This window comes from Streptomyces sp. NPDC090106, assembly GCF_044747265.1.
Lineage (GTDB): Bacteria > Actinomycetota > Actinomycetes > Streptomycetales > Streptomycetaceae > Streptomyces.
In genome coordinates this window covers 612,102-710,072 of the sequence record NZ_JBIVDS010000005.1, presented here as the reverse complement: position 1 = coordinate 710,072, position 97,971 = coordinate 612,102, and the positions used below count along the sequence as shown (strand labels likewise).

The window sequence follows — 97,971 nt, the reverse complement described above, 5'->3', positions numbered from 1 at the left end:
CGGACGCTTCCTTTGTACTCACCCGAGAGACTCTCTCAGGCTTTCCTCCGGGCTTTTCCCTTCGGTCTTGCGTTTCCGACTCTATCAGACCGTTTTCCGATCCGATTCCCTGTCGGGGGGATTTGCCGGAGGACTTGGACTTTCGCCCGTCGCCCTTTCGACATTCACTACGTTAGCCCATCCCCTCGCTAACTCATAATCGAGTTCCGCGAGTTTGAATTCAGGCATGCGGGCACGCCGAATTGACCCTCGCTGAGAGGCTGTCGTTGGTAGTGGTTTGGCCACTTCCGGCTGCTGGCGATTGCCGTACCCGGTTCAAGCGGCTCGGGCCACGTTACGCACGTTCCAAGAACGAGTCAACTTGAGCGGCGCCTCGGCGTATGGGCCCGATAAGGGCTCACCGTCGGGTCGTCGGTGATCCAGAAGCGCCAGGGGTGGACGGCCCCGTCGCCGGAGACCCCGGTGCGCGGACCACTGCTCACCTGGCCGGACGGCACCGCGGTGCCGGTGAGCATCCTCAGCGGGGTGTCGTCCGGAGTGCACGCGTCCGTGCCGTCGAGGGCGCGGTCCACGTCGAGGGCGGTGGCCAGGCGGGCAGGCCCTTTGGCCAGTTCCTTGTCGTTTCGGGCCGAGAGTCGACGTTTACGCGCGAGCTCGGCGCCCTCGACGATCTCCCCGGCACGGAGCAGGGCACCGCTCGGCGTGCCGACGGGACCGGTCACCAGGTTCATGCAGTGCCACATGCCGTAGGTGAAGTAGACGTACACGTGTCCGGGCGGACCGAACATCACGCCGTTGCGGGCGGTGCGACCGCGATAGGCGTGCGACCCCGGGTCGTTCTGCCCGTCGTAGGCCTCCACCTCTGTGATGCGGAGGGCGATCGGACCGTCGGGGGTGGTGCGCAGGAGGACGCGGCCCAGGAGGTCGGGTGCGACCTCCAGTACGGGGCGGGCGAAGAACTCCCGCGGCAGCGGCGTACGGTCGGGGGTCGCGATCATGGCGTCCGAGGGTAGTGCAGACGGAAGGTCGCGACGGGGTGGTCAGCGGACGTTCGTCTTGCCAGGGTGAAGGCGCGGAACCGGCCAAGGCCGGATCGCGTTTCTATGGATCGAGGGTCCGTACACGGATCAGTGGTCCGCTCCACTCCCACGAGATGATCCACACCCACGACATAAGGAGAGACATGGCGTTCAAGAAGCTGCTCGCGAGCCTGGGGGCCGGCGGGGCTTCGGTCGAGACGGTGCTGACTGAGGTCAACGTCGTCCCGGGCGGCGTCGTCCAGGGTGAGGTGCGGATCCAGGGCGGGTCCGTCAACCAGGAGATCGAGGGGCTCTCGGTCGGGCTCCAGGCCAAGGTCGAGGTCGAGAGCGGCGAGGAGGAGTACAAGCAGAACATCGAGTTCACGAAGGTGAGCCTCGGTGGTGCCTTCCAGCTCCAGGCCGGTGCCGTGCACGCGGTGCCGTTCGGGCTGGAGATCCCCTGGGAGACGCCGGTCACGATGATCGACGGGCAGTCGCTGCGCGGGATGAACATCGGTGTGACGACGGAGCTGGCCATCGCGCGCGCGATCGACTCCGGTGACCTGGACGCCATCAACGTGCACCCGCTGCCCGCGCAGAAGGCGATCCTGGACGCCTTCATCCAGCTGGGCTTCCGGTTCAAGAGCGCGGACATGGAGAAGGGGCACATCCGCGGCACGCGCCAGCGGCTGCCGTTCTACCAGGAGATCGAGTTCTTCCCGCCGCAGCAGTACCGCGGGATCAACCAGGTCGAGCTGAGCTTCGTCGCCGACCAGAACGCCATGGACGTCATCCTGGAGATGGACAAGAAGCCGGGCCTGTTCAGCGAGGGCAGCGACACCTTCCGCTCCTTCCAGGTGGGTCTGCACGACTTCCAGGGGACCGACTGGGCTGCGTATCTCAACCAGTGGCTGTCCGAGGTCGGCAGCAAGCGCAACTGGTTCTAGGCTCGGGACCGCTGATTCCGTTATCGATCAGGAGGTACCGAGGTGACCGAGCTCAAGCGGCGGCCTCTCCCCCATGACTTCCACCCGCCCGTCCCGTCCTTCACGGTGACGAGCGAGAACATCGCGGAAGGGGCGACGCTCAAGGACGCCCAGGTCTACGCGGAGGGGAACACCTCTCCGCACCTGAGCTGGGAGGGCTTCCCGGAAGGGACCAAGAGCTTCGCCGTGACCTGCTACGACCCCGACGCCCCCACGGGCAGCGGGTTCTGGCACTGGGTCCTGTTCGACATCCCGGCCTCCGTGACCGAGCTGCCGGTGGGCGCGGGCAGCGGCACGTTCGAGGGGCTGCCGGAGGGCGCCGTACAGGCGCGCAACGACTACGGCAGCAAGGACTTCGGCGGGGCCGCGCCGCCGCCCGGGGACGGGCCGCACCGGTACGTCTTCACGGTGTACGCGGTCGACCAGGAGAAGCTCGGGCCCGACGCCGACGCCTCTCCGGCCTTCGTCGGCTTCAATCTGCGGTTCCACGCCGTCGCGCGTGCGCAGCTCATCGGGGAGTACGAGAACCCCGCGCAGGGCTGAAATCCGAGCGTTCATGGAACGTTTGCCCGCCTCTGGTCTTGGAAGTGATCAGGGGCGGGCACTTTTTATTTCGTTGTCCATCTCGGCGTGCCCGGCCAGAGTTGATCCCAGCCCGCCAGGGGGGTGGGCCGGTGCGCACGGGAGGTGGGCTGGATGCGGGACACGCTGGTGCTGAACGCGAGCTTCGAGCCGCTGTCGACAGTGACGTTGAATCGAGCCGTCGTTCTGGTGCTCCAGGACAAGGCCGTCGTCGAGCAGTCCCACCCCGAACTGCGCATGCGCGGTGCCGCCGTCGACATACCGGCGCCGCGTGTGATCCGGCTGTGCCGGTACGTGAGGGTGCCCTTCCGAAGACAAGCACCGTGGTCGAGGCGGGGTGTGCTGGTCAGGGACCGGAACCGGTGCGCGTACTGCGGGCGCAGGGCGACGACCGTGGACCACGTGGTGCCGCGGGCGCAGGGTGGCCGTGACTCGTGGCTGAACACGGTGGCCTCCTGCGCGGAGGACAACCACCGCAAGGCGGACCGGACTCCGGAGCAGGCGGGGATGCCTCTGCTGCGGCAGCCGTTCGAGCCGACGCCGGCCGACGCGATGCTGCTGTCGCTGGGCGCCGAGGAGTTCGACGCCCTGCCGGGGTGGCTGGCCCGGGACGCCGCCTAGCACGGGATGAACGGCGAAGGGGGCCCGCCTTGTTCGAGGCGGGCCCCCTTCGCGTGGCGTGGAGTGGCGTCAGTCCAGGGACGGCTTCTCCCGGCGGTCGGATCCGCCGTTGCTGCCACCGGAGCCGGAACCGCCGCCCAGGCCTCCGCCCAGGCCGCCGAGGTTGCCCATGGCGCCGGAGAGGCCCTTGAGGGCGTCGCCGATCTCGCTGGGGACGATCCAGAGCTTGTTGGCGTCGCCCTCGGCGATCTTGGGGAGCATCTGGAGGTACTGGTAGGACAGCAGCTTCTGGTCCGGGTCGCCGGCGTGGATGGCCTCGAAGACCGTACGGACGGCCTGGGCCTCGCCCTCGGCACGCAGGGCCGCCGCCTTGGCCTCACCTTCGGCGCGCAGGATCTGGGACTGCTTCTCGCCCTCCGCGGTGAGGATCGCGGCCTGGCGCGTGCCTTCCGCGGTGAGGATCGCGGCGCGCTTGTCACGGTCGGCGCGCATCTGCTTCTCCATCGAGTCCTGGATGGAGGTGGGCGGTTCGATCGCCTTCAGCTCGACACGGTTGACGCGGATGCCCCACTTGCCGGTCGCCTCGTCGAGGACGCCGCGCAGGGCCGCGTTGATCTCCTCGCGGGAGGTGAGGGTGCGTTCGAGGTCCATGCCGCCGATGATGTTGCGCAGCGTGGTGACCGTGAGTTGCTCGATGGCCTGGATGTAGCTGGCCACTTCGTAGGTGGCCGCGCGGGCGTCGGTCACCTGGTAGTAGATGACCGTGTCGATGTTGACGACCAGGTTGTCCTGGGTGATCACCGGCTGCGGCGGGAACGGCACGACCTGTTCGCGCAGGTCGATGCGGTTGCGGATGGTGTCTATGAACGGGACGACGATGTTGAGTCCCGCGTTGAGCGTGCGCGTGTATCGGCCGAAGCGCTCCACGATGGCGGCGCTGGCCTGTGGGATGACTTGGATGGTCTTGATCAGGGCGATGAAGACCAACACCACCAGAATGATCAGAACGATGATGACCGGTTCCATCGTCGCTTCCCCGTACCCTTCTCCGCCTCGGCGCTTTCGGAAGATCTTATGTCTGTTGAAGATCTTGCTGGTCGAGTCTGACAGACCGTCGTACAACTCGTTGGGCGTTCGCGTCAGTTGCGTGCTGCGATACGTTCTGCGAGGTCACATGACGATCGCCGTGGCTCCCTCGATGTCCACGACATCGACTTCCTGTCCCGCTTCGTAGGCGCGGTCGGTGTCGAGGGAACGAGCCGACCAGACTTCGCCGTTGAGCTTGATACGGCCGCCGTCGCCCCCGTCGACGCGTTCCAGGACGAGGGCCTGTTTCCCCTTCAACGCCTCGATGCCCGTGGCGAGTCGGGGGCGCTGGGACCGGTGCCTGGTGGCAATCGGCCGGACGACGGCGATGAGGGCCACCGAGACGACGGCGAAGACCAGCACCTGGACGACCACGTCGAAGCCGAGGCCTGCCATCACCGCGGCGGCGACCGCGCCCACGGCGAGCATCCCGAACTCCGGCATCGCCGTCACGACGAGCGGAATGCCGAGCGCCGCCGCGCCGATGAGCCACCACACCCATGCGTCGATGTCGTTCACATGGTCATGGTAGGTCCGCGCAACCCGTCGCGGACAGGGCGCAGATGGGGTTGGCACACGCTTCTTACCGGCGAACTCCCCCTGTGCACCGATCTTTTGCGGGTCGCTTACGACATCGGCAGGCCCTGGGCGGTCCAGCGCTCGCCGACCTGCTCGACGACGAGCGGGAGGCCGAAGCAGAGCGAGAGGTTGCGGGAGGTGAGCTCCAGCTCCAGCGGGCCGGAGGCGAGGACCTTGCCCTGGCGGATCATGAGGACGTGGGTGAAGCCGGGCGCGATCTCCTCGACGTGGTGGGTGACCATCAGCATCGAGGGGGCGATCGGGTCGCGGGCGAGGCGGCCCAGGCGGCGGACGAGGTCCTCCCGGCCGCCGAGGTCGAGGCCGGCGGCGGGCTCGTCGAGGAGGAGGAGCTCGGGGTCGGTCATCAGGGCGCGGGCGATCAGGGTGCGCTTGCGCTCGCCCTCGGAGAGGGTGCCGAACTTCCGGTCGAGGTAGTCGCTCATGCCGAGGCGGTCGAGGAAGGCGCGGGCGCGCTGCTCGTCGATCTCGTCGTAGTCCTCCTGCCAGGTGGCGGTCATGCCGTAGGCGGCGGTGAGGACGGTCTCCAGGACGCTCTGGCGCTTGGGGAGCTTGTCGGCGAGGGCGATGCCGGCGACGCCGATGCGGGGGCGCAGTTCGAAGACGTCGGTGCCGGGCCTGCCGAGGGTCTCGCCGAGGATGGTCGCGGTGCCCGTGCTGGGGTAGAGGTAGCTGGAGGCGAGGTTCAGGAGCGTGGTCTTGCCGGCGCCGTTCGGGCCGAGGATGACCCAGCGCTCGCCTTCCTTGACCGACCAGTTGACCTGGTCCACCAGAGCCCGGCCCTCACGGACCACGGATACGTCCTCAAGCTCCAGAACATCGCTCATGAGCGCGTTGTCTCCCCTTGCAGTGTGACCGGTCGGCGTCTCGGCTGGCGCGTGCGCGGTTGTGGGCGCACCCCTCTACGAAATCTACGCCACTGGTCGGCCGCTCCCATCCATCGGTCCGGTCCTTAGGGTGGGGGCATGTTCTCGGAACCTCGCTCCGGGCGTCTTGCCGCTTGGGGAAACGCGCTTTTGGCCGGATTTGTCTCACCTGATGACGCGGTGCACGCGGTGGTGGGCGACGACGCCGTGCATCGGGTGGAGGGGCTGCCGGGCGAGTCGGCTCCGGTCGGGCTGTCGCTCGCGCTGGGGCGGCTGCGGGCGCTCGGTACGACCGGTCTGCGGGTCGCGCTGCCCGCGCCGGGGCATCCGCTGGGGCTGAGCGGGCCGCCGGAGTTCAACGCGCGGGCGCTGGAGGCCGAGGAGGCGGCGATCTGTCAGGGGGCGGCGCTCGGACTGGTGCCGGAGGTGCACGAGGCCGGGCCCCGGGGCGATGTGCATGTGGAGGTGGTCTGGCGGGTGCTGCCGGTGCGGGAGGCGCCGCCCGCCGACGTGCCGTCGCTGGGCGAGGCCGAGCGGGAGCTGGCGGAGGGGCTGCGGGAGGCGACCGAGGTGCTGACGCGGCTGGACGTGGCCGGGTCGGGGCCGGTGGCCGAGGCGGCGATCGACGCGTACCGGGCGCGCTCAGAGCGAGGGCGCGAGGTGCTGGCGCCGGGGTATCCGCCGCGTGCGGTGCGGGTGCTGGAGCTGGCGCAGCGGGTGGGGCTGCTGATCACGGTGGCCGAGGAGAGCGGGCACGGGAGCGCGGTGACCGCCGGGGAGATCGCGGCGCGGGCGCAGGCGTTGCGGCCGGTGGAGCGGGTGGCGCGGCGGGCGCAGGTCGCCGCGTACAACGCGTTCGTGGAGGAGCGGGAGCGCGGGGTGCGCTGAGCGCACGGAAGGGGCCCCGCCGGTCGTCGTCGACCGGCGGGGCCCCTTCCGTGCGCCTGGTGAGCGACGTCAGTCGTTCACGCCGGTGTTGCCGAACGCGGGGTTCAGGACACCGATGAGGTTGGCGGTGTTGCCGACCACGTTGACCGGGACGTGGACGGGGAGCTGGCCGATGTTGCCCGAGCCGACGCCCGGGGACTTCACGGCGGCGGCGTCCGCGCCGGAGTCGGCGACAGCGGCGCCGGCGGAAGCACCGGCGGCGACACCGGCGACGGCGACGGCCACAGCGGCCTTCTTGGCGATGTTCATGAGAAAGGTTCCTCCTGCGTATACGTATCGACCCGGGTCACGGGTCATGCCTGCACAACGGGGAGGAGCGCGGGAACGGTACGGGATTCGGCCGCGAACAGCCTGTTCGGGCCATTGGAACGACAAACGGACCGGCCCCCCGGGTCAGGCCCGGGAGGCCGGAGGCTCACTGCCGCTCCGCGGGGGAGGTCAGCGGTTGACGCCCAGGTTGCCGAAGGCGGGGTTGAGGATGCCCACGACGTTGACGCTGTTGCCGACCGCGTTGACCGGGATGTGGATCGGGGCCTGGACGAGGTTGCCCGAGACGACGCCGGGCGAGCCCACGGCGTTGCCGTCGGCGTGCGCGTCGGTGGCGGAGGCCATGCCCGCACCGGCGGCGATCAGACCGCCGGCCACCATCGTCACGGCCGCTGCCTTCTTCAGGTTCTTCACTTCTGAGCCCTCCTGGTGATCGCCGCGGCAGTCGCCGCGGCACGCACTGGAGAACGGCGGAGATCGCCGGAGGTTGCGCCATCCGGGGGACATTCCCACGACGGTATGAATCTCAGTCCGGAGCGGAACCCTCCGAATTGCCGCTCCCCCGGCGCCCACCTCGTGGTTCAGCCGGCCACTCCGTGACGGACCGCCCAGAGCGCGGCCTGGGTGCGGTCCGCCAGGTCGAGTTTCATCAGGATGTTCGAGACATGCGTCTTGACGGTCTTCTCGGAGAGGACGAGGGCGCGCGCGATCTCCCGGTTGGAGCGGCCGTCGGCGATCAGGCCGAGGACCTCGCGCTCGCGTTCGGTGAGCGAGCCGCCTCTGCCCTGGCCGGAGTTGGCCTCCTCCTGGGAGAGCAGGGCGCCGGCGACCTCGGGCTGGAGCAGGATGTGCCCGGCGTGCACGGAGCGGATGGCGCCGGCGAGGGCGTCGGGGTCGATGTCCTTGTAGACGTAGCCGGCGGCGCCCGCGCGCAGGGCCGGGACCACCGTGCGCTGTTCGGTGAAGCTGGTGACGACGAGCACGCGCGCGGGGTTGTCCAGTTCGCGGAGCCTGCGCAGGGCGTCGACGCCGTCCATGCCCGGCATCTTGAGGTCCATGAGGACGACGTCGGGCCTCAGTTCCTCGGCGCGGGCCACGCCCTCGGCGCCGTCGGCGGCCTCGCCGACGACCTCTATGTCGTCCTGCACTTCGAGGAAGGTGCGCAGGCCGCGGCGGACCACCTGGTGGTCGTCGACGAGCAGCACCTTGATTGCGTCAGCCACCAGGGACCTCCATTTCGATCGTGGTGCCCTTGCCGGGCGCCGATTGCACGCTCAGGGCGCCGCCGACGCCGTTCGCCCGGTCCCGCATGGAGACGAGGCCGAGGTGCCGTCCGGCGCTGCGGGTGGTGTGCGGGTCGAAGCCGCGGCCGTCGTCGGTGACACGGAGGACCGCTCCGGTGCCGCGGCGGGCCAGGGTCACGTCGACATGCTCGGCGCCGGAGTGGCGCAGGGCGTTGTGCAGGGCCTCCTGGGCGACGCGCAGGACGGCCTCCTCCTGGGCGGCGGGCAGGGCGCGGACGCCGTAGCCGGCGAAGGTCACGCGCGCGGTGTGGGCGCGGTCGAGGACCTGGACCTGGGTGCGGAGGGTGGCGACGAGGCCGTCCTCGTCGAGGGCGGCGGGGCGCAGTTCGACGACGGCGGCGCGCAGTTCGTCGGCGGCCTCGGCGGCGAGTTCGGCGACCTGGTGCAGCTCGCCCTTGGCACGGGAGGGGTCGCGGTCGACGAGGGCGGCGGCGGCCTGGGCCGTCAGGCGCAGCGAGAACAGCTTCTGGGCGACGGCGTCGTGCAGTTCGTGGGCCAGCCGGTTGCGTTCCTCGGCGATGGTCAGTTCACGGCTGCGTTCGTAGAGGCGGGCGTTGGTGAGGGCGATCGCGGCGTGCTGGGCGAGGATCGACAGGAGTTCCTCGTCGTCCTGGGTGAAGCCGCAGCTGCCTTCGGGCTTCGGGCAGTGCTTGTTGGCGAGGAAGAGGGCGCCGATGACCTCGTCGCCGTCGCGGATGGGCAGGCCCAGGAAGTCGGACATGTCGGGGTGGGCGGAGGGCCAGCCCTCGAAGCGGGGGTCCTTGCGGACGTCGGCGAGGCGCTCGACCTTCGCCTCCTGGAGCATCGCGGCCAGGATGCCGTGCTGGCGCGGGAGCGGGCCGATGGCCTTCCACTGCTCGTCGCTGACGCCGTCGACGACGAACTGGGCGAAGCCGCCGTGGTCGTCGGGGACACCCAGGGCCGCGTACTGCGCGTCGAGCAGCTCCCGGGCCGAGGCGACGATCGTCTTGAGGACGTCGCGCACCTCCAGGTGCCTGCTCATGGCCAGCAGCGCGGCGCTCACCGCGGCGAGGCCCGACCGGGGTCCTTGACTCATGACCTCACGGTACCGGCGGGGTGTGACAGTCCGTATCCGACCTGTGGCGGCCCTGCCTAGGGCGGTGGTCCTAGGCCCCGGGGAGGGGGCGGTCGGCTTAGGGCGAAGGGACCCGCCGGTCCGCGACCCGCGTCCGAGGCGGGCGGGGGCAGGCGGTTCCTACGTTGGGGCACATCGAGACGACGACAAGGGGATGTGTCATGCCGGTAGCGATCATCACGGGGGCGTCGAAGGGTCTGGGGCGGGCGCTCGCCGGGGCGCTGGCCGCCCTGGGCTGGGACCTGGTGCTGGACGCGAGGAACGCGGAGGCGCTCCGGGAGACGGCGGCGGAGCTGCCGACGCGGGTCACGGCGGTGCCGGGGGACGTGGCGGACGCCCGGCACCGGGCCGAGCTGGTGGCCGCCGCGTGGCGGCTGGGCGGCGTGGACCTGCTGGTGAGCAACGCCAGCGCGCTGGGCGCCGAACCGCTCGTACGGCTGGACGGGCTGCCGCTGGAGGGGCTGCGCAGGGCGCTGGAGGTGAACGTGGTGGCCGCGCTCGGGCTGGTCCAGGAGGCGTTGCCGTTGCTGCGGGCGGCGCGCGAGGGGGCGGTGATCGCCGTCAGCTCGGACGCCGCGGCCGAGGCGTACGAGACCTGGGGCGGCTACGGGGCGTCCAAGGCGGCCCTCGACCAGCTGGTGGCGGTGCTCGGCGCGGAGGAGCCCGGGCTGCGGGTGTGGGCGGTGGACCCCGGGGACATGGCCACGGACCTGTACGCGGCGGCCGTACCGGGCGACGGGGATCCGCGGCCCGATCCGGCGTCGGTGGTGCCGGGGTTCCTGCGGCTGCTCCGGGAGCGGCCGGCGAGCGGGCGGTACACGGCGCCCGCGCTGGTGGAGGGGCGATGACGACGGTCGCGCGGGTTCCCGAGGAGCTGTCGGCACGGGTCCCCGCCGAGCAGCGCGGGCCGGGGCTGGGCCGGGACGCGGTGCGGCTGCTGGTGTCGCGGGGGACGGCGGTGGGGCATCACGCGTTCGCCGAGCTGCCGTGTCTGCTGCGGGCCGGGGACCTGCTGGTGGTGAACACGTCGCCGACGCTGGCCGCCGCCGTGGACGGGCGGGTGGGGCACGCGCGCGTGGTGGTGCACTTCTCCACGCGCGGGGACGACGGGCGCTGGGCGGTGGAGCTGCGCGCGCCGGACGGGCACGGCACCACGCGTGCCCGGCCGGGCGGGCCCGCGGGGACGAGGGTGCGGTTGCCCGGGGGCGCGCGGCTGGTGCTGGAGGAGCCGTTGAGCGCGAGCGGGGAGCGGCTGTGGTGGGCCCGGGTGGCGGGGGCCGGGGTGGCGGGGCTGCTGCGCGGTTACGGGCGGCCGATCCGGTACGCGTACACCGAGCGGGACCAGCCGCTGTCCGTCTATCAGACGGTGTTCGCGCTGCCGCGGCCCGGCGGGCTGGGCAGCGCGGAGATGCCGAGCGCCGCGCGGCCCTTCACCGCTCCCCTGGTGGCGAAGCTGGTGAGCCGGGGGGTGCAGTTCGCGCCGGTCACCCTGCACACCGGGGTGGCGTCGGCGGAGGCGCACGAGCCGCCGTACCCGGAGCGGTTCGAGGTGCCGGAGGCGTCGGCACGGCTGATCGAGGCGGCGCGGGCCGGGGGCGGGCGGGTCGTGGCCGTGGGGACGACGGCCGTGCGGGCGGTGGAGTCGGCGGCCGGTGCGGACGGCGCCGTACGCGCGCGTGCGGGGTGGACGGATCTGGTGGTGACCCCGCAGCGGGGTGTGCGGGTGGTGGACGGGCTGCTGACCGGGCTGCACGAGCCGGAGGCCTCGCATCTGCTGATGCTGGAGGCGGTGGCGGGGCGGGCGGCGGTCGACCGCGGCTACGAGGAGGCGGTGCGCGGGCGCTATCTGTGGCACGAGTTCGGGGACGTGCATCTCCTGCTGCCGGAGGAGACCTCGGGAGGGCTCCTCACACAGAGCGTTGCTCCAGCAACTCCCGGTGAGATTCCTGAGGGGTCGATGTGAGCCCGCACATAGGGTGCACATCACGTACTAGCGTCAATAGGAGATAAAGGGGGCGGGGGTGAGCGGGGAAGACGTTCCTGTCTGTCCTGATTTGCCCATCCCCGCTCCACTACCGGGGATCGTACGTCACACCTTTGCCACACATTTTTGCGGTCGCTAAGAATGGCTGCCGTCGCTCAGCGCCGCGGGTTGCCGCCCGCGGCGTTCGTGCGACTCCGCGCTATTCGAAGAGGTCCTGACGCATGTCCCAGAACAGCAGCTCCATCCGTGGCCGCCGCCGTGCGCTGAGCAAGCGCCACAAGGTCGCCGTCGCCGGTGTCGCCACCCTCGGCGCCGCCGCCCTCGCGTTCTCCGTCGTGCCGGGCAACGCGAAGACCACCACGAGCGAGGCCGGCTCCGCCGCCGCCGTCGCCTACGACACGGACGCGTTCGAGGGCCTCAAGGCCGACGTCACCGAGCAGCTCGCCGACTCCAGTCTCCAGGCGCAGGCCATCGAGGCCACCGCCGCGAAGAAGGCCGCCGCCAAGAAGGCCGCCTCCGAGGCCGCCGCCAAGGCCGCCGCGCAGAAGAAGGCCGCCGCGGAAGCCGCCGCCAAGGCCGCCGCCGCGAAGAAGGCCGAGGCCGCCCGCAAGGCGAAGGCCGCCGCGAGCCGGTCCGCCGCGCGCACCCAGGTCAAGGCCGCCCCGAGCTACGCCAACAACCTCGACGGCTGGATCAAGCACGCCCTCGCCATCATGGACTCCAAGAACATCCCCGGTACGTACAACGGTCTGTACCGCAACATCATCCGGGAGTCCTCGGGCAACCCGAACGCGATCAACAACTGGGACGTCAACGCCATCAACGGCACTCCGTCGATCGGCCTGCTCCAGATCATCAAGCCGACCTTCGACGCGTACCACGTCTCCGGCACGGCCTGGAGCCAGTACGACCCGGTCGCCAACATCGTCGCCAGCGCCAACTACGCCGCCGACAAGTACGGCTCGATCGACAACGTCAACAGCGCCTACTGACGGGCACCGAGGCCGCGCGGACCTCAGGTACCCCGAGCACGCCGAAGGGCGGCACCCGGTTCGGGTGCCGCCCTTCGGCGTGCTCGGGGCCGTTCTCGCTACTTGCGCATGACCTCGGGCTCGTGGCGGCGCAGGAAGCGGGCCACGAGGAAGGCGCAGATGACGCCCAGGACGATCAGCGCGGCCATGTCCATGCCCCAGGCGCCGACCGTGTGCGCCCACAGCGGGTCGTCGCTCTCGCCCTTGCCGGGCGGGCTGATCTTGTTGAAGTCGAGCGTGGCGCCCGCGGCGGCGACCGCCCAGCGCGACGGCATCAGGTACGACAGCTCGTTGACGCCGACCGAACCCGACAGCGGGAACAGGCAGCCGGTGAAGACGACCTGGACGATCGCGAACATCACCAGCAGCGGCATCGTCTTCTCGGCGGTCTTCACCAGGGCCGAGATGATCAGGCCGAACATCATCGCGGTGAAGCCCAGCGCCATGATCGGGATGCACAGTTCCACGAGGATCTGCCCGCCGAGGATCAGCCCCTTGTCGGGGATGGTCCGGCTGGAGAAGCCGATGACGCCGACCATCAGACCCTGGATCATGGTGACCACGCCGAGCACGAACACCTTGGACATCAGATACGCCGAGCGGGACAGGCCGGTGGCCCGCTCGCGCTCGTAGATGACCCGTTCCTTGATCAGCTCACGGACGGAGTTCGCGGCACCGGCGAAGCAGGCGCCCACCGCGAGGATCAGCAGGACGGTCAGCGCCGTGCCGTTGGCGACGGGCTTGCCGGTGTTCGGGTTGATCTCCGTGTTGACCAGCAGGTCCTTGCCGGAGTCGATGAGCAGGCTCACCGAACCGAGGACCAGCGGCAGGATGATCGACAGGGCCAGGAAGCCCTTGTCGGAGACGATCACCGAGACATAGCGGCGCACCAGCGTGCCGAACTGGGACATCCAGCCCTGCGGCTTCGGCGGCTTCATCGCCTGCATGGGCGGGATCTGTACGGACTGCGGCGCGATCGCGTCGATGTCCGCGGCGTACATCTGGTAGTGCTGCGAGCCCTTCCAGCGTCCGGCCCAGTCGTAGTCGCGGTAGTTCTCGAAGGCGGAGAAGACGTCGGCCCAGGTGTCGTAGCCGAAGAAGTTCAGGGCCTCCTCGGGCGGGCCGAAGTAGGCGACCGCACCGCCCGGGGCCATCACGAGCAGCTTGTCGCAGATCGCCAGTTCGGCCACGGAGTGGGTGACGACGAGGACCGTGCGGCCGTCGTCGGCGAGGCCGCGCAGGAGCTGCATGACGTCGCGGTCCATGCCCGGGTCCAGGCCCGAGGTGGGCTCGTCCAGGAAGATCAGCGACGGCTTGGTGAGGAGCTCCAGGGCCACCGAGACACGCTTGCGCTGGCCACCGGAGAGGGAGGTGACCTTCTTCTCCTTGTGGATGTCCAGCTTCAGCTCGCGCAGCACCTCGTCGATGCGGGCCTCGCGCTCCTCGCCGGTGGTGTCGGCGGGGAAGCGGAGCTTGGCCGCGTACTTGAGGGCCTTCTTGACGGTCAGCTCCTTGTGCAGGATGTCGTCCTGCGGGACCAGACCGATGCGCTGGCGCAGCTCGGCGAACTGCTTGTACAGGTTCCGGTTGTCGTAGAGGACGTCGCCCTGGTTGGCGGGCCGGTAGCCCGTCAGTGCCTTGAGCAGCGTCGACTTGCCGGAACCCGAGGGACCGATGACCGCGATCAGCGACTTCTCCGGGACGCCGAAGGAGACGTCCTTGAGGATCTGCTTGCCGCCGTCGACGGTCACCGTCAGATGGCGGGCGGAGAAGGACACCTCGCCGGTGTCGACGAACTCCTCCAGCCGGTCGCCGACGATCCGGAACGTCGAGTGACCGACACCGACGATGTCCGTCGGGCCCAGCAGCTGCGAGCCGCCCTTGGCGATGTGCTGGCCGTTGACGTACGTGCCGTTGTGCGAGCCGAGGTCGCGGATCTCCATGCGGCCGTCGGGCGTCGAGTGGAACTCGGCGTGGTGACGGGAGACCTGGAGGTCGGAGACGACCAGTTCGTTGTCGAGCGCACGGCCGATGCGCATCACGCGGCCGAGCGAGAACTGGTGGAAGGTCGTCGGGCTGCGGTCCCCGTAGACCGGCGGCGCCCCCGCGCCGACGCCGGGGCCGCCCGCTTGCGGCGGGATGTTCCCCGCGGGCTGCTGCCAGCCGGCCTGCGGGGCCTGCTGCGCGGGCGCCTGCTGCTGCGGCGGGGCCTGCTGGGCCCAGCCCGGGTTCGCCCCCTGTGCCGCGTACGGCTGCTGCTGCGGCTGCGCCTGCGGTGCGACGGCCGCCGCGGTGCCGGAGACGCTCACGAGCGGTCCGTCGGTCGCGTTGCCCAGGTGCAGCGCCGTGCCCGGGGCGATCTCCAGCTGGTGGATCCGCTGCCCCCGCACGAACGTGCCGTTGGTGGAGCCGTGGTCCTCGACGACCCAACTGCGGCCGCTCCAGGAGATCGTGGCGTGCCGCCAGGACACCCTGGCGTCGTCGAGCACGATGTCGCCCTGCGGATCGCGTCCGAGGGTGTACGGCCTGGACGGGTCCAGCGTCCAGGTACGTCCATTCAATTCCAGTACGAGTTCCGGCACTCCAGCCCCACTGAGTAGTCCCCCGAGTTACCCCCATCACAGGGAGTCTAGGGATGTCGAACATCGTCAGGAACTATTTCAGGATCCGCCCCCTGACCGAAAGTCGGGCCCTGTGAAGAGCACGCACACACGGGTCGGTTGGTTCCGTTGACGGGGTTGAAACCGGCCCGGAGAGTGGTAATCCACGCGAGGGGGACACGCGCGGCGCTCGGCCGCGCGGCGGATCGGGGGGTCTGCGATGGCTGTGTCCATGAAGGTCGGGACGAAGAGGCCCGGCGGCGCCGGGCCGCCCTGGGGTGATGTCCTGCTGACCGCGATCGCCGCGGTGAGCTGGGCGCTGATCGGTATGGCGGGCACGGCCGCGCTCGGCCTGCACCTGCTGGGGGCGGACGCGACCGCCTCGCTGGGCCCGATGACCGCGGCCGTGGTGGCCCTCGGGGCCGGTGGTTCCGTGACGCCTTCGGGCGATGTGTCCGCGTTCGGGCTCACCGGCGCGGAGGCCGCGACGGCGATAGAGGTCACGCCGCTGGGCGTGAGCCTGGTGGGCGCGCTGCTGCTGTCGTGGTTCTTCCTGCGGTCGCTGCGCGCGGCCGGAGCCGTGGTCTCGCCGGCCGAACTCCTCGCCCGCGCGGGCTCGGTGGTCGCGCTGTTCGTCGCCACGCTCGGCGGACTGGCCTGGGCGGGCCACGACGTCATCACCATCGACGGCGGCTCGCTCGGCCTGGACAACCTGCCCGGCGGGGGCGGCGGGGGCGGGGGGCTGGAGATCCCCGGGCTCGGTGACATCGGCGGACTGCTGCCGGACCAGGTCGGCGACCTGATCGACGCGAAGGCCGCGGTCGGCTTCAGCGTCGACACGGTGCCGACGCTGCTGGGCGGGCTGGGCTGGTCGGCGGGCATCCTCGTGATCGCCCTGCTCGCGTCCCGCCGTACGCCGCTGCCGAGCGGCTGGGAGGCCCTGCACCGCGTGGTGCGGCCGGCCGTCTCCGCCCTCGTCACGGTGCTGCTGGTCGCGGTGGCCGCCGGGCTCGCGGCGGGCGCCTACGCGGCGATCGGCGACGACCACCCCAAGCGGATCGCGGGTGCGGCGCTGCTGGGCGCGCCGAACGGTACCTGGCTCGGCATCCCCCTCGGCCTCTTCGTCCCGTGGGACGGCCGGGCGACCGGCCCTCTGGCCAACCTCCTCCCCCATCCCCTCGACGACCTCCTGAGCTCCGAGCGCGACCAGTCCGTCTCCCTGTCCCGCCTCGCCGAACTGGACGGCCGGGTGTGGCTGCTGGGCGTCGCCGCGGCCGTGATGATGCTGCTGGCGGGGGTGCTGGCGGCGGTCCGGACACCGGCCGGACCCGTCGCGTCTGCCGGGGCCGCCGCACCCGGGTTCCCCTCAGGGCCGCCCTCCGGCAGTACGGCTCCTTCCGCCCTCGGGCGGGACCCGGGAGGAGCCCTCGGATTCGCCGGGCACTGCGCGCTCCGGCTGGGGATCGTCACGGCGCTGACGCTGCCGCTGCTCGCCTGGCTGACGGAGGTGTCCGTGGACGCCTCGCTGTCGGTCCTCGGCTTCGACGCGTTCGGCGCGGGCATCGAGCTCCACGGCCAGCTCGGCATGGCCCTGCTGCTCGGCGCGCTCTGGGGCGCGGCGGCGGGCGCGGCCGGCGCGCTGCTGGCCCGGGCGACGGGCGCGGTGGGGTCACGGGCGACGGCCCTGGCGGTGAAGGCGGCGGCAGGACCCTACGGGGCCGGCTCCGGGGTAGGCCCCGGGACCGGTGCCCACGCCGGCGCGAGCGGCCCGGCGGGGCCCTACGGAGGTGGCTCCGAGACGGGTGCCCACGCGAGCGCGGGCGGCCCGGCGGGGCCTTACGGCGGTGGCTCCGGGACGGGCGCCTACACGGGCGGGGGCTGGACCGGCGGGGCGCCGCCCGGGAGTACGGGCCCAGGCGTGACCGGGAGCGGTTCCGGGGCGTACTCGGGCAGCGACGAGACCTCGGCGGTCGGCCGGGCCGAGCCGTACTCGGAGCGCGGCGGTGCGCCGGCCGGGAGTCCGGGAGGGAGTCCGGGAGGAGGTTCGGCCGGCGGCGGGGCCGGGGGTTCCGCGGGTGAGGCCGGGCCGTACGGGACCGGTTCGCCGTACCGGCCGCCGAACCCCGCGACCAATCCGTACCTGCGGATCCCGGAGGGGGTCCGGCGGGAGCCGCGGGACGCGCCGCCGCAGAGGCCGCCCGGGGAGACCGCCGCACCGGGACGCGGGGCGCCGCCGCCTGAGGGTTCCGCCTCCGGGGGGCCGCGGCAGCCGTACGGCGGCGGGTTCCCCGGCGGGCCCCAGCCGTACGACGACAGCCACCCGTCGGTCGGCGCGGGCCCCTCCGAGGAGCAGCCCAGCGAGCCGCCTCCGTCGGGGGACGACATGTACGGCGCGCCCACGATGGTCCGGCCCGTCGACCCGCCCCCGCGCAGGGCCACCGGCCCCCGTCCTGGCGACCGCGGGCCCCGGACCCCGAACGAGGGGCCGCCTCCGCCACCTCCGCCACCTCCGCCACCTCCGCCTCCGCCTCCGGGGAGGCCGAAGGGACGCAGGTGAACGAGGGCCGTCAGGCCGGGGCCGGAGGCCGGGACCGAGCCTCGCCGGCCTGTCGCGGCGCGGCCGGTATCCGCCCCTCGCCCGGCACGCTCCGCTGTCCGGTCCGCCGCCGCCCCGTAAGCCGTCCGCAACCCGGCCGACATCGAGTGTTCCCTGTCCGCCAGACGGACCTCGGGGGCGGGAGGCACGGGGTGCCGGATACGGTGGGTACACCATGAGCGCTTCGCAGACCTCTGACGCACCCACTCTTCTGGTCAAGATCTTCGGCAAGGACACCCCGGGCATCACTGCGGGGCTGTTCGACACGCTTGCCGCCTACTCCGTCGATGTCGTGGACATCGAGCAGGTCGTCACCCGTGGCCGGATGGTGCTGTGCGCGCTGGTGACGGAACCGCCGCGCGGGCTGGAGGGCGAGCTCCGGTCGACCGTCCACAGCTGGGCGGAGTCGGTGAAGATGCAGGCGGAGATCCTCTCCGGCCGCGGCGACAACCGGCCCCGCGGTCACGGCCGTTCCCTGGTCACCGTGCTCGGCCATCCGCTCACCGCGGAGGCGACGGCCGCGATCGCGGCACGGATCACCAAGGCCGGCGGCAACATCGACCGTATCTTCCGGCTCGCCAAGTACCCCGTGACGGCCGTGGAGTTCGCGGTGTCGGGTGTCGAGACGGAGCCGCTGCGCACCGCGCTGGTGACGGACGCCGCGGCGCTCGGGGTGGACGTGGCCGTGGTCGCGGCGGGCCTGCACCGGCGGGCACAGCGGCTGGTCGTCATGGACGTGGACTCCACGCTCATCCAGGACGAGGTCATCGAGCTGTTCGCGGCGCACGCGGGCTGCGAGGACGAGGTCGCCGAGGTGACGGCCGCCGCGATGCGCGGTGAGCTGGACTTCGAGCAGTCGCTGCACGCGCGCGTGGCCCTGCTGAAGGGGCTGGACGCCTCCAGCGTGGAGAAGGTGCGCACCGAGGTGCGGCTGACGCCGGGCGCCCGCACGCTGATCCGGACGCTGAAGCGCCTCGGGTATCAAGTCGGTGTCGTCTCCGGCGGGTTCACGCAGGTCACCGATGATCTGAAGGAGCGGCTCGGGCTGGACTTCGCCCAGGCCAACACCCTGGAGATCGTCGACGGGAAGCTGACCGGCCGGGTCACGGGCGAGATCGTGGACCGGGCCGGCAAGGCGCGGCTGCTGCGCCGGTTCGCCGCCGAGGCGGGTGTGCCGCTGTCGCAGACCGTCGCCATCGGGGACGGGGCCAACGACCTGGACATGCTGAACGCGGCCGGTCTGGGCGTCGCCTTCAACGCCAAGCCGGTGGTGCGGCAGGCCGCGCACACGGCGGTGAACGTGCCCTTCCTGGACACCGTCCTGTATCTGCTGGGCGTGACCCGCGAAGAGGTCGAGGCCGCGGACACGCACGACGAGCAGTAGGGCCGGGCCGCGCGAGCCTCAGGAGCGGGAAGCGCGCGAAAGGCCGGGTCGGCCGAGGAACGCGAGCGGCAGGGCCGAGGAGTACGGCGAGGGCCCGGCACCGGGTGACGGTGCCGGGCCCTCGGCATCAGCGCTGCCGGGTCAGCGGGACGTCATTCGGACGGTGCCCAGTAGTCGAGCAGGGTGGCCGTACCGGGTTCCAGGGCCTTCCAGGAACCGGTGAAGGACAGCACCACGAAGGCCGCGGCCGGGAAGCCCCGGCGGCTCAGGCGCTCGCCCGCGTCGCCCTCGGCGGAGCCCGTGAGGACCTCGGCCAGGCCCTGGACGCCCGGGTTGTGGCCGATCAGGACGAGGTCCTGGGTGTCGTCGGGGGTCTCGTTGAGCACGGCGATCAGTTCGCCGGGCGAGGCCTCGTAGATCCGCTCCTCGTAGACGGTTTTCGGCCGGTGCGGGAGTTCCTGCACGGCGAGCTTCCACGTCTCGCGGGTCCGGATCGCGGTGGAGCAGAGGGCCAGATCGAAGGGGATATCGCTGTCGGCCAGCTTGCGTCCGGCGACTGCGGCGTCCATGCGGCCCCGATCGGCGAGCGGTCGCTCGTGGTCGGTCACCTGTGGCCAGTCGGCTTTCGCATGCCGGAAGAGGACAATCCTGCGGGGTTCTGCGACGCTCATGGAATCCAGCTTCGCATGAAACAGGCCATGGGGCGCAGGGAGTTGACATGCGGCTTCACGGGTGCGTGGCGATCTCCGGCTCAGCGGGCGGCCAGCGCCTGTATGCGCTCCAGGAGGTGGGTGATCGCGGGGTCGCCGGTGGCCGCGTGCGCCTCGGAGGGGTTGAGTATCAGCGCGAGCAGTGTGAAGAACGCGAGGGTCGGCAGGGCGAGCGCCCACCAGGGCAGCCGGATGTCGGCGCGGCCCCGGCTCGCCGGGTGGGGCGGGGTGTGGCTAGGGGCCGACATGGATGCCTCCGCGGTCTTCGAGTGGGCCGGTGGTCCGCTTCGCCGCGGCCACATCTCGAAGGTACGGAAGCCGGCGGCGTCAACCCATCCGGTGATCCACCCAGTTGACCCTGAGACTCGCCCCCTAGGGGATGGTGGGGGTAGCCCCACCATCGACGGCGGAGACGGTGGCGGGGGCGCGGGCGGTCAGGGCGCCGCGATCGACGCGACGATGGCGATGATCACGAAGATGGCGAAGAACGAGCCGAAGATGATGAGCATCTTCTTCTGGCCGTTCTGCGGGTTCGGGTCGAGCACGGGAGACATGCGGCAAGTCTCGCACCCGCCGCCCCGGCCCTGCCCCTGGGGGTGCGGGGCGGCCGGTGTCCGGCCCGGCGGGCCCGTCAGCGGGCCGCGGACGCCGCCGCCTCCTCCTCGACCGTGCGGTCGCGCCCGGCGAGGACGCCGACGACCGTCTGCGGGATCATCAGGCAGGTCATGAGGGCGATCGGCAGCCCCCATCCACCGCTGTGCTGGTAGAGCACGCCGACCAGGAGCGGCCCGGGGATGGAGAGCAGATAGCCGGTGCTCTGCGCGAACGCGGACAGCTGGGCGACCCCGGCCCCGGTCCTGGCGCGCATGCCGACCATGGTGAGGGCCAGCGGGAAGGCGCAGTTGGCGATGCCGAGCAGGACCGCCCAGGCCCAGGCGCCCGCGGCGGGCGCGAAGTAGAGGCCGGCGTACCCGGCGAGCCCGCAGGCGCCGAGCGCCAGGACGATGGGGCCCTGGTGCGGCAGCCGGGTCGCCACGCGCGGGATGACGAAGGCGAGCGGCACGCCCATGACCATGGTGACGGCCAGCAGCAGTCCCGCGGTGCTCGCGGACACCCCGGCGTCCCGGAAGATCTGCGGCAGCCAGCCCATGGTGATGTAGGCGGCGGTGGCCTGGAGCCCGAAGAAGACGGCGAGCGCCCAGGCGGTGCGGCTCCGGGTGATGCGCAGGGCGGGCTGCCGCGCGTCGGCGGGCGCCGTGCGCGCGGGTCCCTGTCCGGCGGACGGCGCCGGGCGCTGTCGTACGAAGGGGATCCAGGGGATCACGGCCACGCCGGCCAGGGCGGCCCAGACGACGAGGCCGGTCTGCCAGCTGCCGCCGAGGGCGTCGGTCATCGGGACGGTCACCGCGGCGGCGGTCGCCGTGCCGAGGGCGAGGGCCATGGAGTACAGGCCGGTCATGGTGCCGACCCGGTCCGGGAACCACTGCTTGACGATGACCGGCATCAGGACGTTGCTGACGGCGATGCCCATGAGGGCAAGGGCGCTGGCGGCCAGGAAGACGGCCGTGCCGCCCGCGTAGGGGCGGATCAGCAGGCCCGCGGTGATGGCGACCATCCCGGCGCACACCACGGCGCCCGCGCCGAAGCGGCGGGCGAGCCGGGGTGCCATGACGCCGAAGACGGCGAAACAGAGCGGGGGCACGGAGGTGAGGAGCCCGGCCAGGCTGCCGCTCATGCCGAGCCCGTCGCGGACCTCCTCCAGGAGGGCGCCGAGGCTGGTGATGGCGGGGCGCAGGTTGAGCGCGGCGAGCACGATGCCGACGACCAGCAGCCGGGTCGTCCACGCGCGCGTGGCCGGTTCCGGAGCGTCGTCCGCCGATGGGTTTCGTCTGTGCAGGGACGTCGTCGTCCGGGTTTCCTCACGTGCCATGCCACCCATCATAGAATCATGGGATGATTCATTGTCCACCCCCTGGCGCCACTCCCGGCCGTACCCCCGGCCGTCCCGTACCGCCGCTTCCGTGCGAAGGTGTGCCATGCCTCTGAGCCATCCCCGTCGTTCGGTGCTCTCCGAGCAGGTCATCGCCGCGCTGCGGCAGCAGATCACCTCGGGCGAGTGGCCGGTCGGCGCGCGCATCCCGACGGAGCCGGAGCTGGTCGAGCAGCTGGGGGTGGCCCGCAACACGGTCCGCGAGGCGGTGCGCGCGCTCGCGCACAACGGCCTGCTGGACATCCGCCAGGGGTCGGGCACCTATGTGGTGGCGACGAGCGAGCTGGCCGGGGTGATGCACCGCCGGTTCGCGGACGCCGATCCGCGGCACATCGGCGAACTGCGCTCCACGCTGGAGTCGGCCGCGGCCAGGCTGGCCGCCGAGCGGCGCACGGAGAAGGACCTCAAGCAGCTCGACGCGCTCCTGGTCCGGCGTGAGCGGGCCTGGGAGGCACGCGACAAGGAGGCCTTCGTGACGGCCGACGCGACGTTCCACCTGGCGGTGGTGTCCGCGTCCCACAACGACGTCATGACGGCGATGTACGCGGACCTGGGCGAGGTACTGCGGGACTGGCTGCGCGACGACGTCGGCGAGGAGATGACGGCGGAGACGCACCTGGACCACTCGGGTCTGGTGGACGCGATCCGCGCGGGCGACGCGGAGACCGCGGCGGCGCGGGCGGCGGGCTATCCGTTCCAGTGCAGGCCGGGGCTGTTCACCGCTTCTGGTGACTGATCCACACGGAGCGCACCTCGTTCCAGCAGCGCCCGTCCAGCCGTACGGTCTGCGCGGGGCCGGCGTCCACGGGGGCGCTGTCGGTGTCGAGGTCCCACCAGCGGTCGCACTCGATGTGCAGCCGGACGCGGTCGACCGCCGGGTAGGGGTTGTGGCAGTAGGCGGTCACCCGGGAGCCCGTGACCTTGTTGAAGCACCCGGCGCCGAAGAGCTCGGGGGCCTCGTGTGTCTCCCCGCGCGCGAGGGGCGCCGCCTCGTAGGGCAGGCACATCACCAGGGCGACGGCTACGGCTGCTGGGGCCAGGCTTCGGGACAGGCGCACAAAGAGACCTCCTCGGGCGGAGAGCGAGGGGTGAACGCGTGATCCATCGTGCCTGGTCGGACGCCCTTCCCGCCCGGTCGGGTGGGCCGAACGAGTGAGGGCCCGCGCCCCGGAGGACGCGGGCCCGCACCGGGGTGGGTCAGGCGCCGATGGCGTGCAGACCGCCGTCGACGTGGACGATCTCGCCGGTGGTCTTCGGGAACCAGTCCGACAGCAGGGCGACGACGCCCTTGCCGGCCGGCTCCGGGTCCTCCAGCTTCCACTCCAGCGGGGAGCGGCTGTCCCAGACGGCCGCGAGCTCCGAGAAGCCCGGGATGGACTTGGCGGCCATGGAGCCGATCGGGCCCGCCGAGATCAGGTTGCAGCGGATGTCGTGCTTGCCGAGGTCACGCGCCATGTAGCGGTTGGTGGCCTCCAGGGCGGCCTTGGCCGGGCCCATCCAGTCGTACTGCGGCCAGGCGAACTGCGCGTCGAAGGTGAGGCCGACGACGGAGCCGCCCTCGGTCATCAGCGGCAGCAGGGCCATCGTCAGCGACTTCAGGGAGAAGGCGGAGACGTGCATGGCGGTGGCCACGGACTCGAACGGCGTGTTCAGGAAGTTGCCGCCGAGGGCGTCCTGCGGCGCGAAGCCGATGGAGTGCACGACACCGTCGATCCTGTCGCCGAGGTGCTCGCGGACCTGGCTCTCCAACCGGGCGAGGTGCTCGTCGTTGGAGACGTCGAGCTCCAGGACCTTGACGTTCTCCGGGTGGGGCAGCTTCTTGGCGATGCGCTCGGTGAGCGTCGGCCGGGGCCAGGCGGTGAGGATGATCTCCGCGCCCTGCTCCTGGGCCAGCTTGGCGGTGTGGAAGGCGATGGAGGACTCCATCAGCACACCGGTGATGAGGATCTTCTTCCCCGCGAGGATTCCAGTCGTGTTCGTCATCGTGCTCAGTGACCCATTCCCAGTCCGCCGTCAACCGGGATGACGGCTCCAGTGATGTACGCGGCGTCGTCCGAGGCGAGGAACCGCACCGCCGCGGCGATCTCCTCCGGCCGGGCGTAACGGCCGAGCGGCACCTGCGAGACGATGTTCTGACGCTGCTCGTCGGTGAGCACCTTGGTCATGTCGGTGTCGACGAAGCCGGGCGCCACGACGTTGAAGGTGATGTTGCGCGAGCCCAGCTCACGGGCGAGGGACCGCGCGAAGCCCACCAGGCCGGCCTTGGAGGCGGCGTAGTTCGCCTGGCCGGGACCGCCGAGCAGGCCGACGACCGACGAGATGAGGACGACGCGGCCCTTCTTGGCCCGCAGCATGGCGCGGTTGGCGCGCTTGACGACCCGGAAGGTGCCGGTGAGGTTGGTGTCGAGGACGGACGTGAAGTCCTCCTCGGACATGCGCATCAGGAGCTGGTCCTTGGTGATGCCGGCGTTGGCGATCAGGACCTCGACGGGACCGTGCGCGTCCTCGATCTCCTTGTAGGCCTGCTCCACCTGCTCGGTGTCGGTGATGTCGCACTTGACTGCCAGGCAGCCCAGTTCCTTCAGTTCGGCCGGTGGCTCCCCCGAACGGTATGTGATCGCGACCTTGTCGCCGGCCTCGGCGAATGCGCGGGCGATGGCGAGGCCGATGCCCCGGTTGCCTCCGGTGACGAGAACCGAGCGGCTCAACGGATCACCCTTTCGATAGCGGTCTGGTGCGTCCGCCCGAACACCTGCATGACAGGCGGCTACCCCGAAAACCTATCGGGCTCCTCTCACCCGCGGACATTCGGGCACCGACAGTGGCTCAGGGGACTCACTGTCGGATCCCTACAGAAGGACGCGCACTCCGGACGGAAACGTATGGTCCCCGGACGCGCCCACGCGACATGATCGGAGCCAACAGGTCTCGACTGCAGGGAGATGTCCCGGTGCCTCATTCCATCGACGAAGCCTTTACGGCGCTTCCCCTACGCGCGCTCGCCGACGCCGCGCTGGCACGCGCGCGTGCGCTGGGCGCCGAGCACGCGGACTTCCGGTTCGAGCGGGTGCGCAGCGCCTCCTGGCGCCTCAGGGACGCCAAGCCGGCCGGCTCGTCGGACACCACCGACCTCGGCTACGCGGTCCGGGTCGTGCACGGCGGGACATGGGGCTTCGCGTCGGGGGTGGACCTCAGCATGGACGCGGCGGCCAAGGTCGCCTCGCAGGCGGTGGCCATGGCGAAGCTGTCCGCCCAGGTGATCAAGGCGGCCGGTTCGGACGAGCGGGTCGAGCTGGCCGACGAGCCGGTGCACGCCGAGCGGACCTGGGTCTCCTCCTACGACATCGACCCGTTCACCGTGCCCGACGAGGAGAAGGCCGGGCTGCTCGCCGACTGGAGCGCGCGGCTGCTCGGCGCGAGCGGCGTCAACCATGTCGACGCGTCGCTGCTCACCGTCCATGAGAACAAGTTCTACGCCGACACCGCCGGGACCGTGACCACCCAGCAGCGGGTCCGGCTGCACCCCTCGCTGACCGCCGTGTCGGTCGACGAGTCGAGCGGTGAGTTCGACTCGATGCGCACCGTCGCGCCGCCCGTCGGACGCGGCTGGGAGTACCTCACGGGCACCGGCTGGGACTGGGAGTCGGAGCTGGAGCAGATCCCCGAGCTGCTCGCCGAGAAGATGCGGGCGCCGAGCGTCGAGGCGGGGCTGTACGACCTCGTCGTCGACCCGTCGAACCTCTGGCTGACCATCCACGAGTCCATCGGCCACGCCACCGAGCTGGACCGCGCCCTCGGCTACGAGGCCGCCTACGCCGGCACCTCCTTCGCCACCTTCGACCAGCTGGGCAAGCTGCGCTACGGCTCCGATCTGATGAACGTGACCGGCGACCGCACCGCCGAGCACGGTCTGGCCACCATCGGCTACGACGACGAGGGCGTGGCGGGCCAGTCCTGGGACCTGGTCAAGGACGGGACGCTCGTCGGCTACCAGCTGGACCGGCGGATCGCCCGGCTCACCGGCTTCGACCGCTCCAACGGCTGCGCCTACGCGGACTCCCCCGGGCACGTGCCCGTGCAGCGCATGGCGAACGTGTCGCTCCAGCCGGACCCGGCCGGCATGTCGACGGAGGATCTGATCGGGGGCGTGGACCGCGGGATCTACGTGGTCGGCGACCGTTCCTGGTCCATCGACATGCAGCGCTACAACTTCCAGTTCACCGGGCAGCGGTTCTTCAGGATCGAGAACGGCCGGATCACCGGCCAGCTCCGGGACGTCGCCTACCAGGCCACGACGACCGACTTCTGGGGCTCCATGGCGGCCCTCGGCGGTCCGCAGACCTATGTCCTCGGCGGCGCCTTCAACTGCGGCAAGGCCCAGCCCGGGCAGGTGGCCGCGGTGTCGCACGGCTGCCCGTCGGCCCTCTTCAAGGGCGTCAACATTCTGAACACCACCCAGGAGGCCGGTCGATGAGCTCGCGTACCCACAAGCCGCACGAGATCGTCGAGCGCGCCCTCGGACTGTCCCGCGCGGACGGCTGCGTGGTCATCGCCGACGAGCGGTCCACGGCCAATCTGCGCTGGGCGGGCAACTCGCTCACCACCAACGGCGTCACCCGCGGCCGGACCCTCACCGTGATCGCGACGGTCGACGGCAAGGAGGGCACCGCCTCGGGGGTCGTCTCCCGGGCCGCCGTCACCCTCGACGAGCTGGAGCCCCTCGTGCGGGCCGCCGAGGCCGCCGCGCACGGTGCCGCGCCCGCGGAGGACGCGCAGCCGCTGGTGCGGGACGTACCGGCGTCCCCGGACTTCACGGACGCGCCCGCCGAGACCTCCTCGACGGTGTTCGCCGACTTCGCGCCCGCCCTGGGCGAGTCCTTCGCCCGCGCGCGTGCCGGTGGCCGCGAGCTGTACGGCTTCGCCAACCACGAGCTGGTCTCCAGCTACCTGGGCACCTCGACGGGGCTGCGGCTGCGGCACGACCAGCCCAACGGGACGCTGGAGCTGAACGCGAAGTCGCCGGACCGGACGCGCTCGGCGTGGGCGGGCCGTTCCACCCGGGACTTCAAGGACGTCGACCCGGCGGCGCTGGACGCCGAACTCGCCGTACGGCTCGGGTGGGCCGCGCGCAAGCACGATCTGCCGGCCGGGCGGTACGAGACGCTGCTGCCGCCGACGGCCGTGGCGGATCTGCTGATCTACCAGATGTGGTCGGCGTCGGGCCGGGACGCGGCCGAGGGCCGGACGGTGTTCTCCCAGCCGGGCGGCGGCACACGGCTCGGCGAGCGGCTCACCGACCTGCCGCTGACTCTGCGCAGCGACCCGAACGAGCCGGGTCTGGAGTCGGCGCCGTTCGTGCTCGCGCACTCCTCCGGCGGTGACGCGTCGGTGTTCGACAACGGGCTGCCGCTGGCGCCCACCGAGTGGATGCGCGAGGGCGTGCTCAGCGGTCTGCTGACCAGCCGGCACAGCGCGGGGCTGACCTCGCTGCCGGTGGCGCCGGGCATCGACAACATCATCCTGGACGGCGGTGAGGACCGGTCGATCGAGGAGATGGTCGCGGGCACCGAGCGGGGGCTGCTGCTGACGTGCCTGTGGTACATCCGCGAGGTCGACCCGGCGACGCTGCTGCTGACCGGGCTGACCCGCGACGGCGTGTACCTGGTCGAGAACGGCGAGGTGACCGGCGAGGTCAACAACTTCCGGTTCAACGAGTCGCCGGTGGACCTGCTGGGCCGGGCCACCGAGGCCGGGCGCACGGAGAAGACGCTGCCGAGGGAGTGGAGCGACTGGTTCACCAGGGCCGCGATGCCGGCCCTGAGGGTGCCGGATTTCAATATGAGCTCTGTCAGCCGGGGCGTATAACCTCGTAGCCGGTGGCCGCCCGGCCGCCTGATGACATCCAAGGAGACGCGAGAACCGTGACGGACATCGTCGACGAGCTGAAGTGGCGTGGGCTGTGGGCCCAGTCCACTGACGAGGACGCTTTGCGCAAGGCGCTCGCGGACGGTCCCGTCACGTTCTATTGCGGCTTCGACCCGACCGCGGCCAGCCTCCACGTCGGCCACCTGGTGCAGGTGCTCACCATGCGCCGGCTCCAGCAGGCGGGGCTGCGTCCGCTGGCCCTGGTGGGCGGCGCGACCGGGCAGATCGGCGACCCCCGCCCCACGGCGGAGCGCACGCTGAACGACCCGGAGACGGTCGCGAACTGGGTGACCCGGCTGCGCGGGCAGATCGAGCCGTTCCTGTCCTTCGAGGGCGAGAACGCGGCGACGATGGTGAACAACCTGGACTGGACGGCCGGGCTCTCCGCCATCGAGTTCCTGCGGGACATCGGCAAGCACTTCCGCGTCAACAAGATGCTGACCAAGGACTCCGTGGCCCGCCGTCTGGAGTCCCAGGAGGGCATCAGCTACACGGAGTTCAGCTACCAGCTCCTTCAGGGCATGGACTTCCTGGAGCTGTACCGCCGCTACGGCTGCACGCTCCAGCAGGGCGGCAGCGACCAGTGGGGCAACCTCACGGCGGGCCTGGACCTGATCCACCGCCTGGAGCCGGACGCCGAGGCGCACTGCCTGGCGACGCCGCTGATGGTCAAGTCGGACGGCACCAAGTTCGGCAAGACCGAGGGCGGCGCGGTCTGGCTGGACCCGGAGATGACGACGCCGTACGCGTTCTACCAGTTCTGGCTGAACGTGGACGACAGGGACATCTCGACGTACATGCGCATCCTGTCCTTCCTGTCCCGCGAGGAGCTGGAGGAGCTGGAGCGGCAGACCGAGGAGCGTCCGCAGGCCCGTGCCGCCCAGCGCGCGCTGGCCGAGGAGCTGACGACGCTGGTGCACGGGGCGGACCAGACGGCCGCCGTGATCGCCGCGTCGAAGGCCCTGTTCGGTCAGGGCGAGCTGGCGGAGCTGGACGAGCGGACGCTGGCCGCGTCGCTGTCGGAGCTGCCGCGCGTGCGGGTCGCCGAGCTGGGCCAGGTCGTGGACCTGTTCGCCGAGGTCGGGCTCGTGGCCAGCAAGTCGGCCGCGCGCCGGACGGTGAAGGAGGGCGGCGCCTACGTGAACAACGTGAAGGTCACCGCCGAGGACGCCGTCCCCGCCGCGGAGGACCTGCTGCACGGCCGCTGGCTGGTGCTGCGCCGGGGCAAGAAGAACCTGGCGGCGGTCGAGGTCACCGGCGCCTGAGGGTGCGCGAAGGGGCGGCTTCCCGGGTGGGAGGCCGCCCCTTTCGTCGTCCGCGCCGACCGGTGTCTAGGTCTGCTGCGCCTTCTTCTTGCCCAGCGTCATCATGTAGAGCATGTCGCCCACGCCGACGATGATGATCGCGGCGACGAGCTGGAAGGCATGGCGGCTCCAGTCGATGCCGCTCGTCTCGTCGACGCCCGCCCAGCGCGCGATCGCGTTGCCGACGATGGCACCGAGCATGCCGAAGATGGTGGTCAGCCAGAGGGGACTGTGCTGCTTGCCGGGCAGGATCGCCTTGGCGATCAGACCCAGCACGAATCCCACGATGATCGCCCACAACCAGCCCATGGCTGCCTCCTTGTACGGCTCGACGTGAGCATTACCGCCAGTGTCGGCCCATGCGCCCTACGCCGCATGTCGAGTGGAGCCGTACGCGGTACGGCGCAGAGGCATCGCCCGGACGGAAGGCGCCCCGGTCTCGTAGGCGTCGCAGGCGCGGCGTAACGTGGGGTGGTGTCCGGGTCCGGCACGTACGCCGGGTGCGGAGCGGGTACGGACCGCGGAGAGTCCGATGCGGGCGGATGGTGGAATGTGATGCGGAAGCGGCATGCGAGCGGCGGCGCCGAGGTTTTCCGGATCACCGGAGCCCGGACCGGTCTCCAGGAGGACGTGCGGGGCCGGCAGCGCCGGTACGTGATCTCGATGTCGGTGCGCACCCTGTCGGTGATCCTCGCGGCCTCCCTCTGGAACGTCGAACGGCACGTCGCGATCGTCGCGCTGGTGCTGGGCGTGCTGCTCCCCTATGTCTCCGTGGTGATCGCCAACGCCGGACGGGAGAACGCGCCGGGGCTGCCGTCCACGTTCGTAGCGACTCCGGTCCGGCTGGGGGCACCTCCCGCGCTTTCGGCAGCGGGGGAGCTTGCGCCGCCGAGGGCCGACGAACGGTTGGCGGAACCCGTCCCGGAGGACGCCGGCGAGGGCGCCGCGGGGACCTCCGCGAGCGGGGTCCGCGGCGAGCCGCACGAGCGTACGTGACCTCGGCGGAGGGCCTGTTGACGGGGCCGGAACCGGAACCCGTCCTCCGTCCGGACCTCAAGAAAAGCTCAGATCAATCATGTTGTTCCAGTGCCGGGCCACGGGTCGGCCGTGACATACTCCCTATGCGCTCCGCATCCCCCGTCGGAGCGACAGACCGACGCCGGGCAGCTCCCCCCGTGGCTGCTCGGCGTCGCCTTTTGTGCGACATCCTGTGAGACGAACCAGTGAGTGACGAGACCATCCCGATCTGCTCCGCCAAGGGCTGCCGTGCCGACGCCGAGTGGGTCCTCGCGTGGAACAACCCGAAGATCCACACGCCGGAGCGCCGCAAGACCTGGCTGGCGTGCGAGGAGCACCGGGAGCATCTGTCCCAGTTCCTCGGGGTCCGGGGATTCCTCAAGGACGTCGTGGCGTTCGCCGACTGGCGGGACCCGGCGCCCGAGGGCCGCTGACGCCAGGGCCACTGACCGTCAGGGCCGCTAGCCGCCGATCGCCGACATGGGGCGGTCCGGCTGGACGAACGTCGGGTCGTCCAGGCCCGCGCCCGCCTTCTTGCCCCACATGGCGGTCTTCCATATGCGGGCGATCTCCTCGTCCGGGGCGTCGGAGCGCAGGGCCGTGCGCAGGTCCGTCTCCTCCCGGGCGAACAGGCAGTTGCGGATCTGGCCGTCGGCGGTGAGCCGGGTGCGGTCGCAGGCCGCGCAGAACGGGCGGGTGACGGAGGCGATCACGCCGACGACATGCGGGCCGCCGTCCACCACCCAGCGCTCGGCGGGGGCCGAGCCGCGGCGTTCGGCGCTCTCCTCGGTGAGGTCGAAGCGGGTGCGCAGGGAGGTCAGGATGTCGCCCGCGGTGATCATGCCGTCGCGCTTCCAGCCGTGCTGGGCGTCCAGGGGCATCTGCTCGATGAACCGCAGTTCGTAGTCGTGCTCGACGGCCCAGGCCAGCAGGTCGGGGGCCTCGTCGTCGTTGAGACCGGGCATCAGGACGGAGTTGACCTTGACCGGGGTCAGACCGGCCTCGCGGGCGGCGTACAGGCCCTTGATGACGTCCTTGTGCCGGTCCCTGCGGGTGAGGGTCTTGAAGACGTCGGGGCGCAGGGTGTCGAGGGAGACGTTGACCCGGTCCAGGCCCGCGGCCTTGAGGGCGGCGGCCGTGCGCTTGAGGCCGATGCCGTTGGTCGTGAGGGACATCTGCGGGCGGGGCGCGAGGGCCGCGACGCGCTCCACGATGCCGACCAGGCCGGGGCGCAGCAGGGGTTCACCGCCGGTGAAGCGGACCTCCTCGACACCGAGGGAGGTGACGGCGATACCGATGAGGCGGACGATCTCGTCGTCCGTGAGCAGGTCGGTCTTGGACAGCCACTGCAGACCCTCCTCGGGCATGCAGTACGTACAACGCAGATTGCACCGGTCGGTCAGCGAGACTCTCAGGTCGGTGGCCACCCGGCCGTAGGTGTCGATGAGCACGTGGGCCCCCTCCCTCGTCGCGATGTGTTCGTCTTCCGTCACTTGCGAGCCTACGTGACCACACCGACAACGAGCAGCGGCCCGATCCCACGAGGTGCCGGGAGGCCGCGTCGTAGGGATCTACGACGCGGCCTCCCGGTGGAACGTGCGGAGAGTCGCCCTAGTGGGCGCCGGTGCCGGTCAGGGACCGGACCTCCAGCTCCGCGTACTTGCCGGCGTCCGGCTCCTCCTTGGACAGGACCGTGCCGAGGAAGCCCATCAGGAAGCCGAAGGGGATGGAGATGATGCCCGGGTTCTTCAGCGGGAAGTAGGCGAAGTCGACGTCCGGGAACATCGCCTTCGGGTCGCCGGAGACCACGGGCGAGAACAGCACCAGGCCGACGGCGACGATGAGACCGCCGTAGATCGACCACAGCGCGCCCTGGGTGGTGAAGCGCTTCCAGAAGAGGCTGTAGAGGATGGTCGGCAGGTTCGCGGACGCGGCGACCGCGAAGGCGAGCGCGACCAGACCGGCCACGTTCAGGTCGCGGGCGAGCGCGCCCAGGCCGATGGCGGCGGCACCGATGAAGACGGTCGCCCAGCGGGCCGCGCGGACCTCCTCCTTGCCGGACGCCTGGCCCTTGCGGATGACGTTGGCGTAGATGTCGTGCGCGAACGAGGACGACGAGGCCAGTGTCAGACCCGCCACCACCGCGAGGATCGTCGCGAAGGCCACCGCGGAGATCGTGGCCAGCAGGATCGCGCCCCAGGCCGAGTCGACACCGCCGAGGTGCAGGGCGAGCAGCGGGGCGGCGGTGTTGCCGGACGGGTTGGACGCGATGATCTCGTCCTGGGAGATCAGCGCGGCGGCGCCGAAGCCGAGGGCGATGGTCATCAGGTAGAAGCCGCCGATGATGCCGATGGCCCAGTTCACGGACTTACGGGCGGCCTTGGCGTTGGGCACCGTGTAGAAGCGGATCAGGATGTGCGGCAGGCCCGCGGTGCCGAGGACGAGGGCGATGCCGAGCGAGATGAAGTCCAGCTTGGAGGTGCCGGTCGCGCCGTACTGGAGGCCGGGCTCCAGGAAGGCCGAGCCCTTGCCGCTCTTCTCGGCGGCGGTGCCCAGCAGATCCGAGATGTTGAAGTTGAACTTCAGCAGCACCAGGAACGTAATGAGGATCGTGCCGCTGATGAGGAGGACGGCCTTGACCATCTGGACCCAGGTGGTGCCCTTCATGCCGCCGATGGAGACGTACACGATCATCAGGACGCCGACGAGGGCGACGATGCCGACCTTGCCCGCGTCGGAGGTGATGCCGAGCAGCAGCGAGACGAGGACGCCCGCGCCCGCCATCTGCGCGAGCAGGTAGAAGATCGACACGACGATGGTGGAGGTGCCGGCCGCGGTGCGCACGGGGCGCTGGCGCATGCGGTACGCGAGGACGTCGCCCATCGTGTAGCGGCCGGAGTTCCTGAGCGGTTCGGCGACCAGGAGCAGGGCGACGAGCCAGGCCACGAGGAAGCCGATGGAGTAGAGGAAGCCGTCGTAGCCGAAGAGGGCGATGGCGCCGGCGATGCCGAGGAAGGACGCGGCCGACATGTAGTCGCCGGAGACGGCGAGGCCGTTCTGGAAGGCGCTGAACTGGCGTCCGCCCGCGTAGAAGTCGGCGGCGTCCTTGGTCTGCCGGCCGGCCCAGATGGTGATGACCAGGGTCGCGACGACGAACACCGCGAAGAGGCTGATGATCAGCGGCCGGTGCTCGCTGGCCTCGCCGGCCGCCAGGGTGATCGCGGGGCTCATGCGCCGCCCTCCATCCGGGACTTGATCGCCTCGGCCTTGGGGTCGAGCTTGGCGGCGGCGTGCCGCGAGTACCACCAGGCGATGAGGAACGTGGTGACGAACTGGGCGATACCGAGGACGAAGGCGACGTTGATGTTGCCGAAGAGCTTGGTGCCCATGAAATCGCCCGCGTAGTTCGACAGCAGGACGTACAGCAGGTACCAGGCGATGAACGCCACGGTGAGGGGGAAGGCGAAGTTGCGGTAGGAGCGGCGCAGTTCACCGAACTCCGCGCTCTGCTGCACCTCGGTGAACTCCTCGGTGCTGGGGAGTTGGTGTTGCTCTGTCGAGGGGGGCGATGCGTCGGTAGCCACGGAGTCTCCTCGCGTTGCGGGCGCTGTTGCCACGGTGGAAGGGGGCTGGTCGGGGTCGGGGGACGGGTTCGGTACGACGGACATGGGCGGCTCTGTTCCTCGCGGTTTCATCAGGGGGCACGATCGTGCTCGCGCTCCCTGCCCAAGGTCACGGTGGCACGCCAGGAGTGGTTCAACTGGCCGTGCCTCTTTCCGAACTGGCCCCCGGAAGGCATTGCTGGCCAGCGGTTACGCGGGATAGCTTCGGGCCTGCACCACCCGTCATGTACCTGCCCGGGCACCACCTGTGTCTCGGGCGGATTCGTTTCCGGATGATGTGGAGACCCCATGCCTCATCTGCGTTCCAGACGCCGGCTCGCGCTCGCCGTGCCGGTCGTGCTGTCGCTGACCGCCTCGCTCGGCTTCCTTCCGGCGGCGGCGTCGGCGGCCTCGTACACGGAGGCCACCGCGCAGGCCGCGGACGCGCCGAACCTGTCGTACGTCGTCAACACCAAGCTCGACCACCGCACGATCGAGTCGGTGAAGAAGGCGGTTGCCGCGGCCGGCGGCACGGTCGTGATCACGTACGAGAAGATCGGCGTGATCGTCGCCCACTCCGCCGACCCGGACTTCGGGGCACAGATACGCAAGGTGCGCGGTGTGCAGTCGGCGGGTGCGACGCGTACGTCGCCGCTGACGGCCGCGAGCACGACGGACGAGGGCGCCGTCCAGGTCCTGACGAAGGAACAGGCCGCGAAGATCGAGCAGGCCTCCTCGGCGGACGCGACGAGCGAGCCCCTCGAGGCCGACCAGTGGGACCTGCGGGTGATCGGCGCCGACAAGGCCGCCGCGATCAACCCGGGCAGCAAGAAGGTCACCGTCGCGGTGATCGACACCGGTGTCGACGACACCCACCCGGACATCGCGCCGAACTTCTCCGCCTCCCAGTCCGCCAACTGCGACGGCGGTGTCGCGGACACCAGCTTCGGCGCGTGGCGGCCGTACACCGTGAACGACTACCACGGCACGCACGTGGCCGGTGAGATCGCCGCCGCGCGCAACGGCATCGGCGTCGCCGGTGTCGCTCCCGGGGTCAAGGTCTCGGCGATCAACGTGACCGACCCGAGCAACGGCCTCTTCTACCCGGAGAGTGTCGTCTGCGCGTTCGTGTTCGCCGCCGACCACGGCGTGGAGATCACGAACAACAGCTACTACGTGGACCCGTGGCTGTACAACTGCCTGGACGACCCGGACCAGCGCGCCATCGTCGACGCGGTCAACAGGGCGTCGCTGTACGCGCAGAAGAAGGGCACGCTGAACCTGGCGTCGGCGGGCAACTCCAACGACGACCTCGACTCGGACGCCCTCCTCGACGACAGCAGCCCCGACGACTCCACGCCGGTGCCGCGGACCGTCGACCCGCACGAGTGCTTCGACGTGCCGACCCAGCTCCCCGGTGTCGTCACGGTCAGCGCGACCGGCGTGAACAACCTCAAGTCGTACTACTCGTCCTACGGTTACGGCGTCATCGACGTCGCGGCCCCGGGCGGCGACCGGCTCTACCAGATCCCGGACACCCCGTCGAAGAACGGCCGCGTCCTGGGTCCGCTGCCGAACAACTCCTACGGCTTCCTCCAGGGCACCTCGATGGCCTCCCCGCACGCCGCGGGCGTCGCCGCCCTCCTGAAGTCGACCCACCCGAAGGCCTCCCCGGCGCAGCTCCAGGCCCTCCTGAAGGCCCAGGCGGACAACCCGGGCTGCCCCGCCTCCTACGACCAGGACGGCGACGGCACCCAGGACGCGACCTGCGTGGGCGGCAAGCGCCTCAACGGCTTCTACGGCGCGGGCATCGTGAACGCCCTGCGCGCGGTCAAGTGACCTGAGCCGTCGGGCACGCACGCGAGGGGCCGGGGCTGATGCCCCGGCCCTTTTGCCTGTGAGGCCGGGAAGGACTTCGATCGGGTGATCGGGCGGTTGCGTCCGGTGCCGGGGTGGTACGTGAGCTGGCCGGAGCTGCGGCACGAGGGGGACGCCGACTACTACCGGGCGCGTGTCGAGCGGGTGGTCGCCGGGTGGACCGGGCGGGCCTCCGCGCCGGGCGGGCCGGGGAAGGCGCGGCCGGTCGTCGAGTGTGCGATTCCCGTGCGCGAGTACCGGGGCGTCGGGGGCCGCCATGTCGCCGAGGTGGCCCTGGCGCAGGGCTGGGAACTGCGGCCGACCGACGTGCGCACGGAGGTGCGGCTCTGGTGGTCCGCCGCCTCATATGTTGATTGAGTCAATACTGCATAGTTGAGTCATGATGTCGATCAAGTCCGCGTGGTCCGCGCTCGGTGGTGATCCCGCTCTGGTGGGGCGGGTGGACGGGGCGGGGCGGACGGGGGTGCTGCGCTCCCGGCTTCCGGTGCGGGAGTTGGCGCGGGGGTGTGTCGGGGCGTGTGCGCTGGCCGCTGCCGAACTGGGCGCCGCCAGGGGTGGTGAGGCGGCTCGGGTGCGGGTGGACGACGGGGCCGTGGCGGTCGCGTTCACCAGTGAGCGCCATCTGTTGGTCGATGGCCGCGCGCCGGTCGCCTTCGCGCCACTGTCGCGGTTCTGGCGGACCCGGGACGGATGGGTGCGGACGCACGCCAACTATCCGCGTCACCGGGAGCGGCTGGTGAGCGTGATGGGGCCCGCCGAGTACATGGAGGACGCGTTCGCCGAGCGGTCCGCGCGGGAGGTCGAGGAGGCCGTGTACGCGGCCGGAGGGCTCGCCGTCGCGCTGCGGACACCCGAGGAGTGGGCGGAGCACGAACAGGGGCGGGCCGTCGCCGGACGTCCGCTCGTGGAGCGCGGGCGGCTCGACGACGCCCCCGCGCGCGTGCTCGCGCCCCTCGACGCCGCTCCCCTGCTGCCCGCCGCCGGACTGCGCGTGCTGGATCTGACCCGGGTCATCGCCGGTCCCGTCGCCACCCGCACGCTCGCCCTCCTCGGCGCGGACGTGCTGCGGCTGGACCCGCCGCGGCTGCCCGAACTCCCCGACCAGCACGCCGACACGGACTTCGGGAAGCGTTCGGCGACGCTGGACCTGGAGGCCGACCGGCGGACGTTCGAGGAGCTGCTCGCGGCGGCGGACGTCGTCGTCACCGGGTACCGGCCCGGCTCCCTGGACCGGTTCGGACTGTCGCCCGAGGCGCTGGCGGAGCGGCGGCCCGGGGTGGTCGTGGCGCAGCTGTCGGCGTGGGGCGGGTACGGGCCCTGGAGCGGGCGGCGCGGCTTCGACAGTCTGGTGCAGGTGGCAACCGGGATCGCCGTCACCGAGGGCTCGGCGGAACAGCCGGGCGCGCTGCCCGCCCAGGCCCTGGACCACGGGAGCGGCTATCTGCTGGCGGCGGCCGTCCTGCGGGCGCTGACCGAGCAGACACGGGAGGGCGGGAGCCGGCTCGCGCGCGTGGCGCTGGCCCGCACCGCGCGGTGGCTGACGGCGGAGGTGCGCGCCGAGGACACCGGCGACGACGGCGGGTACGACGGCCCCGGCGCCCGGCTGGCCGAGCGGGACAGTCCCCTCGGGCGGCTGCGGTACGCCCTGACCCCGGTGTCCCTCACCGGCGGGCCGACGGACTGGGCCCGCCCACCGGGGCCCTGGGGCGCCGATCCCGCCCGCTGGGAGTGAGTGAGGGTCGGCCGGAAACCGTACCCCTGGGCGGAATGCCGTACCGCCAGTTGTTTCACTGGACTTGCCCGGTTCTGCGACCGCTGGTGAAGATCTTGAGGTGACCTTGATAAGACCCAGCGCCGGGCCGGCCCAGGCCGGGGAACCGGCGCCCCGCCCGGATGTCGGCCGCGCCGTCGCCGTCCTCGTCCTGGTGCTGCTCGGCGCGCTGCTGCCGCTGCTCGGCCCGTCCGCGGCGCTGCATGGCACCGGGGAGGCCGCGGCACCCGGAGTCGGCGGCATCGCGCTGCTGCGGGCGGTGCTGTTCGCGGCGCTGTGCGTCCCGGTGGGCGAGCTGTTCGCGCGCCGGCTGACGCGCGCGGTGCCCGGCGCTCCCCCGGTCGCCCCGCGCGCGTGGGCGCCGTACGCGACCGCCGCCGGTTTCGTCGCCGCGCTGGCGCTGGCCTCGGTCGTGTCGACGGGCAACCTCGTGCCGCACAGCCTCGGCGAGATCGACGTGGGCGGACTGTACGACTCCCGGGACGGCCGGCTCGCGCTCGTCGAGGTCAACGCGTTCCTCGTGGCCTGGCTGTGCGCCCGCTCCGCCCGCCCCGGCACCCAGGTGTGGCCGCTGGCCGCGGTGATCGTCGCGGAGGCGCTGCGGGCCCACCCCACGACCGAGTACAGCCCGCTGCTCGGATCGGCGCTGACGCTCGTCCATCTGACGTGCGCGGCGGTGTGGGTGGGCGGTCTGCTGTACGTGCTGCGCACTCTGCGGTGCTGGAGCCCGTCCGCCGCGGGCGCCGCCCTGCTCGGCCTCTACGCGCGCGTGGCCGTCGCCCTGCTCGCCGCGATCACCGCGACCGGCGTCTGGAGCACCCTGCGCCGGATGCCGCCGGAGACGGTCCTCGACCAGCTCACGACGACGGCGTACGGGCGGGCGCTGCTCGCCAAGGTGCTGCTGGTGGCCTCGGTCGCCGCGCTCGCCGTCTGGGCGCGGACGCGGCTGCGCCGGGCGCCCGACCCGCTGACCGCCTGCTCCCCCGCGCGGGCGGAGGTCGTCGTGCTGGCGGTCGTGGTCGCGGTGTCGGGCCTGCTGACGGCGCTGCCGGTGCCGATCCGCTGGTGAGCGTCGGCGTCAGGCCGTCACCAGCACCTTGAGGGCGGTCCGCTCGTCCATCGCCTTGTAGCCCGCCGGGACGCCCTCCAGGTCGACGGTCAGGTCGAAGACGGGCGACGGGTCGATGGTGCCGTCCAGGATGTCGGGCAGCAGCTGCGGGATGTACGCGCGGACCGGCGCGACACCGCCGCGCAGCCCGATGTTCCGGTCGAACATCACCCCGAGGTCGATCCCGGTGCCGCTGCCGTGCGGCACACCGACCCAGCCCACGGTGCCGCCGTCGCGCGCGACGCCGACCGCCGTGCGCATGGACTGCTCGGTGCCGACGGCCTCGACGACGGCGTGCGCGCCCTGGCCGCCGGTGAGTTCACGGACCGCCTCGACGGCCGCGTCCCCGCGCTCGGCGACGACGTCGGTGGCGCCGAAGCGGCGCGCGATGTCGGTGCGGACCTCGTGGCGGCCCAGCGCGATGATCCGCTCGGCGCCCAGCCGCTTGGCGGCGAGCACCGCGCACAGCCCGACGGCCCCGTCACCGACGACGGCGACGGTCGCACCGGGCCGGACACCCGCGCCGAGGGCGGCGTGGTGGCCGGTGCCGAGCACGTCGGACAGGGTCAGCAGCGCGGACAGCAGCCGCTCGTCGGAGGCGGCGTCCTTGGGCAGCGCGACGAGGGTGCCGTCGGCCCAGGGCACGCGGACGGCCTCGCCCTGGCCGCCGTCGTAGCCGACGGAGCCCCAGAAACCGCCGTGCACGCAGGAGGTGTTCAGCCCGTCGTGGCAGTAGTCGCAGACGCCGTCGGACCACATGAAGGGCGCGACGACGAGGTCACCGCGGCGCACCGTGCTCACCTCGGAGCCGGTCTCCTCGACGACGCCGAGGAACTCGTGCCCGATGCGCTGCCCCGGCTGCCGGGCCGCCTCGCCCCGGTAGGCCCACAGGTCGCTGCCGCAGATGCAGGCGCGCAGCACCTTCACGACGGCGTCGGTGGGGAGCTGCACGATCGGCTCGGGGACGTCCTCCACACGCATGTCGAAGGCGGCGTGGATGGTGGTGGCGCGCATGGCGAGGATCCTTCTCGTCTCAGGTGGTACCCGCGCTCAGGGGGTGGTCGAGCGCACTTCACGGTACGCCGACACCGCCGGGCGCCGCGCGGTGAGGGTGCCGGTGACCAGCAGGAACTGCGCCACGACATAGGTCAGCATGATCCACAGGTCGGGGCGGGGCGGCTGCGGCCACTCGGCGACGCCGGTCGCGATGAGGGTGTCGGAGAGCAGGAACAGCGCGCCGCCGAGCCCGGCGAGCGGGCCGACGCGTACGGCGGCGGCACAGGCCATGGCGGTGAGCAGGGCGCTGTAGACGGCGACGGGCACGCGCAGGCCGGCGGGCAGGTCGGGCCACAGGAGCGCGACGGTTCCGGCGAGGACGAGCGCGTACCCGGCGGCGAGGTGACGGGCACGCGCGTGGGCCGGGCCGTACGTCCGGAACAGCGCCAGGTAGCAGACGTGGCCGGCGGCGAAGCAGGCCATTCCGGCGAGGAAGGCGGGGTCCGCGTCGAGGAGGAGGAAGGTGTCGCCGCCCCAGCCGCACAGGAGGGCGGCGACAAGCAGCCGGGGTGCGCCGCTCAGGGCCGCGTGCGCCGCGAGGAGCGGCATGAGGAGCGGCTTGGCAGCGGTGTGCCCGGGGTTCCAGCCGACGGCGAGGGCGAGGAGGTCCACGGCGGCCACGGCGGCGAAGGCCATGAGAGCCGCCCGGGCCGCGCGGGCCTTGGGCGTGCCGGAGGCGGCGCTGAGCAGTGGCCTCACGCGGCCACGGTCTCCTCGGCAGGTTCCTTCACGGGCTCCGGCTTCCAGCCCGGCCCCCGGAACACCCGCCCCGCGCGCTCGCGCCAACCGGACGCCGCCTTGATGTCCTTGACGATCGCGACGTACTCATGAGTGGCGACCTTGATCGGGTTGAACGTGTTGATGTTCTTGGTCAACCCGTAGACGGGCCGTTCGGTCTCCTCGACGAACGAGCCGAAGAGCCGGTCCCAGACGATGAGGATGCCGCCGAAGTTGCGGTCCAGGTAACCGCCCTGCGAGGCGTGGTGGACACGGTGGTGGGACGGCGTGTTGAACACGGACTCGAACCACCGGGGCAGCTTGCCGATGCGCTCGGTGTGGATCCAGAACTGGTAGACGAGGTTGGCCGAGGAGCAGAAGGCGAGGGCGGCCGGGTGGACTCCGGCGGCGATGAGCGGAAGGTAGAACGGCCACACGGTCAGCGAGGTCCAGGGCTGGCGCAGGGCGGTGGTCAGGTTGAACTTCTCGCTGGAGTGGTGGACCACGTGGCAGGCCCACAGGACGCGGATGACGTGGTGGCCCCGGTGCGACCAGTAGTAGAAGAAGTCCTGCGCGAGCAGCATCAGCGGGATCGTCCACCACAGCACGGGGACGCGCAGCGGGGTCAGCTCGTAGAGCGCCGTGTAGATCGCGACGATCGGGATCTTCCACACGAAGTCGAAGGCGAGGCTTCCCAGCCCCATGCCGACGCTCGTGGCGGCGTCCTTCGTCCCGTAACCGGCCTCGTCCTCGTCGGGGTGCAGGCGCACGCTGATCATCTCGACCACGGTGAGCAGCACGAAGGCGGGTATCGACCAGAGCACGACATCGGGCAGGTTCGGCATGAGGGCACCGTAGAACCGCCGGTCGGCCACCGCTAGACGTTGTTACTCACAAGTATTACCGCCGGTACACGCTTACTTGTTGGTGATCTCCGCCAAAGTCTCCACCTGCGTTTTCAGACTCCGGCCGCCCCCAGCAGGCTCGGGCAGCCCCCGCCGGACTCCCGCCACCTCCGTCACACCCCCGCCGCCCCCAGCAGCGCCCCCACCGCGTACGTCACCCCCATCGCCAGCGCGCCGCCCGCCACGTTGCGCACCACCGCGCGCCCCGGTGCGGCAGCGCCGAGGCGGGCGCTGCTCCAGCCGGTGAGGACGAGGGCGGCGAGGACGGAGACGACGGTGACCGTGAGGCGCCAGCCGGCCGGGGGCAGGACCATGGCGAGCAGCGGCAGCAGGGCGCCCGCCGTGAAGGCCAAAAAGCTCGCCCAGGCGGCGTGCCAGGGGTTGGTGAGCCGGTCGGGGTCGATGCCGAGCTCCACGCGCGCGTGGGCGCGCAGCGCGTCCCGTTCGGTGAGCTGCTCGGCGGCCTCCACGGCCACGTCCCGCGAGAGACCGCGCGCCTGGAGCAGCTCGGCCAGTTCCTCCAGCTCGGCCTCCGGCTGCTCGCGCAGTTCCCGCTTCTCGACGGCGAGGGCGGCCTTCTCGGAGTCCCGCTGGGTGGAGACGGAGACGTACTCCCCCGCCGCCATGGACAGGGACCCGGCGAGCAGCCCGGCCAGGCCGGCCGTCAGCAGGGCGTCACGGTCGCCGGTGGCCCCGGCGACGCCGACGACGAGCCCCGCGGTGGAGACGATGCCGTCGTTGGCGCCCAGGACGGCGGCCCGCAGCCAGTTCAACCGCTCACCGAGGGCGCCGCCGTGGGCCTCGTCGTGGGCCTCGTCGGAAGCCGTGTCGGAAGCCGTGTCGGGGGTGGATCCGCGCGATCCGTTCGCTGGGTTCGTTCCGTTCGGTTCGGTCACAGAGCGGAGGATCCCACCCCCGGTGTCACCACACCCGTACGGACGCGCCCTTGGCGAACACCGGGCTCGTCGCGTCGGCGGGGGGTTTCTCCAGCGGCTCGGCGATCTCCTCGACCGTGGGGCCGACCTTCGCCGCGATGGGGTCGAGGAGGCCGAGATCGAAGCCGTACACGCGCGCGGCGTTGCCGCCGACCATGGCGGCGACCTCGTCGCGGGGCACGCTTGCGTAGGCGTACCGCAGGCCCTCGCGCGTGTACGGGTACGTCCCCTCGTCGTGCGGGTAGTCGCTCCCCCACATGATCTTGTCGACGCCGATCCGGTCGCGCAGCGGCACCTCGTGGGGGCGCATGAAGCTGGCGCCGACGAAGCAGTTGCCGTGCCAGACCTCGGAGGGCGGGGCGCCCATGCGCGCGGCGAGACCGGCGCCGAACTTGGACTCCGCCGTGGAGGCCCGCGTCGCCGCCGCGACCAGGCGCCCGTGGTAGTAGTCCAGCATGTCCAGCACCCCGGGGATCCAGCCGGATCCCTGTTCGGTGAGGACGAGCCGCAGCCGGGGGTGCCGGCGGAACGCGCCGCCGAAGACCAGGTGCCACAGCGCCCGGTGCGAGAACCAGGTCGTCTCGACCATGAACACCGCGCGGGCGGCCGGTTCCTCGCCCAGCGGCGGGGACGCCGAGCCCGCGTGGTGGTTGACCGGGACGCCGAGTTCCGCGCAGACGGCCCAGAGCGGGTCGTACGCCGAGGAGTGGAGCTCCGGGAGGCCGGAGCCCGGGGGCGTGCCGGGCAGGAGCAGCCCGCCCGTCAGGCCCGCCTCCGTGCACCGGCGGACCTCGTTCACCGCCTCCTCGACGTCGTTCAGCAGGATCTGGAAGACGCCCGCGCGGCGCCCCGGTGCCGCCGCGCAGAAGTCGGCCAGCCAGCGGTTGTGGGCCCGCAGCCCGGCCCAGCGGAGTTCGAACTCCTCCGGCGCCGGGGCGGGCGCCATCAGCGAACCGGACGGGAAGAACGGCGGGATGGTGTTCGGGAACACCACCTCGGCGACGATCCCGTCCTCCTCCAGCTCCGCGAGCCGCCGCTCGGAGTTCCAGTTCTTGTCCGCGGTGTCGGCGAGGAGGTCCTCGTAGGGATTGACGTACGTCGCCGCCCACGCGTCGAACTCGTCGTGGTGGCGGCGCTCCAGGTAGGGCTTGTAGTCGAGCAGGTCGGCGCCGGCGTGGCAGTCGGCGGAGATCACGGTGTACCGGTCGCCGCCGGTCATGACGGCGCCCCCGGACGCGACCCCGGGCCCGCTCCACGGTCGGCTCCGAGGACCGGGAAGTCGTGGTCGGTCAGCCAGTGCCGTCCCACCTCGCGCGAGCGCGCCCAGGACGCCGTGACGGCCGTCTGGTCGTCGGGCTGGCCGAGGTCGGCCGGGGTGGGGCCGATGCGCCGGGCGAGCGGGGCCAGCTTCTCGACGTCGAAGCCGAAGACGTCCGCCGCGGCAAGACCGAGCATGCGGCGGGTCTCCGCCACAGGGATGTCGTGGAAGGTGCGCGCGAGCCACGCGCGCGTGTCGGGCCAGGTGCCCTCGGGGTGCGGGAAGTCGCTGCCCCAGAGGATGTTGTCGACGCCGATCTCGTACCGCTGGGCCAGCTCGCGCCGCTTGGTGTTGGTGGCGCAGACGAAGACCTGCCGGTCGAGGTACTCGTGCGGCGGGCGTTTCAGCTCCTGGAACGGCGAGAGCTTCTTGCCGCCGTGCGCGCCGAGGTAGAGGCGGTCCATGAACCAGAGCAGGTTGGGCAGCCACCAGCAGCCCGACTCGGCGACGCCGAACCTGAGGCCGGGGTGGCGTTCGAGGACGCCGGACCACAGGAGGAACCAGAGCGGCCTGGCGGGCCACCAGGTCACCTCGCTGACGTAGATGCCGAGATGGTCGCCGTACTCGTGACGGGGCGCCGCTCCGGAGTGGGTGAGGACGGGCATCGCGCACTCGGCCGCGGCGGCCCACACGGGGTCGTAACGGCGGTCGTGGTAGGGCTCCTTGTCGACCCACATGGACGGGATCATCAGGGCGCCGAGTCCGGACTCCTTGGCGCGGTGGATCTCGGCGACGACCCGGTCGGTGTCCGCGGTCACCGGCAGCAGCGCGACCCCGCAGTGCCGTTCGGGGTTCTCGGACACGAAGTCGGCGAGCCAGCGGTTGTGCGCCTGGGCGCCGGCCATGCCGAGTTCGGGGTCCTGGTCTCCGGAGAGGCCGAGGCCGACACCGAAGGGCGCCGCGGTCTGGCTGTCGACCGCGTCGGCGTCGGGGAAGACCACCTCGGCGGCCACCCCGTCGCCGTCCAGCTCCTTGAGGCGCTGCGCGCTGTCCCACCCTCCGCGCAGGCCCTCCTCGTTGTCCCGGAACCACTGGGCGGCGAACGCCTCGTTGCGGATGCCCAGGCGGGTCATCTCCTCGCGGCGCCGCTCGCGTCCGGCGAGGAAGTCGTCGAACTCCCGGTGGAAACGGGGGTCCAGATAGGGCCGGTACTCCTCGGTGGGCAGACCGGCGTGGCAGTCGGAGGAGATGATGAGGTACGGGTCCTGGTCGGTCATGGAAACCCCCTAGTCCAGGATGAAGCTCTCCAGGTACGACGGGTTCGCGCGGTCCAGCATCGACCGCGCACGCGCGCGGATCTGCGCGTCGCTGTGCTCGCTCGGCGGGAGCATCCAGAAGCGGTCGGCGCGGATGCCGTCCACGACCGCGTCGGCCACCTCCTCGACGGGGGTGAACCGGACCTCCCGGCCCGCCTCCCGCATCGCCGCCTCCCACTGGCCGAGGCTGCGGTACGGGGTCCTGCGCGGGCGTTCCTTGGCGTAGCGCGCGGGCCGGTTGCGGTGGGACTCCCACAGTCCGGTGCGCAGCATGTGCGGGCCGGGGAAGAGCACGGAGGCGCCCACGCGCGCGTGCTCGGCCCTCAGGTGCGCGTACAGGGACTCGGTCATCGTCACGACGGCCGCCTTGGTGACGGCGTACACGGACGCGGTGGGCAGCGGGGCGATGCCGCCGTCACCGGAGGACGTGTTGACCACATGACCGGGCCGGCCCGACTTGATCATGTGGGGGACGAACGCCTGGATGCCGTGGAAGACGCCCCACACGTTGACGGAGAACGCCCATTTCCAGTCGTTGGGTTCGTGCTCCCACATCCGCCCCTCGGCGCCGGAGCCGACCCCCGCGTTGTTGCACAGCACATGGACGGCGCCGTACGTGTCGTAGGCGAAGTCGGCCAGGTCCCGCACCTGTTGGCGCTCGCCGACGTCGACCACGCGCGCGTGCGCGTCGGCGCCCTCCGCGCGCAGGGCCTCCACGGCCGCGTCCAGCGCCGCCTCCTCGACGTCGGCGAGGACGACCTTCAGCCCTTCCTGGGTGAACCGGCGGACCATCGCGAGGCCGATGCCGCTCGCCGCGCCCGTGACCACGGCGACCTGCCCCGCCTCGAGCCGCATCAGACGCTCCCCTCGGGCGGTCCGTCGAGGACCTGGGCGGGGTCGTCGTACCGCTGGTGGACGTACGGCAGCAGGGCGGCGGCGTCCACGCGGGCGACGACCTTGCCGCGCTGGTCGCTGGTCTTCTCGCCGAGGGTGATCCCGACGAGGCGCAGCACGGGGAGGTCGGCGACCGGGTCGTACATCGACTCGCGCAGGACGACGTCGCCGGTGATCCGCTCCAGGCGGCGGACCTTCTCGTTGCGCAGGCAGTGCACGAGGACCGGGTCGCCGTCGAAGCCCGAACCGTCCACGGCGGGAAGGAACTTGAAGTAGAAGTCGGTCTTCTGGACGGGCTCCGGGAGGGGCAGTTCACCGGCGACCGCGCCGCGCACCTCCACGAAGGCGATGCCGTGGCGGGCGAGGGAGGCGCGCACGAGCAGGCCGTCGCGTTCGACGACGACCTCGCCGAGCTTCTTGGGTTCGCCGAAGACCTCACGGCCGCCGGTGAGGGCGCGTTCGTGGGTCATCGGCATGACGAGCGGGTACCAGCCCTCGACGCCGTCGTGGGCCGCCGCGACCGCGAACGAGCCCGCGCCGAGCGGGTATCCGGGCAGGTCGACCTTGCTGATCGTGACGCGGGCCAGCGCCCGGCCGGTGGGCTTCAGGGGTGGCGGCAGGACCGCCGCGAGCGCGTCCGGGTCGGTCTCCCAGACGGCCACGACACCGGTGGACCAGATGTCGGGGAGCCTCGAACTCGCGGTGCGCGAGGCGGCGATCTCCGCCTCGGTCCGCGCTCCGTACCGTACGCGTGCCATGCCGTACCGCCCTTCTTTTCTGATGGGCCGTCACCTGTAACACAGTTACAGCAGACCTCGCGCCGGGTAAATACGCGTGCACGAGCCGGACTTGGGGGCAGCATGGCCAGAGCGTCGCTCACCAGGGACGAAGTCCTGGACACCGCGGGGGAACTGGTGAAGCGGCACGGGCCGCGGGCGCTGACGATGCGGAAGCTGGCCGCCGAACTGGGCACCGCCGTCACGTCGATCTACTGGCATGTCGGCAACCGCGAGTCCCTGCTCGACGAGCTCGTCCGCCGTACCGTGGCCGACCTGGGCGAGATCAGGCCCGCCGGGCGCACCCCGGTCGAGCGGATCGTCTCGGTGGCCCGCATCCTGCGCCGGCGGCTGCGCGACCGGCCGCATCTGATCGCGCTGGTCCACGAACGCGGCCTGACCGACCTGATGTTCCTGCCCGCGCGCCGCGCGCTGGTGCGCGAGGTGCACGCGGCGGGGCTGCGGGGCGCCCGCGCGGCGGAGGCGGTCCGCGCGGTGCAGTTCCAGGTCGTGGGCTTCGTCCTCGTGGAGCGCAACCGTGAACGCGCCCCGGCGCAGCGGCCCGTGCCGCACCCGTACGACGATCCGGAGCTCGCCCGCGCGCTGGCCCGCCCGGTGAACGAGGAGCGGCTGTTCGTGACGTCGGTGCGGGCGCTCACGGAGTCCCTGCTGAACGGCCCGGGGCCGCGGGAACCGACGGGGCCGGGGGAACCGAAGGGGCCGGGGGAACGGGCGGGGGGATAAATGGGTGGCGTCGCCGAACGCCGCCCTCCTACAGTCGTGTTCGCGGGGACGGCTCCGCCGCGTGCTTCCTTCTCACTTTCTACGACATCGACAGCGCGCCCACTCCCCGTCCCCGCCTCACACCTCTCTCCTTCCCGCCGGGGGCCTCCGCTTGTCCGTGCTGTCGTCCGTGCTGCTCCGCCGCCTTCGTACCGTCTACGTCGACCAGGCGGGGCCCCGCCCGGGCGACCCGTCCACGGCACCGGGACTCGTCGCGCTCGAAGCCGAGCTGCTGGACCGGGGGTTCGCGCCGACGGCGGAGCTGCACGCGGCGCTCGCCTGGCTCGGACCGGCCGGGCTCGCGGACGCGGGCCGGCAGACGATCGGGCACATCGACGCCGAACTGGGCGCGGACCGCACCCATATGCCGATGTTCCGCAGCTTCCCGGCCTCGGTGCCCGACGACACGTTCCAGCTGTACGTCGACCGGGTCTTCACCCTGCTGCTCCAGTGGCCGAAGCAGCCGTGCGTGCTGTGCGGCACGGTCGGCGGCGTGCACCCGGTGTCGCCGTGCGCGCATCTGGTGTGCCGGGAGTGCTGGGACGGCGCGGACTACGCGGGGTGCCCGCTGTGCCACCGCAGGATCGACCGCGACGACCCGTTCCTGCGGCCCGAACCGCCGCGCCGGGAGCATGACGTGGCCATCGGGCCGCTGAAGCCGCTCGCGCTCGGCAAGGACGCGCGGGCCGACGCCGTGAAGGCGCTACTGAGGCTGCTGGCCCGGCGCACGCCGCTGCCGCCGCAGGACCGGGACGATGTGAAGATCCTGCTGGCGCACGCGCCGGGGGACCTCGCCTGGTTCCCCGAGGACGTCCCCGTGCGCCAGACCAAGGCGCTGGCCCTCGGGACGCTGCTGCTGGACCGGCACACGCGCGGGGCGGCCACCGACCTGCTCGCCGGGCAGCTGACGACGGCCACGGACGTGCTGCGGCTGCTGTGCGTGTGGTCAGGCGGCGCCGCCGATCTGCTCGGACCCCCGCGCATGCGCTCCCTCCCTCGCCCCCTCAGGCGCCGGCTCCTGGAGATCCTCGACGGCCTGGCGACGCCGTCGCTCGTGGAGGACCTGCTGCGCCACCCGGCGGCCTGGAAGCACGCCGCCGAGAGCCTGCACCCCTACGAGCGGCACGCCCGGCATCCCAGGGCCGCGCTCGCGTTCGCCGTGCTGCGCGGCACGGACGTCTCCGAGGGCCCGCTCGGCGAGGCGCTGCGCGCGACGGCCGCCGCGCACCCGGACGCCGTGCGCGTGGACGCCGGCCGCGTCAAGCCGGCGACCTGGACGGCACGCGTCGAACAGGCGCTGCACGAGGAGGACTTCGAGGCCGCTCTCGGCCTCCTCGCCGAGCGCCCCGGCGAACTGCTGCGCCGCCTGGACCATCTGCTGCGGCTGCGCCCGCTGGACGCCCTGCCCGACGGGTTCGAGGACGTCCTGCGCCGGGTGCTGCCGAAGGCGGGGCCGGGGCCGCTGCTGGCCGCGCTCGGCCGGATGCGGGTCCGCCATCTCCCGGGCGGGCGCCGGGTGTTCTTCCCGCGCGGCCAGGTGACGCACTCGTACACGGTCGACGACACGCGCGCGGCGCTGTCCGCGAAGGTGACGGAGGCGGTGTGCGCGCTGCTGGAGACCGAGGCCCTGCGCCGGACGGCGCGGGGGCCGCGCGTGGAGCTGTCGGTGCTGGACTCGGGGCTCACGGGTCTGGCCGTGCCCGCCGCCGAGTCCGCCGCGAGCAAGGCCCTGGTCACGGTCCCGCGCGGGAGCACCCAGCCGCTGCCCGCGGGGGAGGTGCTGCGGCTGTTCCTGCACTGGACGGAACCGCCGAAGAAGCGCGTCGACCTCGACCTGTCGGTCGCCCTGTACGACGCCGAGTGGGCGTTCGCCGGCCTGTGCGACTACACGAACCTGGTGCACGAGGGCCGTTCGGCGGTGCACTCCGGCGACCTGGTGTCGGCGCCCGCGCCCGACGGGGCGACCGAGTACGTCGATCTGGACCTCGGGGCGCTCGCCGGCCTCGGGGTGCGGTTCGCGCTGCCCGTCGTCTTCAGCTTCAACGACGTGGCGTTCGAGGAACTCCTGGACGCGTTCGCCGGTTTCATGACGCTGCCGTCCGCCGCTGAGGAGGACCGGGACGCGTCCTACGACCCGCGCACCGTGCGCCAGCGCTACGACCTGGTGGGCGACTCGCGCGTGCACGTGCCGATGCTGGTCGACCTGGAGCGCCGCACGTTCCTGTGGACCGACCTGCACCTGCCGGCCGACGAGGGCTTCCACAGCCTGTACCGGCACGGCCCCGACCTCGGCCGGGTCGCCCAGGACCTGCACCGGTACTTCGCCTCGGGCCGCGCCACCCTGTGGGACCTGGCCGTGTGGCGTGCCACCGCGCGCGGCGACGAGGTGCTCGTCGTGCGGCGCGCGCCGCGTCCGCGGACCCTGGACGAGCTGTGGACCTACCGGCGGCGCGCGGGCGAGAGCGATCCGGAGTTCGCGGCACGCGTGCGCGCCCTGGACGCCCCGGAGGCACGGCGGCCGTCGGAGGACGCCGACGCGCTCGCGGGCGAAGCGGCGTCCGGCAGACAGGTGTTCCTCGCCCTGGTCCACGGCGGGGTGGCTCCCGCGGGCGCGCGCGGGGCGGTGTACCGGCTGCTGCCGGGCCCGGTCGACGGGTGCGGGCTGGACGCGCTCGCCGCGGGCGACCTGGTGGCCGCGCTCGGCTGACGCTCCGTCAGCAGGGGCGCGCGGACCGGGCGCGTGCGGCACTGTCAGTGGCGGCCCGTATCCTCAGTGACCATGCTCGAAGACCGTACGACCGCAGCGTCCTCCCCCACCGTGTGGCCGGCCGCGTACCCGAAGGGATACGCGGTCGTCGACGTGGAGACCACGGGCCTGGCCCGGGACGACCGGATCATCTCCGCGGCCGTCTACCGCCTCGACGAGCGCGGCGAGGTCGAGGACCACTGGTACACGCTGGTCAATCCGGAGCGCGACCCGGGCCCGGTCTGGATCCACGGTCTGACGAGCGACGTGCTGGAGGGCGCGCCGCTGTTCCAGGACGTCGTCGAGGAGTTGTCGGCCCGCCTCGACGGGCGGGTCCTCGTCGCGCACAACGCGGTCTTCGACTGGCAGATGATCGCGCGGGAGTACGCGCGCGCGGAGCGGGAGGCGCCGGTCCGTCAGCGGCTGTGCACCATCGCGCTCTCCAAGGAGCTGGCCCTGCCGCTGCCCAACCACAAGCTGGAGTCGCTCGCCGCCCACTTCGGTGTGGTCCAGCAGCGCGCGCACCACGCGCTCGACGACGCGCGCGTGCTCGCGGAGGCGTTCCGGCCGAGCCTCGCGGCGGCGGCCGAGCGGAGCGTGCGGCTGCCGCTGCACGAGTGCCGCCCCCTGACCGAGTGGACGGACCGGTCGGTGCCCCGCCAGCAGAGCGCCGGTGGCTACGGCGGCGGCAGCGGCGGCTACCGGCCGACCAGCTGGCGTCCCGCCCGGAGGCGCCCCGCCTGCCCGTACCCGAACCCGGGCCGGTTCGAGGACGGCAGGCCGCTCAAGCAGGGCATGCGGATCGCGTTCTCCGGCGACACCTCCGTCGAGCGGGACCTGCTGGAGGACCGTGCCATCGAGGCCGGGCTGCACATCGCGACGAGCGTCTCCCGGCTCACCAGCCTGCTCGTCACCAACGACCCCGACTCGGGCACGTCCAAGGTGGTCAAGGCCCGTCAGTTCGGCACCCCGGTCGTCGACGAGGCCGCGTTCGGCCAGCTCCTGCGGGACGTGGAACCGGCGTCGGAGAGCTGACCGTACGGACGGGTGATTGCGCCGCGACTCGCCCGCCGCCCCCTCGCCCGGACGGCACCGACGGCTCACCCTGTGGCGCATGGCGACTTGTGAAGTGTGCGGAAACAACTACGGCATGTCCTTCGAGGTGCACGCCCAGGGCGCGGTCCACGTCTTCGACTGCTTCTCCTGCGCGATCCACCGCATGGCCCCGATCTGCGAGCACTGCCGGGTCCAGATCATCGGCCAAGGCGTCGAGGTCGAGGGCCACTGGTTCTGCGGCGCCCACTGCGCGCGGGCGGAAGGGAAGGTGGGCATCGTCGACCGGGTCTGAACCGACCGGGTCCGCCGCCGGCGGTCCGGCCGGGCCCCGGACCGGACCCCTGTGCGGGCACCCCACCGACCGAGTTGTACGGTCGTGGGGTGTACCGCTTCCTGTTGTCCCGGCAGTGGGTGATCCTCACGCTGGTCGCCCTGCTGCTCATCCCCACGATGATCAGGCTGGGCATCTGGCAGATGCACCGCTACGACGAGCGCAGCGCCCGCAACCAGCTCGTGTCCGACGCGCTGTCCGCGAAGGCCGTTCCCGTCGAGTCGCTGAGCGCTCCGGGGCACGCGGTGACGAGCGCCGAGCGGTACCACCCCGTGACCGCGACCGGCCGGTTCGACACCGGGCGCGAGGTCGTCGTCCGCCGCCGCACCAACGCCGACGACGAGGTCGGCTTCCTCGTCCTGACCCCCTTCGTCCTCGACGACGGCAAGGTGCTGCTGGTCAACCGGGGCTGGATCCCCGCGAACGCCCCGACCCAGACGGCCTTCCCGAAGGTCCCGGCGCCCCCGGAGGGCGAGGTCACGGTCACCGGACGGCTGATGCCGGACGAGACGACCGAGGCGAGCGGCATCAAGGACCTCAAGGGGCTGCCCGACCGCCAGATCATGCTGATCAACAGCGCGCAGGAGGCCGAGCGGCTCGGCGAGCGGGTCCTCGGCGGCTACATCGCGCAGACCGCGCCCGAACCGAGCGGCGACACCCCGGAGCTGGTGGGCAAGCCGGGCATGGAGAACGCCGCGCTCAACTACGCGTACGCCCTCCAGTGGTGGCTGTTCGCCGCGGGCGTCCCCGTCGGCTGGATCGTCCTGATGCGGCGCGAGCTGCGCGACCGCCGGGAGAAGGCGGAGCAGGGCACGGCCGAGCGGGCCGAGCCCGCCGCCGTGCGGGCCTGACCCGCGCCCGTCCGGATCACTCGGGCGGCCTCCTGCCGGATTGCCCCGCCGCCCCGCCGGGAACCCGCAATCCCGTGCACCCACGTATCGAGGACTACGCCGTCATCGGCGACGAACAGACCGCCGCCCTGGTCGGCAGGAACGGCAGCATCGACTGGCTGTGCCTGCCCCGCTTCGACTCGGCCGCGTGTTTCGCGCGGCTGCTCGGCGACGAGGAGAACGGCCACTGGCGCATCGCGCCCAAAGGGGCACAGGGCCTGTGCACCCGCCGCTCGTACCGGCCCGGCACCCTCGTCCTGGACACCGAGTGGGACACGGACGAGGGCTCGGTCCGCGTCACCGACCTGATGCCGCAGCGCGACCGCGCCCCCGACGTCGTCCGCGTCGTCGAGGGCCTCAGCGGTGAGGTCACCGTCCGCAGCACCCTGCGGCTGCGGTTCGACTACGGCTCGGTCATCCCGTGGATGCGCCGCTCGGACGGCCACCGGGTGGCCGTCGCGGGCCCGGACTCCATGTGGCTGCGCAGCGAGCCCGAGGTGCGCACCTGGGGCGAGGACTTCGGCACCCACGCGGAGTTCACCGTCAAGGAGGGCGAGACGGTGGCGTTCGTGCTGACCTGGCACCCCTCCCACGAGCCGCGCCCGCCGCTGACCGACCCCTACGACTCGCTGCGGGCGAGCGTCGAGGACTGGCAGGCGTGGTCGGCGCGCTGCCGCTACGACGGTCCGCACCAGGACGCCGTGCTGCGCTCCCTGATCACGCTCAAGGCGCTCGCGTACCGGCCGACCGGGGGGATCGTCGCGGCGGCCACCACCTCGCTGCCGGAGGAGCTGGGCGGCGTCCGCAACTGGGACTACCGCTACTGCTGGCTGCGCGACTCCACCCTCACGCTCGGCGCGCTGCTGTCGGCGGGGTACGTGGAGGAGGCGGAGGCGTGGCGCGACTGGCTGCTGCGCGCGGTCGCCGGTGATCCGGCGGACCTCCAGATCATGTACGGCCTCGCGGGCGAGCGGCGGCTGCCCGAGTGCGAGCTGCCCTGGCTCGCGGGGTACGCCGGCTCGACCCCGGTGCGGATCGGCAACGGCGCGGTGGACCAGCTCCAGCTGGACGTGTACGGCGAGGTGATGGACTCCCTCGAACTGGCCCGCGGCGCGGGCCTGCCGACGAAGCCGCACATCTGGTCGTTGCAGGTCGCGCTGATGGAGTTCCTGCGCGAGGCGTGGCGCCAGCCCGACGAGGGGCTGTGGGAGGTGCGCGGCGGACGCCGTCACTTCGTCCACTCCAAGGTGATGGTGTGGGTCGCCGCCGACCGGGCCGTCCGCGCCCTGGAGCAGTACCCGCGGCTGCGCGGTGACCTCGACGGGTGGCGCGCGATGCGGGACGAGGTGCACCGCGAGGTGTGCGAGAAGGGCTTCGACGCCACGCGCAACACCTTCACCCAGTCCTACGGCTCCCGTGAGCTCGACGCGTCGCTCCTGCTCATCCCCCGCGTCGGTTTCCTGCCCCCGGACGACCCCCGGGTGGTCGGCACGGTCGACGCGATCCGCGCGGAGCTCGGGCAGGACGGCTTCGTACGCCGCTACAGCACGGACGGCACGGCGGTGGACGGACTGCCCGGCGACGAGGGGACGTTCCTGGCGTGCTCGTTCTGGCTGGCGGACGCGCTGCATCTGACCGGGCGCACCCGAGAGGCGCGCGAGCTGTTCGAGCGGCTGCTGGGCCTCACCAACGACGTGGGGCTGCTGGCCGAGGAGTACGACCCGGCGGCGGGCCGTCAGCTCGGCAACTTCCCGCAGGCGTTCAGCCACATCGGGCTGGTGAACACCGCCCTCACCCTGTACGGGGCGGACGAGGCAGGATAGGGACCATGGATCTTGGACTGAAGGACCGGGTGTACGTCGTGACCGGGGCCACCCGCGGCCTCGGCAACGCCTCCGCGCGCGAGCTGGTCGCCGACGGCGCGAAGGTCGTGCTGAGCGGGCGGGACGAGCAGCGGGTCGCCGACGCGGCGGCCGGACTGGGGCCGAACGCGGTCGGCGTGGCCGTCGACAACGCCGATCCCGAGGCGCCCGCCCGGCTGATCGCCGCCGCGCGCGAGCACTTCGGCGGCTTCGACGGCGTCCTCATCAGCGTGGGCGGTCCCGCGCCGGGGTTCGTCGCCGACAACACGGACGAGCACTGGGCCCGGGCGTTCGAGTCGGTGTTCCTGGGCGCGGTGCGGCTCGCGCGGGCCGCGGCGGCGGAGCTGGAGGCGGGCGGGGTCATCGGGTTCGTGCTGTCGGGGTCGGTGCACGAGCCGATCCCGGGGCTGACCATCTCCAACGGGCTGCGTCCCGGGCTCGCCGGCTTCGCCAAGTCGATCGCCGACGAGCTGGGCCCGCGCGGTATCCGCGTGGTGGGGCTGCTGCCGTCCCGGATCGACACGGACCGGGTGCGCGAGCTGGACGGCCTGTCGGCGGACCCGGAGGCGACCCGGGCCGCCAACGAGTCCCGCATCCCGCTGCGCCGGTACGGGCGTCCGGAGGAGTTCGGCCGCACGGCGGCCTTCCTGCTGTCCCCGGCCGCCTCCTATCTGACGGGAGTCATGCTGCCGGTCGACGGCGGCATGCGTCACGGCTTCTGACCCCGCGCGCGGGCCGGGCGGCTCCTGGCCGCGCGGGTCCTGGCCGCGCGCGTCGCCGGTCCGTCGGCTCCGTCAGCTCACCCGCTCCGCGCGGTGCTTGACCGCCTTCATACGGATCTCGGCCGGGAGGGACGCGAGCCCGGCCGAGTTGCGGGCGTGGGTGAGGGCGTCGTCGGTCAGGTTCCGCAGGGCCGTTCCGGGGTCGGCGTGGGGTTCCAGGAGGAGCCGTACGCGGGCCTCGGGGGCGCTTCGGCGGCCGGTGAGGCGGGTGTGGGCGTGGGAGACGCCGTCCAGCCGGGCGGCCTCGCCCGCGAGGACGCCCTCCAGGGCCCGCCCCCGCAGCAGCGCGCCCTCGCCGTCGCCGGTGTCGACGAGGACCTCGGCGAGGCGGTGCCGGCGCAGGACGGCCGTCAGCCACCACAGGGCGAGCAGGAGCAGCACCGCGAGGACGGCGATGACCGTCGGCCACCACCAGCCCGCGTCGTGCCAGCGGGTGCGTTCGGCGTCGTCGAGGAGCACGTCGTGACGGCTGTCGTGGATCCACCAGGAGGGCGGGTTCGCGCCCAGTCCGACGGCCAGTACCGCGCCGCCGAGGAGCAGCAGCACCAGCCCGGTCACGCCCAGCAGGACGCGGTTGACGATCCTGAGCATCGCGTTCACCCCTTCCGTCCGGGCCGGCGCACATGGACCGAGAGCGCGGGCGGCCGGGACAGGCCCAGCCCTCGGATCGCCTCGGCGAGCACGGCGTCCAGGTCGGCGCGTACGTCGTCCAGTTCACGGAAGTGGGAGACGGCACGGACGTCCGCCCTGCGCCGGGTGAGCCGGACGCGGGCCGACTGGACGCCGGCCACCTCGACGGCGCGGTCCCGCAGGACCAGGGCGGCGGCGTCGCGGTGCAGTCCGGCGCGTACGTCGGCGTGGACGCGGCCCATGGGCAGGACGGCGCGCAGCCCGGGGGTGGCGGCGAGGACGATCAGCCAGACGCCGAGGGCGGCGGCGACGCCCGCGCCGACGAGCACCCAGGTGTCGTCGAGAGGCCGTTCGGCGAACTGCGCGGCCAGTTCGCGGCGCCAGTGCATGGCGGGCCGGTCGGCGCGGACGGCCGCGATGTCGTAGAGGAAGAGTCCCGCGAGCAGGAGCAGCAGCACCGCGAGGACCGCCGCCGGGACGCGCCGCGCGGACCAGAAGCGCCGCTCCGAGCCCTCCCCCGCCGGCACGGGCGGTGGCTGGTAGGCGGCGGCCGACGAGGACTGGTCCAGGTCGGGTGGTGGCGCCTTCTCCAGTACGGGCAGCCGTTCGGTGGTCCCCTCGCCGCTCTGAGGGTCGCTCATCGCGTCCTCCCGTGTACCGCGCCTTGTACCGGATGCAGCCGCTCCACGTGCACGGCGACCTCCGGCACCTCCATTCCCACCAACGCGCCTACCCGCTCGGCGACATGACGACGCACCCGCGCGCAGCGGGCCCCGATGTCGGTGGGGTAGTCGAGTTCGAGATGGACGCGGACGCGGGCCACGTCGTGGTGGACCACGACGGTCGCCTGCGGGGGCGCGCCGCCCTCCGGCAGCTCACCGACCGCCTCCCGGGCCGCCTGGGAGGCGATCTTCGCGACGACCCGGTCGGCGATCCGGGTCGCACCGCGCTCCGCGGGCGGTACGGCCGTCGGCGCGGCCTGGGTCACCTCCGTCACCGCCGGTCGCGCCGGTCGTCACGGGTGCGGAAGAAGTCGCCGAGTTCCAGGTCGCCCTCCAGGAACCGGCCGACGACGAAGCCGATGGCGCCCAGGGCGGCCACCAGCAGGAAGGCTCCGAATCCACCGAAGTATCCGGCGAAGCCCAGCGCCATGCCGGCGATCATGCCGACGACGGCCATGTTCATACCGTGTGCTCCCCTCGACGGCCGGCGGTCACTGGATCCGGGGCTCCGGTTCCTCGTCCTCTTCGTCCGGCAGCTTCACATCGCTCACCGCGATGTTGACCTCGACGACCTCCAGGCCGGTCATCCGTTCGACCGCCGCGACGACGTTCTCGCGCACGGCCCGTGCCACATCGGCGATGGAGACGCCGTAGTCCACGACGATCTCCAGGTCGAGCGCGGTCTGCACCTCGCCGACCTCGGCCTTCACACCGCGGGTGACGGACTTGGAGCCGCCGGGCACCCGGTCCCGGACGGCTCCGAAGGTGCGGCTGAGGCCGCTGCCCATGGCGTGCACGCCGAGGACGTCCCGGGCGGCGAGCCCGGCGATCTTCTCGACGACACCGTCCGCGATGGTGGTCCTGCCCCGGGTCGCCGGGTCGCCGCCGCCGCGCTTGGTGGTCCTGCGCGGCTGTCCGCCGCTCTCCACCTCGGGAGTCTGCGTCATGTCGCTCATCGCCGTACGTCTCCTTCGGTAGTCGTCCTTGAACCACCGTATGTGGGGTTCCCGCCGCGCGCGCCGGGGATGCGGCAGGCTGGAGCGATGACGGACCGGTGGACGAAGGCCGTACGGCGGCAGCTGGGGCTCGGCAGACTGCTGCCGCTGGGCGGCGCGCGCGACGGCGCGTGGATCGCGGAGGAGGCGGCCGATTCGGTGCTGCGGCGCGCGGTGCGGGAGCTGCGGGGCGTTCGGCTGGAAGGGTTGCGGATCGCGCTCGCCGACCCGCTCGACGTCCGCGAGCCGGTCGTACCGGCGCCGCCGAGCGCGCTGCCGCCGGGACCGCTGCGGCTGGAGGCGGATGTCGCGGCGACCGGGGCCGATCCGCTGCCCGCGACGGCGGCCCACCTGCGGGCGGCGCTGGCGAGAGCCGCGCGGGAGGGGCTCGGGCTGGAGGTCGCGGAGATCGACCTGCGGGTGACGGGGCTGCTGGAGGACGTGCCGGACGACGGGGCCGTCCGGGTGCCGGAGCCCGCGCCGGCCGGGGCGGGCGACGACCCGGCGGCGCTGGCGGCGCTCTCCGTGCCCGGGGTGGCGGGGGTGACACGGCTGCTCGGGAGCCAGGTGGGGGCCGGGGCGGCGCTGCCGCGGGAGCATGTGCGCATCGAGGTGGTGGTCGACGCGGACCACCGGGCCGTGGAGGTGGCCCGTGCGGTCCGCGCGCGGGTGAGGCAGGCGGTGCCCGGCCGTCCGACGGTGGCGGTGCTGGTGACCGCCGTCGTCTGACCGGGCGGACCGGGTGAAGCGGCTACTCGCCGATACCGGCGAGGTCCCGCAGGCGGCGCGCCTGGGCGGCCCGCTCGGCGGCGCGCTGCTCCTCGTAGGTCCGGTCCTGGGCGCCGCGCAGCAGTGCCTTGGTCTCGATGACGGCGTCGCGGGGCGCGGCGAGGAGCGCCGCGGCGAGGTCGCGCACGGCGTCGTCGAGCTGGTCGAGGGGGACGGCGATGTTGGCGAGGCCGGTGCTCACGGATTCCTCGGCCAGGACGGCGCGCCCGGTGGCGCAGATCTCCAGCGCGCGGGCGTAGCCGACCAGGGAGAGGAGGGGGTGCGTGCCGGTGAGGTCGGGGACCAGACCGAGGCTGGTCTCGCGCATCGCGAACTGCACGTCGTCGGCGACGACGCGCAGGTCACAGCCGAGCGCGAGCTGGAAGCCCGCTCCGATGGCATGCCCTTGGACAGCGGCGATCGACACGACGTCGTTGCGCCGCCACCAGGTGAACGCCTCCTGGTACTCGGCGATGGTCGCGTCGAGTTCGGCGTCGTCACCGCGCGCGAGGTCGATGAACGACGGCTCGCCGTCGAAGCCCTCGGGCGTGAACGCCTGCCGGTCCAGTCCCGCCGAGAACGACTTGCCCTCGGCGCGCAGGACGACGACCCGGACGGACCCGGGCAGCGACCGGCCCGCCTCGGCCAGCGCACGCCACAGAGCGGGGCTCTGCGCGTTGCGCTTGGCCGGGTTGGTCAGCGTCACCGTCGCGAGACTGTCGTCGACGGTCAGCCGTACGCCGTCCTTGTCGAGTACCGGGTCGAGCGATGCCATGGACGCCTCCGATGGTGCGGTCAGCCAGCGATGAGCTAAGTGACTGCACAGTAACCACCCGGTCGATCGATCGAGCGACCGGGTGGCCACCATCGAAGCCGATGGGCCGCCCGGGGTCAGCCGGTGGCTTTCTTGCCCCGCGTCGCCCCGCCACGCCCACGGAGCGTGACGCCCGACTCGCTGAGCATCCGGTGGACGAAGCCATACGAGCGGCCGGTTTCCTCGGCCAGTGCCCGAATGCTCGCACCGGAGTCGTACTTCTTCTTCAGGTCTGCCGCGAGCTTGTCGCGCGCGGCGCCGGTTACCCGGCTGCCCTTCTTCAGAGTCTCGGCCACCCGTGCCTCCTCATGGGAAGTGCGCTCTGGTCTCCTCATGATCACCCCTCCGGGCCGTCCTGGCCACCCATTCGGCAAGGTCCGTAAGACAAGGTTGTGACGACAGGAGCGCGTCCCCACATACGGAATCTGTGATTCCGGTGAGACGTGTTCGTACCGCCGAACGGGTTCTTTCGTGAAGTGCCAGGTCAGAGACGCGGCGCGGCCGATCCCTTGTCGACAAAGGAATCGGCCGCGAAATCGATGTAGGACACACCCCGGTACGAGGAGATCTCACACAGATGGTGGATCACCGATAAGCCGAATGATCCATACGCCGTGGATCACGCTTTCGATCAAGCGAGGGCGACGAGGTCCGCGTAGTCGTTGCCCCACAGGTCCTCGATGCCGTCGGGCAGCAGGATGATCCGCTCGGGCTGGAGCGCGTCGACGGCGCCCTCGTCGTGGGTGACGAGGACGACGGCGCCCTTGTAGGTGCGCAGCGCGCCGAGGATCTCCTCGCGGCTGGCCGGGTCGAGGTTGTTGGTGGGCTCGTCGAGCAGCAGGACGTTGGCCGAGCTGACGACCAGGGTCGCGAGCGCGAGCCGGGTCTTCTCACCGCCGGAGAGCACCCCGGCGGGCTTGTCGACGTCGTCGCCGGAGAACAGGAACGAGCCGAGCACCTTGCGGACCTCGACGAGGTCCATGTCCGGCGCGGCCGAACGCATGTTCTCCAGGACCGAGCGCTCGGGGTCCAGGGTCTCGTGCTCCTGGGCGTAGTAACCGATCTTCAGGCCGTGACCGGGGACGACGGCGCCCGTGTCGGGCTGCTCGACGCCGCCGAGAAGCCGCAGCAGAGTGGTCTTGCCCGCGCCGTTGAGGCCGAGGATGACGACCCGGGAGCCCTTGTCGACGGCCAGGTCGACGTCGGTGAAGATCTCCAGCGAGCCGTACGACTTCGACAGGCCCTCGGCGGTCAGCGGGGTCTTGCCGCAGGGCGCGGGCTCCGGGAAGCGGAGCTTGGCGACCTTGTCCTGCATCCGGACCGCTTCGAGGCCCGAGAGCAGCTTGTCGGCGCGCTTGGCCATGTTCTGCGCGGCGACCGTCTTGGTGGCCTTGGCGCGCATCTTGTCGGCCTGCGAGTGCAGGGCGGCGGCCTTCTTCTCGGCGTTCTGCCGCTCGCGCTTGCGGCGCTTCTCGTCGGCCTCGCGCTGCTGCTGGTAGAGCTTCCAGCCCATGTTGTAGACGTCGATCTGGGCGCGGTTGGCGTCCAGGTAGAACACCTTGTTCACGACCGTCTCGACCAGGTCGACGTCGTGGGAGATCACGATGAAGCCGCCGCGGTACGTCTTCAGGTAGTCGCGCAGCCAGACGATCGAGTCGGCGTCGAGGTGGTTCGTCGGCTCGTCGAGGAGCAGGGTGTCCGCGTCGGAGAACAGGATGCGGGCCAGCTCGATACGGCGGCGCTGACCGCCGGAGAGGGTGTGCAGCGGCTGGCCGAGCACCCGGTCGGGCAGGTTCAGCGCGGCGGCGATGGTGGCGGCCTCGGCCTCGGCGGAGTACCCGCCCTTGGTGAGGAACTCCGTCTCCTGGCGCTCGTACTGGCGCATCGCCTTGTCGCGGGTGGCGCCCTGGCCGTTGGCGATGCGCTGCTCGTTCTCGCGCATCTTGCGGATCAGTACGTCGAGCCCGCGCGCGGACAGGATGCGGTCGCGGGCGAGCACGTCGAGGTCGCCGGTGCGGGGGTCCTGCGGGAGGTAGCCGACCTCGCCGGAGCGGGTGATGGTGCCGCCGGCCGGGAGGCCCTCGCCCGCCAGGCACTTGGTGAGGGTCGTCTTGCCCGCGCCGTTGCGGCCGACCAGGCCGATGCGGTCGCCCTTGGCGACACGGAAGGTGGCGGACTCGATGAGGACACGGGCACCGGCGCGCAGCTCGATACCGGAGGCGGAGATCACGGACAGACTCCAGGGCGGAAGGGGTTGACGGGTGGGCGGACGAGGACGTTCCCGCCGTCTAATGCGCGAGGAGAATGGCCATGCGGCCAATTCTAACGGGGCGGTGCAAGCACTTTTCCTGGGTCGGGGTGTTCGATCACCGTCCGCCGCCGTCGCTCGTTCGGGCGAGCGTGCGCAGCCGCGCGCGGGGGCCGGGGCGACGATGGGCCCATGCAGTTCGACGACGACGCCAAGCTGGACACCTCCGAGGTCCAGGACGTGCGCGGCAGCCGCATCCCCGGCGGGAAGGCGACCGTCGGCGGGGGCATCGCCGGTCTCATCGCCCTCCTGCTCGGTCTCTTCCTGGGCGTCGGCCCGGACCAGCTCGGGCTGAGCGACGGATCGGGCGACCAGCCCGCCGCCACGGCTTCCGGGCTCGCGCAGGTGCAGCAGGCCTGCCGGACCGGCCAGGACGCCAACAACCGGGACGACTGCCGCATGGTCGCGGTCGTCAACAGCGTGCAGGACTTCTGGGACCAGGAGTTCCGGCGGCGCGACGCCACCTACACCCGCTCCCCCACGGTCTTCTTCAGCCAGCGGGTCGGCACCGCCTGCGGGACGGCGACCTCGGCGGTCGGGCCGTTCTACTGCCCCGGCGACCGCAAGGTCTATCTGGACCTCGGCTTCTTCGACGAGCTGCGGACCAAGTTCGGCGCGAACGGCGGCGCCTTCGGCCAGGCCTATGTCGTCGGGCACGAGTACGGCCATCACGTGCAGGACCTGATGGGCACGCTGAGCAGGTCGCAGGACGGGCGGACCGGCGCGAACAGCAACGCCGTCAAGGTCGAGCTCCAGGCCGACTGCTACGCGGGCGTGTGGGCGCACCACGCGACGACGACGAAGGACGAGTCGACGGGACGGCCCCTGATCACCAGTCTCACGGAGGCCGACATCGCGGACGGTCTGGACGCGGCGGCGGCGGTGGGCGACGACCGGATCCAGGAGCGGTTCCAGGGCCGGGTGACGCCCGAGTCCTGGACGCACGGGTCGGCCGAGCAGCGGCAGCGGTGGTTCCGGGTCGGGTACGAGAGCGGGGACATGGCGAAGTGCAACACCTTCGCCTGAGCCTCCCGCCCGCTCGGAGGGCGTTGTCAGTGCCCGCTGCGAGACTGGGCCATGGCACCGATTCCCGGTATGTCATCACAAGGGAGTGATCGGCATGACACACACGAGCGGCGCACGGCCGAGCATCTGTCCGACCCTGCTGTACGCGGACGCCAAGGCGGCGATCCGGCAGCTGACGGAGGCCTTCGGCTTCACCGAGCTGTCGGTGTACGAGGGCGAGGACGGCTCGGTCACGCACGCGGAGCTGACCCAGGGCAACGGCGTGGTGATGCTCGGCTCCAAGGGCCGCGGCGGACCGTTCGACACGGCGATGAAGGACGCGGGCACGACCGGGGTGTACGTCGTCGTGGACGACGTCGACGCACACCACCGGCGGGCCGTGGAGCAGGGCGCCGAGATCCTGATGCCCCCGACGGACCAGGAGTACGGCGCACGGGACTACATGGCCCGGGACCGCGAGGGCAACGTGTGGAGCTTCGGGACGTACGCGCCCGAGCTGCCGGCCTGAGCCCTCCCGGTCCCGCGGGTCAGCTGCCTCCCGTGTGCACCTGGAAGGCGGCCCGGCGGACCGCCTTGGCCAGCGCCGGGTCCGGGTGGGCGGCGGCGAGGGCGACCAGGACCTGCACGGTGCGGGGGTGCCCGACGGCGCGCACCTCGTCGAGCAGGGCGGGCACGGTGGGCTGCACCGCGGACTCCAGATGCCGCACCAGCAGCGGGGCCTCGCCGTGGTCGGCGACGGCGGCGGCGGTGTCGACCCACAGCCAGGTCGCCTCCTGCCGGGTGAGGATCTCGTGGGCGTCCTCCGGGTCGTGCCCGTCGTGCTCGGCGAGCCAGAGCAGGGCGTAGGGGCGCAGGGTCGGCTCCTCGGCGACCGCGCGCACCTCCGGTTCGGCGGGGGCGCCGACGACCCGCAGCGCCTCGAAGGCGAGGCCGCGCAGCAGGGCGTCCTCGCCGCGGGCGGCACCGAGGAGTTCGGTGACGGCCCCGCCGACGGGGCGGGCGGCGAGCCAGGCGCGGTACTCGTCGCGGGCCGCCTTGGGGCGGAGCTGGGCGCAGCCGCGGAGCATGTCCTCGGCACCCTGCTCGATGTTGCCCGCGGGACTCTGCGCGGCGACGCAGATCTGCTCCAGCTTGACCCAGACCGCCCAGCTGCCGAGCGGGGTGAGGGTCGCCTGGGCGTCGCCGTAGGTGAGGGCGCCGACCGAGGCGAGGGCGTGCAGGGCCCAGTCGAGGAGCGGCGCGAGTTCCAGCGACCGCGGCACGGGACCGGGGGCGGGCCGCTGGGCGGGGACGGCGGTGGGCCCGTCCTCGTCGGGGCGGGAGCCGTAGTCGACCTCGCAGCGTTCGGTGCGCAGTTCGGTGACCCGCTGCTCCAGGAGGTCCAGGAGCTGCTCCATGGGCACGGGGCCGGCGGAGAGCTGGAGGAAGGAGAGCACCTGCGGCATGCCGGAGACGACCTCGGCGACGGAGGCGGGCTCGTGCTCGTGCTCGGCGGGTTCCGGGTGGGCGAGCGACCAGGCGTCGAAGAGGGCGACCCAGCCGCGCAGCACGGCGCTGTCGTCGCGGTCCCAGGCGCGCAGGCGCCAGCCGGGGCGCGCGCTGTCGCCGTGCACCTCGACGAGGCCGGCGAGCCGGGCGGTGTCCCAGTCGGCGCGTACCTGAGCGGCGGTCAGGCCGAGGTCGGCGGCGGCCCGTTCGGCCGTGGCGTCGGAGAGGGTGGCCTTGCCGTCGGCTCCGGCGCCGTCGGTGCCCGGGCCCAGGGCGGCGTCGGCCCAGTGGGCGACGCGCGCCGCACCGGCCAGCCGGGAGCGAGCCATTCTGGCCAGCTCCCCCTGGGCCGGTGTGCCCTGCGGGGGTCGGGGTGCGGGGCGGCTCGATGGCCGCTGGTTCATCGCTCGTGGGGCGGCGGCCAGGGGTCGCGTGCGGACGAGTCGAAGCCTGGAGTCGCGCGGGATACGGGACGTCACGGGTGCAGTCTTCCGGTTGACGGTCCGAAAACCCAAACGGAATGTAACGGCGGGCTACGGGGATGGCCAACGCACGGGTCGTGGCGGGGGGTCGGGTACCGGGTTCCGGCCAGTGGTACGGGGTTAAACGGAACCCGGTGGTCTGTTTGGCGGGGGCGGACCGGCGGGCGGGGGAACAGCGGGCCCGGGGCCGGTCGGCGGGTCACATCAGCGGGGTCAGGAAGCGCCGGAGGGTTTCCTCGTAGGCGTGCGGGTCGGCGTTCCACATGGCGCCGTGGGCGGCCCGCGGGACCGGGTGGAGGGTGACGAGGTCGGGCCGGGCGGCGGCGAGCCTGCGGGACGGACCCCAGGGGGCGATGCGGTCGTCCGGGCCGTGGACGATCAGGGTCGGCACCTTCAGCGCGCGGGGGTCGACGGGCTCGGCGGGCCCGTCGCCGCGCAGGCCGGTGCGGCCCTGGGCGGCGCGGACCGCGAGGGGCAGCAGGGCGCCGGGGGTGCGGCGGGCGGAGGCGAGGGCGCGCAGGGTGGTCTCCCAGCTCAGCACCGGGGAGTCCAGGACGAGTCCGGCGACCCGGTCGCGCACCCCGGAGTGGGCGGCGGCGCGCAGGGCCATCGTGGCGCCGGTGGACCAGCCGTGCAGGACGACCTGCCGGGCGCCGTGGTTCACGGCGTGCCGGATCGCGGCGTCCAGGTCGCGCCACTCGGTCTCGCCGAGGTGGTTCAGGCCGTCGGGCGAGCGGGGTGCGCCGTGGTCGCCGCGGTAGGCGAGGGCGAGGACCGGGAACCGCTTGCCGACGAGGAACTCCAGGACGTTCAGAGCGAGCGCCCGGGTGGTGCCGAGGCCGTGCACGGTGATGACCCAGGTGTCGCGGACGCCGGGCACGAACCAGGCGGGCAGGGAGCCGAGTTCGCCGAGGATCTCGATGTCCTCGAAGTCGACGCCGAGCGCGGACCGCGGGTCGCCGGTGTGCACCTCGGGGGTGAGCCGGACCTTGTCGCCGGGCCGCAGGGCGCCCTGGGTGACGCGTTCGAGGCGGCGCACGACGGTGTCGGCGGAGTGGGGCGCCGTGCCGAGGACGGGGCCGACGACGGCGTGGGTGCCGTCGCCCGCGAGGCCGTGGACGCCGGGGCGCAGGGAGGCCAGGTCGCGGGTGAGGGCGATCTGTCCCGCGGCCGTGGCGTGCACGGTGAGCGTGGGTTCGCCGGGCAGGGGCCGGCCCGGGGGTGCCTTCAGGGCGGCGTCGCTGGCGTACCGCCCGGCGGCCACGCTCGCGGCGCCGGCGGCCAGGGCCACGGTGACGGCGGCGGCCGTCGCTTTGACAGTGCGCACGGATCCAGTGTCCTGGCGGAGCGGGGACCCGGCCAGTGGGACGGCGGGTACGGGTGACATACGCCGCCCCCGGTCCGCCCCACAGGAAAAAACCCAGGACGCTCCAGCGAACTCACGGCGCCCGCCCGAAGGACACGGACCCCACACCGCCGGCGGCAGGTCCCACGACGCCCGATACGTACCGCCGGTCCGCCGGGCCACCGGAAAGAACCCAGGACGCTGCCCCGAACACGCGGCACCCACCCGAAGACCACGGACCCCACACCGCCGGCGGCAGGTCCTGCGGCGTCCGGTACGTGCCGCCGGTGTGCCGGGCGCTCCCGTGGAACCGCGGCGTCCGCCCGGAGGGCACGGGGGGGAGGGCCGCCGAGCCGCGCGCCCGAACGGCCCGCTCCGGCAAGGGGCCCGGTGCGCTCATGCCAAGCCCCGGCGCCCGCCCGGAGGGCAAGGGTTCCTCGCCGTCCGGAAGGCCGGCCCGTGGTGTCCGGTGCGCCTGGTGTGCCGGACGGGTCAGGTCTCGTGGGGGTCGGCTACCTGGCGTCGGGCTGGCCGTACCCGCGCAGCCGGTCCGCCACCTCGGTCAGCTGGGGCTCGGTCAGCAGGCTGGGGGTCAGGCCGGGGACGGAGGACGCCGTGAGCCACAGGCGGCACATCCATTCGAGCTGGGCGGTCCGGTCGTAGGCCTGGGCCAGGGTCTGGCCGTACGTGATGGTGCCGTGGTTCCGGAGGAGGCAGGCGGACCGGTCGGCGAGGGCGCGGAGCATGTTCTCGGCCAACTCGTGGCTGCCGTACGTCGCGTACGGGGCGACGCGGACGGCGCCGCCGAGCGCCGCGGTCATGTAGTGGACCGCGGGCAGCTCGGGGACGAGCAGCGAGACGGCGGTCGCGTGGACGGCGTGGGTGTGGACCACCGCGCCCGCGTCGCCGGATCGGTACACGGCCAGATGCATGGGCAGTTCGCTGGTCGGGACGAGCGTGCCGAGGGTCTGCCGCCCCTGGAGGTCCACGCCGGTGATGTCGTCCGGGGTGAGCCGGTCGTAGGGGACGCCGGAGGGGGTGACCAGAACGGTGTCGCCGACGCGGACGGAGACGTTGCCGGAGGTGCCGACGACGAGTCCGTCGGTGACCGTGCGGCGTGCCGTGGCGAGGAGTTCGGCCCAGGCGTGTGCCTCCTCGTCCCGCGCGTCCCGTTGGTCTCGTCGCTGCTCAGCCATGCCGCAATCCTGTCAGGGCGGGTCCCGGGGTGCCGTGGGGCGGGGCACTTTAGGGCGGAGGCCGGACCTCCGGCAGACCGCATAAGCGGACAAATGCCCCGCCCACCCGGCTTGGCCGGAGAGTGACGAGGGTTCCGCGATCTTCCAGTAGCCTCTGCCTGTTTTGTCGCGCACGTCGGCATTCGCACACCATTCGCACACCTTCGCATGCCGTTTCGAACGTCGTCCCGCACGCCGTCCCGGACGTCATGCGCACGTCGCCATTCCGGGGGGAAACATGGCTCGTGACCACACTCCGTTCCCGCGTCGCCGCGGTCTCGCGGCGGCCTCCGTCACCGCGCTCGCCCTCACGGGGACCGCGCTCGCCGGGCTGCCCGCCGAGGCGGCGGGCGGCCCCAAGGGCCACGACGTCTCCTCGCACCAGAAGAACGTCGACTGGAAGAGCGCGAAGGCCAAGGGCGCCCGGTTCGTCTACGTGAAGGCGACCGAGGGCACCACGTACCGCAATCCCTATTTCGACCAGCAGTACAACGGCTCGCGCGGCGCCGGCCTGATCCGCGGGGCCTACCACTTCGCACTGCCGGACAAGTCGTCGGGCGCCGCGCAGGCGCGGCATTTCGTACGCAACGGGGGCGGGTGGACGGCGGACGGCTGGACCCTGCCGCCGGCGCTCGACATCGAGTACAACCCGTACGACGCCAAGCACAAGTGCTACGACATGAAGAGCTCCGCGCTGGTGCGGTGGATCAAGTCCTTCAGCGACGAGACCAAGCGGCTCACCGGGCGCCGTCCGGTGATCTACACGACGGCCCACTGGTGGAACAGGTGCACCGGCGGCAGCCGCGCCTTCGCGTCGGATCACGCCCTGTGGATCGCCCGTTACGACGCGGCGGACGCCGGGTCGCTGCCCGCCGGGTGGTCGTTCTGGACGCTCTGGCAGTACGACAACAGCGGCTCTCTGCCGGGTGACCAGAATCTCTTCAACGGCTCCATGGCACAGCTCAAGAGGTTCGCCCGGGGCGCCTAGCCGTGCGACGAACGGACCGCGTGGTTCCGGCGGGAAACGATCAGACCGGAACCAGTCCGTTCGGACACCATGCGGCCCGCCTCAGTTCACCTTCCGTTCATCCAGGTTACCTACGTTCATCCGACCAATGACCTCGAACGATTGCCTGGGTAAATGGAAAACTTCTCGCTGATCCTCGCGATTGTGGTGGTAACCGCACTTGCGTTCGATTTCACGAACGGTTTTCACGACACCGCCAACGCGATGGCCACGACCATCTCGACCGGTGCACTCAAGCCCAAGGTCGCGGTGGCCATGTCCGCCGTGCTGAACCTTGTGGGCGCCTTCCTCTCCGTGGAGGTCGCCAACACGATCTCCAAGGGTCTCGTCGACGAGACCGGCATCCGTCCCGAGGTCATCTTCGCCGCCCTGGTCGGCGCGATCCTCTGGAACCTCCTCACCTGGCTGGTGGGCCTGCCCTCCAGTTCCTCCCACGCCCTCATGGGCGGCCTGATCGGCGCGACCATCGCCTCGGCGGGCGTCGGCGCGGTCCACGGCGACGTCCTCGTCACCAAGGTCCTGATCCCGGCCGTCGTGGCCCCGATCGTCGCCGGTCTCGCGGCCATGCTGGCCACGCGGCTGTCCTACTCGATCGGCAGGAAGGCCGACGGCAAGGCCGCCGCGAAGGGCTACCGCGCGGGCCAGATCGCCTCCGCCGGTCTCGTCTCCCTCGCCCACGGCACCAACGACGCCCAGAAGACGATGGGCATCATCACCCTCGCCCTGGTCGCCGGCGGCGCCGTCGCCCCCGACTCCGACCCGCCGCTGTGGGTCATCCTCTCCGCGGGCATGGCCATCGCCCTCGGCACCTACCTCGGCGGTTGGCGCATCATCCGCACCATGGGCAAGGGCCTGACCGACCTCCAGCCGCAGCAGGGCTTCGCCGCCCAGACCAGCGCGGCGACCGTCATCCTGGCCTCCTCGCACCTCGGCTTCTCCCTGTCCACCACGCACTCCGTCTCCGGATCGGTGATGGGCGCGGGCCTCGGCCGCAAGGGCGGCGTGGTCCGCTGGTCCACCGCCACCCGGATGTTCGTGGCCTGGGGCCTGACCCTCCCGGCGGCGGCCCTGGTCGGCGCGCTCGCCGAGTACGTCACCGGCCTCGGCAGCTGGGGCACCGCGATCGTGGCGGCCTTCCTCATCGGCTCCAGCGCCTGGATCTGGAAGCTCTCCCGCCGCGAGGTCGTCGACCACACCAACGTCAACGACGCCGACGCCGAGCCCGCCGGTGTCGTCACCACGGCGATCGCCGCGGTCACCCCGCCGCCCACCGGCGACCTGACCGCCACGATCCCGGCCCCCGCGGCCACCGAACCCACCCCGTCGCAGGCCACGGCCTGACCCCCACCAGGCAACCCAAGGAAGCGCATCATGGAAATCGACTGGGCGGCACTCGGCTCCGTCTTCGGCGTCAGCCTCGTGGTCACCGTGGCTCTGGTGGCCCTCTTCACCCTCGGCGTGATGGGCCTGTCCCGCCAGGAGCGGGCCGTCGCACAGGGCGGCACCGCCGCCCTCGCGGTCACCGGCGCCTACGCCTGCTTCGCCGCCTGCGCGGCGGCGGTCGGCTACGGCATCTACCTGATCGTGGCCTGACACCCGGCAGCGTTCCCGTCCGCCCTGTCCGGTCCCCTTCCCGGGGACCGGACAGGGCGGACCTCTGTGTGCCCACCGGGGCGGGAAACATGCCGTGAGCCGGTCGCCGCGAGCCCGTCGTCACGGTGCCGGTGTGGGGTTGTCCACACTCCGCTCCCGCAGGTCAACGGCAAGTTGACGGCCGTTCCGGGGGCGTGGTGGACTTCCGGGGCCATGTACGGCGGCAGAAGAGGAAGCCGGTGCGAATCCGGCGCGGTCCCGCCACTGTCACCGGGGTAGACACCCCCGGGAGCCAGGAACTCTCACCGCCGGTCTCGTCGAACCAGGGCGTGGACACCCTGAGTGAGGACATATCGCGATGTTCGCCTGCCGACCGAACCCTGTGACCGGACCGTCCCGCGCACTCCCGATCGGCTGAACCGGTGCGTGCCGATCGCGTCTTCGCGTACGGCGCCGCCGCCGGCCTCCTCGGTGACCTGCTGCTCGGCGATCCCCGCCGGGGGCATCCGGTCGCCGCGTTCGGGCGGGCCGCGGGAGCCGTGGAGCGGGTGCTGTGGCGGGACCACCGCGGGTGGGGCGCCCTGCACACCGCCGTGTGCGCCGGGAGCGCCGTCGCCCTCGGGGCCGTGGCCGAGCGGGCCGTGCGCCCCTCCCGTGCCGCCTCCGTCGCCCTGACCGCCGCCGCCACCTGGGCCGTCGTCGGGGGGACCTCCCTCGCGCGCGAGGCCCGGGTCGTCGGGCGGGCGCTGGACGCCGGGGACGTCGACGCGGCCCGGGCCCGGCTGCCCCATCTGTGCGGGCGCGACCCGCAGGCGCTCGACTCCGACGGGATCGCCCGCGCCGTCGTCGAGTCCGTCGCCGAGAACACCTCCGACGCCGTCGTCGGCGCGCTCGTGTGGGGAGCCGTCGGCGGGGTGCCGGGGCTGCTCGGGTTCCGGGCCGTCAACACCCTCGACGCGATGGTCGGCCACCGCTCCGAACGGTACCTGCGGTACGGCTGGGCGTCCGCGCGCCTGGACGACGTGGCCGGCTGGCCGGGGGCGCGGCTGACCGCCGTGCTGGCCGCGCTCGGCGGGGACGACCGCCGGGGCGCCGTCCGCGCCTGGCGCCAGGACGCCGCCAAGCACCCGAGCCCCAACGCCGGCCCCGTGGAGGCCTCGTTCGCGGGCGCCCTCGGCGTACGGCTCGGCGGGACGCTCTCCTACGCGGGGCGCGTCGAGCACCGGCCCGTACTCAACGGCGAGGGGCGGGCCGTCGCCTCGTACGACATCGAACGCGCCGTACGGCTGTCGCGGCGCGTCGGGCTGCTGGCGCTCGGGGTGAGCGTCGCCGGGCGGGCTCTGCTGAAGGGGCGCAAGGGATGAGCGGGAGCTTGGGCGGGGGGCTGCTCGTCGCGGGGACCACCTCCGACGCCGGGAAGAGCGTCGTCACCGCCGGGATCTGCCGGTGGCTGGTGCGGCAGGGGGTGAAGGTCGCCCCGTTCAAGGCGCAGAACATGTCCCTCAACTCGTTCGTGACGCGCGAGGGCGCCGAGATCGGGCGGGCGCAGGCCATGCAGGCCCAGGCCTGCCGGATCGAACCGTCCGCGCTGATGAACCCCGTGCTGCTCAAGCCCGGCGGCGACCAGAGCAGCCAGGTCGTGCTGATGGGCAAGCCCGTCGGGGAGATGAGCGCGCGCGGCTACCACGGCGGACGGCAGCAGCGGTTGCTGGGGACGGTCCTGGACTGCCTGGCCGAACTGCGGGGCACGTACGACGCGGTGATCTGCGAGGGCGCCGGGTCCCCCGCCGAGATCAACCTGCGGCGCACCGACATCGTCAACATGGGCATCGCCCGCAACGCCGGGCTGCCCGTCCTCGTTGTCGGGGACATCGACCGGGGCGGGGTCTTCGCCTCCTTCTTCGGAACCGTCGCCCTGCTGTCGCCGGAGGACCAGCGGCTCGTCGCCGGGTTCCTCGTCAACAAGTTCCGGGGCGACGTCGGGCTCCTCGAACCCGGCCTCGACATGCTCCACGGACTCACCGGACGGCACACCTACGGGGTGCTGCCGTTCCGGCACGGGCTCGGCATCGACGAGGAGGACGGGCTGCGCATCTCGCTGCGCGGCACCGTGCGCGAGTCGAACGTCGCCCCGCCCCACGGCGAGGACGTGCTGCGGATCGCCGTCTGCGCCGTCCCCCTGATGTCCAACTTCACCGACATCGACGCGCTGGCCGCCGAACCCGGCGTCGTCGTGCGGTTCGTGGACCGGCCCGAGGAACTCGCCGACGCCGACCTCGTCGTCGTCCCGGGAACCCGCGCCACGGTCAGGGCCCTCGACTGGCTGCGGGAGCGCGGGATCGCGGACGCCCTGCTGCGGCGGGCCGCCGAGCGGCGGCCCGTCCTCGGGATCTGCGGCGGCTTCCAGATCCTCGGCGAGCACATCGAGGACGACGTCGAGAGCCGGCGCGGCGAGGTCACCGGGCTCGGACTGCTGCCCGTGCGGGTGCGGTTCGCCCGTGAGAAGACCCTCACCCGGCCCACCGGCGAGGCCCTCGGCGAGTCCGTCGAGGGGTACGAGATCCACCACGGGGTCGCGACCGTCGAGGGGGGCACCCCCTTCCTCGACGGCTGCCGCGTCGGCCAGACCTGGGGCACCCACTGGCACGGCTCGCTGGAGTCGGACGGGTTCCGCCGCGCCTTCCTGCGGGAGGTCGCCGCCGCCTCGGGGCGCCGGTTCGTGCCGGCGCCCGACACCTCGTTCGCCGCGCTGCGCGAGGAGCAGCTCGACCGGCTCGGCGACCTGATCGAACAGCACGCGGACACGGACGCGCTGATGCGGCTCATCGAGTCGGGCGCGCCGCAAGGACTGCCTTTCATTCCACCGGGAGCGCCCGCATGAGCACTGTGTTGTTGTTGTCGACCGCCGACACGGACCTGCTGGCGGCCCGTGCCTCCGGCGCCGCATACCGGATCGGCAACCCGACCCGCGTGGACGTCGCCGGGGAGCTGCCGGCCCTCGTCCGGGGCGCGGACATCGCCGTCGTACGCCTGCTGGGCGGCAAGCGGGCCTGGGAGGACGGGCTGGCCGCGCTGAAGGCCTCCGGCATCCCCACCGTGCTGCTGGGCGGGGAGACCGTGCCCGACGCCGAGCTGATGGCCGAGTCGTCGGTACCCGCCGGTGTCGTCGCCGAGGCGCTCAGGTACCTCGTCGAGGGCGGCCCGGAGAATCTCACCGAGCTGGCCCGGTTCCTGTCCGACACCGTGCTGCTGACCGGCGAGGGGTTCGCCGGGCCGCGGAAGATGCCCGAGTACGGCGCCCACGGCACGTACGCCTTCGAGGAGGGCCGGCCCACCGTCGGCGTGCTCTTCTACCGGGCCCATGAACTCAGCGGCAACACCGGCTTCGTGGACACCCTGTGCGACGCCGTCGAGGCGCGCGGCGCCAACGCCCTTCCCGTGTACTGCGGTTCGCTGCGCGGCGCCGACGCCGGGCTGTACGAGCTGCTCGGGCGGGCCGACGCCCTCGTGGCGACCGTCCTCGCGGCCGGCGGCACCCACGCCTCGCAGGCCTCGGCGGGCGGCGACGAGGAGGCGTGGGACATCGGGGCGCTCGCCGATCTGAACGTGCCCGTGCTGCAAGGGCTCTGCCTCACCTCCTCCAAGGCGGCCTGGGACGAGTCCGACGCGGCCCTGTCCCCCATGGACGCGGCGATGCAGGTCGCCATCCCCGAGTTCGACGGGCGGCTCATCACCGTGCCGTTCTCGTTCAAGGAGCAGGGCCCGGACGACGTCCCCGTCTACGTCGCCGACCCCGAGCGGGCCTCCCGGGTCGCCGGGATCGCCGTACGGCACGCGCAGTTGAAGCACAAGCCGAACGCCGAGAAGAAGCTGGCGCTCGTGTTCACCGCGTATCCGACCAAGCACTCGCGGGTCGGCAACGCGGTGGGACTCGACACGCCCGCCTCGGCCGTGCGGGTGCTGGACGCGCTGCGGGACGCCGGGTACTCGCTGACCGAATACCCCTCCGGCGGCGACGAGTTGATCCACCGGCTCATCGAGGCCGGCGGCCATGACGTCGAGTGGCTGACCGAGGACCAGCTGGCGTCCGCGCCCGCGCGGGTGCCGCTCGCGGACTACCGGGCCTGGTTCGACAAGCTCGACCCGGAGCTGCGGGACGGGATGCTGGAGGCGTGGGGCGAGCCGCCGGGCTCGCTGTACGTCGACGGGGACGACATCGTGCTCGCCTCGCTCCGGTTCGGGAACGTCGTCGTGATGATCCAGCCGCCGCGCGGCTTCGGGGAGAACCCGATCGCGATCTACCACGACCCGGACATGCCGCCCTCGCACCACTACCTGGCCGCCTACCGGTGGCTGGAGAACTCCTTCGGCGCCGACGCGGTCGTCCACATGGGCAAGCACGGCACGATGGAGTGGCTGCCCGGCAAGGGCCTCGGCCTGAGCGGCGGCTGCGCCCCGGACGCGGTGCTGGGCGACCTGCCGCTGATCTACCCGTTCATCGTCAACGACCCCGGCGAGGGCACCCAGGCCAAGCGGCGCGGGCACGCCACGGTCGTCGACCACCTCGTGCCGCCGATGGCGCGCGCGGACACCTACGGCGACCTCGCCAAGCTGGAGCAGCTCCTCGACGAGTACGCGCTGGTCTCCGACCTGGACCCGGCCAAGGCCCCGGCCGTGCGGGCGCAGATCTGGACGCTGGTCAAGGCGGCCGAGCTCCATCACGACCTGCATGTCGACGAGCAGCCGGACGACGGCGACTTCGACGAGTTCGTCATGCACATCGACGGCTATCTGTGCGAGATCAAGGACGTGCAGATCAGGGACGGGCTGCACATCCTGGGCGGCGGGCCGGTCGACGAGGCCCGGGTCAATCTCGTGCTCGCCGTGCTGCGCGCCTCGCAGGTGTGGGGCGGCCAGGCGAACGCCCTGCCGGGGCTGCGGGCCGCGCTGGCGGCTCATTTCGGGCTGGTGGAGAAGGAGTTGCTGGCCGAGCCGGGCGCCCCGGTGAAGGTGCCGGTGGAGCTGTCGGAGCTGGTCGAGGGTCCGGCGCGGACGGCCGCCGACGCGGTCGATCTGCTGGAGGTGCTGTGCCGGCGGGTCGCGGAGGGCATGGAGGCGCGGCACTGGGACGTCGCCGAGGCACCCGGACTGGTCCGTGACGTCCTCGGCCTCGAACTCCCCGACGCGGTCGCCGTGCTGGAGTTCGCGTGCCGTGAGGTGGTGCCCCGGCTGGCCCGCACGACGGACGAGATCGATCACATCCTCAAGGCGCTGGACGGCGGGTACGTCCCCGCCGGTCCGTCGGGTTCGCCCACGCGCGGACTCGTCAACGTCCTGCCGACGGGGCGGAACTTCTACTCCGTCGACCCCAAGGCCATTCCGTCCCGGCTGAGTTGGGAGGTCGGTCAGTCGCTCGCCGACTCGCTGGTGCAGCGGTACCTGGCCGACACCGGGGAGTACCCGAAGTCGGTCGGTCTCACCGTGTGGGGCACGTCCGCGATGCGCACCCAGGGCGACGACATCGCCGAGATCCTCGCGCTGCTGGGCTGCCGCCCGGTGTGGGACGAGGCGTCCCGGCGCGTGACCGGCTTCGAGGTCGTCGGCCTGGACGAGCTGGGGCGTCCGCGCATCGACGTGACGGTCCGTATCTCCGGGTTCTTCCGGGACGCGTTCCCGCACGTGGTCGGGCTGATCGACGACGCGGTGCGGACGGTGGCCGAGCTGGAGGAGCCCGCCGACCTCAACTACGTGCGCGCGCACGCCGACGAGGACACCGCGGAGCACGGGGACCGGCGCCGGGCCACCGCCCGCATCTTCGGCTCCAAGCCGGGCGCGTACGGCGCCGGGCTGCTGCCGCTGATCGACGCGCGGAACTGGCGCTCCGACGCCGACCTCGCCGAGGTGTACGCGGTGTGGGGCGGTTACGCGTACGGGCGCGGGCTGGACGGGCGGGCCGCGCGCGGGGACATGGAGACCGCGTTCAAGCGGATCGCGGTGGCGGCGAAGAACGTCGACACGCGCGAGCACGACCTCGTCGACGCCGACGACTACTTCCAGTACCACGGCGGCATGGTCGCCATGGTCCGGCACCTCACCGGCGCCAACCCCGAGGCGTACGTGGGCGATTCGGCCACCCCGGACCAGGTGCGGACGCGCACGCTGGGCGAGGAGACCCACCGGGTGTTCCGCGCCCGGGTCGTCAACCCCCGCTGGATGGCCGCGATGCGGCGCCACGGCTACAAGGGCGCCTTCGAGATGGCGGCGACCGTCGACTACCTCTTCGGGTACGACGCGACGGCCGGCGTGGTCGACGACTGGATGTACGAGAAGCTGAGCGCCGAGTACGTCTTCGACCCGGAGAACCGGGACTTCATGAAGAAGTCCAACCCCTGGGCCCTGCGCGGGATCACCGAGCGGCTGCTGGAGGCGGCCGACCGGGGCCTGTGGGCCGAACCGGACGCGGACACGCTGGAACGGCTGCGCGCCACGTATCTGGAACTCGAAGGCGACCTGGAGGGCGACGACCAGTGACCACCCCCTTCCCTTTCACGGCCGTTGTCGGTCAGGACGATCTGCGGCTCGCGCTGCTGCTGAACGCCGTCTCGCCGGCGGTCGGCGGTGTGCTGGTGCGCGGCGAGAAGGGCACCGCCAAGTCGACCGCGGTGCGCGCCCTCTCGGCGTTGCTGCCGGAGGTCGACGTCGTTCCCGGGTGCCGTTTCTCCTGTGACCCGGCCAAGCCGGACCCGGCGTGCCCGGACGGGCCGCACGAGGACGGGCCCGGGGGCGCGCGGCCCTCGCGGATGGTGGAGCTGCCCGTCGGGGCGTCCGAGGACCGGCTGGTCGGGGCGCTGGACATCGAACGGGCGCTCGCGGAGGGCGTGAAGGCGTTCGAGCCCGGTCTGCTGGCCGACGCGCACCGCGGCATCCTCTACGTGGACGAGGTCAACCTCCTCCACGACCACTTGGTCGATCTGCTGCTCGACGCCGCCGCGATGGGCGCCTCGTACGTGGAGCGCGAGGGCGTCTCCGTGCGGCACGCCTCCAAGTTCCTCCTCGTCGGGACGATGAACCCCGAGGAGGGCGAGCTGCGGCCGCAGTTGCTCGACCGGTTCGGGCTGACCGTGGAGGTCGCCGCCTCGCGCGAGCCCGACCAGCGGGTGGAGGTCGTCCGGCGGCGCCTCGCCTACGACGACGACCCGGACGGGTTCGCGGGGCGCTGGGCGGACGAGGAGGCCGGGGTACGGCAACGGATCGTCGCCGCACGGCGGTTGCTGCCGTCGGTGCGGCTCGGTGACGGGGCGCTGCGGCAGATCGCGGCGACCTGCGCGGCGTTCGAGGTGGACGGGATGCGCGCCGACATCGTGATGGCGCGCACCGCCACGGCGCTGGCCGCGTGGGCCGGGCGCACCGAGGTGCTGGCGGAGGACGTCCGGCAGGCCGCGCTGCTCGCGCTGCCGCACCGGCGCCGCCGCAACCCCTTCGACGCGCCCGGACTCGACGAGGACAAGCTCGACGAGACGCTGGAGGAGTTCAGCGGCGAGGACGAGGCCGAGGACGACCCCGATCCGGACGGGCCCGGCGGAGGCGGCGGTCAGCCCGCCCCGGACGACGGGCCCGCGCAGGGCGACTCCGGGTCCGGGGCGCGGCCCGAGGCCGGTGAGGACGGCGAGCCGCAGGCCGGCGGCGCCGGTGAGCAGTCCGCCGTACGGGCCTCCGAGCCGTTCCGGACCAAGGTGCTCAGCGTGCCCGGCCTCGGTGAGGGTGCGGCCGGGCGGCGTTCGCGGGCGCGGACCGAGCACGGCCGGACGACCGGTGCGCGACGGCCCCGGGGCGCGCTGACCAAGCTGCACCTGGCGGCGACCGTGCAGGCGGCGGCACCGCATCAGCGGGCGCGCGGGCGTTCGGGGCCGGGGCTCGTGGTGCGGCGGGACGATCTGCGGCAGGCGACCCGCGAGGGGCGCGAGGGCAATCTCGTGCTGTTCGTCGTGGACGCCTCCGGGTCGATGGCCGCGCGGCAGCGGATGAGCGCCGTCAAGGGCGCCGTGCTGTCGCTGCTGCTCGACGCCTACCAGCGGCGCGACAAGGTGGGGCTGGTGACGTTCCGGGGCTCTGCCGCGGACGTCGCCCTGCCGCCCACGTCGTCCGTGGACGCCGCCGCGGCGCGCCTGGAGACGCTGCCCACGGGCGGGCGCACGCCGCTGGCGGCCGGGCTGCTGAAGGCGCACGACGTGCTGCGGGTGGAGCGGCTGCGGGATCCCGCGCGGCGGGCGCTGATGGTCGTCGTGACCGACGGGCGGGCCACCGGCGGGCCCGAGCCGGTCGCCCTCGCGGGGCGTGCGGCCCGGCTGTTCGCCGCCGGGTCGGTCGCCTCCGTCGTCGTCGACTGCGAGTCGGGGCCCGTGCGGCTGGGGCTCGCGGGGCGGCTCGCGGGCGAACTGGGCGGCACGGCCGTCACGTTGGACGAACTGCGGGCCGACGCGATCGCCGGTCTGGTGAAGGACGTGCAGAGGAGGGCCGCGTAATGCCGCAGGGACAGCCGAGTGTGGTGCCGGACGACGGACTGACGACACGTCAGCGCCGCAACCGGCCGCTGGTCGTCGTGCACACGGGCGTCGGGAAGGGCAAGTCCACCGCCGCCTTCGGGCTCGCGCTGCGGGCCTGGAACCAGGGGTGGCCCATCGGGGTGTTCCAGTTCGTCAAGTCGGCGAAGTGGAAGGTCGGCGAGGAGAACGCGCTGCGGGTGCTCGGCGCCAGCGGTGAGGGCGGGACCGTCGACTGGCACAAGATGGGCGAGGGCTGGTCCTGGGTCCAGCGGGACGCGCAGATGGACAACGAGGAGAAGGCCCGGGAGGGCTGGGAGCAGGTCAAGCGGGATCTCGCCGCCGAGACGTACCGGCTGTACGTGCTCGACGAGTTCGCCTACCCCATGCACTGGGGGTGGGTCGACGTCGAGGAGGTCGTCGAGGTGCTGCGGAACCGGCCCGGTACCCAGCATGTGGTGATCACCGGGCGGAACGCTCCGGAGAAGCTCGTCGGCCTCGCCGACCTCGTCACCGACATGTCCAAGGTCAAGCACCCCATGGACGCCGGTCAGAAGGGCCAGAAGGGCATCGAGTGGTGAGTGTGTCCGTCCCACGGCTGGTCGTCGCCGCGCCCTCCTCGGGCAGCGGCAAGACCACCGTCGCCACGGGGTTGATGGCCGCGTTCGCCGCGCGGGGGCTCGCCGTGTCCCCGCACAAGGTCGGGCCGGACTACATCGACCCCGGGTACCACGCGCTCGCCAGCGGGCGGGTGGGGCGGAACCTCGACGCGTACCTGTGCGGGACGGAGTCGATCGCGCCGTTGTTCGCGCACGGGGCGCGGGGGTGCGACATCGCCGTCGTCGAAGGCGTGATGGGGATGTTCGACGGGGCGTCCGGGGAAGGCGAGCTGGCCTCCACCGCGCAGGTGGCGAAGCTGCTGCGGGCGCCGGTGGTGCTGGTGGTGGACGCGTCGGCGCAGGCGCGGTCCGTCGCGGCGCTGGTGCACGGGTTCGTGTCGTGGGATCCCGAGGTGCGGGTGGGGGGCGTGATCCTCAACAAGGTCGGGTCCGACCGCCACGAGGAGCTGTTGCGGGAGGCGCTGGAGTCGGTCGGGGTGCCGGTGTTCGGGGTGCTGCGGCGGGTGGCCCAGGTGGGGACGCCGTCCCGGCATCTGGGGCTGGTGCCGGTCGCCGAGCGGCAGGAGGCGGCCGTCGAGGCGGTGGCGGCGATGGCCGCGCAGGTCTCCGCCGGGTGCGATCTGGAGGGGCTGCTGGCGCTCGCGCGGGGGGCGGGGGCGCTGTCGGGGGCGGAGTGGGACGCGGCCGAGGCGCTGGCTTCCTGCGCGGACGCCGGACGGGCCGACGCGGACGCCGGACGGGCCGGACCAGGTGCGCGCGGGCCCGTCGTCGCCGTCGCCGGTGGTGCCGCCTTCACCTTCTCCTACGCCGAGCACGCCGAGTTGCTGACGGCGGCCGGGGCCGAGGTCGTCGTGTTCGATCCGTTGCGGGACGAGGGGCTGCCGGACGGTGCGCGGGGGCTCGTCGTCGGGGGCGGGTTCCCCGAGGTGTACGCCGCCGAGCTGTCGGCGAACGAGCCGTTGCGGAAGGCCGTGACCGCGCTGGCCGAGTCGGGCGCACCGGTGGCCGCCGAGTGCGCGGGGCTGCTGTACCTGTGCCGGGAGCTGGACGGGCAGCCGATGTGCGGGGTGCTCGACGCCTCGGCGCGGATGACGGAGCGGCTGACGCTCGGCTACCGGGACGCGGTGGCCGTCGGGGACAGCTCGCTGATGGTCGCGGGGACGCGGATGCGGGGGCACGAGTTTCACCGGACCGCCGTGGAGCCGGGGGCCGGGCCGGCTCCCGCGTGGGGGGTGCGCGCCCCCGGGCGGCGGGTCGAAGGTTTCGTACAACAGGGTGTGCACGCGAGTTATCTGCACACGCACTGGGCGGCGCGGCCCGGTGTGGCCCGTCGGTTCGTGGAGAGGTGCCGGACGTCATGAGCAGCAAGAGGTTGATCGGGGTCGGGGTCGGGCCGGGCGATCCCGAGCTGGTGACCGTCAAGGGCATCAACGCGCTGCGGGCCGCCGATGTCGTCGTCGTGCCCGTGATGGACACGGGTGAGCGGGGCCGGGCCGAGGCGACCGTGCTGCACTACGTGCCCGCCGGGAAGATCGTCCGGGTCGTGTTCGCGCTGAACGAGCGCAGTGACCGGGCGCGGCGCGAGGCCGCGTGGGACGCGGCCGGGGAGCGGGTGGCCGGGCTGCTCGCCGGGCACGCGACGGTCGCGTTCGCCACCATCGGCGATCCGAACGTGTACTCGACCTTCACGTATCTCGCGCACACGATCGCGGAGCTGGTGCCGGGGACCGTCGTGGAGACGGTGCCCGGGATCACCGCCATGCAGGATCTCGCCGCCCGGTCGGGTGCCGTGCTCACCGAGGGGACCGAGCCGCTGACGCTCGTGCCGGTCACCGCGGGCGCCGCCGCGCTCAAGGAGGCGCTGGCCGGGCCGGGCACGGTCGTGGCGTACAAGTTCGGGCGGCAGGCCCGTGAGGTCGCCGAGGCGCTGCGGGAGACCGGGCGGATCGAGGACGCGGTGTGGGGGTCGGCGCTGGGGCTCGACGAGGAGTCCATCCAGCCCGCCTCCACGCTCGACGACGGCCCTCTCCCCTATCTCTCGACGCTCATCGCGCCCGCCCGGCGGGACGGCGGCCGGGGCGGCAAACTGTGACCCCGGTCCACGCTTCCGGCATCGGGTCAGTCGGCGATGCCGACCACCAGCCAGATGAACAGCGCCCCCGCGATCGTGCACAGCAGCGTCGAGCGGGCCGGGTGGTCGTGGTGGGCCTCGGGCAGGATCTCCGCCGCGGCCAGGTAGAGCAGCGCGCCGCCGAAGAAGCCGAGATAGCCGCCGAGCAGTTGCTCCGGGATGGTGAACAGCAGCGTCGAGGCGGCGCCGACGACCGGGGCCGCCGCGTCCGCCAGCAGCATCGCCACCGCCTTGCGGCGGGCGTTCCCGTACAGGCTGGTGATCGTGTACGTGTTGAAGCCGTCGGCGAAGTCGTGGGCGATCACCGCGAGGGCCACCGCCGTGCCCATGCCGCCGCCGACCTGGAAGGCCGCGCCGATCGCCACGCCGTCCATGGCGCTGTGCCCGACCATCGCGGCGGCGGCCGTCAGGCCGACCTGGGGCACGCGTCCGTCGTGCTCCTCCGCCCCGTGCGCGGCCTGGCGTCCGGCGAGGAGACGTTCCACCAGATGGGCGACGAGGAAACCGCCCACGAAGAGCAGCAGGGCCGCCGGGACGCCGAAGACCTCGGTGCCCGCCGCCTCCAGTGCCTCGGGCAGCAGGTCCAGGCCCACGACGCCCAGCATCAGGCCGCCGGCCAGGCCCAGCACCAGGTGACGGCGGTCCGTCACGCGTTGCGCGGTCCAGCCGCCGGCCAGCGTCATCAGGAACGCGCCGAGCGCAACGAACACCGCCATGGGCTCTTCGTATCCGATCAGGGCCCCTTCGCGCACATCCAAACCCCCAAGTAACGCTCGTACGAGAGGATCCGAACCCATGGCCGACGCCCCCACCGGCAAGGTGACCTTCGTCGGTGCCGGCCCCGGCGCCGCCGACCTGCTGACGTTCCGTGCCGCGCGCGCCATCGCCGAGGCCGACGTCGTGATCTGGGCCGCCAGCCTGGTCCAGGCGGAGGTTCTGCAGCACGCGCGCGAGGACGCGGAGATCCTCGACTCGGCGACGATGTCGCTGGAGGACGTCGTCGCCGTCTACGAGCGGGCCGTCGCGGACGGTCTGAAGGTGGCCCGGATCCACTCCGGCGACCCGGCCCTGTGGGGCGGCACGCAGGAGCAGCTCGACCGGTGCGCGCGGATCGGTGTCGCGACCGAGGTGGTCCCCGGGGTGTCCGCGTTCTCGGCCGTCGCCGCGCTCGCCCAGCGCGAGCTGACGATCCCGGAGGTCGCGCAGTCCGTGGTGCTCACCCGGCTGGGCGGCGGCAAGACGCCGATGCCGCCCGGTGAGGAGGTGCGGGAGTTCGCCAAGCACGGCACGACGATGGCGATCTTCCTGTCCGCCGCGCGCAGCGGGCAGCTGGTGCGGGAGCTGCTGGAGGGCGGCTACCCGACGACCACACCGGTCGTGGTGGCGTACCAGGCGACCTGGCCGGAGGAGCTGATCGTGCGGTGCACGATCGAGACGCTGGAGGAGACGGTCAAGGAGCACAAGCTCTGGAAGCACACGCTCTTCCTGGTCGGCCCGGCGCTGGACGCCGAGGGCACCCGATCGCACCTGTACCACCCCGGTCACTTCCACGGTTATCGCAAGGCCGACCCCGCGGCCCGCCGGGCGTTGCGCGAACGGGGTGCGAGTACGTGATCACCGTCTTCGGCACGGGGACGGGGGCGCCGGTGCCGGCCGAGGTGCTGGCCGGGGCCCGGCTCGTGGTGGGCGGGCGGCGGCATCTGGAGTCCGCGCCGGTGCCCGCGGGGGCCCAGCAGGTCGTCCTCGGGGCGCTCGCGCCCGCCCTCGACCGCATCGGGCGGTGCCTGGAGGAGAAGGTCGTCGTGCTGGCCTCCGGCGACCCCGGGTTCTTCGGGATCGTGCGGGCGCTGGCCGAGCGGTTCGGGCCGGACGCGCTGGACGTGCGGCCCGGTGTCTCCTCGGTGGCGACCGCCTTCGCGCGGCTCGGGCTGCCGTGGGACGACGCGGTCGTGGTCAGCGCGCACGGGCGGGAGCTGCGGACCGCCGTCAACGTCTGCCGGGCGCGGCCGAAGGTGGCCGTGCTGACCGGGCCGGGGGCCGGACCCGCGGAGCTCGGGGCGGCGCTCGGGCCGGACCCGCGCACGCTGTACGTCGCCTCCGCTCTCGGGTCGGACGCCGAGCGGGTGGAGCGGGTCTCCCCCGCCGAGGCCGCCGCCCGGGACTGGGGCACGGCGGTGAGCGTGGTGCTGTGCCTGGACGAGACGCGGGCGCTGGGCGCGGTGCGGACGGTCGCCGGGGACGCTCCCGGGGCGGACCGGTGGGCGCTGGAGGAGGCCGGGTTCGGCCACCGCGACTCGATGATCACCAAGTTCGAGGTGCGGGCCCTGGCGCTGGCCCGGCTCGGGCCCCGGCTCGGCGACCACGTCTGGGACGTCGGGGCGGGCTCCGGGTCGGTGGCCGTGGAGTGCGCGCGGCTCGGGGCGGCCGTGACCGCCGTGGAGAAGGCACCGGACGGCGTCGGGCGGATCCGGGCCAACGCCGCAGCGCACGGCGTGGACGTGCGGGTCGTGCACGGGACGGCGCCCGGGGCGCTGGCCGGGCTGGACGATCCGGACGCCGTGTTCGTGGGCGGTGGCGGGCGCGAGCTGCCCGCCGTCGTCGCCGCGTGCGCGCTGCGGGCCCGGCGGACGGTCGTGGTGGCCATGGCCGCCCTGGACCGGGTGCCGCAGGCCCGTGCGGCGCTCACGGGCGCCGGGTTCTCCTGCGACGGGGTGCTGTTGCAGTCGTCGCGGCTGGCGCCGCTGCCGGGCGAGGTGACCCGGCTCGCGGCGACCAATCCCGTGTTTCTGTTGTGGGGGTCGAGAACCCCCGTTTCTCAAGAGGGAGTTGCTCTGTGATCGGCCTCATCTCCGCCACGTCGGCGGGCGCGGCTGCGCGGGACCGGCTGGCCGCCGCTTGGCCGGGACGGACGCGTGTGTACGAGGGCCCCGTCGGGGACGCCGTACGGACCGCGTTCGTGGAGTGCGAGCAGCTCGTGTGTTTCCTGGCGACCGGGGCCGTGGTGCGGCTCGTCGCGCCGCTGCTCGGCGACAAGACGTCCGACCCCGGAGTGGTGTGCGTGGACGAGGGCGGGCGGTTCGCCGTGTCGTTGGTCGGCGGGCACGCCGGCGGCGCCAACGAACTGGCCCGTGAGGTCGGCGAGTTGCTGGGGGCCGAGCCGGTGGTGACGACGGCCACGGACGCGGCCGGGCTGCCGGGGCTCGACCTGCTGGGGCTGCCCGTCGAGGGGGACGTGGCCGCCGTGTCGCGGGCGCTCCTGGACGGGGAACCGGTCGTGCTGGAGGCGGAGTCGCCCTGGCCGCTGCCCGCGCTGAGGGTCGCGGAGAGCGGGGACCACGTCATCCGGCTCACCGACCGGCTCGTGGACGCCGGTGAGCGGGAGGTCGTGCTGCGTCCGCCGTCGCTGGTCGTCGGGGTGGGCGCCTCCCGGGGCGCGCCGGTGGAGGAGGTGCTGGGGCTGGTCCGCGACGCGCTGCGGGACGCCGGGCTGTCGGCGGCGTCCCTCGCCCATCTCGCCACCGTCGACGCCAAGGCCGAGGAGCCGGGCGTCGTCGGGGCGGCACGCGAACTGGGCGTCCCGCTGGTGACGTTCGGCGCGCCGGAGCTCGCGGCGGTCGAGGTGCCCAACCCCTCGAACGCGCCGCTGGCCGCCGTGGGCACACCGTCGGTCGCCGAGGCCGCCGCGCTGGCCGGCGGGGGTGAACTCCTCGTCCCCAAGCGGAAGTCGTCGCGCGCCGACGGCCATGCCGCGATGGCGACCTGTGCCGTCGTACGGCGTCCCGCGCGCGGCCGGCTCGCGGTCGTGGGCCTGGGGCCCGGCGCCCGGGACCTGCTCACACCGCGCGCGAAGGCCGAACTCCAAGGCGCCGCCGTGCTGGTGGGCCTGGACCAGTACGTGGACCAGATCCGCGACCTGCTGCGGCCCGGCACCGTGGTCCTGGAGTCGGGGCTCGGCGCCGAGGAGGAGCGGGCCCGCACCGCCGTGGCGGAGGCCCGCAAGGGGCAGGCGGTCGCGCTGATCGGCAGCGGCGACGCGGGCGTGTACGCGATGGCGTCGCCCGCGCTGGCCGAGGCGTCGGACGACATCGACGTGACCGGGGTGCCCGGGGTGACCGCGGCGCTCGCCGCCGCCGCGATCCTCGGCGCGCCGCTGGGCCACGACCATGTGTCGATCAGCCTCTCCGACCTGCACACCCCGTGGGAGGTCATCGAGCGGCGGGTGCGCGCGGCGGCCGAGGCGGACATCGTGGTCACCTTCTACAACCCGCGGTCGCGGGGCCGTGACTGGCAGTTGCCGAAGGCCCTGGCGATCCTCGCCGAGCACCGGGAGCCGGCCACACCGGTCGGTGTCGTGCGCAACGCGTCGCGGCCGGACGAGTCCAGCCGGCTGACGACCCTGGGCTCCCTGGATCCGGCGTGGGTCGACATGATGACGGTGGTGACGGTGGGCAACACGGCGACCCGCCGGATCGCCGGGCGCATGGTGACGCCGCGCGGCTACCGCTGGCAGGAGGACCCGAAGTGAACCGAGTCGTCCACCCCATCGAGGTGGAGTCCTACCGGCGGATGCGTGCCCGGCTGGACACCACGCACCTGCCGCCGCTGACGCGGGCGGTCGTGGAGCGGGTCGTGCACTCCGCCGCCGATCTCGGCTACGCCGACGACCTCGTCCTGGACGAGGGGCAGTTGGAGAAGGCGCACGCCGCGCTGCACGGCGGCGCGCCCGTCGTCGTGGACGTGGAGATGGTGGCCGCCGGGATCACCCGCCGGGAGACCGTGTGCCGGCTGCGGGACGCTGTGGCCGGACCGGGGCTGACCCGTTCCGCGCACGCGATCCGGCTGGCCTACGAACAGGTCGGGCCTGGGGCGCTGTGGGTGATCGGCAACGCGCCCACCGCGCTGGAGGAACTGCTCACGCTGGACGCCTCCCCCGCACTCGTCATCGGGCTGCCCGTCGGTTTCGTCGGCGCGGTCGAGTCCAAGGCGGCGCTCCGCGACAGCGGACTGCCCGCCGTGAGCAACGTGTCCGAGAAGGGCGGCTCCGCCGTCGCCTCGGCCGCGCTCAACGCCCTTCTGTACCACCCCACTTCGTCCTCCGAGGAGAAATCGTGACCACCCCGCCGCCCGCCCTGCTCATCGCCGGTCATGGCACCCGGGACGAGGCCGGAGCCGAGGCGTTCCGCGCCTTCGTCCGGGAGCTGGGGCAGCGCCATCCCGAACTGCCCGTCGCGGGCGGCTTCATCGAGCTGTCCCCGCCGCCGCTCGGCGAGGCGGTGACCGAGCTGGTGGAGCGGGGCGCGCGCCGTTTCGCCGCGGTGCCGCTGATGCTGGTGTCCGCCGGGCACGCCAAGGGCGACATCCCGGCGGCCCTGGCCCGCGAGAAGGAGCGCCACACCGGGATCTCGTACACCTACGGGCGTCCGCTGGGCCCGCACCCCTCGCTGCTGAAGGTCCTGGAGCGGCGTCTGGAGGAGGCGCTGGGCGGCTCCGCGGGACGCACCCCGGGGGATCGCTCGGACGTGACGGTGCTGCTGGTGGGGCGCGGTTCGACCGACCCGGACGCCAACGCCGAGGTGTACAAGGCGGCCCGGCTGCTGTGGGAGGGGCGCGGGTACGCGGGCGTGGAGACGGCGTTCGTGTCGCTGGCGGCGCCGGACGTGCCGAGCGGGCTCGACCGGTGCGTGCGGCTCGGGGCGAAGCGGATCGTCGTCCTGCCCTACTTCCTGTTCACGGGCATCCTGCCGGAGCGGGTGCGGCAGCAGACCGAGGGCTGGGCGGCGGCGCACCCGGAGGCGGAGGTGTTCTCGGCGGACGTCATCGGTCCCGAGCCCGAGCTGCTCGACCTGGTGATGGAGCGGTACCGGGAGGCCGTTCAGGGCGATCTGCGGATGAACTGCGACTCGTGCGTGTACCGGATCGCGCTGCCCGGGTTCGAGGACAAGGTGGGCGCGCCGCAGCAGCCGCACTTCCACCCGGACGACGACGGCCACCACCATCACCACGGGCACCACGGGCATGCCCATGCGCACTGACAGCCATGACCTCCGCCACCACGGTGACGCGGAGGTCCGTGACGACGGTGCCCGGCTCACCGATCTCGCGGTCAACGTCCGGGCGGACACGCCCCCGCGATGGCTGCGGGAGCGGATCGCCGAGTCGCTGACGGGGCTCGCCGCCTATCCGGACGGCCGTGCGGCGCGGGCGGCGGTGGCGGCCCGGCACGGGCTGCCGGTGGAGCGGGTGCTGCTGACCGCGGGCGCGGCGGAGGCGTTCGTGCTGCTCGCGCGCGGCCTGAAGGTCCGTCAGGCGGTGGTGGTGCATCCGCAGTTCACGGAGCCGGAGGCGGCGCTGCGGGACGCGGGGCACGGCGTGGACCGGGTGCTGCTGCGGGCCGAGGACGGTTTCCGGCTGGACCCGGGGGCCGTCCCCGAGGACGCGGACCTGGTGGTGATCGGCAACCCGACGAACCCGACGTCGGTGCTGCACCCGGCCGCCTCGATCGCCGAACTGGCGCGTCCCGGGCGGACGCTGGTGGTGGACGAGGCGTTCATGGACGCCGTGCCGGGTGAGCGGGAGGCGCTGGCCGGGCGCACGGACGTGCCGGGTCTGGTGGTGCTGCGGTCGCTGACGAAGACCTGGGGTCTCGCGGGGCTCCGCATCGGCTACGTCCTCGCCGACCCGGAGACGATCGGGGAACTGGAGCGGGCCCAGCCGCTGTGGCCGGTGTCCACGCCCGCGCTCGCCGCGGCCACCGCCTGCGTGGGACCGCAGGCGCTCGCGGAGGCCGCGCACGCCGCCCACCGGATCGCCGCCGACCGGGCCCATCTGGTGGCCGGGCTGCGGGAGTTCGAGCCGGACGGGCTGCACGTCGCCGAACCCGCCGAGGGCCCCTTCGTCCTCGTCCGGCTGCCGCGCGCGACCGCCGTGCGCCGGCATCTGCGCGACCTCGGGTACGCGGTGCGCCGGGGGGACACCTTCCCGGGGCTGGACGAGGGCTGGCTGCGGCTGGCCGTACGGGACCGGGCGACCGTCAACGCCTTCCTCCAGTGTCTGGACCAGGCGATCACGCTGTCCGGCCGCTGACCTCGCACGGGCGCGCTCCGGCCATGCACGGCCGCCCTCCGGCCTCGCACGGGCGGCCGGCAGCCTGGGGACACAGGCTGCCGGCCGCCGGACCGTGCCGCGCAGTCAGTTCCGGGCGCGCCGCGCCACGACGACCGCTCCCCCGCCCGCGAGCAGCAGGGCGACCGCGCCACCGGCGATGTACGGGGTCATGGAGTTGCCGCCGGTCTCGGCCAGCCCGGCCTCGGCGGGCGCGCCCTGGGGCTCGACACCGCTCTCGTCACCGGCCGGCTCCGGGTCGCCCGCGGGTTCCTCGGCGGCCTGGACAGGCGGCGCCTCGCAGGTGGCCTTCGCGAGGGTCAGGGTGCCCTCCACCTCGGCCACGTTGAGGTCCAGCGGGTTGACCGAGACGGTCAGTTCGAGGGCCGTCGCGGCGGCCGTGCGTGTGGTGGTCTCGGTCTTGGACAGGTCCAGACGGACCTCTCCGACACCGGGGACCTTCACGTCGGTGGGGCCGCCCGCGGTGACCTTGACCTTCTTGCCGAGGACGGTGACCTCGCCCAGCAGGTTGGACTCGGCGACCGGGGTCTTCCCCGCCTCGCAGCGCGCCTCGGAGGTGACCGTGCCGAGCTCGACGAGCGACAGCAGGGGCAGTCCGGGGACGTGCAGCCTGGCGTGGGCGAGCCGGGTGGAGGCCACGGCGGCGGTGTCGGTCACGTCGGCCTTCGCCGTCGCCACCTCGGCCGCCAGGACGCTGAAGGCCTGGCCGCCGTCGACACCGTCGAGGCGGGCCGTCAGCGCGGTCTTCTCGGCGCTCTGCGGCGCCTGGACCTCGTTCAGGGAGACCGCGAGCGGGACGTTCACGGTCTTGTTGAGCAGGGAGACGTCGAGTCCGGTACGCAGGACGACGGCGCTCGCGCGTCCTTCGTCACCGGTGGCGTGCGCGGACCCCGCACCGGCCAGGACCGCGGGACCTGCGGCCAGGACGGTTGCCGTCGCGACGGTCGCGAGACGGCGTGCGGGCATACGGAAGTTCTTGCCGTTCAAGGTGGGGAACCCCTCAGAGGAGACTTGCTCGGGACTCGGCAAGAATTACGCACTGAGAGTGAACAGTCAGCAATCCGGCGGGACTTCACTCCTACGTGACCGACCCGTGAAACTTTTCGAATCGACAGGCACGGTTGTTCCGCGAAGTCACCCCCGTACCCCCTTCTGTGCGAGCGCACGCGTTGACGGCCCGGCGCGTGAACGGGAGTGAGCAACGAGCGGCCCTGACGATCGGTCACGCTCCGTCAACGACACGCCCGTTGACGACGACCCGCCGCGGAGCGGCCAGCACCCGGACGTCGGCCCGCGGATCGGCCTCGTAGACGACGAGGTCCGCCGGCGCGCCCTCCTCCAGGCCCGGGCGCCCCAGCCAGGCCCGCGCCTTCCAGGACGTCGCCGCGACGGCCTCGACGGCCGGGATGCCCGCGGTGACCAGTTCGGCGACCTCGTCGGCCACCAGGCCGTGGGGCAGGGTGCCGCCGGCGTCGGTGCCGACGAACACCGGGACGCCCGCGTCGTAGGCGCCGCGGACCGTGTCGTAGCGCCGCTCGTGCAGCCGCCGCATATGGGCCGACCAGCGCGGGTACTTGGACTCCCCGCCGGCCGCGAGCCGCGGGAAGGTGGCGATGTTGACGAGGGTCGGGACGATGGCGACGCGCCGTTCCACGAAGAGCGGCACGAGGTCGTCGGTGAGTCCCGTCGCGTGCTCGACGCAGTCGATGCCGGCCTCGACGAGGTCCCGCAGGGAGCTCTCCGCGAAGCAGTGCGCGGTGACGCGGGCGCCGAGCCGGTGCGCCTCGGCGATGGCCGCCTCGACGGCGTCCCGCGGCCAGGTGGGGCTCAGGTCGCCGAGGTCGCGGTCGATCCAGTCGCCGACCAGCTTGACCCAGCCGTCTCCGCGCCGGGCCTCCTGGGCGACGTACGCGACGAGGTCCTCGGGCTCGATCTCGTGCGCGAAGCCGCGGATGTAGCGGCGGGTACGGGCGATGTGCCGGCCCGCGCGGATGATCCTCGGGAGGTCCTCGCGGTCGTCGGCCCACCGAGTGTCCGAGGGCGAACCCGCGTCCCGGATCAGCAGGGTGCCCGCCTCCCGGTCGGTCAGCGCCTGCTTCTCGGCGACGTCCCGCGGGACCGGCCCGTCCGGTCCGAGACCGACGTGGCAGTGCGCGTCGACGAGACCGGGCAGGGCCCAGCCCTCGACGGTCCGCACGTCCCGGGCGCCGACGGGACGGTCGTAGGTGATCCGCCCGTCGACCACCCACAGCTCGTCCCGGACCTCGTCGGCCCCGACGAGAACCCGCCCCTTCACCCGCAGCACCACACGTTCGCTCATGGCGGCACCCTAGGTCAGGCGTCGGGGTGCTTCCCCTGCGCGGGTTCCTCCTCGACGTCGGCCATCGCCGGGTCCAAGAGGCGGGAGAGGAAGTGGCGGGTGCGTTCGTGGCGGGGGTTGCCGATGACGTCCGCCGGGACCCCGTCCTCCACGATCACTCCGCCGTCCATGAAGACGACCCGGTCGGCGACCTCGCGGGCGAAGGTCATCTCGTGGGTGACGACCATCATCGTCATACCCTCGTCGGCGAGCATCCGCATGACGGCGAGGACGTCGCCGACCAGTTCCGGATCGAGCGCGGAGGTCGGCTCGTCGAACAGCATCACCTCGGGGCCCATCGACAGCGCGCGGGCGATGGCGACGCGCTGCTGCTGGCCGCCGGAGAGCGAGGCCGGGTAGGCGCCCGCCTTCTCGGTCAGTCCGACGCGCTCCAGGTTCTGCGCGGCCACCTTCGCCGCCTCGGCCTTGCCCCGCTTGAGGACCCGCCGCTGCGGCAGCGTGAGGTTCTCGGTGACGGTGAGGTGCGGGAAGAGGTTGAACTGCTGGAAGACCATGCCGATGCGGCGGCGTACGGCGTCGATGTCGACGTCCGGGTCGGTGAGTTCCGTGCCGCCGACGACGACCTGGCCCCGGCCGGGCTCCTCCAGGAGGTTCACACAGCGCAGCAGCGTCGACTTGCCCGAGCCGGAGGGGCCGATGACACAGACGACCTCGCCGCGGCGGATCTCCAGGTCGATGCCCTTGAGGACCTCGTTGTCGCCGAACGACTTGTGCAGGCCCCGGACCTGGATCTCCGCGGTGCCGGGGGCGGTTCCGGTACCGGTTCCGGTGTCGGTCATTTCACGGCCTCCTGGGCCTTGGCCTCCATGCGGCGGACGACGAAGCCGAGCGGGATCGTCACCAGCAGGTAGCACAGGCCCGCGACGAGGATCGGCGTCGAGTTGGCGGTCTGGCTCGCCAGGTCCCGGCCGTACTTGGACAGTTCGCGCTCCTCCAGGGTGACGCCGAGGAACAGCACCAGCGAGGAGTCCTTGAAGAGCAGGACGAGTTCGTTGGTCAGCGGCGGCAGGATGATGCGGAACGCCTGCGGGATGATGATGGACACCATCGCGCGCGCCGGGGAGAACCCCAGTGAACGGGCCGCCTCCATCTGCCCCTTGGGCACCGCCTGGATGCCCGCGCGGATCGTCTCCGCCATGTAGGCGGCGGCGACGAGGCCGAGCGCGAGGGCGACCTTGCCGTAGGTGCCGCCGGGGATCTCGGTGCCGGGGAAGGCGAGCGGGACGGCCACGCCGATGAAGATGAAGATCAGCAGGGCGGGCAGACCGCGGAAGATCTCGATGTACACCCCGGCGAACCATCGGTACGGGCCGACCGACGAGAGCCGCATCAGCGCGATCACCATGCCGAGCACGAGCCCGAAGACGAACCCGGACAGCGTGTACAGCACGGTGTTCTTCAGCGCCAGCGTGATGACGTCCGGGAACATCTGCCGGGCGATGTCCCACTGGGCGAACTGGTTCTTCAGCCGCCCCCAGTCCGCCGCCGCCACGAAGGCGACGACGGCGGCGACGAACACCACGTACTGCGCGCCGCGCGACAGGCTGCGCCTGCGACTCCGTGTCAGGCCCTTCCTGCGGGGCTGGAGCCGTGCGTCCGTGTCCGTCATGAGGCGGACGGGGAGGCGGAGGCGGCCGACTCGTCGTACGGGCCGATCCACTTCTCGTACAGCTTCTTGTACGTGCCGTCGGCCTTGGCGTCGGTGAGCGCCTTGTCGATCGCGTCGACGAGCTTCGTGTTGCCCTTCTTCACCGAGAACCCGTACTGCTCACCGGTGTTGATCTGCTCGGCGACCTCGAAGGCGGAGGAGTTGGCGGAGTCCTTCAGCCAGCCCTGCACCACCGGGTAGTCGATGATGACGCCCTTGACCTGGCCGGTGCGCAGACCGTTGAGGACGGCGTCGGAGGACTCGAAGGAGACCGGGTCCAGGCCCTGGCTCTTGGCGTAGTCCTCGCCGGTGGTCTGCGCCTGCGCGCCGAGCTTGGCGTTCTTCGCCTTGGCGTCGGCGAGGGAGGTGATCCCGCTGTCCTTGTCGACGAGGAGCGCCTGGGTGGCCTCGAAGTAGGGGTCGGAGAAGTCGACGTTCTTCTTGCGCTCGTCGGTGATCGTCATGCCCGCCGCGGCGACGTCGCACTCACCGGAGTTGAGGAAGGCACCCGTCTTGAAGTTCTCGAAGGGGGTGTCGAGGATCTCCTGCTTCACGCCCAGGTTCTTGGCGACGAGGTCGATCAGCGCCACGTCGAAGCCCTGCACCTTGCCGTCGATCTCCGACTGGAACGGCGGGTACGGCAGGTGGGTGCAGGTGGTGAGCTGACCCCCCTTGACGAGTTCGACACCGCCGGCGGCGGTCTTGCTGCCGCTGCCGCCGTCGTCCGAGGAGCAGCCGGCCACGAGCAGCAGCCCGGCCGTCGCGGTGGTGGCGGCCAGGATGCGGGTACGGCGCCCGAGGGTCGTCATCTGGGGGTCTCCTGTCAGGGAACTGTGGGTTCCGGAACTTCGGGTTCTGATTATAAGGAAATCTTTGAGGCGCTCAAATCAAAACGAGGGTCGTGCGGTCGTCCGGCCTAAGAAGTCACCACTCACCCGCCGCCGAGGTGATCGACGGGGAGCGGATACCCTTCGATCACCTCTACCCCGGTGAACGAAGCGAGCACCCCGTGACCCACCCCTTCCTTGACCTGGCCCCGCTCGGCGCGGCGCATTTCGCCTCGATCGAGGACCGTGTGGCGCGGCTGCTCCGGACCGGGCAGGACGTCGTGATCACGCAGGGCGAGGCGCTGCTGCCGCTGGAGGGCGCGATCCGCGGCACCGCCGGGCCGGGCACCACGGCGCTGAACGTCATCACGGGACCGTACGGGCAGACCTTCGGGGACTGGCTGCGGGACTGCGGCGCGACCGTGATCGATCTCGCCGTCCCCTTCCACACGGCGGTGACGGCCGAGCAGATCCGCGAGGCGTTCGCCGAGCACCCCGCGATCGACTTCGTCTCGCTCGTCCACGCGGAGGCGGCCACCGGCAACACCAACCCCGTCGCGGAGATCGGCGAGGCCGTGCGTGCGCACGGCGCCCTCTTCTACCTCGACGCCGTCGCCTCCATCGGCGCGGAGCCGGTGCTCCCGGACGCGTGGGGCGTGGACCTGTGCGTGATCGGGGCGCAGAAGGCCATGGGCGGCCCCGCGGGCGTCTCGGCGGTGTCGGTGAGCGCGCGGGCGTGGGAGCGGATGGCGGCGAACCCGCAGGCGCCGCGCCGCTCGTACCTCTCGCTCCTGGACTGGAAGGAGCGCTGGATCGACGGCGGGCGGCGCGCCCTGCTGCACGCCCCGGCCCAGCTGGAGATGCTCGCCCTGGAAGCCTGCGTGGAGCGGATCGAGTCGGTGGGGCTCGACACGGTGATGGCGCGGCACGCGTCCGCGGCGTCCGCGACCCGGGCGGGGGCCGTCGCCCTCGGGGGCGGGCTGGAGCCGTACGTGCACGAGGCGCGGGACGCCGCCCCGGTCGCGACGACCCTGCGGGCGCCGGCGGGGGCCGACGCCGCCGGACTGGTCGCCCGGGCGCTGGAGTCCGACCCGGCGCTGCCGCTCGCCGCGGGAGGCGGCGCGCTGGCCAAGGAGATGATCCGGGTCAACCACTACGGGGTCGACGCCACCCCGGGGGCCGTCCGGGCGTGCCTGGCGGCCCTGGGCGCCGCGCTGGCGGAGAACGGGCGCGACGTGGACGTCGAGGGTGCGCTGCGCGCGGCCGAAGAAGCCTGGGGACAGTAATTCCAGCAATTCCCCTCAGTCTTATTAATTGAATTAATTCAGCGCAGCTTCCCGTATTCTTCTGCCCGCTTTCGCCTGCCCTAAACGCAAAGATTCAGCGAACATCGCGAGGGGTGATTCGGGCAGATCTCATGGCGGTTACGCGGCTGTGACGCGTTCCACACCGAGGTCGATTCGCCCTATTCATGGTGGTCGAATCAGTACATATCCCACGCCATTCGCGCATCCGCCCGCGCCCGCGTGATAACACGGCGGCCTGGGTCATGTAACCCCTCCCGGCCGTGCACTTTCGAATTTCCCTCGGTAAATTCAATTTCCATGACTGCCGCACCAGCAGACCTGCAAGCCGACCTGCCGACCGACCTGGAAATCGACCGTCCCTCGGTCTCGGACGGCGCCGCATTGTGGCGGATAGCGAAGGATTCGAAGGTCCTCGACCTGAACTCGTCCTACAGCTATCTGCTGTGGTGTCGTGATTTCTCCGCCACGTCGGCCGTCGCGCGGGACGGCAGCGGGGAGCCGGTCGGCTTCGTCACCGGCTACGTCCGGCCGGACCGTCCGCGCACCCTGCTGATCTGGCAGGTGGCCGTGGACGACGCGCACCGCGGACGCGGCCTGGCGGGCACGCTGCTGGACGCGGTGGCCCACCGGGCCGCCGCCGAGCAGCGGATCACCGCCGTCGAGACGACCATCGCTCCCGGCAACACCGCCTCCGAGCGGCTGTTCGCGGCGTTCGCGGAGCGCCACGGCGCCGACGTGCGGCGTGAGGTGCTCTTCGACACCCGTCTGTTCCCCGACGGACCGCACGACCCCGAAGTGCTGTACCGCATCGGTCCCCTCTCCGTCTGAACACCTCAGAAGACCCCCACGCACCGAGGAGCGATTCGTCGTGACCATCACCCAGCCCGACCTCAGCGTCTTCGAGACCCTGGAGTCGGAGGTCCGCAGCTACTGCCGCGGCTGGCCCACCGTCTTCGACCGTGCGCGCGGCAGCCGGATGTACGACGAGGACGGCCACGCGTACCTGGACTTCTTCGCCGGCGCGGGATCGCTCAACTACGGGCACAACAACCCCGTGCTGAAACGGGCGTTGATCGACTACCTGGAGCGGGACGGCGTCACGCACGGGCTCGACATGTCCACGAGCGCCAAGCGGGCCTTCCTCCAGACCTTCCAGGACCTCGTGCTGCGGCCCCGCGATCTGCCGTACAAGGTCATGTTCCCCGGGCCGACGGGGACCAACGCGGTGGAGTCGGCGCTGAAGCTCGCGCGGAAGGTGAAGGGACGCGAGGCCATCGTGTCCTTCACCAACGCCTTCCACGGGATGTCGCTCGGCTCGCTCGCCGTCACCGGCAACGCGTTCAAGCGCGCCGGGGCCGGGGTCCCGCTGGTGCACGGCACGCCGATGCCGTTCGACAACTACTTCGAGGGCACGGTCCCGGACTTCCTGTGGTTCGAACGGCTCCTGGAGGACCACGGGTCGGGGCTGAACAAACCCGCCGCGGTGATCGTGGAGACCGTGCAGGGCGAGGGCGGCATCAACGTGGCCCGGCCCGAATGGCTGCGCGCGCTCAAGGAGTTGTGCGAGCGGCAGGACATGCTGCTGATCGTCGACGACATCCAGATGGGTTGCGGGCGCACGGGTGCGTTCTTCTCCTTCGAGGAGTCCGGCATCACGCCCGACATCGTCACGGTGTCCAAGTCGATCAGCGGCTACGGACTGCCGATGTCGCTGTGCCTGTTCACGCCGGAGCTGGACATCTGGGAGCCCGGCGAGCACAACGGGACCTTCCGCGGCAACAACCCCGCCTTCGTCACCGCGACCGCGGCCCTGGAGACGTACTGGGCCGACGGCTCGGCGATGGAGAAGCAGACCCTGGCGCGCGGCGAGCAGATCGAGCAGGGGCTCATCTCCATCACGGAGGAGAACCTCGCCGATGTGAAGGAGTACCGGGGCCGCGGGCTGGTGTGGGGCATCGAGTTCCACGACAAGGAGCGGGCCGGGCGGATCGCGCGGCGCGCCTTCGAACTCGGGCTGCTCATCGAGACGTCGGGCCCCGAGAGCGAGGTCGTCAAGCTGCTGCCCGCGCTCACCATCACCCCGGAGGAACTGGACGAAGGGCTCAGCGTCCTCGCCCGCGCCGTCCGGGAGACCGTCCGACCTGCCTGACCTGACCTGACCTCGGACCGAACCGTCCGAACCGTCCGAACCGCCGTCTACATAGGAGGCATCGCTCCACCGTGATCGTCCGTTCGTTCAAGGAGATCGAAGGCACCGACCGGCACGTGAGGTCCGCGTCCGGGACGTGGGAGAGCAAACGCATCGTCCTCGCCAAGGAGAAGGTCGGCTTCTCGGTGCACGAGACGATCCTCTACGCGGGTACGGAGACGTCGATGTGGTACGCCAACCACATCGAGGCCGTCGTCTGCGTGGAGGGCGAGGCCGAGCTGACCGACGACGAGACCGGGCTGAAGTACACCATCACGCCCGGGACCATGTACCTCCTCGACGGGCACGAGCGGCACACGATGCGGATCAAGGAGGACTTCCGCTGCATCTGTGTCTTCAACCCGCCGGTCACCGGACGGGAGGACCATGACGAGAACGGCGTCTACCCCCTGCTCACCGAACCCGAGGAGGTGTGACCCCGCATGACCACCCTCACTGACCTCTACCCGAGCCGCGGCGCCGCCGAGGTGTCCGTCCCCCGTCAGGATCCCGTCGTCTGGGGCACCCCGGACACCCCGGGGCCGATCCCGGCCGGGGATCTGCACGCGTTCGAGCGCGACGGCTTCCTCGCCGTCGACCAGCTGATCGCACCCGACGAAGTGGGCGTCTACGCACAGGAGCTGGAGCGGCTCGTCGCCGATCCGGCGATCCGGGCGGACGAGCGGTCGATCGTCGAGCCGCAGTCCAAGGAGATCCGCTCGGTCTTCGAGGTGCACCGGATCAGCGAGGTGTTCGCGAGGCTGGTGCGCGACGAGCGGGTGGTCGGACGGGCCCGGCAGATCCTCGGCTCGGACGTGTACGTCCACCAGTCGCGGATCAACGTCAAGCCCGGGTTCGGGGCGAGCGGCTTCTACTGGCACTCGGACTTCGAGACCTGGCACGCCGAGGACGGGCTGCCGAACATGCGGACGGTGTCCGTCTCGATCGCGCTGACCGAGAACCACGACACCAACGGCGGGCTCATGATCATGCCTGGCTCGCACCGTACGTTCCTGGGCTGCGCCGGCGCCACGCCCACGGACAACTACAAGAAGTCCCTCCAGATGCAGGACGCGGGCACCCCGTCCGACGAGGCCCTGACGACGATGGCCTCTGAGTACGGCATCAAGCTGTTCACGGGCAAGGCCGGTTCGGCGACCTGGTTCGACTGCAACTGCATGCACGGCTCGGGCGACAACATCACGCCGTTCCCGCGCAGCAACGTGTTCATCGTGTTCAACAGCGTGGAGAACACGGCCGTCGAGCCGTTCGCCGCTCCGGTGCGCCGCCCGGAGTTCATCGGGGCGAGGGACTTCACCCCGGTGAGGTGACCCGCGCGGTCACAGCCACGCCAGCGCCGCGGCCCGGTCCAGCACATGCCGGGCCGCGGTCGCGTCGCCCGTGGTGCCGCGGGGCACCGAGTCCGGGGTGTGCCGTCCGCCGACGAGCAGGCAGAAGTCGTAGGGGTCGAGGGTGAGTTCGGCCTGGACGGGCTCGGCGTCGGAGCCCAGCACCCAGGCCTCGCACCCGGTGACGGAGAGCAGGACCGGGGGCGCGGCGGGCCCCAGGGCCAGGCCGAGGATGCGGACGGCGAGCCGGACGAGCTGCCCCACGTGCCGCTCGGGCGGCGGCGGGACGGCGAGCCCGAGAGCGCGGCCGATGTCGTCGGTGTGGACCCACGTCTCGAAGGCCCGCACCACGTAGTGGTCGGCGACCGGCAGCCGGACCCCCATCAACAGGACGGCGCGCCCGGCGCGTTCGGGGTCGTGGGCCTCGGGTGCGGCCAGCATCTCGCCCGCCTGCGCGGACCAGGCGGCGACGGTCCGGTCGGGGCTGCGGGCGTGCTCGTGCGCGATGACGTCGGCGGTGCGCCGGTCCCAGGCGTCCGTCCAGTCCGTGCCGTCGGGGATCGCCGAGGGCGGCACCCGGGGGGCCAGGCCGAGCAGCCGCGCGAGGTGTTCGTCGGCGGCGAGCAGATGGGCGACGGTGGCGTGCACGTCCCAGTCGTGGACGACCGGGGTCGCCCACCGCCCCGCCGCCTCGGGCAGCAGCGCGCGCAGTCCGGCGACGGCGGCGGCGTACGGAGCGGCGTGCGCGGCCACCCGGGGTGCGGCGGGCCGGGCGCGCAGGGCACCGGCGAGGATGTCCGCGGCGGGGCGGCGGGTGCCGTTCGCGGGCACGGCGGGGCCGTCGAGC

The 97,971-nt window shown here is 72.4% G+C and carries 96 protein-coding genes and 1 riboswitch (1 of these 97 cut by a window edge); of the genes, 50 read left to right on the top strand and 46 right to left on the bottom strand.

The features are described 5' to 3' along the window. Positions 1-356: 356 nt before the first annotated feature. The gene (locus ACIPSE_RS20285; RefSeq protein ID WP_401664441.1) at positions 357-998 is read right to left on the bottom strand and encodes a DNA-3-methyladenine glycosylase; all 642 of its coding nucleotides are present in this window, start codon (positions 996-998) and stop codon (positions 357-359) included. 185 nt (positions 999-1,183) lie between these two features. On the opposite strand from ACIPSE_RS20285, the gene ACIPSE_RS20280 reads away from it, so the two are divergent. From ACIPSE_RS20280 to ACIPSE_RS20270, 3 genes are all read left to right on the top strand, one after another. Beyond that, positions 1,184-1,966: a sporulation protein gene (locus ACIPSE_RS20280; protein WP_401664440.1), complete on the top strand. Its 783-nt coding sequence runs from the start codon at positions 1,184-1,186 to the stop codon at positions 1,964-1,966. A gap of 42 nt (positions 1,967-2,008) precedes the next feature. After that, on the top strand, positions 2,009-2,548 hold the full coding sequence (locus ACIPSE_RS20275) for a YbhB/YbcL family Raf kinase inhibitor-like protein (protein ID WP_401664439.1): 540 nt from the start codon (positions 2,009-2,011) through the stop codon (positions 2,546-2,548). 153 nt (positions 2,549-2,701) lie between these two features. Next, complete coding sequence (locus ACIPSE_RS20270) at positions 2,702-3,208, top strand: HNH endonuclease (RefSeq protein ID WP_401664438.1); 507 nt, start codon at positions 2,702-2,704, stop codon at positions 3,206-3,208. 69 nt (positions 3,209-3,277) lie between these two features. Here the strand turns inward: ACIPSE_RS20270 and ACIPSE_RS20265 are convergent, their stop codons facing one another. From ACIPSE_RS20265 to ACIPSE_RS20255, 3 genes are all read right to left on the bottom strand, one after another. Further along, positions 3,278-4,234: an SPFH domain-containing protein gene (locus tag ACIPSE_RS20265; RefSeq protein WP_401664437.1), complete on the bottom strand. Its 957-nt coding sequence runs from the start codon at positions 4,232-4,234 to the stop codon at positions 3,278-3,280. Between the two features lie 144 nt (positions 4,235-4,378). Beyond that, positions 4,379-4,813, bottom strand: coding sequence for an NfeD family protein (locus tag ACIPSE_RS20260; RefSeq protein ID WP_401664436.1), 435 nt, complete (start codon positions 4,811-4,813; stop codon positions 4,379-4,381). Between the two features lie 107 nt (positions 4,814-4,920). Continuing rightward, the gene (locus ACIPSE_RS20255; RefSeq protein WP_401664435.1) at positions 4,921-5,718 is read right to left on the bottom strand and encodes an ABC transporter ATP-binding protein; all 798 of its coding nucleotides are present in this window, start codon (positions 5,716-5,718) and stop codon (positions 4,921-4,923) included. 138 nt (positions 5,719-5,856) lie between these two features. Here ACIPSE_RS20255 and ACIPSE_RS20250 point away from each other — a divergent pair, with 138 nt between their 5' ends. Beyond that, a complete protein-coding gene (locus ACIPSE_RS20250) occupies positions 5,857-6,645 on the top strand; it encodes a hypothetical protein (protein WP_401664434.1) in 789 nt (262 codons plus the stop codon). Positions 6,646-6,714: 69 nt separating this feature from the next. On the opposite strand, the gene ACIPSE_RS20245 is transcribed toward ACIPSE_RS20250, so the two are convergent. From ACIPSE_RS20245 to ACIPSE_RS20230, 4 genes are all read right to left on the bottom strand, one after another. Beyond that, positions 6,715-6,954, bottom strand: a complete 240-nt coding sequence (locus ACIPSE_RS20245; RefSeq protein ID WP_401664433.1) for a chaplin — start codon at positions 6,952-6,954, stop codon at positions 6,715-6,717. Positions 6,955-7,143: 189 nt separating this feature from the next. Then, the gene (chpE, locus tag ACIPSE_RS20240) at positions 7,144-7,386 is read right to left on the bottom strand and encodes a chaplin ChpE (RefSeq protein ID WP_401664432.1); all 243 of its coding nucleotides are present in this window, start codon (positions 7,384-7,386) and stop codon (positions 7,144-7,146) included. A 167-nt stretch (positions 7,387-7,553) separates the two neighbouring features. Continuing rightward, the gene (locus ACIPSE_RS20235) at positions 7,554-8,195 is read right to left on the bottom strand and encodes a response regulator (protein WP_401664431.1); all 642 of its coding nucleotides are present in this window, start codon (positions 8,193-8,195) and stop codon (positions 7,554-7,556) included. Further along, positions 8,188-9,333: a GAF domain-containing sensor histidine kinase gene (locus ACIPSE_RS20230; protein WP_401664430.1), complete on the bottom strand. Its 1,146-nt coding sequence runs from the start codon at positions 9,331-9,333 to the stop codon at positions 8,188-8,190. Before ACIPSE_RS20230 ends, ACIPSE_RS20235 begins: the two co-directional genes overlap by 8 nt. A 200-nt stretch (positions 9,334-9,533) precedes the next feature. Here ACIPSE_RS20230 and ACIPSE_RS20225 point away from each other — a divergent pair, with 200 nt between their 5' ends. The 3 genes from ACIPSE_RS20225 to ACIPSE_RS20215 all read left to right on the top strand — a co-directional run bounded on the left by ACIPSE_RS20225 (position 9,534) and on the right by ACIPSE_RS20215 (position 12,348). Beyond that, complete coding sequence (locus tag ACIPSE_RS20225) at positions 9,534-10,220, top strand: SDR family NAD(P)-dependent oxidoreductase (protein WP_401664429.1); 687 nt, start codon at positions 9,534-9,536, stop codon at positions 10,218-10,220. Further along, on the top strand, positions 10,217-11,335 hold the full coding sequence (locus ACIPSE_RS20220) for an S-adenosylmethionine:tRNA ribosyltransferase-isomerase (protein ID WP_401664428.1): 1,119 nt from the start codon (positions 10,217-10,219) through the stop codon (positions 11,333-11,335). Before ACIPSE_RS20225 ends, ACIPSE_RS20220 begins: the two co-directional genes overlap by 4 nt. Before the next feature lie 242 nt (positions 11,336-11,577). Then, the gene (locus ACIPSE_RS20215; protein WP_401664427.1) at positions 11,578-12,348 is read left to right on the top strand and encodes a transglycosylase SLT domain-containing protein; all 771 of its coding nucleotides are present in this window, start codon (positions 11,578-11,580) and stop codon (positions 12,346-12,348) included. A gap of 98 nt (positions 12,349-12,446) precedes the next feature. Here ACIPSE_RS20215 and ACIPSE_RS20210 read toward each other — a convergent pair whose 3' ends face one another. Further along, positions 12,447-14,969: an FHA domain-containing protein gene (locus ACIPSE_RS20210; RefSeq protein ID WP_401664426.1), complete on the bottom strand. Its 2,523-nt coding sequence runs from the start codon at positions 14,967-14,969 to the stop codon at positions 12,447-12,449. A gap of 238 nt (positions 14,970-15,207) precedes the next feature. Between ACIPSE_RS20210 and ACIPSE_RS20205 the strand changes: the two genes are divergently transcribed. Both ACIPSE_RS20205 and serB read left to right on the top strand, forming a co-directional pair. Then, the gene (locus tag ACIPSE_RS20205) at positions 15,208-17,544 is read left to right on the top strand and encodes a streptophobe family protein (protein WP_401664425.1); all 2,337 of its coding nucleotides are present in this window, start codon (positions 15,208-15,210) and stop codon (positions 17,542-17,544) included. A 214-nt stretch (positions 17,545-17,758) separates the two neighbouring features. Then, positions 17,759-18,967, top strand: a complete 1,209-nt coding sequence (gene serB / locus ACIPSE_RS20200; RefSeq protein ID WP_401664424.1) for a phosphoserine phosphatase SerB — start codon at positions 17,759-17,761, stop codon at positions 18,965-18,967. A gap of 152 nt (positions 18,968-19,119) precedes the next feature. Here serB and ACIPSE_RS20195 read toward each other — a convergent pair whose 3' ends face one another. The 4 genes from ACIPSE_RS20195 to ACIPSE_RS20180 form a co-directional block, all read right to left on the bottom strand. Continuing rightward, complete coding sequence (locus ACIPSE_RS20195; protein WP_401664423.1) at positions 19,120-19,638, bottom strand: SixA phosphatase family protein; 519 nt, start codon at positions 19,636-19,638, stop codon at positions 19,120-19,122. An 80-nt stretch (positions 19,639-19,718) separates the two neighbouring features. Beyond that, positions 19,719-19,925 (bottom strand): hypothetical protein, encoded by a 207-nt coding sequence (locus ACIPSE_RS20190; protein ID WP_401664422.1) that lies wholly within the window; start codon positions 19,923-19,925, stop codon positions 19,719-19,721. A gap of 186 nt (positions 19,926-20,111) precedes the next feature. Then, the gene (locus ACIPSE_RS20185) at positions 20,112-20,231 is read right to left on the bottom strand and encodes an SGM_5486 family transporter-associated protein (protein ID WP_401664421.1); all 120 of its coding nucleotides are present in this window, start codon (positions 20,229-20,231) and stop codon (positions 20,112-20,114) included. 77 nt (positions 20,232-20,308) lie between these two features. Further along, entirely contained in the window at positions 20,309-21,619 is a 1,311-nt protein-coding gene (locus tag ACIPSE_RS20180; RefSeq protein ID WP_401664420.1) for a CynX/NimT family MFS transporter, read from the bottom strand. A 94-nt stretch (positions 21,620-21,713) separates the two neighbouring features. On the opposite strand from ACIPSE_RS20180, the gene ACIPSE_RS20175 reads away from it, so the two are divergent. Next, positions 21,714-22,403 carry a FadR/GntR family transcriptional regulator gene (locus tag ACIPSE_RS20175; RefSeq protein WP_401664419.1) on the top strand — a complete coding sequence of 230 codons (690 nt, stop codon included), beginning with the start codon at positions 21,714-21,716 and terminating at the stop codon, positions 22,401-22,403. Here ACIPSE_RS20175 and ACIPSE_RS20170 read toward each other — a convergent pair. The 3 genes from ACIPSE_RS20170 to fabG all read right to left on the bottom strand — a co-directional run bounded on the left by ACIPSE_RS20170 (position 22,384) and on the right by fabG (position 24,375). Then, entirely contained in the window at positions 22,384-22,725 is a 342-nt protein-coding gene (locus ACIPSE_RS20170; protein WP_401664418.1) for a hypothetical protein, read from the bottom strand. The two genes, ACIPSE_RS20175 and ACIPSE_RS20170, sit on opposite strands and share 20 nt — an antisense overlap. Positions 22,726-22,864: 139 nt before the next feature. Further along, the gene (fabI, locus tag ACIPSE_RS20165) at positions 22,865-23,650 is read right to left on the bottom strand and encodes an enoyl-ACP reductase FabI (protein ID WP_401664417.1); all 786 of its coding nucleotides are present in this window, start codon (positions 23,648-23,650) and stop codon (positions 22,865-22,867) included. A gap of 5 nt (positions 23,651-23,655) precedes the next feature. Continuing rightward, positions 23,656-24,375, bottom strand: a complete 720-nt coding sequence (gene fabG, locus ACIPSE_RS20160; protein WP_401664416.1) for a 3-oxoacyl-[acyl-carrier-protein] reductase — start codon at positions 24,373-24,375, stop codon at positions 23,656-23,658. Positions 24,376-24,617: 242 nt separating this feature from the next. On the opposite strand from fabG, the gene ACIPSE_RS20155 reads away from it, so the two are divergent. Genes ACIPSE_RS20155 through tyrS form a run of 3 tightly spaced genes read left to right on the top strand, consistent with a single transcriptional unit; the run spans position 24,618 to position 28,857 of the window. Continuing rightward, positions 24,618-26,141 carry a TldD/PmbA family protein gene (locus tag ACIPSE_RS20155; RefSeq protein WP_401664415.1) on the top strand — a complete coding sequence of 508 codons (1,524 nt, stop codon included), beginning with the start codon at positions 24,618-24,620 and terminating at the stop codon, positions 26,139-26,141. Beyond that, the gene (locus tag ACIPSE_RS20150) at positions 26,138-27,532 is read left to right on the top strand and encodes a metallopeptidase TldD-related protein (RefSeq protein WP_401664414.1); all 1,395 of its coding nucleotides are present in this window, start codon (positions 26,138-26,140) and stop codon (positions 27,530-27,532) included. The genes ACIPSE_RS20155 and ACIPSE_RS20150 overlap by 4 nt, the downstream gene beginning before the upstream one ends. Before the next feature lie 56 nt (positions 27,533-27,588). After that, positions 27,589-28,857 (top strand): tyrosine--tRNA ligase, encoded by a 1,269-nt coding sequence (gene tyrS / locus ACIPSE_RS20145; protein ID WP_401664413.1) that lies wholly within the window; start codon positions 27,589-27,591, stop codon positions 28,855-28,857. Between the two features lie 66 nt (positions 28,858-28,923). Here the strand turns inward: tyrS and ACIPSE_RS20140 are convergent, their stop codons facing one another. After that, positions 28,924-29,205 carry a GlsB/YeaQ/YmgE family stress response membrane protein gene (locus ACIPSE_RS20140; protein WP_401664412.1) on the bottom strand — a complete coding sequence of 94 codons (282 nt, stop codon included), beginning with the start codon at positions 29,203-29,205 and terminating at the stop codon, positions 28,924-28,926. A gap of 246 nt (positions 29,206-29,451) precedes the next feature. Between ACIPSE_RS20140 and ACIPSE_RS20135 the strand changes: the two genes are divergently transcribed. Together ACIPSE_RS20135 and ACIPSE_RS20130 are read left to right on the top strand one after the other, a co-directional pair. Beyond that, positions 29,452-29,892, top strand: coding sequence for a DUF3099 domain-containing protein (locus ACIPSE_RS20135; RefSeq protein ID WP_401664411.1), 441 nt, complete (start codon positions 29,452-29,454; stop codon positions 29,890-29,892). Positions 29,893-30,119: 227 nt separating this feature from the next. Next, positions 30,120-30,347 (top strand): hypothetical protein, encoded by a 228-nt coding sequence (locus ACIPSE_RS20130; RefSeq protein ID WP_401664410.1) that lies wholly within the window; start codon positions 30,120-30,122, stop codon positions 30,345-30,347. A 27-nt stretch (positions 30,348-30,374) separates the two neighbouring features. On the opposite strand, the gene moaA is transcribed toward ACIPSE_RS20130, so the two are convergent. The 3 genes from moaA to ACIPSE_RS20115 all read right to left on the bottom strand — a co-directional run bounded on the left by moaA (position 30,375) and on the right by ACIPSE_RS20115 (position 33,497). After that, a complete protein-coding gene (gene moaA, locus ACIPSE_RS20125) occupies positions 30,375-31,364 on the bottom strand; it encodes a GTP 3',8-cyclase MoaA (RefSeq protein WP_401664409.1) in 990 nt (329 codons plus the stop codon). Positions 31,365-31,524: 160 nt separating this feature from the next. Beyond that, the gene (locus ACIPSE_RS20120; RefSeq protein WP_401664408.1) at positions 31,525-33,144 is read right to left on the bottom strand and encodes a cation acetate symporter; all 1,620 of its coding nucleotides are present in this window, start codon (positions 33,142-33,144) and stop codon (positions 31,525-31,527) included. Then, entirely contained in the window at positions 33,141-33,497 is a 357-nt protein-coding gene (locus tag ACIPSE_RS20115; RefSeq protein ID WP_401664407.1) for a DUF485 domain-containing protein, read from the bottom strand. Before ACIPSE_RS20115 ends, ACIPSE_RS20120 begins: the two co-directional genes overlap by 4 nt. Positions 33,498-33,824: 327 nt before the next feature. Between ACIPSE_RS20115 and ACIPSE_RS20110 the strand changes: the two genes are divergently transcribed. The 4 genes from ACIPSE_RS20110 (at position 33,825) to ACIPSE_RS20095 (ending at position 38,233) form a co-directional block, all read left to right on the top strand. Then, positions 33,825-35,354: a S8 family peptidase gene (locus tag ACIPSE_RS20110; RefSeq protein WP_401664406.1), complete on the top strand. Its 1,530-nt coding sequence runs from the start codon at positions 33,825-33,827 to the stop codon at positions 35,352-35,354. Positions 35,355-35,474: 120 nt separating this feature from the next. Beyond that, complete coding sequence (locus ACIPSE_RS20105) at positions 35,475-35,750, top strand: hypothetical protein (RefSeq protein ID WP_401664405.1); 276 nt, start codon at positions 35,475-35,477, stop codon at positions 35,748-35,750. A 22-nt stretch (positions 35,751-35,772) separates the two neighbouring features. Beyond that, a complete protein-coding gene (locus ACIPSE_RS20100) occupies positions 35,773-37,125 on the top strand; it encodes a CoA transferase (RefSeq protein WP_401664404.1) in 1,353 nt (450 codons plus the stop codon). A gap of 100 nt (positions 37,126-37,225) precedes the next feature. Next, positions 37,226-38,233, top strand: a complete 1,008-nt coding sequence (locus ACIPSE_RS20095; RefSeq protein WP_401664403.1) for a CopD family protein — start codon at positions 37,226-37,228, stop codon at positions 38,231-38,233. Positions 38,234-38,242: 9 nt separating this feature from the next. Here the strand turns inward: ACIPSE_RS20095 and ACIPSE_RS20090 are convergent, their stop codons facing one another. The 8 genes from ACIPSE_RS20090 to ACIPSE_RS20055 form a co-directional block, all read right to left on the bottom strand. Beyond that, the gene (locus ACIPSE_RS20090) at positions 38,243-39,286 is read right to left on the bottom strand and encodes a zinc-dependent alcohol dehydrogenase family protein (RefSeq protein ID WP_401664402.1); all 1,044 of its coding nucleotides are present in this window, start codon (positions 39,284-39,286) and stop codon (positions 38,243-38,245) included. Between the two features lie 36 nt (positions 39,287-39,322). Continuing rightward, positions 39,323-39,964 (bottom strand): lysoplasmalogenase, encoded by a 642-nt coding sequence (locus ACIPSE_RS20085; protein ID WP_401664462.1) that lies wholly within the window; start codon positions 39,962-39,964, stop codon positions 39,323-39,325. 59 nt (positions 39,965-40,023) lie between these two features. After that, complete coding sequence (locus tag ACIPSE_RS20080; protein ID WP_401664401.1) at positions 40,024-40,890, bottom strand: sterol desaturase family protein; 867 nt, start codon at positions 40,888-40,890, stop codon at positions 40,024-40,026. Positions 40,891-41,063: 173 nt separating this feature from the next. Then, positions 41,064-41,723, bottom strand: a complete 660-nt coding sequence (locus ACIPSE_RS20075; RefSeq protein WP_401664461.1) for a VIT family protein — start codon at positions 41,721-41,723, stop codon at positions 41,064-41,066. A gap of 148 nt (positions 41,724-41,871) precedes the next feature. Further along, complete coding sequence (locus ACIPSE_RS20070) at positions 41,872-43,104, bottom strand: amidohydrolase family protein (RefSeq protein ID WP_401664400.1); 1,233 nt, start codon at positions 43,102-43,104, stop codon at positions 41,872-41,874. After that, the gene (locus tag ACIPSE_RS20065; protein WP_401664399.1) at positions 43,101-44,420 is read right to left on the bottom strand and encodes an amidohydrolase family protein; all 1,320 of its coding nucleotides are present in this window, start codon (positions 44,418-44,420) and stop codon (positions 43,101-43,103) included. Before ACIPSE_RS20065 ends, ACIPSE_RS20070 begins: the two co-directional genes overlap by 4 nt. A gap of 9 nt (positions 44,421-44,429) precedes the next feature. Next, positions 44,430-45,314 (bottom strand): SDR family NAD(P)-dependent oxidoreductase, encoded by an 885-nt coding sequence (locus tag ACIPSE_RS20060; RefSeq protein ID WP_401664398.1) that lies wholly within the window; start codon positions 45,312-45,314, stop codon positions 44,430-44,432. Next, positions 45,314-46,111 carry an acetoacetate decarboxylase family protein gene (locus ACIPSE_RS20055; protein WP_401664397.1) on the bottom strand — a complete coding sequence of 266 codons (798 nt, stop codon included), beginning with the start codon at positions 46,109-46,111 and terminating at the stop codon, positions 45,314-45,316. The genes ACIPSE_RS20060 and ACIPSE_RS20055 overlap by 1 nt, the downstream gene beginning before the upstream one ends. Positions 46,112-46,213: 102 nt before the next feature. Between ACIPSE_RS20055 and ACIPSE_RS20050 the strand changes: the two genes are divergently transcribed. The 7 genes from ACIPSE_RS20050 to ACIPSE_RS20020 all read left to right on the top strand — a co-directional run bounded on the left by ACIPSE_RS20050 (position 46,214) and on the right by ACIPSE_RS20020 (position 54,519). Further along, positions 46,214-46,873, top strand: coding sequence for a TetR/AcrR family transcriptional regulator (locus ACIPSE_RS20050; protein WP_401664396.1), 660 nt, complete (start codon positions 46,214-46,216; stop codon positions 46,871-46,873). 151 nt (positions 46,874-47,024) lie between these two features. Next, a complete protein-coding gene (locus ACIPSE_RS20045; RefSeq protein ID WP_401664395.1) occupies positions 47,025-49,619 on the top strand; it encodes an MXAN_6230/SCO0854 family RING domain-containing protein in 2,595 nt (864 codons plus the stop codon). Between the two features lie 72 nt (positions 49,620-49,691). Further along, complete coding sequence (locus tag ACIPSE_RS20040; RefSeq protein WP_401664394.1) at positions 49,692-50,693, top strand: DEDDh family exonuclease; 1,002 nt, start codon at positions 49,692-49,694, stop codon at positions 50,691-50,693. A 79-nt stretch (positions 50,694-50,772) separates the two neighbouring features. Beyond that, positions 50,773-51,006, top strand: coding sequence for a hypothetical protein (locus ACIPSE_RS20035; protein ID WP_123988301.1), 234 nt, complete (start codon positions 50,773-50,775; stop codon positions 51,004-51,006). A gap of 89 nt (positions 51,007-51,095) precedes the next feature. Beyond that, positions 51,096-51,896 (top strand): SURF1 family protein, encoded by an 801-nt coding sequence (locus tag ACIPSE_RS20030; protein WP_401664393.1) that lies wholly within the window; start codon positions 51,096-51,098, stop codon positions 51,894-51,896. Positions 51,897-51,970: 74 nt separating this feature from the next. Then, positions 51,971-53,758, top strand: a complete 1,788-nt coding sequence (locus tag ACIPSE_RS20025) for a glycoside hydrolase family 15 protein (protein WP_401664392.1) — start codon at positions 51,971-51,973, stop codon at positions 53,756-53,758. A 5-nt stretch (positions 53,759-53,763) separates the two neighbouring features. Then, on the top strand, positions 53,764-54,519 hold the full coding sequence (locus ACIPSE_RS20020; RefSeq protein ID WP_401664391.1) for an SDR family oxidoreductase: 756 nt from the start codon (positions 53,764-53,766) through the stop codon (positions 54,517-54,519). Between the two features lie 72 nt (positions 54,520-54,591). Here the strand turns inward: ACIPSE_RS20020 and amaP are convergent, their stop codons facing one another. The 5 genes from amaP to ACIPSE_RS19995 are packed head-to-tail and all read right to left on the bottom strand — an operon-like array spanning position 54,592 to position 56,887. After that, positions 54,592-55,170: an alkaline shock response membrane anchor protein AmaP gene (gene amaP / locus ACIPSE_RS20015; protein WP_401664390.1), complete on the bottom strand. Its 579-nt coding sequence runs from the start codon at positions 55,168-55,170 to the stop codon at positions 54,592-54,594. Positions 55,171-55,175: 5 nt separating this feature from the next. Then, on the bottom strand, positions 55,176-55,850 hold the full coding sequence (locus tag ACIPSE_RS20010) for a DUF6286 domain-containing protein (protein ID WP_401664389.1): 675 nt from the start codon (positions 55,848-55,850) through the stop codon (positions 55,176-55,178). Beyond that, positions 55,847-56,197, bottom strand: coding sequence for an Asp23/Gls24 family envelope stress response protein (locus tag ACIPSE_RS20005; protein ID WP_401664388.1), 351 nt, complete (start codon positions 56,195-56,197; stop codon positions 55,847-55,849). Before ACIPSE_RS20005 ends, ACIPSE_RS20010 begins: the two co-directional genes overlap by 4 nt. A gap of 5 nt (positions 56,198-56,202) precedes the next feature. After that, positions 56,203-56,394 (bottom strand): hypothetical protein, encoded by a 192-nt coding sequence (locus ACIPSE_RS20000; RefSeq protein WP_401664387.1) that lies wholly within the window; start codon positions 56,392-56,394, stop codon positions 56,203-56,205. A 28-nt stretch (positions 56,395-56,422) separates the two neighbouring features. Next, positions 56,423-56,887, bottom strand: coding sequence for an Asp23/Gls24 family envelope stress response protein (locus ACIPSE_RS19995; RefSeq protein ID WP_401664386.1), 465 nt, complete (start codon positions 56,885-56,887; stop codon positions 56,423-56,425). Between the two features lie 87 nt (positions 56,888-56,974). On the opposite strand from ACIPSE_RS19995, the gene ACIPSE_RS19990 reads away from it, so the two are divergent. Further along, entirely contained in the window at positions 56,975-57,655 is a 681-nt protein-coding gene (locus ACIPSE_RS19990) for a nucleopolyhedrovirus P10 family protein (RefSeq protein ID WP_401664385.1), read from the top strand. Positions 57,656-57,677: 22 nt separating this feature from the next. On the opposite strand, the gene ACIPSE_RS19985 is transcribed toward ACIPSE_RS19990, so the two are convergent. The 3 genes from ACIPSE_RS19985 to ACIPSE_RS19975 form a co-directional block, all read right to left on the bottom strand. Next, entirely contained in the window at positions 57,678-58,469 is a 792-nt protein-coding gene (locus ACIPSE_RS19985; RefSeq protein WP_401664384.1) for an enoyl-CoA hydratase/isomerase family protein, read from the bottom strand. A gap of 116 nt (positions 58,470-58,585) precedes the next feature. After that, positions 58,586-58,804: a helix-turn-helix domain-containing protein gene (locus ACIPSE_RS19980; RefSeq protein ID WP_328428641.1), complete on the bottom strand. Its 219-nt coding sequence runs from the start codon at positions 58,802-58,804 to the stop codon at positions 58,586-58,588. Between the two features lie 335 nt (positions 58,805-59,139). Next, the gene (locus ACIPSE_RS19975) at positions 59,140-60,738 is read right to left on the bottom strand and encodes an ABC-F family ATP-binding cassette domain-containing protein (RefSeq protein ID WP_401664383.1); all 1,599 of its coding nucleotides are present in this window, start codon (positions 60,736-60,738) and stop codon (positions 59,140-59,142) included. A gap of 210 nt (positions 60,739-60,948) precedes the next feature. Here ACIPSE_RS19975 and ACIPSE_RS19970 point away from each other — a divergent pair, with 210 nt between their 5' ends. Then, the gene (locus ACIPSE_RS19970) at positions 60,949-61,842 is read left to right on the top strand and encodes a neutral zinc metallopeptidase (RefSeq protein WP_401664382.1); all 894 of its coding nucleotides are present in this window, start codon (positions 60,949-60,951) and stop codon (positions 61,840-61,842) included. A gap of 94 nt (positions 61,843-61,936) precedes the next feature. Then, positions 61,937-62,350: a VOC family protein gene (locus ACIPSE_RS19965; protein ID WP_401664381.1), complete on the top strand. Its 414-nt coding sequence runs from the start codon at positions 61,937-61,939 to the stop codon at positions 62,348-62,350. 19 nt (positions 62,351-62,369) lie between these two features. Here ACIPSE_RS19965 and ACIPSE_RS19960 read toward each other — a convergent pair whose 3' ends face one another. From ACIPSE_RS19960 to ACIPSE_RS19950, 3 genes are all read right to left on the bottom strand, one after another. Further along, a complete protein-coding gene (locus ACIPSE_RS19960) occupies positions 62,370-63,734 on the bottom strand; it encodes a hypothetical protein (protein ID WP_401664460.1) in 1,365 nt (454 codons plus the stop codon). 277 nt (positions 63,735-64,011) lie between these two features. Continuing rightward, positions 64,012-65,139, bottom strand: coding sequence for an alpha/beta hydrolase family protein (locus ACIPSE_RS19955; RefSeq protein ID WP_401664380.1), 1,128 nt, complete (start codon positions 65,137-65,139; stop codon positions 64,012-64,014). A 530-nt stretch (positions 65,140-65,669) separates the two neighbouring features. Continuing rightward, complete coding sequence (locus ACIPSE_RS19950) at positions 65,670-66,353, bottom strand: class II aldolase/adducin family protein (protein ID WP_401664379.1); 684 nt, start codon at positions 66,351-66,353, stop codon at positions 65,670-65,672. Positions 66,354-66,630: 277 nt separating this feature from the next. On the opposite strand from ACIPSE_RS19950, the gene ACIPSE_RS19945 reads away from it, so the two are divergent. From ACIPSE_RS19945 to cobI, 10 genes are all read left to right on the top strand, one after another. After that, positions 66,631-67,380, top strand: a complete 750-nt coding sequence (locus ACIPSE_RS19945; RefSeq protein WP_401664378.1) for a lysozyme — start codon at positions 66,631-66,633, stop codon at positions 67,378-67,380. Positions 67,381-67,533: 153 nt separating this feature from the next. Continuing rightward, entirely contained in the window at positions 67,534-68,760 is a 1,227-nt protein-coding gene (locus ACIPSE_RS19940) for an anion permease (RefSeq protein WP_401664377.1), read from the top strand. 30 nt (positions 68,761-68,790) lie between these two features. Continuing rightward, complete coding sequence (locus ACIPSE_RS19935) at positions 68,791-69,012, top strand: hypothetical protein (protein WP_401664376.1); 222 nt, start codon at positions 68,791-68,793, stop codon at positions 69,010-69,012. Positions 69,013-69,192: 180 nt separating this feature from the next. Beyond that, positions 69,193-69,335: riboswitch (cobalamin riboswitch) on the top strand. A gap of 99 nt (positions 69,336-69,434) precedes the next feature. After that, positions 69,435-70,376, top strand: coding sequence for a cobalamin biosynthesis protein (locus tag ACIPSE_RS19930; RefSeq protein WP_401664375.1), 942 nt, complete (start codon positions 69,435-69,437; stop codon positions 70,374-70,376). Then, positions 70,373-71,893 (top strand): cobyric acid synthase, encoded by a 1,521-nt coding sequence (locus ACIPSE_RS19925; RefSeq protein WP_401664374.1) that lies wholly within the window; start codon positions 70,373-70,375, stop codon positions 71,891-71,893. Before ACIPSE_RS19930 ends, ACIPSE_RS19925 begins: the two co-directional genes overlap by 4 nt. Next, positions 71,890-75,543 carry a cobaltochelatase subunit CobN gene (gene cobN / locus ACIPSE_RS19920; RefSeq protein ID WP_401664373.1) on the top strand — a complete coding sequence of 1,218 codons (3,654 nt, stop codon included), beginning with the start codon at positions 71,890-71,892 and terminating at the stop codon, positions 75,541-75,543. The genes ACIPSE_RS19925 and cobN overlap by 4 nt, the downstream gene beginning before the upstream one ends. Then, positions 75,540-77,534: a putative cobaltochelatase gene (locus ACIPSE_RS19915; protein WP_401664372.1), complete on the top strand. Its 1,995-nt coding sequence runs from the start codon at positions 75,540-75,542 to the stop codon at positions 77,532-77,534. The genes cobN and ACIPSE_RS19915 overlap by 4 nt, the downstream gene beginning before the upstream one ends. Further along, positions 77,534-78,133, top strand: a complete 600-nt coding sequence (gene cobO, locus ACIPSE_RS19910; protein ID WP_401664371.1) for a cob(I)yrinic acid a,c-diamide adenosyltransferase — start codon at positions 77,534-77,536, stop codon at positions 78,131-78,133. The genes ACIPSE_RS19915 and cobO overlap by 1 nt, the downstream gene beginning before the upstream one ends. Further along, positions 78,130-79,533 (top strand): cobyrinate a,c-diamide synthase, encoded by a 1,404-nt coding sequence (locus ACIPSE_RS19905; RefSeq protein WP_401664370.1) that lies wholly within the window; start codon positions 78,130-78,132, stop codon positions 79,531-79,533. The genes cobO and ACIPSE_RS19905 overlap by 4 nt, the downstream gene beginning before the upstream one ends. After that, complete coding sequence (gene cobI, locus ACIPSE_RS19900) at positions 79,518-80,264, top strand: precorrin-2 C(20)-methyltransferase (RefSeq protein WP_401664369.1); 747 nt, start codon at positions 79,518-79,520, stop codon at positions 80,262-80,264. Before ACIPSE_RS19905 ends, cobI begins: the two co-directional genes overlap by 16 nt. A 26-nt stretch (positions 80,265-80,290) precedes the next feature. Here cobI and ACIPSE_RS19895 read toward each other — a convergent pair whose 3' ends face one another. Beyond that, a complete protein-coding gene (locus ACIPSE_RS19895; RefSeq protein ID WP_401664368.1) occupies positions 80,291-81,019 on the bottom strand; it encodes a ZIP family metal transporter in 729 nt (242 codons plus the stop codon). A 79-nt stretch (positions 81,020-81,098) separates the two neighbouring features. Between ACIPSE_RS19895 and cobM the strand changes: the two genes are divergently transcribed. Genes cobM through cobC form a run of 6 tightly spaced genes read left to right on the top strand, consistent with a single transcriptional unit; the run spans position 81,099 to position 87,386 of the window. Further along, positions 81,099-81,917 (top strand): precorrin-4 C(11)-methyltransferase, encoded by an 819-nt coding sequence (gene cobM / locus ACIPSE_RS19890; RefSeq protein ID WP_401664367.1) that lies wholly within the window; start codon positions 81,099-81,101, stop codon positions 81,915-81,917. Beyond that, positions 81,914-83,140 carry a precorrin-6y C5,15-methyltransferase (decarboxylating) subunit CbiE gene (gene cbiE / locus ACIPSE_RS19885; protein WP_401664366.1) on the top strand — a complete coding sequence of 409 codons (1,227 nt, stop codon included), beginning with the start codon at positions 81,914-81,916 and terminating at the stop codon, positions 83,138-83,140. The genes cobM and cbiE overlap by 4 nt, the downstream gene beginning before the upstream one ends. Further along, positions 83,137-84,828: a precorrin-3B C(17)-methyltransferase gene (gene cobJ / locus ACIPSE_RS19880; RefSeq protein WP_401664365.1), complete on the top strand. Its 1,692-nt coding sequence runs from the start codon at positions 83,137-83,139 to the stop codon at positions 84,826-84,828. The genes cbiE and cobJ overlap by 4 nt, the downstream gene beginning before the upstream one ends. Then, a complete protein-coding gene (locus ACIPSE_RS19875) occupies positions 84,825-85,415 on the top strand; it encodes a precorrin-8X methylmutase (RefSeq protein WP_401664364.1) in 591 nt (196 codons plus the stop codon). The genes cobJ and ACIPSE_RS19875 overlap by 4 nt, the downstream gene beginning before the upstream one ends. Next, positions 85,412-86,335 (top strand): sirohydrochlorin chelatase, encoded by a 924-nt coding sequence (locus ACIPSE_RS19870; RefSeq protein WP_401664363.1) that lies wholly within the window; start codon positions 85,412-85,414, stop codon positions 86,333-86,335. The genes ACIPSE_RS19875 and ACIPSE_RS19870 overlap by 4 nt, the downstream gene beginning before the upstream one ends. Further along, positions 86,325-87,386: an Rv2231c family pyridoxal phosphate-dependent protein CobC gene (gene cobC, locus ACIPSE_RS19865; RefSeq protein ID WP_401664362.1), complete on the top strand. Its 1,062-nt coding sequence runs from the start codon at positions 86,325-86,327 to the stop codon at positions 87,384-87,386. Before ACIPSE_RS19870 ends, cobC begins: the two co-directional genes overlap by 11 nt. Before the next feature lie 105 nt (positions 87,387-87,491). On the opposite strand, the gene ACIPSE_RS19860 is transcribed toward cobC, so the two are convergent. The 5 genes from ACIPSE_RS19860 to ACIPSE_RS19840 form a co-directional block, all read right to left on the bottom strand. Continuing rightward, a complete protein-coding gene (locus tag ACIPSE_RS19860; protein ID WP_401664361.1) occupies positions 87,492-88,412 on the bottom strand; it encodes an SCO1860 family LAETG-anchored protein in 921 nt (306 codons plus the stop codon). 235 nt (positions 88,413-88,647) lie between these two features. Further along, positions 88,648-89,745, bottom strand: a complete 1,098-nt coding sequence (locus tag ACIPSE_RS19855) for an amidohydrolase family protein (protein WP_401664360.1) — start codon at positions 89,743-89,745, stop codon at positions 88,648-88,650. Between the two features lie 14 nt (positions 89,746-89,759). Beyond that, positions 89,760-90,584, bottom strand: coding sequence for an amino acid ABC transporter ATP-binding protein (locus ACIPSE_RS19850; protein WP_401664359.1), 825 nt, complete (start codon positions 90,582-90,584; stop codon positions 89,760-89,762). Beyond that, on the bottom strand, positions 90,581-91,414 hold the full coding sequence (locus ACIPSE_RS19845) for an amino acid ABC transporter permease (RefSeq protein WP_401664358.1): 834 nt from the start codon (positions 91,412-91,414) through the stop codon (positions 90,581-90,583). Before ACIPSE_RS19845 ends, ACIPSE_RS19850 begins: the two co-directional genes overlap by 4 nt. Next, positions 91,411-92,262: an ABC transporter substrate-binding protein gene (locus ACIPSE_RS19840; RefSeq protein ID WP_401664357.1), complete on the bottom strand. Its 852-nt coding sequence runs from the start codon at positions 92,260-92,262 to the stop codon at positions 91,411-91,413. Before ACIPSE_RS19840 ends, ACIPSE_RS19845 begins: the two co-directional genes overlap by 4 nt. Before the next feature lie 200 nt (positions 92,263-92,462). On the opposite strand from ACIPSE_RS19840, the gene ACIPSE_RS19835 reads away from it, so the two are divergent. The 5 genes from ACIPSE_RS19835 to thpD all read left to right on the top strand — a co-directional run bounded on the left by ACIPSE_RS19835 (position 92,463) and on the right by thpD (position 97,106). After that, on the top strand, positions 92,463-93,566 hold the full coding sequence (locus tag ACIPSE_RS19835; protein ID WP_401664355.1) for a pyridoxal-phosphate-dependent aminotransferase family protein: 1,104 nt from the start codon (positions 92,463-92,465) through the stop codon (positions 93,564-93,566). Between the two features lie 318 nt (positions 93,567-93,884). Further along, on the top strand, positions 93,885-94,415 hold the full coding sequence (ectA, locus tag ACIPSE_RS19830) for a diaminobutyrate acetyltransferase (RefSeq protein ID WP_401664353.1): 531 nt from the start codon (positions 93,885-93,887) through the stop codon (positions 94,413-94,415). A gap of 40 nt (positions 94,416-94,455) precedes the next feature. Next, positions 94,456-95,736 (top strand): diaminobutyrate--2-oxoglutarate transaminase, encoded by a 1,281-nt coding sequence (gene ectB / locus ACIPSE_RS19825; protein WP_401664352.1) that lies wholly within the window; start codon positions 94,456-94,458, stop codon positions 95,734-95,736. Positions 95,737-95,807: 71 nt separating this feature from the next. Beyond that, on the top strand, positions 95,808-96,212 hold the full coding sequence (locus tag ACIPSE_RS19820; protein WP_401664351.1) for an ectoine synthase: 405 nt from the start codon (positions 95,808-95,810) through the stop codon (positions 96,210-96,212). 6 nt (positions 96,213-96,218) lie between these two features. After that, positions 96,219-97,106: an ectoine hydroxylase gene (thpD, locus tag ACIPSE_RS19815; protein WP_401664349.1), complete on the top strand. Its 888-nt coding sequence runs from the start codon at positions 96,219-96,221 to the stop codon at positions 97,104-97,106. A 9-nt stretch (positions 97,107-97,115) separates the two neighbouring features. Here the strand turns inward: thpD and ACIPSE_RS19810 are convergent, their stop codons facing one another. Continuing rightward, positions 97,116-97,971: the 3' portion of a maleylpyruvate isomerase family mycothiol-dependent enzyme gene (locus ACIPSE_RS19810; RefSeq protein WP_401664347.1), read on the bottom strand. It continues 173 nt past the right edge of the window; only the last 856 of its 1,029 coding nucleotides appear in the window; its start codon lies beyond the right edge, outside the window; its stop codon occupies positions 97,116-97,118.

What these genes read in the sequence shown, in the direction of transcription:
- ACIPSE_RS20285 (WP_401664441.1), bottom strand. Translation starts at nt 998, where the DNA reads ATGATCGCGACCCCCGACCGTACGCCGCTGCCGCGGGAGTTCTTCGCC.
- ACIPSE_RS20280 (WP_401664440.1), top strand. Translation starts at nt 1,184, where the DNA reads ATGGCGTTCAAGAAGCTGCTCGCGAGCCTGGGGGCCGGCGGGGCTTCG.
- ACIPSE_RS20270 (WP_401664438.1), top strand. Translation starts at nt 2,702, where the DNA reads ATGCGGGACACGCTGGTGCTGAACGCGAGCTTCGAGCCGCTGTCGACA.
- ACIPSE_RS20265 (WP_401664437.1), bottom strand. Translation starts at nt 4,234, where the DNA reads ATGGAACCGGTCATCATCGTTCTGATCATTCTGGTGGTGTTGGTCTTC.
- ACIPSE_RS20255 (WP_401664435.1), bottom strand. Translation starts at nt 5,718, where the DNA reads ATGAGCGATGTTCTGGAGCTTGAGGACGTATCCGTGGTCCGTGAGGGC.
- ACIPSE_RS20250 (WP_401664434.1), top strand. Translation starts at nt 5,857, where the DNA reads ATGTTCTCGGAACCTCGCTCCGGGCGTCTTGCCGCTTGGGGAAACGCG.
- ACIPSE_RS20245 (WP_401664433.1), bottom strand. Translation starts at nt 6,954, where the DNA reads ATGAACATCGCCAAGAAGGCCGCTGTGGCCGTCGCCGTCGCCGGTGTC.
- ACIPSE_RS20230 (WP_401664430.1), bottom strand. Translation starts at nt 9,333, where the DNA reads ATGAGTCAAGGACCCCGGTCGGGCCTCGCCGCGGTGAGCGCCGCGCTG.
- ACIPSE_RS20225 (WP_401664429.1), top strand. Translation starts at nt 9,534, where the DNA reads ATGCCGGTAGCGATCATCACGGGGGCGTCGAAGGGTCTGGGGCGGGCG.
- ACIPSE_RS20220 (WP_401664428.1), top strand. Translation starts at nt 10,217, where the DNA reads ATGACGACGGTCGCGCGGGTTCCCGAGGAGCTGTCGGCACGGGTCCCC.
- ACIPSE_RS20215 (WP_401664427.1), top strand. Translation starts at nt 11,578, where the DNA reads ATGTCCCAGAACAGCAGCTCCATCCGTGGCCGCCGCCGTGCGCTGAGC.
- ACIPSE_RS20205 (WP_401664425.1), top strand. Translation starts at nt 15,208, where the DNA reads ATGGCTGTGTCCATGAAGGTCGGGACGAAGAGGCCCGGCGGCGCCGGG.
- serB (WP_401664424.1), top strand. Translation starts at nt 17,759, where the DNA reads ATGAGCGCTTCGCAGACCTCTGACGCACCCACTCTTCTGGTCAAGATC.
- ACIPSE_RS20195 (WP_401664423.1), bottom strand. Translation starts at nt 19,638, where the DNA reads ATGAGCGTCGCAGAACCCCGCAGGATTGTCCTCTTCCGGCATGCGAAA.
- ACIPSE_RS20190 (WP_401664422.1), bottom strand. Translation starts at nt 19,925, where the DNA reads ATGTCGGCCCCTAGCCACACCCCGCCCCACCCGGCGAGCCGGGGCCGC.
- ACIPSE_RS20185 (WP_401664421.1), bottom strand. Translation starts at nt 20,231, where the DNA reads ATGTCTCCCGTGCTCGACCCGAACCCGCAGAACGGCCAGAAGAAGATG.
- ACIPSE_RS20180 (WP_401664420.1), bottom strand. Translation starts at nt 21,619, where the DNA reads ATGATGGGTGGCATGGCACGTGAGGAAACCCGGACGACGACGTCCCTG.
- ACIPSE_RS20175 (WP_401664419.1), top strand. Translation starts at nt 21,714, where the DNA reads ATGCCTCTGAGCCATCCCCGTCGTTCGGTGCTCTCCGAGCAGGTCATC.
- fabI (WP_401664417.1), bottom strand. Translation starts at nt 23,650, where the DNA reads ATGACGAACACGACTGGAATCCTCGCGGGGAAGAAGATCCTCATCACC.
- ACIPSE_RS20150 (WP_401664414.1), top strand. Translation starts at nt 26,138, where the DNA reads ATGAGCTCGCGTACCCACAAGCCGCACGAGATCGTCGAGCGCGCCCTC.
- ACIPSE_RS20140 (WP_401664412.1), bottom strand. Translation starts at nt 29,205, where the DNA reads ATGGGCTGGTTGTGGGCGATCATCGTGGGATTCGTGCTGGGTCTGATC.
- ACIPSE_RS20135 (WP_401664411.1), top strand. Translation starts at nt 29,452, where the DNA reads ATGCGGAAGCGGCATGCGAGCGGCGGCGCCGAGGTTTTCCGGATCACC.
- ACIPSE_RS20120 (WP_401664408.1), bottom strand. Translation starts at nt 33,144, where the DNA reads ATGAGCCCCGCGATCACCCTGGCGGCCGGCGAGGCCAGCGAGCACCGG.
- ACIPSE_RS20110 (WP_401664406.1), top strand. Translation starts at nt 33,825, where the DNA reads ATGCCTCATCTGCGTTCCAGACGCCGGCTCGCGCTCGCCGTGCCGGTC.
- ACIPSE_RS20100 (WP_401664404.1), top strand. Translation starts at nt 35,773, where the DNA reads ATGATGTCGATCAAGTCCGCGTGGTCCGCGCTCGGTGGTGATCCCGCT.
- ACIPSE_RS20090 (WP_401664402.1), bottom strand. Translation starts at nt 39,286, where the DNA reads ATGCGCGCCACCACCATCCACGCCGCCTTCGACATGCGTGTGGAGGAC.
- ACIPSE_RS20085 (WP_401664462.1), bottom strand. Translation starts at nt 39,964, where the DNA reads ATGGCCTTCGCCGCCGTGGCCGCCGTGGACCTCCTCGCCCTCGCCGTC.
- ACIPSE_RS20080 (WP_401664401.1), bottom strand. Translation starts at nt 40,890, where the DNA reads ATGCCGAACCTGCCCGATGTCGTGCTCTGGTCGATACCCGCCTTCGTG.
- ACIPSE_RS20070 (WP_401664400.1), bottom strand. Translation starts at nt 43,104, where the DNA reads ATGACCGGCGGCGACCGGTACACCGTGATCTCCGCCGACTGCCACGCC.
- ACIPSE_RS20065 (WP_401664399.1), bottom strand. Translation starts at nt 44,420, where the DNA reads ATGACCGACCAGGACCCGTACCTCATCATCTCCTCCGACTGCCACGCC.
- ACIPSE_RS20060 (WP_401664398.1), bottom strand. Translation starts at nt 45,314, where the DNA reads ATGCGGCTCGAGGCGGGGCAGGTCGCCGTGGTCACGGGCGCGGCGAGC.
- ACIPSE_RS20055 (WP_401664397.1), bottom strand. Translation starts at nt 46,111, where the DNA reads ATGGCACGCGTACGGTACGGAGCGCGGACCGAGGCGGAGATCGCCGCC.
- ACIPSE_RS20050 (WP_401664396.1), top strand. Translation starts at nt 46,214, where the DNA reads ATGGCCAGAGCGTCGCTCACCAGGGACGAAGTCCTGGACACCGCGGGG.
- ACIPSE_RS20040 (WP_401664394.1), top strand. Translation starts at nt 49,692, where the DNA reads ATGCTCGAAGACCGTACGACCGCAGCGTCCTCCCCCACCGTGTGGCCG.
- ACIPSE_RS20035 (WP_123988301.1), top strand. Translation starts at nt 50,773, where the DNA reads ATGGCGACTTGTGAAGTGTGCGGAAACAACTACGGCATGTCCTTCGAG.
- ACIPSE_RS20020 (WP_401664391.1), top strand. Translation starts at nt 53,764, where the DNA reads ATGGATCTTGGACTGAAGGACCGGGTGTACGTCGTGACCGGGGCCACC.
- amaP (WP_401664390.1), bottom strand. Translation starts at nt 55,170, where the DNA reads ATGCTCAGGATCGTCAACCGCGTCCTGCTGGGCGTGACCGGGCTGGTG.
- ACIPSE_RS20010 (WP_401664389.1), bottom strand. Translation starts at nt 55,850, where the DNA reads ATGAGCGACCCTCAGAGCGGCGAGGGGACCACCGAACGGCTGCCCGTA.
- ACIPSE_RS20000 (WP_401664387.1), bottom strand. Translation starts at nt 56,394, where the DNA reads ATGAACATGGCCGTCGTCGGCATGATCGCCGGCATGGCGCTGGGCTTC.
- ACIPSE_RS19995 (WP_401664386.1), bottom strand. Translation starts at nt 56,887, where the DNA reads ATGAGCGACATGACGCAGACTCCCGAGGTGGAGAGCGGCGGACAGCCG.
- ACIPSE_RS19990 (WP_401664385.1), top strand. Translation starts at nt 56,975, where the DNA reads ATGACGGACCGGTGGACGAAGGCCGTACGGCGGCAGCTGGGGCTCGGC.
- ACIPSE_RS19985 (WP_401664384.1), bottom strand. Translation starts at nt 58,469, where the DNA reads ATGGCATCGCTCGACCCGGTACTCGACAAGGACGGCGTACGGCTGACC.
- ACIPSE_RS19970 (WP_401664382.1), top strand. Translation starts at nt 60,949, where the DNA reads ATGCAGTTCGACGACGACGCCAAGCTGGACACCTCCGAGGTCCAGGAC.
- ACIPSE_RS19965 (WP_401664381.1), top strand. Translation starts at nt 61,937, where the DNA reads ATGACACACACGAGCGGCGCACGGCCGAGCATCTGTCCGACCCTGCTG.
- ACIPSE_RS19960 (WP_401664460.1), bottom strand. Translation starts at nt 63,734, where the DNA reads ATGAACCAGCGGCCATCGAGCCGCCCCGCACCCCGACCCCCGCAGGGC.
- ACIPSE_RS19950 (WP_401664379.1), bottom strand. Translation starts at nt 66,353, where the DNA reads ATGGCTGAGCAGCGACGAGACCAACGGGACGCGCGGGACGAGGAGGCA.
- ACIPSE_RS19945 (WP_401664378.1), top strand. Translation starts at nt 66,631, where the DNA reads ATGGCTCGTGACCACACTCCGTTCCCGCGTCGCCGCGGTCTCGCGGCG.
- ACIPSE_RS19940 (WP_401664377.1), top strand. Translation starts at nt 67,534, where the DNA reads ATGGAAAACTTCTCGCTGATCCTCGCGATTGTGGTGGTAACCGCACTT.
- ACIPSE_RS19935 (WP_401664376.1), top strand. Translation starts at nt 68,791, where the DNA reads ATGGAAATCGACTGGGCGGCACTCGGCTCCGTCTTCGGCGTCAGCCTC.
- ACIPSE_RS19925 (WP_401664374.1), top strand. Translation starts at nt 70,373, where the DNA reads ATGAGCGGGAGCTTGGGCGGGGGGCTGCTCGTCGCGGGGACCACCTCC.
- cobN (WP_401664373.1), top strand. Translation starts at nt 71,890, where the DNA reads ATGAGCACTGTGTTGTTGTTGTCGACCGCCGACACGGACCTGCTGGCG.
- cobO (WP_401664371.1), top strand. Translation starts at nt 77,534, where the DNA reads ATGCCGCAGGGACAGCCGAGTGTGGTGCCGGACGACGGACTGACGACA.
- ACIPSE_RS19895 (WP_401664368.1), bottom strand. Translation starts at nt 81,019, where the DNA reads ATGGCGGTGTTCGTTGCGCTCGGCGCGTTCCTGATGACGCTGGCCGGC.
- cobM (WP_401664367.1), top strand. Translation starts at nt 81,099, where the DNA reads ATGGCCGACGCCCCCACCGGCAAGGTGACCTTCGTCGGTGCCGGCCCC.
- cobC (WP_401664362.1), top strand. Translation starts at nt 86,325, where the DNA reads ATGCGCACTGACAGCCATGACCTCCGCCACCACGGTGACGCGGAGGTC.
- ACIPSE_RS19855 (WP_401664360.1), bottom strand. Translation starts at nt 89,745, where the DNA reads ATGAGCGAACGTGTGGTGCTGCGGGTGAAGGGGCGGGTTCTCGTCGGG.
- ACIPSE_RS19850 (WP_401664359.1), bottom strand. Translation starts at nt 90,584, where the DNA reads ATGACCGACACCGGAACCGGTACCGGAACCGCCCCCGGCACCGCGGAG.
- ACIPSE_RS19845 (WP_401664358.1), bottom strand. Translation starts at nt 91,414, where the DNA reads ATGACGGACACGGACGCACGGCTCCAGCCCCGCAGGAAGGGCCTGACA.
- ACIPSE_RS19840 (WP_401664357.1), bottom strand. Translation starts at nt 92,262, where the DNA reads ATGACGACCCTCGGGCGCCGTACCCGCATCCTGGCCGCCACCACCGCG.
- ectA (WP_401664353.1), top strand. Translation starts at nt 93,885, where the DNA reads ATGACTGCCGCACCAGCAGACCTGCAAGCCGACCTGCCGACCGACCTG.
- thpD (WP_401664349.1), top strand. Translation starts at nt 96,219, where the DNA reads ATGACCACCCTCACTGACCTCTACCCGAGCCGCGGCGCCGCCGAGGTG.